Source organism: Herbaspirillum sp. Sphag64, from assembly GCF_014192645.1.
Classification (GTDB): domain Bacteria; phylum Pseudomonadota; class Gammaproteobacteria; order Burkholderiales; family Burkholderiaceae_D; genus Herbaspirillum.
Window position 1 is genome coordinate 885,170 of the sequence record NZ_JACHYE010000001.1, and the last position, 115,343, is coordinate 1,000,512.

A 115,343-nucleotide genomic window follows, 5' to 3' on the forward strand; every position below is an offset into this window, starting at 1 on the left:
GATCAGGGTCCCTGCCCCTTGCTTGGTCAGGGTCTTGCCATCCCAGCCAGAGGTCGTACCCTGGGCTTGATCTCCCAGCACCACATCAACGTCAAAGGTATCGCCAACATTGGGCAACGTAAAGACGCCGTTACTTTGGCTGGCAGCGGCCATCCAGGCCAGACCAAGGCTCACGTAATAGCTATGATTGCTGTCCCCCACGTAGCCGGTGGGAGCGATATAGTCCAGCGGAGAGGATACTCCTGCAAAATTGATCGTTGAAAAATTATTCGAGATCGTGCCAGTGGCGTTGATCAGCTTGTAGGTCACACTACCGAGCGCACTGGCCTTGTCGGCGGTAATATCACTCGCCACCCCGTCAACGTTGAGCGTGCCTCCCAGCGTGGCATTAGTGACATTGATCACTGGCGCGCTACCAGCAGTGGCGTTGAGTGTACTGTTCGCTTGCTGCGTGAAGCTGCCGTTGACCGTGAGCGTGGCGTTGCCGCCTACAACGGTCGTGGCATTATTGGCGGTAGTGTAGTTGCCTGTGACCGTAAAATTCCCCGTCTGCGCCAGATTCAGGATGCCGCTGTTCACATTGACTGAGCCAACCGAGGAGGCATCATTACTCAGCGTGAGTTGGCCCGTGCCATTCTGGTTCAATACGCCGCTGCCAGTAATGATGCCACCGTAGCTGGCATCATTACTACGGTTAAAGATCAAGGTCCCATTGTCGGTGATGTTGCCCGCCACACTGCCGGTATCGCCATTATTACCGATCTGCAGGGTACCGGCGCTGATCGTGATCGTGCCGGTATAGGTATTGTCGCCCGAGAGGGTCAAGGTATTGGTGCCGATCTTGGTCAGGCCACCGCTACCACTGATCACCCCGGAAAACTCAGAAGCAGCAGTGGCATTATTGGCCGTCAGCGTCTGCGTACCAAGCAAGACCGTACCCGCGCCTGAGAGATTGTTGATGGTTTGAGCAAATTGACTCATATCCAGCGTTGCACCGGTCTCCACGCTCACTGCGCTGCTGGCCTGGATGGCATTGGCAACCCCGGTTTGCACAGTGCCGCCACTGATCGTAGTGGCACCGGTATAGGTATTGACCGCCCCCAGTACCAGGGTGCCGCCACCCTGCTTGGTCAAGCCACCCGTACCAGCCAGCCTCGCGTTCTCCGTCAGGATGTCGCCGTCATCGATGTTGGCGATCACGCCAGCGGCACCGGCGCCGAGATTGATGTTGTAGATTGAGTTCAAGGTGCCGTTGCCAGTGAGCAGGCTGCCAGCGGCCATGGTCATACTGGGTGCGCCCAGATTGAAAATTCCTCCGGCGACATTCAAGGTACCGCCATTGTTGATGATGATGGTGGCGGGTTGCAGCGCGGAGCCGTTGCTACCGCTGACGGTACCACCGCTATTGACGCTGAAGGTGCCAGCAGTGGCGCCATAGGTGTCTTGATTGACTAGCGAAAAGGTGCCCGCCTGGACCGTGGTATTGCCTGAGACTGGGGAGTTGTAGCCAGTTGCGCCAGCATTGCCATCAAAGATGACTTCGCCGTCGCCGGTTTTAGTGATGGTGCTACCTAACACGGCACTAATCGGGTCGTAGAAAAGGATCTTGCCAGTGCCTGTTGGATTGAGGGTGAGTGAGGATCCGCCATCGTACACATGTATTGCATTGGGTGTGCCGGTGCTTGAATTCGGGGTTGTGCCAGTGAAGGTGACTCCCTGGCGATTACCTTGAAAGAGGATGTTGTCTGTGGAGGCATTTAAAATAATCGAAGAAGAACCGTAGAAACTGATTCCGCCACCAGCACCACCATTAGCATAATTATTTAAAAACTGTGTTCCGGACGATAAACTTAAATTACCATATTGCAGCCAAATAGCGCCACCATAATTAAGCTTCGCATTGGATGACACGTAATTATTACTAAAAATCGCCGCATCGTTAAATATTACATTACCATAACTAATAAATAATGCCCCACCAACTCCTTGATTAACACTATTTGTAATCGCAATATTACCAAAAAAATCAACAGGGGCGTTGAATATAATATTTCCATTTTTTGAACCAGAGGTTGATATGGCCCCACCATTCGCACTATTATTATTGTTAACAGAGTTATTAATAAAACTAGTTGGCCCATTGAATGTGATTGTGGAAGCAGCAGTCGAATTATCATATATCGCCCCACCAGAAGCACCGGACGTGGAATTATTATTAAAATTAGTTGGCCCGTTGAAGGTTAAAACACTATTTCCAGAAGTACCATACAAGCCAATTGCACCGCCTCCATTAGCGTTAGAGTTATTATTAAAATTAACTTCTCCATCAAAATTTATCGTGCCACTATTGAGTGTGACCGGACTGTCATTAGCAGCAGCAGCAGGACGTTTATTATCCAGGAAGGTCAGACCACCTGCACCACCAGCACTTATGTTTAATACATTAGTTGCCGAACCCAAATAGATAGGGGGATTGTTATAGTTAACACTCTGTAAAATCACATCATTCAAATTAAGATTGAGAGTTTGATTACCGCTGTTATAGTAAAAAATGAATGCCGTACTGCTTTGAAAAGTGAAGTTGGTATTAATGATGGTAGCCGTTGCAACAACATTCGCTGGGACCGCAAATATGGCGCTACTAGTCGCCAGATTAACACTATAGCCATTGCCATTGATCGTAATGGCCCGGCGTGTCGCACTAAATGCCGGAGAGTAGGTACCCCATTGCGACCTATTTGTAAGGTAGAAACTATTCGTTGTTCCATTCCAGGAAGTATTAATCGTGTCCCCGACGTTGAGTGTAGGGAGCGCAGTCTGTGCCAGCACCGGATGACTCATCAACAAGCACAGCCCCAGTCCGCTCACCAGTGCGACCAGCCGGGCAGATCGCGGTGCTGTTGATGCCTGCCGTTGCGCTCCCGTCACCGTATTGCTGCCACCGCGCCCGCGGCGGCGGGCACGTTCAGAGGCCACCACCAGCTGACCGAGGCTGGCATTCCAGATCACGTTGTATATCTTGTTCATGGCATTCCCGAAATGAGCTTGCAAACACACCGCCCGCAGGCAGCCTTCAACGCACTGAGGGGTGCCGTGGTTCTTGCGGCACACCGCCCTTTGACGCTTTGTTGTTGCTTTGTTATCAACGTACAGGGCGCGGTGCTGGTATTGGCGGCTTAATCCGATTTACGAGGGGGCAGTGTGTCGGGCCGACCACGTTGGCGCAGCTGCCTGCGAACAAGTCGTGCGCGCAGGCAGCTGCGTGTGCAGGTGATGGATGGGCTTGGGTGGGAATCGCGACGGTGGGAATTCAGACTGCTGAAAATCGCTTTCAAAAAACTGTCAAAACGAACGCTCAAAACAACTTGACACTCTGGCATTACCCGGCCAATATTTCGTCTGTCTTCGAGAAAAAGAAGACCGAGTTTTGCAGCTCGTTATAGCGTACGGCGGACAACCGCCTCCCTGGCGGTTTTTTTCGTCTGTACCATGTCGTCCCTACTCTGGTCGGCAATGGTAGGGAGGCCTTGGCCTGCCGGTTACCGTACGCGCCGGTCTGCAAACCTTGCCATTTGCCGCCCACCCCGTTTTGCAGCGGGACGGTGGTTCAATCTCACTGTACGGAGGTTCACATGCGAGGCATTGATACACCTGATTCAAATCCCATCCCCCCCACCCATGAAGAGTTTCGCTGGATTCACGGCCCCGGCAAGGAAGAGCGTTTTGCCGACTTCATCGCACTTACCCGTGATGTAACAGCCGGTATCCGCAGCAGCTTGCAGATTATCTACAGCAGTGATCTGGTGCGTGAAATCAATCTTGACGGTGATGCCGACGACCTTGCGCCGCCAGCAGTGGGTAAAACCGATGCGGACAATCTGATGCGTTTTTCGATAGCGGCAGCATCCCTGCTGCAACACGTGTCACAGGAGCACATTGACCGGCTCAACAAGTTCTGGGATGAGTAACTGACGATTACGCGGCGTCTCTGGAGGCCGCGCAATGGCTGATCAATCTGAAATGAATTTGAGCAGGTGACTGGCGACTTCATCCGGACATTCTTCCATCACAAAATATCCGTAATCGGCCAGCACATGGTCTTGCACGTTCCTGGCAATGCCCTTCATGGTGTTCAATAGCGACAAACCCACGCTAGCTTGCCCACTAATAGCCATGACGGGCATCTCCAACATCGTCGTTGCCCTGGCCTTGTTTGCATCCAATGACTCCCGCGATAACGACTCCCGATAGTAGGCGAACGCCGCTCTCGTTCCTCCGGGCCGGGTGTAGGTGCGCGTATATTCGTCGATGACGGCAGGAGTGAATACCCATGGGCGTGCGGCCTTCTGGGAGAACAGCCATGTCAAGTATTCCCGCTCATGTCCTCTGACAAGGATGTCGGGTAAATCGGGAATACGGTTGAAGAAAAAATGCCAGGTTCGCGTATTGATTTCATCCGATGGAATATCCGCGGCAGGTACAGGAGAAATCTCCGGCAATGCCGCGTCTAACAAGGTCAGAGTACGCACATCGGCGGGCCAGTCAGAGGCATAGGCAATCCGGGCACCGACATCATGGGCCGCCACATCTAGCTGCATACCGTCCAGCAATCCCATAAATCAGCAGGATTGGTGCGCCGACACCCGCTTCGACGTAATGAATCCTGACGCCTTCAACATTGATCAGCTTGTGCTGCAACGCGACTTCGTTAGCGCCTGGCTGAGCGTTCATATATAGTCATATTGGCTCCTAAATAGAGAAGAAAAAGGCGCCCATTAGACGCCCTACGTTTACGCCACCGTTACGTCAGCATTTTCATTGCCATCGCCAGCATGTTCTTGTTGAGATGTGCACGGTGCGAATCGCTCTTGCCTACAACACGCAAACCCTGCAAAAAGCACAGAAGGGATTTGGCTGCTGCTGGTGCATTCAAGCTGTCGGGGATTGATTTATCCTCTATCCCGATCTTGATCAGATCTGACAATATGCTCTCTAAACGTTTAAGTGCCTGCTGAAACAAGAGGGCAATATCTTTTTCCAATACGCTGGCTTCGACGCCTGTCGCAACAACCAGGCAGCCCAACCGCCCGGCATCTCCTGTAGATTGCGTTAAATAATAGGTCAATAACCTGGCTATCCGGTCGCGGCCTGTTCCCTCTGCGTGGACGATCGTCTGGATGCGCTCATGACCACTCGCCACGTAGCGCTCAAAGGCCGCGATGGATTTTTTGTCCTTGAAAGCCTTGTACAGACTCCCTCGTGTAAGTTCAGTGGCATCAACCAGGTCCGCAATAGAAGTCGCTCCATATCCTCGCTGCCGGAACAAGGTAATAGCGCGGTCAACAACCTGGTCGTAAAAAATCGTGCTGGCAAGGCGCGTGGCGTGGCCTGCCGCGCGTTCGCACTTGGAAATGAATTGGTAACAGGCCGTAAAGCCCATCGCAATACCATATCGAGCGGCCCCGGCTTGAGACAAGTTGCAGACAGCGTTGCCATCGCTGTCTGCGGTACTTCATGCAAATGGATGAACGGTTGTTCAGACTTCGGTTTCTGTCATATTTGTTGTGGCAACTATGGCCTGTGACTCCTCGGATGACGCTTGTTCGCTTACCTTTTTCCGATCTGCTGTCTCGAATTGTCGAAGATGCAGGAAGAATTTACCCATTATCTGGGTCCACAACTGTATCGATAAATTCAAATAATCCGGTGTCACGCCACCCACCACAAAAATGTCCATCTCCAGCGAGACTACTTCTGGGTGTTCAACGATACGGGCAAAACGTGTAGTCCGATGCCATTGCGCAGCCAGACCTGCAGGCAGTGTGGTGCCTTGAATTCGCAGGGGGCATCTGATAGTGCAGTCGAGAAACTCGCCGGTATAAGCAGCCGGATTGCCCCATAACACCTGAAAGCCTATGCCTTGGCTGGCGCTGCGCAGGTTGTCGATACCATTGTCCGAAAGTATGGTCACCGAGCAGCCTGCTGCTTTGATGGCATCTGCCAGGCGCTCCGCTGTGAGGGCATAAATTAGCTCTGGTGCAGAGGGGATAACGGGGGTGTCAACATTTTCTTCCATGATGCCTCCTTTGTTGAAAATAAATTTTAGTGCGTACTCAGTCGTGCTCGCGAGTGTAGGTTTGATGACTGATGGTTGATGTGATCAGTTGATTTTTTTCAATGCGGCGTCGAGAGCTGTCGTATCGATGGTCACTTGGTCAGCCGGTGCCAGCCCTGACAAATAAGTCTGCACCAACTGTTGCTGCCGCTGTTGACGCAGCGCCTGTTGCAACAGTGGTTTCATTTCCTCGGGCGTTGCCATGCGCGCTGGCTGTACATCGAGTAACTTGATGATACGGATGCCCGCGGCTGCCTGTATGGGGTCGCTGACCTCACCTGTCTTGAGCTTGACGACCACCTCGCGTACCTCAGGCAGCATGTCGGTCAATGCCAGTGTGCCAACTTCGCCACCACGCGCGGCGGTGGCCTGATCCTTTGATTCAGCCTTGGCCAGTTCTGCAAAATCACCTTTGCGTGCCGCCTTGGCCAGAGTCGTCGCCTGTTTAGCGATTTTTTTGTTGCCAACCGCATCATTGGCATCGGTTGGTAAATAGATCTGAGCGACACGATACCTTGGCGGCAGATTGTAGTTGGCTTTGTTTTGCTCGTACGCCGCCTTGATCTCAGTGTCGCTTGGATAGTCAGCTGGTATCTGCGTCAACGAGTCGAGAAAAGTCGTCGCGATTACATGGTTTGTCACTTCAGCGACGGCCGCCTCGATACGTGCCTTGACTTCAGGTCTATCGGCCCAGCCTTTGCTGCGGGCTTCGCGCAACACGGCTTCACTGGTAACTCTTTGCCGCAACCAGTTTTGTAGCGCAGAGGGATCATTTTTGATGGCCGTACGTTCTCCCGGCGGCAGGGCTTGTAGAATTTTCTCAACTTCGCTTTGATCGACACTGAGTGCCCCCAGTGTGACGACTGGCTTGTTTGCAGTGGCAGGCGACGGATTAGTTTGTGCGCCGGCAACGCCGACTACCGTCAGCAGTGTCAACAACGCTGCGCCACGCATGACTGAGGTTAGGTTTGATTGATTCATTTCGCTATTTTTCATAATTGATCCAAACATGAAAGACCTCGCATAGGGCTGACACCCAGGTTGAGTAGGTGTTGGTTAAAGGACTGGGCAATCTGATCGTACTTGACCCGACATTACGCAGCAAAAAGCTCCTACGCAGCTAGGACAATGCAACATTCATTGTTTCAGAAGCACAGAGGTTTTCTGACCAAGCGCATACAGTTTGCTATTTTTTTCTGGCCTTGGGACAATTCAAACCGCTGCAGTCTGATTTCAGATAGTGGGCGTTGGCGCGATGATTCCACCGCGCACAGCGACGTCGATGCCGCAATCCATATCGACCGGCTCAACAGGTTCTGGGATGGGAACTGAAGAAGGCTGGTTGTGCTGTTGCTCCTGCCCTATACGCAGCTTACGGTTGCTCAGCTATATCGGCCGATGTTTTCCCTCGGCATTTGGCGACGATGGCATACCCGATTTGCCGAACCTTGCCGGTTCTGGATTCAAACAAACGATAGAGTAGCCATGCCCAGACAATGGCCAGCGACGACACTGCGATGAAGGCGATCAGCATCAGGGGCGACATGGCCCATTTTTTCCACGGCGAATTGACGATCGCGCAGACGAAGATCAAAAATGGCAGATGCGTCAGATATAGCGTGTAGGAGATATCAGAAAAGAAGCGTGACGTCTTGCTGTACAGCGAGACCTGCGCTGCCGTGTTTTGGCATTTGATGGCGTAGATCAGTAACGCGCTCAGGATGCCGAGCAACATCTCACTGGCGTAGAGCGGCAAGTTGTATTTTTTCAGCGTGAGGAAGATGACAACAAAGACTAAGCCTGCCGCCGCGACTACCTTGCCAGCAAAGCGCGACGGGATGCGCGGCGGTATTGCTGCCACCACAGCACCGAGCAGCCAGACCAGATACAGAAAGGCCGTATCCGCGCCAATCATCAGTGCGATGCCGACTGCGACAAGGCTGAACACAACCCGCCGTGCCAGCGTGACGTTGCGGTGCAATACCAGCATGCATAGCGGGAACAGCAGGTAGTAGCAGAACTCGTTGGAGAGACTCCATAGCGCAATATTGGTGCCACTGGTGGAGACTGCGATGCCTTGCAGGAAGAGCACATTGCCAATGGCGGTCCAGAGATCAACACCGCGCGTGAGGTATTCGGGCAGTATGTATTGCTGGCCTGCTGGGGCGGTGTAGAGACTGCCCGGTTGTGCCAGCAGATGAAAACCGATGGTGTCTAGCAGCAGACCGATGACGATTGCAGGAATGAGTACAGTCCATAGACGCGCCAGTCGCTTCACCAGATAGTCTGACCATTGCCAGCGGTCATTTGCGAACGACTTGAGCACGCTGCCACCGACCAGATAACCGCTAAGCACAAAGAACACCATCACCGCCTGATGGCCGATGGTGAGGTGCGCAATCGTTGGAGCAGCGATGCCCTGCTCTGCTGCTGCCGCTGTCGCTGTTGCTACAGCGGTGGTGGTGTCAGTCAGGCTGGGCAGGAACAGACCGCGGGCATGCCCAAAGGCAACAATGAGCGCAGCTAATCCGCGCACGGCATCCAGATGAATTTCAGACCACGTTAGTTGTTTCTGCATCGCCGTTCCGTTAGTGAGAAATCCATCCTTCGCCTTGCGGCAAATTCTCTTTTTATGATGGCGCAGATGTTACCCGTGCAGCTGGCGCTGGTCGAGTGCCCAGTGACAGCGCGCAGGTTGAGCGACCGCGTTAGCGCGGCAGCGTTTAATTTTTATCTTGTGTGGATTTGATCAGGTTGTTGCGCAGGTTCACGACGGCACCCTGTATCTTGGGAAATTCCTCTGCGCTGAGACCGCATGCATCGACCAGATTCATATTGAGCCCCTTCTCTCGCAGTTGGCGACCGGCGTCAGTCAAACCAACCAGCACCTGGCGCTCATCGGTCGGATCACGCTGGCGGGTGAGATAGCCCATGGACTCAAGTTTCTTCAGAATCGGTGTCAGGGTGTTGGATTCCAAAAATAACTTTTCACCCAGACTGCTGACCGTCTGGTTGTCTTGCTCCCACAGGGCAATGACGGTGATGTATTGGGTGTAGGTCAGTCCCAGCTCTTCCAGTATCGGCTTGTAGGCCTTGCCAAAGGCGAGATTGGCGGAGTAGATGGCGAAACAGAGAAAGTCGGATAACTTGGCTGCGGAGTTGTCACTTTTTTTTGCCACGATGGTGCACTCTCTTTCATATTGAATTCGGTCACGGGATGGAAACATTATAAGTCGGATACGATTTAATCGGATATGTTGACATTTTCTTTTTTTACGGTATAGTTCGTCTTATACGATTACATCGCATACGATTTAAATTCATCAACCACTCAAAAGGAATGCATCATGACTCAGACCGCCAAGGTACTTTACACAGGCAAGACCCACACTTCTTCAGGTGGACGCGACGGCGCTGCGCGTAGCGACGATGGTCGCCTCGACATTCAGTTATCGTCGCCGGGCACCTCGGGCAAAGGCACCAATCCGGAACAACTGTTTGCTGCCGGCTGGTCGGCATGCTTTATCGGTGCACTGGGATTGGCGGCCGGAAAGTTGAAAGTGGCGTTGCCAGTCGACCTCGCTGTGGATGCAGAAGTCGATCTGACGGTCAACGAAGGTGCCTATGCGTTGCAGGCACGTCTGAACGTCAACCTGCCCGGCATCGAGCGTAGCCTCGCCCAGACACTGGTCGATACCGCACACCAGACTTGCCCTTATTCCAAAGCAACGCGCGGCAATATTGATGTCACCATCAATCTGGTTGGTGTTGCCTGAAGATCGCAGACTGCGGATGTAAAGCCTGCGGCGATACTTTGCCGCAGGCTTTTTTTGTTTTACGCGGAACCATCTTGCACCATGCTCGACGCCGTCTTGAAGATGGCGGATTCACGTACTCGATATTCGTCTTGAATCGGGGTAAAGTACGTCGCTACGAACACACTATTGTGCGTAGATAATCTCCCTATCGAAGGAAATAATTCCCATGAAAATCGTCGCTTTCGCTGCCTCCAACAGTACACAATCAATCAACAAGAAACTCGTTACTTACGCTGCCAGCCTGATTGATGGTGCCACGGTTGAGGTACTGGATCTGAATGCCTTCAATGCACCAATCTTTAGTACTGATCACGAAGCCCAGCATGGCCATCCGGAGCAGGCCAAGGACTTCCTGAGCAAGCTCAATGGTGCCGATGCGATCTTGATTTCTTTCGCGGAGCATAACGGTTCTTATTCGGCCGCCTACAAAAGCCTGTTTGACTGGTCGTCGCGGATTCAGAAAAAAGTCTTTGATGGCAAGCCTGTAGTTGCCTTGGCGACCTCGCCCGGCCCTGGCGGTGCAAAGAGTGTGCTGGCCGCTGCCACTGCGTCGTTGCCCTTCTTTGGCGCGACCGTGAAGGCGAGTCTGTCGGTACCGTCGTTTCCGTCGAATTTTGATGTGGCTGCAGGTCGCTTGAGCAATCCTGAACTCGATGCGCAATTGAAGGCTGCCGTGGCAACCCTGACTGCCTGATCGCGTTGCTACTGGCGTGCGCGAGGTGATGAACCTGGCGCATGCCGGTGCACCTTCTTTTTACCTTGCGAGGAGTCTGGGCATGTTTTCTCATGTATTTACCAGCGTGACCGATTTTGATCGGACGTTTCAATTTTATGCCGCGTTGATGCAGACGCTGGGGAATCCACTGCGCTTCTCGCAACCAGAAAAGCCGTGGGCTGGCTGGAATAGCAAGGGCGGGCAGCGGCCATTGTTTGTGATTTGCCACCCGCATGACGGGCGAGCGCATGCAGCCGGCAATGGGCAGATGGTGGCCTTTGATGCGCAGAATCGTCAGCAGGTCATCGATGCCTATCAACAGGCGCTGGCGCTGGGTGGTCGCTGTGAAGGGCCACCGGGCTTGCGCCCGCAATACCATGCGGATTACTTTGGGGCGTATCTACGCGATCCGGATGGCAACAAGATTTGCATCGTATCCCATGCAGCGACCTAGCGCTGACGATGGCTGCGATGACAATGGCAGCTCAGGACATGGTCGTTGATCACGCCGATACCTTGCAGATAGGCATAGATGATGGTGGAGCCGACAAACTTGAAGCCACGTTTGGCGAGATCTTTGGAGAGGCGGTCCGAGAGCGTGGTCTTGGCCGGTACCTGACTCAAATCAGGCCAGTCGTTGTGTAAGGCTTGTCCATCGACGTAGGACCAGAGGAAGGGATCAAGGCCACCGACGTCGTCACGCAGTTTGAGATAACTTTGTGCGTTGGCAATCGTGGCGGCGACCTTGAGGCGATTGCGAATGATGCCAGGATCAGTCAGCAGCTTGGCAACCTTGGCGGAGTCGTAGCGGGCAATCTTTTCAACATCCCATTGATCGAAGGCAGCGCGGTAGGTCTCGCGTTTGTTGAGGACGGTTTCCCAACTGAGCCCGGCTTGTGCACCTTCGAGATTGAGCATTTCGAAGAGCTGGGTTTCGTCGTGACAGGGCACGCCCCATTCTTCATCGTGGTACTGCACATAACGTGGGTTATTCAGATTGACCCAGCCGCAACGCTGCAATGTCATGCCTGCTCCTTCGTTGATTCGTTTATTTTTTCATTACAGAGGCCACAAAGGTGGCTCGTCCATCAGGGCGATCTGCTCACGCAATTCCAGAATCCGGTCCTGCCAGTAACGCTGGGTATTGAACCAGGGAAACGCCTGCGGAAAGGCAGGATCGTCCCAGCGCCTTGCCAGCCATGCCGAGTAATGGATCAGACGCAAAGTACGCAGCGCTTCGATCAGGTAGAGCGAGCGTTGATCGAATTCACAAAAGTCTTCGTAGCCGGCCAGCAGGTCGGACAATTGCCGCACCATGTCGCCACGTTCGCCCGACAGCAGCATCCACAGATCCTGTATCGCTGGCCCCATGCGACTATCATCGAAGTCGACAAAGTGTGGTCCGGCATCGGTCCACAAGACATTGCCGACATGGCAATCACCATGCAGGCGCAACTGGCGCACGGCACCCGCGCGGTCGAAGCAGCGGCGCACGCCATCGAGCGCTTGCGCAACCGTGCTTTGATAGGCGCTGAGCAGATCCATGGGAATGAAATCATGGGCCAGCAAATAGTCGCGGGGTTGCTCGCCGAAGGTAACGATATCTAATGCTGGCCGATGCGCATAGGGCTGCTGCATGCCGATTGCGTGGATGCGGCCGATAAAGCGGCCGAGACGCTCCAGTGTGTCTGGCAGATCGAGTTCGGGCGCGCGACCGCCGTGGCGGGCGAAGACGGCAAAGCGATAGCCTTGGTAATGCTGTAGCGTACTGCCATTGCCATCGGCCAGACGCATGGCGGGAACGACCGGAATTTCATTGCTGACCAGCGCGTCGACAAAAGCATGCTCTTCGAGAATGGCGTCATCGCTCCAGCGTTGCGGGCGATAAAACTTGGCGACCAGTGGCGGGCCATCATCCATGCCGACCTGATAGACGCGGTTTTCGTAACTGTTCAGGGCCAGCAAACGGCCATCGCCCTGCAGGCCCACTTGGTCGAGCGCATCAAGCACCGTGTCGGGCGATAAACCGGCGAAGGAAAATACGGTGGCGGCGGTGTCGCCAGCGGGAAGAGAATCAGTCATCCGGGTATTGTACGTGGCTGCTCTGGTCTGCGCGAATCCTCGCGTTGTGCAGCGATTGCAATTACACTGCGGTTTTATCTGCAATACAGGCGTACATCATGCAACTGGACCAACCTCTTTCCGACGAAGAGTTCGACGAACTCGACGACTTCCTGCTCTCTGACCGCTGTGCCGAAGATGCGATGACCATGGATACCCTGCATGGCTTTTTGACCGCGCTGGTCATTGGTCCGCAGGAAGTGTTAATGGCCGAATGGCTGCCACGGGTCTGGGGTAGCAAGCCGGAAGATACCCCAAAATTCAAGACGCCGAAGGAAGCCGAACGGATCACCGGTCTGATTGCGCGATCCATGAATGAAATCGCGATCACACTGGAAGTTGCCCCCAAGGAATACGAACCACTGTTCTGCGAACATGAGCATGAAGGCAAGAGCCTGCTCGATGGCGAAGCCTGGACCTGGGGATTCTGGGAAGGCATTCAATTACGTGCCAAGGAATGGGACCCGATTTTCCATTCCAATCTGGCCGACCTGATGCGCCCAATCTATCTGCTGGGTTCGGACGAACTGGACGAAGCCGATGGCGCATTGGTCGACGATCCGGTCAAGCTGCACAAGCTGGCGGTAGAAGTGGAATCGGCGATTCCGCATATTTATCGCTATTGGTTGCCGCACCGCAAGTCGGCCGTGGAAACGGTGCAGCGCGATGGCCCCAAGATTGGCCGTAACGATGATTGCCCTTGCGGCAGCGGCAAGAAGTACAAGAAATGCTGCGGTGCTGAATCGGACTGATCAAATGTAGGCGTCGATTGCTGGCGCCAAAATGAATAAACCAGCCGGAAGGCTGGTTTATTCATTATTCATCATGGATTGCTGACGATTCGCTTGGCTTGGCTTGGTCTGCCTGCACTTAATCTGCCTGCTTATTCCTTGATGAAGTACTCGCGGTAGTACTTCAGTTCTTCGATCGACTCAATGATATCTGCCAGGGCGGTATGCTTTTGGTGCTTCTTGAAGCCGCTGGCCAATTCTGGCTTCCAGCGACGGCACAGTTCCTTGAGGGTCGACACATCCAGGTTGCGGTAGTGGAAGAAGGCTTCCAGCTTGGGCATGCCACGCGCCATGAAGCGACGATCCTGACAGATCGAGTTGCCGCACATGGGTGACTTGCCGGCAGGCACATAGGGTTTCAGGAATTCGATCAGAGCAAGTTCGGCTTCAGCTTCAGTCACGGTCGAGGCCTTGACACGATCAATCAGGCCTGAGCGGCCATGGGTCCCCTTGTTCCAGGCGTCCATGCCATCCAGCAGCTCATCGGACTGGTGAATCGCAAAGACTGGGCCTTCGCCAATGATGTTGAGTTCCGGATCGGTGACCACAACGGCCACTTCAATGATGCGGTCATTGTCCGGATCGAGCCCGGTCATTTCCATGTCCAGCCAGATCAGGTTGAATTCGTTGGGACGCGCGGGCTTGGCGTAAGTCGGTGCGCCGTTGTCGGCAACGTTGGGTTCGGTGGCTTGTGACATAATTATTCCTTCTGCATATTCTGCGTAGCTGCTGATGTGCTTGTTCGACCTTGCGCCGTTCACGCCTGCCTCCATGAGGACTGGCGTCGCTATTGAGGATGTTTCCATTTCGTTAATGATTTAGAAGAACACCATCGAATTTCTTGAACGGGCTTGCTGCCTGCCATTTTCGCACAGGGAAAGAATGTATTCACTCACGTTTTCAGTTTTGTTTGTTGGCTTCCTGCTCTTGAGCATTGGCGTCAAGTTCTGGCTTAGTTCGCGCCATATTCGTCACGTGCTGACGCATCGCAGCGCGGTGCCGCCCGAGTTCGCAGAAAAAATTCCGCTGACGGCGCATCAAAAGGCTGCTGACTATACTGTCGCCCGCAGCAAGTACAGTCTGTTTTCGTTGTTGGTCAATACCGTGGTGCTGATTGGCTTCACCTTGCTCGGCGGCTTGCAGGCACTCTCCTCTGCGCTGCTGCAATGGGTCGGTAATGCGGGTATGGTGTATCAGATCGGCTTGATTGTGGCGTTCGCACTGATTTCCAGTGCAATTGATCTGCCACTCGATTACTACCGCCAGTTCGTACTGGAGGCGCGCTTTGGCTTCAACAAGATGACGCCGCGCCTGTTTGTGACGGACATGATCAAGAATTCGCTGATCGGCGCTGTGATTGGCTTGCCGCTGCTTTGGGTCATCCTGACGCTGATGGATAAATCCGGTGCGCTCTGGTGGGCCTATGCCTGGCTGGTGTTTTCGGGCTTCCAGTTACTGATGCTGCTGTTGTATCCGAGCGTAATTGCGCCGCTATTCAACAAGTTTTCGCCATTGGACGATGACAGTCTGCGCGCCCGCATCGAGGATTTAATGAAGCGTGTCGGCTTTGCCTCAAGTGGCTTGTTCGTGATGGATGGCTCCAAGCGCAGTGCGCATGGCAACGCTTATTTTTCCGGATTCGGGGCAGCCAAGCGGATCGTCTTTTTTGATACTTTGCTGGCGCGTCTGGCACCGCATGAAATTGAAGCGGTGCTGGCGCATGAGCTGGGTCATTTCAAGCTCAAGCATATCGTCAAGCGGATTGCGGTGATGTTCACGCTGTCGCTGGTGTTCCTGGCGCTGCTTGGCTTCCTGAAGGAGCAAGCCTGGTTCTATACCGGTCTGGGCGTCAATCCACTGCTATTGGGCAGCAATGATGCGATGGCGCTGATTCTGTTCATGCTGGTGTTGCCGATCTTTACCTTCCTGCTGTCGCCATTGTCGTCGCTGTCGTCACGCAAGCACGAGTTTGAAGCTGACGCGTTTGCTGCCAAGTACACCAATGCGCAGGATCTGGTGTCAGCGCTGGTCAAGCTGTATGAGGACAATGCTTCGACGCTGACACCGGATCCGTTGCATTCGGCGTTTTATGACTCACATCCACCGGCGTCGGTACGCATCCGCCATTTGCTGGCAGCGCATGCCAGCACCATTTGACTCAGGACCTCATCATGACTTTGACATCCCAAGACCTGCTGACACAAAGCTGCCAGCATCAAGTCACCGCTCTAGATGACGCCAGTGTGCAGCAACATCTGGCGCTGGTACCGGGCTGGGCGCTGGTACAAGGCAAGCTGTCCAAAAGCTTTGCGTTTCAGGATTATCACGAGACGCTTTCCTTCGTGAATGCAATTGCCTATGTGATCCACGCCGAAGACCATCATCCGGAACTGGTGGTGACTTATAACCGCTGTGTCGTCCGGTTTGATACGCATAGCGTCAATCAAGGCAAAGGCGGCTTGTCGATCAATGATTTCGTTTGCGCGGCCAAGGTTGACGCGATTTTTCAACAAACCTTTTCGCGTCCCTGACCGCCTCTGATCGCCCACTCATGTCATCACCGTCTTCCAAGTCATCCTCTGCAGCACGGGCATCCGCCAAAAAGAATAAAGAGTCCACTACCGAATCCGGCGTCGTCATTGCGGCGCATGGTCGGCACTATCTAGTGCAAAGCGGGACAGAAAAACTGCAATGCGTCACCCGTGGCAAGAAGAGCGATGTCGCGGTGGGCGACCTGGTCAATCTGCAACGCACCTCGGCCAATCAGGCTGTGATTGAGAGCATTACCGAGCGCAAGACGCTGCTATATCGATCGGACCAATACAAGTCAAAGCTGCTGGCAGCCAACGTCACGCAATTATTCATCGTCGTGGCGACCGAGCCCGGCTTTACTGATGATCTGGTGTCGCGGGCGCTGGTGGCCGCGGAGTCAGCGGGCGTGGCGGCGCATATCGTGCTCAACAAGATTGATGTGGTCGATGCCCTGCCTAAAACACGAGAGCGTGTCGAGGTGTATCGCCGGCTGGGCTATCCAGTCCATGAAGTTTCAGCGCAAGCAGCACCGGAAGCGACCTGTGAGACCTTCATGCCCTTGCTGAAGGGACAGTCGACAATCCTGATCGGCCAGTCCGGCATGGGTAAATCCTCCATCATCAATCTGATCGTGCCGGATGCGGACATTGCCACGCGGGAGATTTCGGCCGCGCTCGATACCGGCAAGCACACCACCACCTTTACCCGCCTGTATGCGATGGATGAGGATACCTCCATCATCGACTCGCCGGGGTTTCAGGAATTTGGCCTCTATCAGTTGAGTGAGGGCATGCTGGAACGTGCGTTCCGGGAGTTTGGTCCGTATCTTGGCCATTGCCGTTTTTACAACTGCCACCATCTGAACGAGCCTGGTTGCGCCGTGCTGTCGGCTGTTGCCGACGGGGAAATTGCCCCGATGCGGCAGGAGCTCTATGCACAATTGCTGCATGAGTCATCGCAAAAGCTGTATTGAAAACAATAGTTGGCAAAAGAACAATTCTCTGTAGCAATCAATCCCCTCTTGCTTCACGTCATGCCGCTGGCTGACGAGCAGAATACAGACTCATGGAGGGTAGCGGCGCTCTTCTGCCGCTCTTCTACACCCTGCTTCTGGTATCTTTTTGAGCCAAATCCCTTATAATCTAAACAGTTATAACAATCGGCGGCAGGCGCCACTGGCCGCCGTTTTTATTTATGGCAATCAAACACTACCTGCAGTTCTCTGACTTCACCCTTGACGAGTATGCGTATCTGATTGAGCGCTCCCGCGTAATCAAGCGCAAGTTCAAGAATTACGAACCCCACCATTCTCTGGCTGACCGCACGCTGGTGATGGTGTTCGAGAAAAATTCGACCCGTACCCGTTTGTCCTTTGAAGCTGGCATGCACCAGCTCGGCGGGGCCGCGATCTATCTCAACACCCGCGACAGCCAGTTGGGCCGTGGTGAGCCGATTGAAGATGCGGCACAAGTCATGTCGCGCATGTGCGACGTGATCATGATCCGTACTTTCGGTCAGGAAATCATCGACCGCTTTGCTGCCTTCTCGCGGGTACCTGTCATCAACGGCCTGACCAACGAACATCATCCCTGCCAGGTATTAGCCGATGTGTTCACCTATATCGAACAGCGCGGTTCGATCAAGGACAAGGTCGTGGCCTGGATTGGTGACGCCAACAATATGCTGTACTCGTGGCTGCAGGCAGCGGAGGTATTTGGCTTCCACGTCAATGTTTCCACGCCCAAGGGTTACGATATTGATCCGGCACTGGTAGCACCTGGCCATCAACGCTATACCTTCTTCAGCAACCCGGCCGATGCCTGCGAAGGTGCCGATCTGGTCACCACTGATGTCTGGACCAGCATGGGTTACGAGGCAGAAAACGCTGCCCGCCTGAAAGCCTTTGATGGCTGGATCGTGGATCAGGCGAAGATGTCACGCGCCAAGCCGGACGCGCTGTTCATGCATTGCCTGCCAGCACATCGCGGCGAAGAAGTTGCCGCCGAAGTCATCGACGGCCCGCAATCGGTAGTTTGGGAAGAAGCAGAAAACCGTCTGCATGTACAAAAGGCGCTACTGGAATATCTGGTGCTGGGAAAGGTCTCTTGAGTCAACACGAGAGACCGACACTACGCAACACTAGCGCCCATCAAGATTAACAAATCACATTCGACAACACACTCGGTAAGATCATGTCCACTATTCTGCAATCCGTCCCCGTCAACCAAAAGGTTGGCATCGCCTTCTCCGGTGGCCTCGACACCAGCGCAGCTTTGCACTGGATGCGTCAAAAGGGTGCGATCCCTTACGCCTATACCGCCAATCTGGGTCAACCCGACGAGCCGGATTACAACGAGATTCCGAAAAAGGCAACCGCCTACGGTGCCGAGCTGGCGCGTCTGGTGGATTGCCGTGAACAACTGGTCAATGAGGGTATTGCCGCGCTGCAAAGCGGTGCTTTCCACATCTCGACTGCCGGTGTGACCTACTTCAACACCACGCCGCTGGGCCGCGCTGTAACCGGCACCATGCTGGTGGCAGCAATGCGCGAAGACAATGTCGACATCTGGGGCGATGGCAGCACCTTCAAGGGTAACGATATCGAACGTTTCTATCGCTACGGCTTGCTGGTCAACCCCAAGCTGCGCATCTACAAGCCTTGGCTGGACGATCAGTTCATCCATGAACTGGGTGGCCGCAAGGAAATGTCGGAATTCATGATCAAGTCGGGCTTTGATTACAAGATGTCGGTAGAGAAGGCCTATTCGACCGACTCCAACATGCTCGGCGCGACCCATGAAGCCAAGGATCTGGAATATCTGAACAGCGGCATCAAGATCGTGCAACCGATCATGGGTGTGGCATTCTGGCGTGACGATGTTGAGGTCAAGCGTGAAGAAGTGACTGTACGCTTTGAAGAAGGCCGTCCGGTGGCCCTCAATGGCGTGGTCTACAACGACCTGGTTGAACTGATGCTGGAAGCCAACCGTATCGGTGGCCGCCATGGTCTGGGCATGAGCGATCAGATCGAAAACCGCATCATCGAAGCCAAGAGCCGTGGCATCTACGAAGCACCGGGCCTGGCACTGCTGTTTATCGCTTACGAGCGTCTGGTCACTGGTATCCATAACGAAGACACCATCGAGCAATACCGCGACAACGGCCGCAAGCTTGGCCGCCTGCTGTATCAAGGTCGCTGGTTTGACTCGCAAGCGATCATGCTGCGCGAAGCAGCACAACGCTGGGTGGCGCGTGCGATCACTGGTGAAGTGACAATCGAACTGCGTCGCGGCAACGACTACTCGATTCTGAACACTGAATCGGCCAACCTGACCTATCAGCCAGAACGGCTGACCATGGAAAAGGGCGAAGGCGCCTTCTCGCCGCAAGACCGTATCGGCCAACTGACCATGCGCAATCTTGACATCAGCGACACACGTCAAAAGCTGTCGATCTACCAGACCACGGGTCTGCTCGATTCCAGCACTGCCGTGAGCCTGCCGCTGCTGGGCAAGGATGCTGAATAATTTTTACGTGTACTGATTTATTTTTTGACGGAAAGCAATCAACATGACAACTCAATTCGACAATGTCACCGTGCTCAAGAAAGGCAATGTGTACTTTGACGGCAAGTGTGTTTCGCATACCGTGATTTTTGCTGACGGCACCAAGAAAACACTGGGCGTAATTCTTCCCTCCTCGCTGGTTTTCAACACCGGCGCACCAGAAATCATGGAAATCAACGGCGGCAGCTGTAACGTCCGTCTGAAGGGTGAAGAGGGCTGGAAGACTTACGCCACTGGCACCAGCTTCAATGTACCGGGCAATTCCAGCTTCGAGATCGAAGTGACGGAAACACTGGACTACGTCTGCCACTTTGGCTGATCGTCACGGCTAATCGTTAGCGTCGTCAATGCCAATAAAAAACGCGGCCTCGGGAAACCGGGCCGCGTTTTTTAACGTCGATATCTGAACCTGAACAGGGATTATCATGCATTGACGTCAGAAGAGCCTTGCTGTTCAATCGCCTGCGATAGGCGCACCACGGCACAATCCATTTGCCCATTGGCATCAGGAAGTCCAAGCAAAACCAATTGCGGCTGCGAACACAACTGCGCCGAAGCCACCGCACAGCAAGTCGCAAGCCACGGCGCAGCCACTCCCGTCAATCCGACCGCTGTATCGATGCTGCCACCCAGCGTTGCCAGACCCAGCGCGGACGTATGATCCCTCAGCGCATCGCATTGTTCGGAACGGCAATCGGCATGCCAGACACTAGCGATGTCGGCACCGGTAACATCAGCCCACTTCAAGGCATGTACGATGACATGATCGGACTGATCCAGCGCACCACGCTGCGGACGGTGCAGCAAGACGGATGGGGTGAGCTGGTAGCTCCGGGCCAATGCAGCAGGCAGCATGAGCAAGGCGGCACCTGCTTCGGCACTATCGGCTGGCGGTACGCCGGCGACACTGGCATGCAACTGCACCGTCACGATCAATCGCGCTTGTTGTTGGTCTTGTTGATGGGCGTGATCGAGCCACGTATCGAGCAACTTCAAACTGCTATCGTCCTCTTCAGACAGAAGTGCCAACTGTACCGAACGCAGTCGATGCTTCTCCCAGGCGGATTGCCAGATCTCCTTGACCGCCTCCGGCAACACAATGCTTGCCACCTTCAATTGCACGGTCACAGGCAAGCTTTGCGGCAGCAAACGAACTGATTCAGCAAGACTCTCCTGCAGCTGCGCGAACACCCATGCCAGCGCCGCCTGCTGACGCACCAGTTCGTCTTCATCATCTGGTTTCTGATCCATGACGTTCGAGGCAGCGGACTGCTCTGCCACCAACAGCAAGCTCTGCTCGGTAGTGACAAACTGTCGCGCCTTCAGTGGTGCAGCACCAGAGTTTGCGGAAGAAAAAATGGGAACTGACAGTGATTGATCCTGAATTCCTGTCAAGGCGAGCGCGTTGACCGATTCCTCTTCCGAAAACCGATAAACGCAGCCAATCACTGCCAACGGACGGCTGGCGAAGCCGACTACCTCTTCTGTGTAATCCTCGCATACTTCGTTATAGATCTCGGCATCCAAGACCTTGCCCTGATACATACCATAGCGATGTAACACCACCAGCGTCGCAAGTCCGGCTGGAAATACCAACAACGTTATCCAGAATTTCCACGTCTGGGTCGGCACACCCTTGGGCCACAGCAACAGGATCGTCACGACACCTGCAAGCGTCAGCACCAGGAACACCACTGCCCAGAACCATGCCGATGGTCTCTGATCAGGCACCGCTATTTTTTCGGGAAGTTGAGAGAAATTGAGATGCATCATTATCTTGCCATCGCAACCGAGAACGACCTATCGACTAGCGCCTGTGCCGCTTCAATTTCCAGCCTCAATTCTCCATAGCGACAGTGCAGAAATCGTTTATCACACATGTCGAGGCAATCGGCTAAATCCGGTTCCTGATGATGGGTCAAGGTTAGGGCGTGGACAAGCGCAGTGGCTTGATCGAATGGCTGGTTCATCTCTGGCATTCCTTCGAAGTATCGTCGGATAGACGTGATCGGAGGCTGATGTTAAGAGACGCGGATGAAAATATATATAGAAGGTTTTCTAGATTTACTACTTATATTTGATTTTTGAGAGACAGGTTTTATCAGATGAATACTGGTTCCGGCTCAAGCAGCACACCGAATTTGCCTTGCACGTCCGCCTGGATCGCCTGCGCCAGCGCGACAATATCTGCGCCGCTGGCACCACCGCGATTGATCAGTACCAGTGCCTGCTTTTCATACACGCCTGCCGCACCCAATGACCTTCCCTTCCAGCCGCATTGATCAATAAGCCAGCCAGCGGCAAGCTTATAACTGCCATCTGGCTGCGCATAACTGACCAATTGTGGATAGACCTGCAGCAATGCTTCCCGCTGTGCTGCACTCACGATGGGATTTTTGAAAAAACTACCTGCGTTGCCGATCATGGCCGGATCGGGCAGTTTGCGTCTACGTATCGCGATCACGGCATCAGCGACATCGCGTGGAGTTGGCGCACTGATGGCGCGCGCGGCAAGCTCCTGACGCACGTCTGCGTAATGTATGTCGGGCTGCCACTGTTTGGACAAAGCGAAGGTGACATCCAGCACCACGGTTTGTTCACGCAATGCGTGTTTAAAAATACTGTCGCGATAACCAAACTGGCAGTCAGCGTTGTTGAGCGTGATGGTGGTGCCGGAGACGAAATCGAATAGGGTCAGGGCATGCAAACGATCCTTGATCTCGATGCCGTAGGCGCCGATGTTCTGGATCGGCGCCGCGCCGACATTGCCGGGAATCAATGATAGATTCTCCAGTCCGCCGAGCCCAAGATTTAGAGTCCATTGCACGAACTGATGCCAGCTCTCACCAGCAGCGGCCTTGACGTAGACAAATTGCTCATCTTCAGCAGCGATCTGCATGCCACGCGTGCACAGATGCAACACCAGTCCCGGAAAATCCTGTGTTAACAAAAGATTGCTACCACCGCCCAGTACCAGCCGCGGCACCTGAGACAGTTGCCGGTTGTCGCGTACGGCCAGCAACATGGCGGCATCGGTTACAGCCACGTAGGCCTCGGCGCGGGCATCGAGGCCGAAAGTATTGAGTTGGCGCAGGGAAAAATCGCGCTGCAAAGGGATCATAGACATAAGCGCAGGATTATAGCGGCAAGCTCCCGTAGCCGGTAACGGGCTTGTCCGTTAAAATCACGACTTTAAAGCTTGCCGTACGCAAAAGGAAACACCATGCCATCATTTGATACCGTCTCCGAAGCCAATCTGGTTGAAGTCAAGAATGCCGTTGATCAGGCCAACAAGGAAATCACTACCCGCTTCGACTTCAAGGGTAGCGATGCCCGCGTCGAACAGAAAGAGCGCGATCTGACTGCTTTTGCCGACTCTGAATTCCAGCTCGGTCAGGTACGTGACGTGCTGACCAACAAAATGACCAAGCGTAACGTCGATGTGCGCTTTCTGGATCTGGGCAAGATCGAAAAAATCGGCGGCGACAAGGTCAAACAGGTCATCAAGGTCAAGAATGGTATTGAAACCGAAGATGCCAAGAAGATCGTGCGTGTCATCAAGGATAGCAAGATGAAGGTCCAGGCTAGTATCCAGGGGGACGCCGTGCGCGTGACCGGGGCCAAGCGCGACGATCTGCAGGCAGCCATGGCCCTGCTGCGCAAGGAAATCAAGGAACTGCCTCTGGAATTCAATAATTTCCGTGATTGAGTTCGCGATCGATTTGGTTCTTCCGCGCCGTTCCAGCGCATGATGTTCATCTCAAAACATTTCCACAAATCCGAGTCCTGTCAACGATAGGACTCGGCAGTGAGAGCGCATCTCACAGTTAGCAGTTATTGGTTAGAGGCGCTCTAATTTCCCTTCTTTTTTTCCCGGCCAGCAGCAACGTCATCGAGTTTTCTGCCCGCGGACGCCGTAAGCTCATAAAGGTCATAAGCGAAGTTTTGGCTACTCGGCCCGAAACTGCCGGTGGCATAGATGACCGTCAGATACCGAAAAACTCCCTCAAAACGCATGACGATGGATTGCCGATATCGATACGAAGTCTCACTCTCTGCATAGGTCCGATTTTTCAGGTCCACGTTTGCAATCGGATCGAGATTACTTGCAGAAATTTCATTAAAGAGATCGTATAGATAAACTTTGCTGTCATTAAATGCAAGCGCCACCAACGCATTCAAGGGCGAAAAGGCGACTGCGGCCAGGCTTTCATTGAATTCGGCGTTAGCAGGACGCTGCAGAAATATCAGCCTTTTCTCGCCCTGGTCATAAATTAGTACTCCGGAGCGCAGCGGGTGTTCGAAGCCCAGAAAGCGTTGATCAGGCGTGATGAATATTGGCTCAAAACCAGGAGGAGGTGACCATAGCGTACGATGATCCTGTAATTTGTGCCAAGTAAATTTGCCTGGATGATAAAACTCACCGGCATCGCTCACCGCACATAACGAGAAATCTTGCGACTTGAGATCAGCTGGTAATTGTTGACGATTTGTGGCGGCGATGTCAGTGTCGGAATCGCTGCGACGAGATCCGAAGAAACTCTCCAAAGAGAAAAGGGAAAGATATCTTTCACTATCAATCAGGGCGACCCAGTTTCCACGTGGAGAAATGAGCGCATATTCAATCCGGCTTTGCAGATCACCGCGCAGCAGTTTCACCAAACCCCAGTCTTTGTGAGCAATCCAAATATTTTTTTTACCTATATCCGTCAAAAGTTCCGGCTGGACGTTGATTTCCTGCATAAATTGGATAACAGAGCGTGTAGGAGCACATTGCAAATCCGGGACCCACTTCATCATTCCATCGCTGGTGGTAATATGCTCCCCATAGAAATTAAGCCCATAGCGCTTGAGTAACACGCCAACAGTATGGGTACTTTGCTGATCCCCCAGCCAGATGGCTTCATGCTCTCCACTCCCTCCGACAATTAATGTTCCTGCTGAACGAGACGTATTAATTAAAGTATTTTTAAGAAAGATGTGGTGTAACAGAGATACCTGATTCAATTTAACGCCTACCCTCATTGCTGCTATTTGGCGCTGTAAACTTAGGCCCATTGCCAGCGCAGGATATTCCCTATTCAAAGGAAGCGCGTCAGGATGCCATGACCAAGAAAGTAAATATGCCGTTGGCAGTGATAATAATTCCGTCCGATCAGTGCAAGCTAGGCTCTGCAAAAAGATCGTCTGGTATAACCGCAAGGTCAACACACTGATATTGTTCTGGCTCTGCTCGCGCACGCTCAACCATTGTGCAAGGTCATACCATTCGCGCCCCGGAACCATCAATTCCTCCAGTTTTTTAAACGGAAATTCGGTTTGCTTTTTCTTCGCCGCAGTCCAATCATCGTTTTCATGCACGACGTTGAAACTCTCGGTAAATACATCATATTTCAGCCAAGCGGCAATGTGATTATTGTTGCTACAGTACAGGGGACAAAGGTCCTCTCGCCACACTCCTAACCGATAATAGCTGCCGGCAACTTTGAGCCATGTATGTCCCTCATGCATGACAGCGCCGCTGATTAATGCCGTCGGTATTTTATTGAACGCAATACCCTCACAATGGGATTTTTGTTCATTGACAAAGTCTTCCAGAGATATCCCCGCATGTACCGAGCTTTCGCCAATATAAGGCTTCACCGGTATCCACTGATTATTTTTTGAAGACCATCCAACCTTAAATGAAGGGTGTGTCAACTGATTAGAAACAATGACAAAGTGACTTCTTATCGCGCTTACTTTGAGATGAAAACATTGATTTTCTATAATAGCGGTCAAGCTTTCCTCTGTCGGCACTCTCAATTCGGAACAATCGCTATTTTTCTTGGCATATCTCCCCTCAGCAAACAACAAAGAATGATAATCACTACTATTTTCACTGGGTTTATCAGTGAGAACAATCACAATATTACCTGCTTGATTTCGCCTCAGTGACAACGTAAAGGCCCTAGGCTGCCTTGGTACAATGGCCAGCTTGTCTCCAGCATGTAATGAACGGAAATAAAGTTGTTGCGTATCGATAATATAGTGGACTGAATCAATTTCGAAAATTTCGTATGCATTCGTCGGACTATATCCATCCCCGATAATTTCACATTGATGATCAGGATATATAAACGGCTGCGGCATCTTTTCTGTATCACCAAAGACCCACATTTTTTCGCCATTTTCTTCAATCATTCTTGAACGCTTTAACTTTGGAGCAATTGTTGCAGAGGATAACCACGGAGAGAGGTTGCAGATATTCGATAAGGACAAAGGACAGGTGTATTTGATAAAAACTCCTGTGGGGCTTTGCGCATTTAACATCACATAGACTTTGTCACCACGACTAGTCATCTCCCCTGTTTCCCCAGCAATAACAGAGTGATTACTATTGGCTAAGTGGAAAATATTGTAGTAACCGTCATCGTACTGCACCAGTGAAAGAAAGGAGGCACTGCTTTTATAGTCGATGTTAATAGGCATCATACTATTCTGTATATCAATTTCCAAATCGCCACCACGATTATTTATTTTTGATACCCTGACAAAAATTTTTCTCACATCCATCATTGATTGCATACGGACACTGACTTCAGCAACATTTCGCCAGTTTCTGACTGCATTCGCAATCACCCCAATCATATTCCCGCTCACAAAGAGTGAGCCAAATTGGGCAGCCATTTTATTTACATTTATTATTAGGGAAATACCTGGATCCATGGCATCGACAATTAAAGAAAAAGCAGACTTCCCTAATGATATAGTTTCTTCATTTCCATAAAACACAACACTTGAAATGAGACTATTAATGCTGATAGTTTTTTTGGCCACAATGCCATAACTTGCAATAAATTGCGGGGATTGCACCACTTGTATCAAGACTTTTTTACTCGCCGTTCTTGCTGATTTAATTAAAATCAATCCTCCTTTTTTCACAAGAGGCGCAAGCGTAAAGGCGACATCCAATACACAACTAACGACGGCACTGGTCGAATCTTTTGCCAATAAGCTATTAACACAACTATAGAAAGGAATAAATACATCCTTCAAGAATTGACCAATTGCATCCATCAATGGCTTGTCATAACCATCGTTATATAAAATATCTTCAAAATTCTTATATCTTTTTTCCACAAGTCGATCAATAAAAATCGAGATCGGTTCTCCTATTACCGTTTTTACACTATCGTAATTTGTTGAAAATACAATATCTATATTTTTGAGTGTACTGACCGGCCATGACTCAAAAAAAGGCAGCAATTCTCTCTGAAGATTATTGGTATCTAATTTTTTTATCCAATAATCATTAACAGTTCTATTTGTGACATAGGTGTAGGTTTGACCGTTCAATGTCGCATTAAAGAATAAATAGCCAGCCTTGGGTTTCCAAGTTTGCACAACTGGACCGAAAGTAAGAAGCTCACGGATATCCCTACTCCTGCTGACGAAAACGTTCACCTCTGTCAGCGCGGCCCGATTAATGAATTGATAGTCATCATAGGAACAATCATGGCTAAACACATCGCCGACCGAAAATAACTGACTCAGCAAGAGACTATCCGCTTTCTTTAATGATTGAACAAAATTGGAAATTGCGGACTTGAAAGCATTATTTACAGTTGGTATTTTTATGGCCTGACTTTTCCGGTTGTAGCAATACAAATGTTCGTCTGATGACTTCAAGATTTGAATTGAGTTTTGTTGTATGCGAACCTCTTTTTTAAGTGTTTTTTTTAGAAATTTGTCTTTACCGATTGACCTTTTCGGAAGAGAATACAAAGTTGCATTCACACTCCCGCAATGGTGAAATAACAGTTTTTCAGCCATTTTATCGCGCGAATGCCAGGGTTCTCTTATAGCCTTATTCAACGCCATTTTAACTGCATTAAAATCATTTACTCTTGTGGAATCGCTTCTAATTCGCATCTGCATAAAATGGGTAACCACTTTCTGAGCGTCTCCTAGAGACGGCAGCAATGCTGGACTCATGCCAGGAAGAAAAAACAGTGCTGCCACTTTAATGCCTAGTGAAATCGCCTGATTGCTTCCTTCAACCATGTCCCCCTTAACTAGCATTTGGAATATATAAGCGCCGAAAAGCTGCATCTCTTTCGCTCCCCGTTCTTCTTGCACACTTACCTCAACAAATTTCGCGCCAAGATATAAAAAGAACCAAGTGGTGCTACCTACCAGTATCAAATTAAATTCATCGGCAAAATCGTCCTTTTTAAAATCGATTTTCAATAAAGGCATGATTGGAAATAGAAAACGTTCATTGAAAAATCTAACCAATTCCTCATCTTCTGTTTCAAATGACCAGCCAGTAATTTTTTGATGAAAATCTTCGATAGAAATTCGGCGGTTGGCGACAAACTCGTCCAGCAGATAAGCTTCAAGTGAGCGTCCGCCAAACAATAATTTAGACAGCAAATCACCAACCAGTAAGGCTTCTGCTGATGGATCCAAATACTCGTCATGCCTTTCACCAAACAAACCTGTTCCATACAGAGCAATATGCGCCAAGTCGGTTTGATGCTGCTTATCCTGGCGTATCAAACGTAGTGCAGCCCGGGCCAGTTCCTTGTCGCTCACCTCGTTCGATGAAAACAGGCGAATTGAATGTAAATAACCGATTAATCTGCTGCGAAATAATAATTGAGGCGAAGCGCTTGTCAGTACTGAAGTTTTAGCATCGTCATTTTGCGGATGAATATCGACATCGTTGTTCTCTGAAACAGTTGCCGATGCCGAAAATTCAGGTTCTTCAAGAACGCTTGTATTATTTCTGCGGTCGATAAAAAACTTATCCCGGATGAATTTTCCCGCGATCAGCAAAGTCGTTCCTGCAAACGCGAGAGCAGCTCCTCGAACGGTTCTTCCTGGTAAGCCGGTATGCCGCGCAGATGCTGTCATAGTCGCCGCAGAAGCAACGATCAAGGCCTGCGCGGCATCGTTGCTCTTCCCATTAGCGGCGGCAGAATTCGCCGGCCGTGACCCACTTGCGACTGCTTCTTGTGGACCCTGATGCCGATTTTCAATTCCAATAAAGCGCTTTGAGAAGGGGCATTTTCTCTCCGTGCCGACTATTTTTCCCGCATCATCCATGCGCGTACAACGCCAGCTTTTTTGTTCTGTCACCTTGGGGGTTGCCCTGGCTGAGCTATTGATTTCTTCCACACAAAGATAATGATGGTCGCCACTCGTGTCTTGCGCCGTAAAGCGACACACATCTCCTGCATGCTGCGCCATTTTGCCAAGATGATTCCAATAGCTACTGGCGCGCAACAACAAATTCCCCAGATACGCCGGTACCCGCAGCAAGCGTCGTTGTGGCGCACCTTCATCGGTGATCCAATGCTTGGCGGCCACTACCAGCACGGCCAAACCGGTGAAAAAATAGCTGGATGCATGGTCGCCATCCTGGGCCGAAAATTGTTCTAGAAACGCTTCACCGACATAGTCGAGCAGCGTCTCCCGAATAAAATGCGCCATCTGCGAAATCATGTTGCCATTGTCAAGCAAGTGGGAAGAGGCCAGACCAATTGTGCTTAACATCGCCATGTCGATGTTTTTTCTTTCCGTCACGGCCATATACAGCTCATATGCTGCCACCACAATATCGGCTGGCAATCCCGGAAAAAATTTTGATAGGCCAACGAAAACTAATTGATTTTCTAACACGCCACCAAAATTGCTGATGAGCTCTTTGGCGCAACGCCGACAATCTTCAGTGAATGGAATAGATTGTTCAACATCGTTTTCCGAATGGCTGTCCGCTGATGCAAAATCCGTCTGAACCTCAAACCATTCCTTATCCATATCGAGATGATCAACGGCATCAAACCAGATGTCGGGCGACTCCATGTCTGAAGAGGCAGGCGCAACAGGAGAAACTGGGAGTGAGAGTGAGGGAGAGGTAACATGCATCTATAAGCCCTTTATTCAAGAATTTGTCATAGTCCTGCCCAATGCGCTCACCTGCTTATTTGGCTATATGGCTAATGTACAAATCTCTACCGGGGCTTCATCATTAGCTCCCAATGAGAATGCTGATGATGAGAAAAATTGATGTAGTGCGCTTAACAAAATGCTGCTAGCAGCGTTGCAGCTTCCTTACCGTAGCCATACTGGCCGCAGCGGCGCGCCTTGATACCGGCTTCAAATCGATGGTGATGTGTGAGCAATTTTGTATGTTGTATGAAATGCGTTCTCGAAACGCATTTCATACAACAGTTTGGCATTTGGGATTTCACGTGAGGCGATAAGTTCCTACCTCAAACCATTGACATAATTGCCCGCATAGCAAGGCCATATGATTGCTGCTGATGATGGTTAAAGTCAGTCCGAGGCGGTACCAAGTATCTTGGATGTGGAGAATGCCTCCTGACAATGCAGCTGGATAAGGGAAGGTGAAGAGATGCAGTGCTGCACTGATAATGAATCAGGCACTGGTGGAATGGGACATCGCTTGACACTGCGCCATGTCACTTGAAAAATGACATGGCACAGTGGACATTTCACGAACATAACGCGGATGATCCGCATGCCGCAGCAAGAAAATTATTGCGTCATTGTGCATGCGTTTCACGAAAAACGCCTTTACCTTTACCTTTACCTTTACTCGCCCACCAGACGACGCTGCTTGACCGCATCAGCCAAGCCCTGCAACACACCCAAACTCTCGTCCCAGCTGATGCAACCATCGGTGACCGACTGGCCATAGGTCAATTCCTTGCCCGGCACCAGGTCCTGACGTCCGGCCACCAGATGCGACTCGACCATGACGCCGACAATACGGCTGTCGCCAGCAGCAATCTGGCGGCCGATATCAGCGCACACCGGAATCTGGTTTTCAGGCTTCTTGGAACTGTTGGCGTGCGAAGCATCGATCATCAGGCGTGAAGCCAGTCCATTGTTGGCGATGTCCTTACAGGCGGCATCCACGCTGGCGGCATCGTAATTGGGCGCCTTGCCGCCACGCAGGATGATGTGGCAATCCTCATTGCCTGCAGTCGAGACGATGGCCGAATGTCCGCCCTTGGTAACCGACAGGAAATGGTGTGGCTGCGACGCTGCCTTGATCGCATCGACGGCAATCTTGATGTTGCCATCGGTGCCATTCTTGAAACCGACCGGGCACGACAGACCGGAAGCCAGTTCACGATGCACCTGCGATTCGGTGGTACGTGCACCGATCGCTCCCCAACTGATCAGATCGGCAATGTATTGCGGACTGATGACATCGAGGAATTCGGTGCCGGCCGGCAGACCCAGCTCGTTGATGTTCAACAACAATTCGCGCGCAGTACGCAAACCATCGTTGATACGGAAGCTGTTGTCCATGTATGGATCGTTGATCAAGCCCTTCCAGCCGACCGTGGTGCGTGGCTTCTCGAAGTAGACGCGCATGACGATTTCCAGCTCGCCCTTGAAACGCTCACGCTCAACGACCAGACGGCGGGCGTATTCCATAGCAGCCTTAGTATCGTGGATGGAGCAAGGTCCGATGACCACCATGACTCGATCATCCTGACCGTGCAGAATACGATGCAACGCAGTACGGCATTCTGCGGTCGTGCGCTCAACTTTTTCGCTACCGCCAAATTCGCGGATCAAATGCGAGGGAGGAGTTAATTCTTTCATTTCTCGGATACGTAGATCGTCGGTGCGGGGCATTTTTTCTCCTCAGTAATCTCTTGAATAGGGTAAAAAAAAACCGCCATCACTGGCGGTTTTTTAGAAAATTCGGTTTGGTCTCTGCTTACGAACGCTTACCGCTTTTCACCGCCATGGGGCTGGAATAGCTAAAGTAAAAATAAAAGAAGTAAGCGCGGGAAAAGCTCATGTGGTTCAGCTTGTGTTTATCTGTAAGCAGTTAATCTGGATACCAACAACATATCAACGAAAACGATAATGCAATAAATTCCTGACTTTAGCAACAGCCGCCATTAATTTTTCACAAAAACCGCATTAAATGATGATTTCATGCATCCAAAGCATCGTCCAACCCCAAATATACACAATTTATGCCGTGCCACCGACGGTAACACCATCCAGACGCAAGGTCGGCTGACCGACGCCAACGGGTACGCTCTGACCTTCCTTACCGCATACACCAACGCCGGAATCGAGCTTCATATCGTTGCCGATCATGCTGACGCGATTGAGAACTTCAGGCCCATTGCCGATCAAGGTTGCGCCTTTGACCGGATAGGCAATCTTGCCATTTTCGATCATGTAGGCTTCGCTGGCAGAGAACACAAACTTGCCGTTGGTGATATCAACCTGACCACCTCCAAAGTTGACGGCATATAAACCGTTCTTGACCGAGGCCAGAATTTCTTCCGGCTCGCGGTCACCTGCCAGCATGTAGGTATTGGTCATACGTGGCATCGGTAAATGCGCAAACGACTCGCGACGGGCATTGCCGGTAACCGGCATTTTCATCAGCCGGGCATTCATCGTGTCTTGAATGTATCCCTTCAGAATGCCGTCTTCGATCAGTGTGGTGCACTGGGTCGGATTGCCTTCATCATCCATATTGAGGGAACCACGACGGTCCGCGATGGTGCCATCATCAACCACGGTGACGCCCTTGGCGGCGACGCGCTCCCCAATACGACCGGAGAAGGTGCTGGAGCCCTTGCGATTGAAGTCACCTTCCAGACCATGACCAATCGCTTCATGCAACAGGATGCCTGGCCAGCCAGGGCCGAGCACGACCGTCATCGGACCGGCAGGTGCCGGCCGCGCTTCCAGATTAACCAGTGCGGTAGATACCGCTTCGGAGGCGTATTTTTCCAGCAGGGCATCGCTGAAGTAGCCATAGTCATAGCGGCCACCACCACCACTGCTACCCATCTCGCGGCGACCGTTTTGCTCAGCAATCACGGTGACCGAAACACGTACCAGCGGACGAATATCTGCCGCCAGAACACCATCGCTGCGTGCCACCAGCACCACATCATATTCACCGGCCAGACTGGCCATGACCTGCACCACGCGGGGGTCCTTGGCGCGGGCAATTTTCTCAACGCGCTCCAGCAATTTGACCTTTGCTGTCGCATCCAGCGAATTCAGCGGGTCATGCGGCAGATAAAGCGAGCGGCCACCACTGGGAACCACTTTACCAGCGATTTTTACCTTGCCAGCGCCTTGCCTGCCAATCGTGCGCGTGGCTGCGGCAGCGTCGAGCAGAATCGCTTCTGAGATTTCATCCGAGTAGGAGAACGCAGTCTTGTCACCAGAAACGGCACGCACGCCCACACCCTGATCAATCGAAAAACTGCCGGTCTTGACGATGCCTTCTTCCAGACTCCAGCCTTCACTCTTGGTGAACTGAAAGTACAGATCGGCATAGTCGACCTTGTGGGTGAACATGGTGCCCAGTGTCTTGAGCAGCTTGCTTTCATCCAGGCCAAACGGGGTAAGCAAAATGTCGCGAGCGATACCGAGCGCGCTGAAATTGGGTTCGAATGATTTCATGAAAATAGAGTTGATTTACAGCAATAGGGTGATACCGGCGTTTTACAGTTTGCGATGCTTTAGGGCAGGCAAACTCTCACGGACGTATTGTAGACGATGGGGATCAATCGCACCGATCACAAGGCCCTCTCCTTCCGGCAGGACACTGACGATCTCACCCCAGGGGTCAATCAGCATGCTGTGCCCCCAGGTACGGCGGCCATTGACATGATGCCCGCCCTGCGCCGAGGCCAGCACATAGCATTGGTTTTCGATGGCACGGGCGCGCAACAGGATTTCCCAGTGGGCCTGACCGGTGGTGTAGGTAAACGCTGCCGACACGACCATCAGCGCGCATTCACCCATGGCGCGGTAGAGCTCGGGGAAACGCAGATCGTAGCAAACTGACAAGCCCACTCGGCCGCAAGGTGCTTCGAAACTGCGCACGGTATCGCCATGCACAATGGTGCGTGATTCGTCATAGGCTTCCTCACCACGAACGAAGCTGAACAGGTGAATTTTGTCATAACGGGCGACACGCCTGCCCTCAGGATCGTAGACCAGTGCCGTATTACACACCCGCTGCGGATCGTCGGAGGACAGCGGCAAGGTGCCACCAATCAGCCATATCCGGTGCTCTCGTGCCAGCGCCGCCATGCATTGCTGGATCTTGCCCTCCTCGTCTGGCTCGGCATGGTCCAGCTTGACCTTTTCGTGCATGCCCATCAGCGCCCAGTATTCAGGCAACAACACCAGTTGCGCGCCCTGCTGCGAGGCCTGGGCGACCAGTTTGGCCGCACCGGCAAAGTTCTCTTCGGGTGAGGGTGTTGATACCATCTGGATGGCAGCAACTTGAAATGCTTGAGACATTGGTTCGGCTCCATGACTTAATAGCTAAGAGGCAATCCTGAATACTTGGTCCACGCGAGGAATTTTCACCACACGTGGGATTTCTGGACGTTATTGGGTCGTCGCCTTGCTTCCTGCCACACCATCTTTATGCTCCTGCTTGACGACGACAGGCTCACGCCAGGACCCGGTGACATTGTACTCATAGGTCAGCGACTTCATCAGCGGTTCATGCAGGAACAGTTGCGCCAGGAAAGTACCGACGCCGACCAACGGATGAATCGCCAGGGCAACGACGGAGGCAGTACCGACATTGATATCGGGAGTCACCACGACACGCAGATCCTGCGTTTCATGGGCAATATCTGCCGAACCCTTCATCACGACCGAGGCATTGACGCCGCTCATGGTCAGATTGTCCGTCGTCGCCGTTCCCTGCAGCACGCTGGCGTTACCGGTGATGCTGTCAAAGGCAAAGCCCTGCGAAAAGACATCACGAAAATCCAGCGTCAGCCGACGCGGCAAGGCCTGAAGATTGAGCACGCCAAGTAATTTGGCAGCACCTGGCTCGACCTTGAGGAACTGGCCATCATCCAGATCAACGTGAAGCTGCCCCGACAGACTTGGGATATCGAGCGCAAAGGGCAGACCTTTCCAGTTGACATCACCATCAAGCTTGCCCTTGCCACCCTTGAGCGTACCAGGGAAACCCAGACGCTCCAGCAATTTGCCTGCATCATGAATATCCAGTGCGTAGGTCAAACCAGACCGGTTGTTATTGCCCTGCGCGGTCCAGTCACCGCTGGCGCGTAATTGTGCATCGGCGTTATTCAGGCTGAGCTTGTTGATATGCCATTGGCTGACCTCGTTACCGGCACTTCCCTCGTTGACGCGTACGTTGCTGGCATTGAGTTCAAGATGTCCAAGGGATTTGCCAAAGACCTGGAATTCGTCAGCCATGATGTCCAACGCGGGGATCTTGAAACTGACCGGTACAGTCGATGCGTTGCTGACCTCGGCAATCACGTTCTTCGGAATATTGAGGGAGGCAAGACGTGCTGTTACCCGTCCCAGCACATTTCCGGCATTGGGCTCCTGCCAACTGGCATAGCCGCTGGCCTGGTCCGAGGCAAGATTGACCTGCCAGATTTTGCCAAGGTGAGAGGCACCAAGGACAACGTTATCCAGCTTCTTGTTCATGATCACCAACTCGCTGGCGCGACCGGCAATCGTATCTGGCTCAAGATAGGGGCTGAGCCAGGCATTGCTTGCAGCTTGCGCAGCACCGCCGGAAGCGCTCAAGCTGGAACGGAAACTGAGCCAGTTATCCAGATTCAGCGTCTGCGCAGTGGCATTGACTGCCAAGCCTCTCTCCGGCTGTGGAGGCGCCTGACTAAAACCAATACCGCCATGCAAGACTTCCCAGTCAGCCTGGGTCCCGGTGACTTTTTGACGCAGATAACTGGCTGACATGACGGAGGCCATTGTCAGTTTGATTTGGTCGCGCTCAATCAAGGGATCATCGGTGGGCAGGTCGATGAGTTCAAATTTCATCGGCCAACTCTCGCCAGCGGCTTTCTGTAAAGGTGCCGGCAAATCCAGCGCCAAGCCTTGCAATGCGGATTCCACAGTAATTTCGGCATGACGCTGCTTGACGGCAATGGTTGCGCTGTAACGCGATGCGCCAGTCAACCTTTCAAGCAAGCGCTGCAGCACAGGATCGCTGTAGGTACGACGCAGACCATCAGCGCTGAGGTTGCCATCAACCCTGACCAGTTCGTTGCCGTCGCGTTGGGTACCGCCCGAAACAGTGACTGGCTCATTGAGGAACAAGCCATTGATGGACTCCAGTGCGAATCCCTTTTCATTGAAGGTCAGTACGCCGTTAGTACGGTTAATTACCGGCAGCGCAGGCAACAACGCAACATTGTTGTTATTGAACTGCAAACGTCCCTCCACCTTGGCATCAAGCAGGTGATGCAGGGGCAGTTCCAACTTTAACCCCATTTTGGCATTGCCTTCGGCCTTGCTGGCTGAGGTGAAGTTGCCAATCCAGTGCGCCACCGGACTGGCATCCAGATAGCGCAGCATCTTTTCGAGAGAGCCGCTGGCAGTACCAACGATTTCCAGCGGCGATTGCGGATCGAGCAAATCAGCGTATATCGCGCTGATATCTGCCAGCGGCACGCCCATCGTTTCTGCAGAATCGGCATGGATTTCCAGACGCGAGTGGTCAAGCGTGACGCTGCCTTTGCCCTGTTGCAACAACGGCCATTCAGGTGACTGACCATCCGGCGCCTTGCGCGCGGGATCGTAATTGATGGTCAGCCCCTGGAATTTACCGTCCAATTTGAATCCACTGTTGGCATCCACATTGGATCGCGATGCGTGCAATGGGAAATCAGCCAGATCACCCTTGGCGGTGATATCGACGTCAGTCAGCTTGCCATCGAGGAGGCCACCGCTGAGCCATTGGCTCAGCTTTTCAGGTGTATGCAACGGCAAGAAGCGCGCTATCCGACGAATGTCAAACGTCGAAAAATGGGCCTTGAGATCAATCGCACCCGGCCGGTTGAACTCAAGTGGCAAGACATGCGAGCCGCTCAAGCTACCAGCAATGCCTTCCAGTGCGAAATGCATGTCGTCAATCTGGAACCGAAGTGTCTGATCTTTCTGTACTTGCCAACGACTGTTCAGATTCAATTGGTCGAAGGCAACCTTGGGATCGGTGAACAAAGATGGCAACAACAAGACGCCATCGGTAGTCGCCAGGCTGAGATGCCCGGATTTTTCGGTGGCATCAATCTGTCCGGTCAGATTGGAGAAGCCTGGTACTGCGGGAACGCCACTGCGCCCCGGCCGCAGTGTTGTGGCTGGCTGCGCCGTCCGTGCCGCCTGCGCCTGCATGCCAAGTCCGATGAAACCACCGTGCAGGCTGTAGGACTGAATATCTGGATAACTACCCTGCCATTGCAACGAGAAATCCTTGAGCTGACCACGCGGTGCCAGATCAGCAAGCAACTTGCGCTGCGACAGCGGCAACGGCAAACGTTCAGCCAGCTCAGAAAGCAAGGCCAGATCCAGCACGCTCGCATCGAGTTTCATTTTTTCAGACTGCAGCGGTGTGGCCGGCTCATAGCGCTCGGAGATACTCGTCGGAGGCAACACGAATCCATCCGCTGTCTCCAGTGAAAAATTGCTCAACGATAACTGATGTCCATTGGCTGCAAAGCTTGATTTATCCTCAAGCAAACCCGGCACGATAATTTCGCTGGCAGAAACCCGGCCACTGACACGGGCCAGTTGCAAGGGCTCCAGCGATTTACTCAACCGAGCTGACAGATCGGTCAAGCGGACATCCGCAGTGAAATCAGCGACCTTGCCGCGATCCAGATCCAACCACGCACGTACCGACCCCATCCCCTTGCTGAGCGTGATCGGATAATCCACATAAGATTTCCAGATCGCAAGGTCGGCACCGGGCAGATCAGCATATAAACGCCCCTTCCAGCGCGACACATCAGCAATATCGCCAGCGAAAACAGGATGATAAAAATCGGCACGGACATCAATCGGTCCGGCATGATCAGCAGGCGGAATAGCCTGCAATGCTAATTGATGCCGGCGCCAGTGATTACGCAACATCAAATTGACACTACTTAATGCTAGCTCAGACGCATGCCGCTGATCGTCGCGCCAGCGCAGCCTGCCGTCACGGATGACAATCTCGCGTTGTGACAGCACCCAGTTGGCACCGGCGCCCTTGTTTCCGTTGTCTTGAACCAGGATGCCGGCAACGAACAATTTACCCTCAGGGTCACGCACGATCGATAAATCCGGCTTGACGATGGTCAGATTGTCCAGTCGCGGCTCTCCCACCAGCAGCGTGCGCCAGGAAAATGTCGCGGAAACCTCTGGCAAGCTCAGCGCCACCTGGCCGTTCTGATCATGAATAACAACGTTGGCGAGTTCAAGATGCGGCAGCAATCCGCGCCATGAAGCGCGCACGCTGGCGACACTGACGGAACGCCCTATCACCTGTGAGGCAATCTGCTCGATGTTTCCTTTATAACGCTCAATATCGGGAAGCACTGCGTAACGCAGCGTCAAAAAGAGCACGCAAAACAGGAAGTACGACAACACCACCAGTTTTCCTGTAATGATGAGGACGTAACGCGTGAAGCGGCTCAAATGCGAATAACAGCTTCGGACAGGCGCGATCAAGCTGCCCGCACCATTGCCAAATGAAGTCCACGTCTTACGCCAGCGCGAGTCTGGTGACTCTGTGGGTAAGGATGTTTTTTCTTGATCTGCGGACATCAACGGTAGCGGTAAAAACTCAAGGTAGAATAAAACAAACGGCTAACATCATCGCATAAACGCGAGCGTGCGCCGCCAACAATACATTACAAATCAGACAATCTGTGACTATCTCCCTCCTCGACAGCCGCACCGCATCCCGCTTTCTGGCGCGCTGGATCAACGCAAAGAGCATTCGCTCAACTCAATTGAGCGAACAGACACAATTATCGCTGAACCGCACCGTTTTCGAACAGCTTTTACAATTTGAGATGGAGTCTGGCGGCACTGTTGCCATGTCGCTCGGCGGTGCCATGCGACGCCTGCGCAATCTGGTGGTGTGCACCCTGATTGATCGCGATCTGCGTGGCCTGGCCGATCTGGACGAAGTTGTCCGCACGATGAGCGATTTTGCTGATTTTGCGGTGCAAACACACTTGCAGGCCCTGATGCAGGAACTGACCGTACTGTATGGCATGCCGATCGGCGAGGAATCCGGTAATCCACAGGAGCTGATCGTGTTGGGAATGGGGAAACTGGGCGGTGGTGAACTGAATGTATCGTCCGATATCGACCTGATCTTCGTCTATCCCGAAGATGGCGATACCCGCATCGAAAATGCTGAGCAACGATCACTGTCGAACCATGAATTTTTCACGCGATTGGGCAAGAAACTCATCGGTGCCCTGTCGGAGATCACGGAAGATGGGTTCACCTTCCGGGTCGATATGGCGCTGCGCCCGAATGGTGCCTCCGGCCCGCTGGTAGCGAGCCTGAACATGGTCGAGGAATATCTGATCCGGCAAGGACGGGAATGGGAACGCTATGCCTGGACCAAGGCCCGTGCCCTGACCGGGAACGCTGCCGATATTGTCGCATTGGAAGCCATTAGCCGTCCCTTCATCTATCGCCGCTATCTGGATTTCGGTTCTATTGATGCCTTGCGCTCCATGCACGCACAGATTCGCGCCGAAGTGAAACGTCAGGAAGTACTGCACCCGGAGCGCAGCAACAACGTCAAGCTTGGCCGCGGCGGTATCCGCGAAGTGGAGTTCATCAGTCAGGTATTTCAGCTGATTCGTGGCGGTCGCGATCCGCAATTACGCGATCGCTCGACCCGCATCACCCTTCGCACACTGGCTGACAAGCAATTGCTAGAACCGGTAGTAGTGACCCAGTTGCTGGACGCCTACAGCTTTTTGCGCAATCTGGAACATCGACTGCAGTATCTCGACGACGCCCAGACCCACACGCTGCCACCAAACCCGGACGATCAGCAGCAGGTTGCCAGGATGATGGGCTACGCCGACGTACCGACTCTGCTGCACGCGCTGGAAGCCCATCGGCAGATCGTGGCACAGCAATTCGATGCGATTTTTATGGATAAGCAAGCCGCTGAGAGCAATCCCAACCAAGCTGCTCAGGATGACCATACTCAAGGCGATAGCGCTGATGCGAATGTCTGCGAAGTACAGGATGGCGACACCGCTCAAACGATCAGCTCGGTGTTGGCAGCGCGTCATCTGGGGGAAGCTGAAGTCATTGAAACTGCGGCCCAACGTATCCATGGCACGCTGCAATCGCCACGCTTGCAATCGCTGCCGGAGAGTAGTCGCACCCGCCTGGTTGCGCTCATCAATAGTGCACTGGGCATCATCGCCAGCATGCCCGATCCTGCGCAACGGCTACCGGCGCTGAACCGTCTGCTCGATTTTTTCATCGCGATTGCCCGACGTGCCGCCTACTTGGCGTTATTGACTGAATATCCGCACAGCCTCAAGCGCCTGATCCGCATGATGGCCGCCAGCGACTGGGCGGCCAAGTATCTGACGCTACATCCGATTCTGCTCGACGAGCTGCTCGATGACCGCAATCTGAAGGCGCCGCCTGACTGGCCCGCCTTCGCGCGCGACTGCCAAAGCCAGCTCGACACTGCCCCAGGCGACACCGAGCGCCAGATGGATATCCTGCGTGAAATGCACCATGCGCAGCTGTTCCGCTTGCTGGCACAGGATCTGGAAGGGGAACTGAGTGTAGAGCGGCTGGCCGATCACTTGTCGGCACTGGCCGACATCCTGGTCGCCGCCACCATTGATGCAGTCTGGAACAGCATCAACAACCGCCATCGGGAGAAGCCGAAGTTCACTGTGATTGCCTACGGCAAGCTGGGCGGCAAGGAGCTTGGCTATGTGTCAGATCTCGACGTGGTCTTTCTGTATGAGGACGACGATCAGGAAGCCCCGGGACTGTATGCCAAGCTGGCGCAGCGTTTCATTACCTGGATGACAGCGCACACCCCGGCTGGGACCTTGTTCGATATTGATATTGCCTTGCGTCCGGATGGTGCAAGTGGTCTGCTGGTCTCGTCGCTGGCAACGTTTGAAAAATACCAGCGCAATTCCGCCTGGGTCTGGGAACATCAGGCACTGACACGGGCGCGCTTCTGTGCCGGCGATGCAGATATCGGCAGCCGTTTTGAAACCCTGCGTGAAGACTTGCTGCAGCAGGAGCGGGATCCACAGAAGCTCCGACAGGAAGTGCTTGGCATGCGACTCAAGCTGCATCAGGCACATCCGAATCACAGCGTCCTGTTCGATCTCAAGCACGATGATGGCGGCATGATCGATATCGAGTTTCTGGTGCAATTTCTGGTCTTGCGACATGCAGCCCAGTACCACCAGTTGACTGATGATATTGGCAACATTGCCCTGCTCAAGCTGTGTGGCAGTCTGGGATTGATCCCTGAAACGCTGGCTGGTCAGGTCGCCGATGCCTATCGTCTGTTCCGCAAATTACAACATCAGATCCGGCTGCAAGGAGAAGAGCGTGCCCGCACGCCGTTGGAACGGGTACAAGCCGAGAGTGACAGCGTCAAACAGTTATGGGCGGTGGTGTTTGCCTGACCACTGGCGCGTCGTACTCAGCTGGCAGCGTCAGCCGAGGCACGAACTGACGTGTCAAAGCGCTGCAGGCGCGGCAGATAAAAACGCTGAGGATCAAGCGAAAAGATGACCCGGCTGACACGCCCGGTCAGTTGGTCTCGCGGAACAAAACCTATGTACCGGGAATCGCGGCTATCGTCGCGATTGTCGCCCAGCATCAGGTACTGATCGCCGGGAACCGTCATCGGTCCGAAACTGCGTAAGGCCATGCGCTCCGGCAAGAGCATCACGCCATGTGTCATGCCCGGCATCTGCTCCTGCTGGATGAGCTGGGCGCCGTCATAATCGGGCATACGGTGATCCTGCAGTGCCTGAACAGCGGCATCGTATGTCAGTGGCGTACCATTAATGATCAGTTGCTCGTCGCGCATTTCAACGATATCGCCAGGGACACCAATAACCCGTTTGACCAAGCGTACGCCATCGGCCGGCGAAATAAAGGTCACGATATCGCCGCGCTCGGGATCGCCTACATGATGCAGCACAATATTGGTGAACGGCAGTTTGACATCGTAGGCAAGCCGGTTGGACAAGATGCGGTCGCCCACCAGCAAGGTGGGATACATCGAGGAAGACGGTACACCATACCAGTCGGCAACGGCGCTGCGAATGAACAGCATACCGACAAAAAAACAAAGAAATATCTTGTTCCTGGCGATGAAACTGCGGATTAGGTGTTTGACTGCCTGCATGTTCAATCTCATTAAAAGCCACACTCGTGGCCATTGGGGCCGCATCAGCTGGCCAATGAGACAGTAACGCTGCAAGACTGGTTCCGGTGCACCGGTAGTTCAATCGGCAGGAACAACCTTGCGCTGTGCCACTTCCCGGTTGACGCGCCACTCCATGACAGTTTTGAGGATCAGGGTGATGACGGCCATGCACGCCAGTATCGCAGCCGCAGTAAAGGCTGCCGCCGTCTTGTAGTCATTGTTGAGTTGCTCGACCAGCAAGGGCATGGTCAGGGTCTGGTTCATGATGCTGCCAGAGACTACCGACACGGCGCCGAATTCACCAACCGCGCGGGCGCTGGTCAGGACGACACCATACAGCAGTCCCCATTTGATATTGGGCAAGGTGACGCGCCAGAAGATGGTCCAGCCACTGGCACCGAGTGACAGTGCAGCGAGTTCTTCTTCACTGCCCTGCACCTGCATCAACGGAATCAGGATACGCGCAATGTAGGGCGTGGTCACGAAAATGGTCACCATGACAATCCCGGGCCAGGCGAACATCAGTTGAATATCATGCGCAGAAAACCACTGGCCGAGAGTGCTTTCCATACCGAACACCACCAGATAGCAAAGACCCGCTACCACCGGCGAAGTCGCATAGGGAATATCAACTAGCGTCAGCAGCAGATCGCGGCCACGGAAACGATAGTGCGTGACACACCATGCCAGCAAGATTCCGAACAGTAAATTACAAGGCACCGTCAGCAACGTAGTGAAGACCGTCAACGCCAGCGCATTACGCAGATAATCTTCCTGCAGATTCGCCAGCAGTAACTGCCAGCCACCAGCAAATGCCTTGGCAAAAATCAACACCAGCGGAATCACCAGCACCAGAATGGTCAGGGCGATCCCCACACCCACCAGTAGTAATTGATGGGCTTGCCGCACCGGCTTGCGTTGTTTGACCGTGCTCATCGTGCAACCCTCTGAAACAGTTGAACCTGCAGCACCTGTAACACAAACAGCAATAGCAGGGATGCAACCAATACGACCGAAGCAATCGCAGCAGCAGCGGCATAGTTGAATTCCTGCAGCCGCACGAAAATCATCAACGACGTCACTTCGGTCTTGAAGGGGATATTGCCGGCGATCATGATAACCGCACCGAATTCACCAAGACTGCGAATGAAGGCCTGTGACGCGCCGGTAATCAGTGCCGGCATCAGGGTCGGAATGGTAATCCGGCAAAAGATCTGCCACTTGTGCGCCCCCAGGGTAGCGGCCGCCTCTTCCTGCTCGGCATCGAGCTCCTCGAGCACCGGCTGCAGGGAACGTACGATGAAGGGCAGGCTGGTGAACATCATCGCCACTACGATGCCGGGAAACGCATAGGAAATTTTCCAGCCGAACAGTTCGAACCACTGCCCCAGCCAGCCCTCGGGAATGAACAACGCCGACAGGGTAATCCCCGCCACCGAGGTCGGCAAGGCAAAGGGCAGATCGATCAGCGCATCCATGATGCGCCGCCCCGGAAAGCTATAGCGAGTGACGACCCAGGCCAGAATGACGCCAATTGTGGTTGCTCCCAGTGTTGAATAAGCAGCGCCAGCAGCCGTCACGCGATAGCTTTGCACGACGCGCACATCGGTAATGGCAGACCAGTATTGCGCCCAGCTCATATCACCGACATACACCAGCAGGCCCGACAATGGAATCAGCACGAACAGACTGAGGTAGAGCGTCGAAAAACCAAAGCTCAGAGCGAAACCAGGCAAGATCGGCGAGCGCCGGAAAAACCTCAGAAATGTAGGAGCAGCTGGCAAATCGAACCCTAGATCAAGTGAAAATAGTCAGTCAGCAACAGTAGACGCTCAACGCTGCGCCATCAATTGATCCAGCACACCACCCGAAGAAAAATGTGTCTGCTGAATCTGCTCCCAGGAGCCCAACACCTTGGTCGGATCAATCAGACGCACCTTGGCGTAGCGGTCCGCAACCACCTTGGCGACATCCGGATGATTGACACGGTAGTGGAACGTCGTCAGCAGCAACTGAATCTCACGCGAATACTGGTATTGGAGATAGGCAGTAGCCACTGCGCGGGTACCTTTGGCATCGACCACTTTGTCGACCACTGCCACCGGGAATTCCGCCAGTACCGACACCGGTGGGACTACAACTTCATAGCCTCCTGACTTGAATTCATCACTCTTGGCAATATTGAGTACTTCAGATTCGAATGTCAGCAACACGTCGCCCTGCCCGTTCTGGGCAAACGCCACTGTGGCGCCACGACCACCGGTGGCAAAGTTGACGACGTTATGCAGGAATTTACCGACAAACTGCTTGACCTTGCTCTGGTCACCGGCGAATTTTTCATTCGCATAGAGCCAGGCACCGAGGTAGGTATAGCGCGCGTTACCGGAGGTCTTAGGATTCGGGAATACCAGCTTCACATCATCGCGTACCAGATCGTCCCAGCCCTTGATATTTTTCGGATTACCTTTGCGTACCAGAAACGCAATCGTGCTGTAGTAGGGGGAGCTGTTATTGGGAAACGCCGTGCGCCAATCTTTTCTCACCAATCCGCGCTGCGCAAGAATATCGATATCGGTTACCTGATTGAAGGTGACGGTGTCGACCTTCTTACCCTGAATAATGTCTTGCGCCTGACGTGAAGTACCTGCGAAGGATTGATCAATCTGCAATTCCTTACCGGTCTGTGTCTTCCATTGGGCCTGAAATTTTGGATTAATGGCGGCGAACACCTCACGTGCCACATCATAGGAGGCGTTCAAAATCGGCTTATCCTGGGTCTGAGCCTGCGCTGTAGTTCCCGCCAGCAGCGCCAGACTGGTGATGGCATACAGGATGTACTTGAACATGGTACTGACTCCGAGAAATAAAACCATTGATTAATAACTAACTAAAGGCTGCCGTCAGCCAACTTAAAGTTGCCGGGAAATGTAGCAAGACCACTCAAACTGACAAACAATGTATTTCGACTATGCTTATGCTAAAAATGTTGCCTGCTTTCTACCCGCAATAAAAAACACCCCGCGCACATCACTGTGCAAGGGGTGCAGCGAGGAATCAAGGGAACTGGCTACCAACCTGCTGATAATGAAAGTCAGCTCTTGCTACTGTCTTTATCTTTACCACCTTTTTCTTTCATGGCGCGTTCACGCTCACGTTTTTCACGCCGTGCAGCGCGCTCATCAACAGGAGCCGCAGCCTTGTCAGCGGCCTCTTTGTCGGCTTGCGCCTTCTCTTCTGCTGCCTTGGCAGCGGCAGCCTTTTCTTCTTCAGTCGGTTCCGGTGCGGGTGGTTTTACCGTGTCGATACCCTTGGCGGCCATGTATTCATGCATGTCCTTCCAGCCAGTAAAAATACCTGCCTTGAGTGCATTCGGATTGAGTTGATAGCAGTCTTCCAGGCTTTGCCCAACCTGACGGCAACCGGCACCAAGGGCAACACCCTCGGCCTTGGCTTCTTCCGGGGTCTGTCTGAATTTCTTGAATTTTTCGACATAGTCGCAACCAGCCAGAGCAAGCATGAGCATAGCGACCATGGAAAGCCTGGCGACTCGACCAGAGCGGAAGGACGTCGAGAACGATGACGATGATGACATTACATTCCTCAGTTCATTATTATTCAATGATCAACAACAGAATGCAGTTCATAAATACCGCAGGCAAATTCACAACCCGACCTGATCCGACTATTTATGAACTGAATTCTCATGCGACCTGAACCTGAATAATCAGATACAGGTCGCTGAGAATGCAAGGCTTATTTTGCTGCAATCAGCGCTACGGTAGTGTCGAGCATGCGGTTGGAGAAGCCCCATTCGTTGTCATACCACGAGGATACCTTCACCAGACGGCCGGAAACCTTGGTCAAGGTCGCATCGAAGTTGGAGGAAGCCGGGTTGTGGTTGAAATCAACCGAGACCAGCGGATCTGTGTTGTAGGTCAGAATGCCCTTGAGCGGACCGTTTTCAGATGCTTCCTTGAGGATCGCATTGACTTCGTCAGCAGTCGTGTCGCGTGCGGCGATGAACGACAGGTCAACGATCGAAACATTGATGGTCGGTACGCGAATCGCATAGCCGTCGAGCTTGCCGTTGAGTTCTGGCAGCACCAGACCAACCGCAGCGGCTGCGCCAGTCTTGGTTGGGATCATCGATTGAGTAGCCGAACGGGCACGACGCAAATCTTCGTGATACACGTCGGTCAGCACCTGGTCATTGGTGTAAGCGTGGACGGTTGTCATCAGGCCGTTGACCAGACCAATCTTGTCGTTCAGTGGCTTGACCAGCGGTGCCAGGCAATTAGTGGTGCACGATGCGTTGGAGATGACGGTGTCGGTCGCCTTGAGCACGCCATGGTTGACGCCGAAGACGACAGTCGCGTCAACATCCTTGCCGCCTGGTGCGGAGATGATGACTTTCTTGGCGCCGCCTTTAAGGTGGGCGCTGGCTTTTTCCTTGGTGGTGAAGAAGCCGGTGCATTCCAGCACAACGTCCACGCCCAGCTCGCCCCATGGCAGCTCGGCTGGATTGCGCTGTGCCAGCACCTTGATACGGTCGCCGTTGACGACGATGGAGTCGCCGTCGACAGTCACGCTGCCTGGAAACTTGCCGTGCGCAGTATCGTACTGGGTCAGATGGGCATTGGTTTTTGGATCGCCCAGGTCATTAATCGCAACGATCTGGATATCGTGCTTTTTGCCGCCTTCGTAGTGAGCGCGAAGGATGTTGCGGCCGATACGGCCATAGCCATTGATTGCGACGCGAATCGTCATGTTTTCTCCTTAAGAAATCAGTTTCATTGTGCCAAGGACGGTGTACCGGATGCAACTATGCTGGCAATATCAGTCCAGCCATAGGCGACTTCCACCAGATCCAACTCGTCCCAATTGAAGGTCTGTTCGGCCAGCAACTGCGCCCCCAGTCCTTCGAAAAAATCGCGTGCCTTGCGGTTTTGTGCCAATACCCAGACCAGCATGTCAGGCGCCCCGGCTGCAGCCAGCGTGGCCGCAACCTTGACCAGCAGACGGCGGCCAATGCCAGCACGTTGCACCGATGGCAGCAGATACAGGGCTGTCAGCTCCGCATCAAAGTCCAGCTTGGGTTCGGCCAACGTAATGCCTGCTGCAAACCCAACTACCTCACCATCGACTTCCGCCACGAAGGTGCAGGCAGCATCAGACGCCGCGCCCAAAACACGGGCCCACAGACGGCTGCTGTCTTCGGTCTTCATGCTGTCCAGATAAGCGTCTGGAACAATCCCGCGGTAACTGGCGCGCCAGCTCTCTACCCGCACACGGGCAATCGCATCGGCGTCAGCGACGACTGCCGGTCGGATCGTAATCTGGCCGACAATATTGGTGACGTTGCCGTAGTCTTTGCTGCTGACACTCATGCCAGGATCAGCTTGGCCTTGGCGACCACATTCTCGACCGTGAAGCCGAAATGCTTGAACAACACGCCTGCAGGTGCCGATTCACCAAAGGTATCGATGCCGACGACAGCGCCTTCCAGACCAACGTACTTGTGCCAGGTTGCCGTCACACCAGCTTCGATAGCCAAACGTGGTACGCCGCGGGTCAGCACGCTGGCCTTGTAGGCGGCATCCTGACGATCGAACACATCAGTACATGGCATCGACACGATACGGGCAGCAATGCCTTCTTGCGCCAGTGCATCGGCAGCCTTGACTGCCAGTTCAATTTCAGAGCCAGTCGCCATCAGGATGACGCGTGCATCAGGCGCATCACGGAGCACATAACCACCGCGCTTGATATCTTCCACCTGAGCTGCTGTACGTTCTTGGTAAGGCAGGTTCTGACGTGAGAAAATCAAGGTGCTCGGACCATCATTGCGCTTGATCGATTCAGACCATGCGACGGCAGTTTCCACCGTATCGCAAGGGCGCCAGTTATCCAGATTAGGAATCAGGCGCAGGCTGGAGACGTGTTCCACCGATTGGTGGGTCGGACCGTCTTCGCCCAGGCCGATGGAGTCATGCGTAAAGACGAAGAGCGCACGAATCTTCATCAGCGCAGCCATACGCAGTGCGTTGCGGCTGTAGTCGGAAAAAGTCAGGAAAGTTGCGCCAAATGGCAGGTAGCCACCATGCAGGGCAATCCCGTTCATGATCGCGCTCATGCCGAATTCACGCACACCGTAGTTGATGTGATTACCAGCCTGGTCAGCACGCACGGCGACGCACTCCTTCCAGTTGGTCAGATTCGAACCGGTCAGGTCGGCCGAACCGCCCAGGAACTCTGGCAACGCCTGTGCATAGGCCTGAATCGCGTTCTGGCTGGCCTTGCGGGTCGCAATGGTTTCTTTCTTGTCGAGCGTGCTGGCGATGTAGGCTTGTACGGTCTGCTCGAAAGCAGCCGGCAGTTCACCCTTCAAGCGGCGCACCAGCTCAGCAGCCTGCTGCGGATATTGCGCCTGATAGGCTTGATACAGCTTGTTCCATTCGCCTTCGAGTTGCTGCCCTTGTGCCTTGGCATCCCATGCGGCGTAGATGTCTGCAGGAATCTCGAACGGTGCCGCAGTCCAGCCCAAGGCTTCACGCACGGCAGCAATTTCCTTGTCACCCAACGCTGCGCCGTGCACCTTGTCGGTACCTGCCAGATTCGGCGACCCCTTGCCAATGACGGTCTTGCAACAGATCAGCGTCGGCTTGTCTGCCAGCTTGGCCTGATGAATCGCGGCATTGACTGCCTCGACGCTGTGGCCATCGACAGCCGGAATCACGTTCCAGCCATAGGCTTCGAAACGCTTCGGGGTATCGTCCTTGAACCAGCCTTCGACGTGACCGTCGATGGAAATGCCGTTGTCGTCATACAGCACGATCAGTTTAGACAAACGCAAGGTACCAGCCAGCGAGCAGGCCTCGTGCGAAATACCTTCCATCAGGCAGCCATCGCCGACGAAGGCGTAGGTGTAATGATCAACCACTGGCAGATCCGGCTTGTTGAATTCGGCCGCCAGCAGCTTTTCTGCCAGCGCCATGCCGACAGCATTGGTGATGCCCTGACCGAGCGGACCAGTGGTGGTCTCAACGCCCGGTGTCACATGCACTTCCGGATGGCCGGCAGTCTTGGAATGCAGTTGCCGGAAATTCTTGATCTCGTCCATCGACAGGTCGTAACCGGTCAGATGCAGCAAGGCATATTGCAACATCGAGCCGTGCCCATTGGAGAGCACAAAGCGGTCGCGATTGGCCCACAGCGGATTGGCCGGATTGTGGCGATAATGCTTGGCCCACAACGCCACCGCGATCTCTGCCATTCCCATCGGCATGCCGGGGTGGCCTGAGTTTGCTTTTTGTACTGCATCCATTGCCAAAGCGCGGATCGCATTGGCCATCTTGTCGGTTGGGAGTGTGGAAGTCATGTCGATGTCAAAGAGTTGCGAGGTGCGGACAAAAAACCAATACAGCGTACCGAGTTGATGCAACGTCGCTCAAACTGGCACTAACTACATTCATTTCACGCCCTTTACGATTGCCTTGCCAACGCACCGGAAAACACCACCCGGAACGCTAGACTAAGTTAAGTATTTTACCAGACAGATATCGTAAGAATTAAAATCAGCCGCAGTCAAAAAGCGAGCTTTTAGTGTTTTTTCAGGATTTTTCTGGGTACAGAGAGACGGAAAAACCTAAAATTCCACTCTGGACACTAAAGAAACCTTCTGCAACCCATTAAAATCTGACGCCACGCGACGTTAATGCCTGCTGACAGCGCGTTTTCACGTATCGGACACTTTCACCATGCCTCGCTTTTATTACCCCGCCCCACTCGCCATTGGCACCATCCTGACGCTACCCGACACGGTTGCTCACCATGTGCAGGTGATTCGCATGCAACCGGGCAACGCCATCACCCTGTTCAACGGTGAAGGAGGCGAATATACGGCAACCATCACCCACATGGAAAAGAAGCGTGTGGACGTCGAGCTAAAGACCTTTTCGCCGCGCGAGGCAGAGTTGCCCTATGCCATTACCATTGCCCAGGCATTGCCGGAAGCTGCCAAGATGGACTGGATTATTGAAAAATCAGTCGAACTGGGTGCCGCCGCGATCCAGCCACTGTCAGCGCAACGTTGTGTAGTGCGCCTGAGCGGCGAACGCGCCGAGAAAAAGCAAAGCCACTGGCAAGGAATCATTCACGCCGCTGCCGAGCAAAGTGGCCGCAATCGGCTGACTCAACTGGCACCGCTGGCCGACTTCCCACGCTGGATCAGCCAGAGCGATCTACACAAACGGGTGTTGCTGTCGCCACGTGGCGAACAATCGCTATCAGACTGGGCGCGCCACCATCCGGCCCAGGCACTGAGCCTGATGATCGGCCCGGAAGGCGGCTTCAGCGACGCCGAAGAAAATCTTGCCTGCGAGCATGGTGCATTGATGCTATCGATGGGGCCGCGTGTACTGCGCACCGAAACCGCCGCCCTGACTGCACTGGCCGCTCTCAATGCTATCTGGGGTGAGATGTGATGACTTCTGTACAGGCGTGAATTAGAAGAAAAATCGCTCGATAGCAACATCAGAGGTTTCAAATTATGCCCAAGCAAGAGCAGATGCACGCTGATTTGCCTTCACAATGCAGGTAAACCGCTGAAACCCTTTATAATGGAAGGCTTTTGCAACGGCATCATTTCTGACCTCCATGAAGGTATTTCGCGGACTTCCCAATGCCGCATCGCGTGCGCCCTGTGCGTTGACGATCGGCAATTTTGACGGTGTACACCGTGGCCACCAGGCGCTGCTGGCGCAGGTGCGCGAGGCCGCGACCCGCCTCGGGCTTGACGCTGCCGTCATGACCTTCGAACCGCATCCGCGTGAATTTTTCGCGCAACGTGCCGGCACTCCTGAAAAAGCACCTCAACGCATTGCCAACCTGCGCGACAAACTGCAGTCCTTGTCGGACGCAGGGGTTGATCGCGTCATCGTCGAGCATTTCAACAGTCACTTCGCCGCCCTGTCGCCACAAGAGTTCATTGAGCGCATCCTGATTCAGGGCTTGCACGTGCGCTGGCTGATGGTGGGCGAGGACTTCTGTTTTGGCGCGCGTCGTGCTGGCAACATCGACACCTTGATTGCCGCTGGCAAGCAATATGGCTTCGAAGTTCAGACCATGCCCAATGTCAACAATGCTGGTGTACGGATTTCATCGTCAGCAATTCGGGCAGCACTGGACGAGGCCGACTTCCCGCATGCACAGCAGTTGCTGGGCCATGCCTACAGCATGTCGGGGCATGTCATCCATGGCCAGAAGCTGGGCCGCACTATTGGTTTTCCGACCTTGAACATGCGCGTAAGCCACAAGCGCCCTGCCTTGTCCGGAATCTTCGTGGTACAGGTACACGGCATTACCGACCAGCCACTGCCCGCCGTGGCCAGCCTGGGCGTGAGACCAACCGTGGACGACAGCGGCCGGGTGCTGCTGGAAACCCATATCTTCGACTACAGCGGCGACTGCTACGGCAAATTGCTGCGGGTCGAGTTTCTGAAGAAACTGCGCGACGAAGAGAAATACATTGATCTGCCAACCTTGACTGCGGCCATTGAACGCGACGCCGTGCAGGCGCGTGCCTGGTTCAAGGAGCAGGCCGGCTTTGCCGTATCGGCAACCGACCGAATTTGAGGCTGCCCTCTTCCTCTGCCGGATAGGAATATCCGGCTATCCGCGGCGCACGCCATTGTCTGAATTACAGCATTCCACCGAAAATTGATTATGTCGAACAACCAAGACCAAAAGCCGAACAAAGGCGCCAAGGCAGAGAGCAAGACGCCTTCCAAATATCCTGTGAACATGACCGAAACCGCGTTTCCGATGCGCGGTGACCTGGCCAAACGTGAGCCACAATGGGTCAAGGACTGGCAGGCGCGCAAAGTCTACGAACGTATCCGTAAGGCTTCGGCCGGCCGCCCTAAGTTCATCCTGCACGATGGCCCACCGTATGCCAATGGCGAGATCCACCTCGGCCACGCCGTCAACAAGATCCTCAAGGACATGATCGTCAAGGCCCGCAATCTGGCCGGCTTTGATGCGCAATATGTACCGGGTTGGGATTGCCACGGCATGCCTATCGAAATCCAGATCGAAAAGAAATACGGCAAGAACCTGCCCGTTGGTGAAGTGCAGGCCAAGGCGCGTGCCTATGCCAATGAACAGATCGAATTGCAGAAAAAGGATTTCATCCGTCTGGGCGTCTTGGGCGAATGGGACAACCCGTACAAAACCATGAATTTTTCCAATGAAGCCGATGAGCTGCGCGCACTCGGCACGATCCTGAAAAAAGGTTTTGTCTATCGCGGCCTGAAGCCAGTGAACTGGTGCTTCGATTGCGGCTCGGCACTGGCCGAAGCGGAAGTCGAATACCAGGACAAACGCGATCCTGCGATCGACGTCGGTTTCGCGTTTGCCGAGCATGATCGTCTGGCAACCGCGTTTGGTTTGCCGCAACTGCCGGGCACCAAGGGTTACATCGTCATCTGGACCACCACCCCTTGGACCATCCCGTCCAATCAGGCCTTGAACGTCCACCCCGAATTCAATTATGCACTGGTACAAACCGAGCGCAACGGCGAACCATTGCTGCTGATACTGGCGGAAGATCTGGTCGATTCGAGCCTGCAGCGTTTCGGTCTCGAAGGCAAAGTGGTCGCTACTACCAAGGGTGAAGCGCTGGCCGGCATCAGCTTCCGCCATCCACTGGCAACCGCTGACGCTGCCTATGACCGCCTCTCGCCAATCTATCTCGGCGACTACGTGACCGCCGACAGCGGTACCGGCGTGGTGCACTCGGCACCAGCCTATGGTATCGAAGACTTTGTGTCCTGCAAGGCGCACGGCATGAAGGACGATGACATCCTCAGCCCGGTCATGGCCGATGGCCGCTACGCCTCCTGGCTGCCGCTGTTTGCCGGCCTGACCATCTGGGAAGCTTCCAAGCCAATCTGTGCCAAACTGGAAGAAACCGGTGCACTGTTCAAGCTGGTGATGTTCGATCATAGCTATATGCACTGCTGGCGTCACAAGACACCGATCATCTATCGCGCCACCTCGCAATGGTTCGCCAGCATGGACAACACGCCTCAGGATGGCGGCAAGAGCCTGCGCGAAACCGCTCTGCAAGCTATTGAAGAAACTGCCTTCTTCCCGCTGTGGGGTAAAGCCCGTCTGCACGGCATGATTGCCAATCGTCCCGACTGGACCCTGTCGCGTCAGCGTCAATGGGGTGTGCCGATGGCATTCTTCGTCCACAAAGAAACCGGCGAGCTGCATCCACGCACCCCAGAGTTGCTGGAGCAGATTGCGCAACGGATCGAAAAGGAAGGCATCGAAGCCTGGCAGGCACTGGATCCGAAGGAGTTGCTTGGCGACGAGGCCGACCTGTACCTGAAGAATAAGGACACGCTGGATGTCTGGTTCGACTCCGGCTCGACCCATCAGACCGTGATGCGCGGCTCGCACAAGCAGCAGCTGCAATTCCCGGCCGACCTGTATCTGGAAGGCTCCGACCAGCATCGCGGCTGGTTCCATTCGTCGCTGCTGACCTCGTCCATGCTCAATGGCTGCGCGCCATACAAGGCGCTGCTCACACACGGCTTCGTGGTCGATGGCGAAGGCCGCAAGATGTCGAAGTCGCTCAAAAACGGCGTCGAACCACAAAAAGTGGCTGACTCGCTGGGCGCTGAAATCCTGCGTCTGTGGGTTGCTTCAAGTGACTACTCGGGCGAGATCTCAATCTCGGATGAGATCCTCAAGCGTGTCGTGGAATCCTATCGTCGTATCCGCAACACCTTGCGCTTCCTGCTGGCCAATACCTCTGACTTCGATCCGGTCAAGGATGCCGTGCCGGTAACCGAGATGCTGGAGATCGATCGCTATGCGATTGCCAATATGACCAATCTGCAAAAGGACATTCTGGCGCACTACGACAGCTATGAATTCCACCCGGTGGTCGCCAAGTTGCAGATGTACTGCTCGGAAGATCTGGGCGGTTTCTATCTGGACATCCTCAAGGACCGCCTATACACCAGCGGTGTTAATTCACCGGCACGTCGCTCGGCGCAAACGGCCATCTGGCATATCACCCATGCCCTGCTGCGCCTGATCGCACCAACGCTGTCGTTCACGGCGGAAGAAGCCTGGAGCTTCTTCGCTGGTGCCGACACTTTTGCTGCCAGCGATGAAACCATCTTCACCCAGACTTACTACCATCTGCCAGAAGTCAGTCAGGCCGATGCCTTGGTAGCCAAGTACAACGTGCTGCACGCAGTCCGGGCTGCCGTCACCAAGCAATTGGAAGAGGTACGTATCGCCGGTGGTATCGGTTCATCATTGCAGGCCGAAGTCGAGCTCAAGGTCAGTGGCGACAAGCTGGCCGCACTGCAAAGTCTCGGCGACGATCTGAAGTTCGTGCTGATCACTTCGGCAGCCAAGGTCACGGCAGTTGCCAGCGAAGCGGACGAAGCCATTCTGGTGACGCCATCAACGGAGCAAAAGTGCGAGCGTTGCTGGCACTACCGCGCCGATGTCGGCAGCCATCCTGAACACCCCGGACTGTGCGGCCGTTGCGTGGCCAATCTGTTCGGCAGTGGCGAAACCCGTCACATTGCCTGAGGCGGTATTTTTCTGACCCGGCGCGTCGCTCTCGACTGATTCCTGAGACGGCGCGCCGTTGCACTTCTTACTCCCGGTTTTCTATGGCTACGAAAAAAAAGAGCTTCACCTCCACTTCCAGTTCCAGTGCCAGTAGTACCTTGCTGCCCTGGCTGGGAATTTCGCTGATCGTATTACTGCTCGATCAGCTGACCAAAATCACCATTCTGAAGCTGTTTCACTACGGCGAGTCGATGCCAATCAGCAGCTTCTTCAATCTGGTGCTGGTGTATAACAAGGGCGCCGCATTCAGCTTCCTGGCGGCAGAATCTGGCTGGCAGCGACATTTATTTACCGTGATCGGTATCGCTGCTGCGGTGTACATTATTTATCTACTCAAGAAGCACGCCAATCAACGCCTGTTTTGCTGCGCGCTGGCCCTGATTCTGGGCGGTGCCATTGGCAACGTGGTTGATCGGCTGATGTATGGCCACGTCATCGATTTTCTGGATTTTTACGTCGCTAACTGGCATTGGCCTGCATTCAACATCGCGGATAGTGCAATTTGTGTTGGTGCTATTTTGTTCGTGATCGATGAGCTGCGCCGCGTCAATAAATAAGAGCGGTCACAGTTCACTCTCACCAATCGGCATCGGGTGAGTCAAAGGACAGCTTCGCTCATCAAGGAGCTAAGGACTAAGGGAGTATGGCAATGGAACTCGCAGGCAAAAAAATCCTTCTTGGACTGACTGGTGGCGTAGCCTGCTACAAGGCCGCCGAACTGGCTCGTGCTCTGGGCAAAGCTGGCGCCTCGGTGCAGGCGGTCATGACGCAGGCAGCCACGCAATTCATTACGCCCGTGACAATGCAGGCGTTGACCGGCAACGTGGTCTACAACGATCAATGGGATGCGCGCATTGCCAACAACATGCCGCATATCGATCTCACCCGTGGTGTGGATGCGATTGTGATTGTGCCCTGCTCCACCGATTTCATTTTCAAACTGGCACATGGCGCGTGCGATGATCTGCTCTCGACGCTGTGTGTAGCACGGCCACATGGCGTACCTCTGATGGTGGCGCCAGCGATGAATGTCGAGATGTGGCAAAACCCAGCGACTCAGCGCAACGTTGCGCAGATCAAGCAAGACGGTATTTTGTTATTGGGCCCTGATGCCGGTGCGCAGGCTTGCGGCGAAGTAGGTCTGGGTCGCATGCTGGAACCAGAGCAACTGCTGGAAGAAATCATCGCAGCGTTTCAGCCCAAGCTGTTGGCTGGTCGACGTGTATTACTCACGGCCGGCCCCACGTTTGAACCGATTGATCCGGTGCGTGGCATCACCAATCTATCGTCCGGCAAGATGGGTTACGCGATTGCGCGTGCAGCACGTGAAGCGGGAGCCGAGGTCGTACTGATCTCCGGACCAACTGCATTAGCTGCACCTTACGGCGTGCATCGCATTGATGTGCAGACCGCTGTGCAGATGCAGCAGGCAGTGCATGCCCAGGTCGCTGGTCAGGACGTTTTTATCGCCGTGGCTGCCGTTGCCGATTGGCGCGTGGCCAATGTCAGCAACCAAAAGCTCAAGAAGCGCAGCGAGAACGAAACACCGCAGCTGGAGTTTGCACAAAACCCCGACATTCTCGCCGAAGTCGCCGCCTTGCCGACACGTCCTTATTGCGTCGGTTTTGCTGCCGAATCAGAGAATCTTGCGCAGTACGCCAGCGCCAAGCGCCGCAAGAAAAACATCCCTCTGCTGGTCGGCAACATCGGCCATCAGACCTTCGGCAAGGATGACAATACCCTGACACTGTTCGACGACAACGGCAGTACCACGCTGCCATCGGCCGACAAGCAGACGCTGGCACGCCAGCTGGTGCGCGAGATCGGGTTGCGCCTGGCGACACCAACTGCTGCCCATTGAGATTCCCCCTATCCTTTGTGAATAATGAAAACTATTGATGTCAAAATCCTGGATCCGCGCATGCAGGATCAACTTCCTGCCTACGCCACCGCTGGCAGCGCCGGTCTCGATCTGCGGGCCTGCCTTGAAGCACCACTGACCATCGAACCTGGCAGCACCCATCTGATTCCGACCGGGTTGGCAATCCACCTGGCCGACCCGGGTTATGCCGCTGTGATCCTGCCACGCAGTGGACTGGGTCATAAGCATGGCATCGTGCTGGGTAATCTGGTTGGTCTGATTGACTCTGACTATCAGGGTCAATTGATGGTATCGACATGGAACCGCGGCGATACTGCGTTTGTCCTAAACCCCATGGAACGGCTAGCGCAACTGGTGATCGTGCCGGTCTTGCAAGTCGGCTTCAATGTGGTTGAAGAATTTAGCAACAGCGAACGCGGTACCGGCGGCTTCGGCAGTACCGGAAAACAATGACGCCCTGGATGCCAAGCCATATCAGCGGCTTGACAGCAGCATGGCGTGTTTAGGAGAAGATTGGATGCTTGCATTATTTGAGGTTTATCGTGGTCGCCTGCACTGTCGATATCCGCAACTGTCATCTCGACTGAAAATGGCGCTCGCAGTAATGCCTGCAGCCCTTCTGACCGCTTGCGCGGTGCCTCAGGAAGCAGCGCCAGTAAAACCTGTGACGGTCGCGGTGCGGCCGACACCACCAAAACCAGTCGATACGCCACAGCAGGCAGCCTTGCGCAAGCTCACTGCACAGCAGGACATGCTTTATCGTGTCGCAGCACCGCTACTGACCAACAATGCTCCGCTGTGCAAGGGAAACGCACGTAACCTGCTCGGCTTCACCGCCAAGAACAAGTATTCCTACTCCAGCGAATTTGCGGATGCAGCGCAGCGTATGGGTTATGACGATCGCCTGCAAGTCACCGGGGTCTTGCCAGGAAGCGGCGCTGATCGTGCGGGCGTGCAGCGTGGTGACATTCTGCTTAAAGTCGCCGACAAAACCTTACAAACAGGCGTCGATGCCGAACGTCAGGCCGCCAATGTACTGGGTCCATTAGTCGGTGGACGAGCACCGATCAAGCTGACCATTCTGCGCCAGCAGGCACAACAAAGCCTGGTAGTACCGATGACGCTGGCCTGCGCATTCAGTATTGAGCTCGGCAACAGCGACAACATCAACAGCTACGGCGACGGTCGCCGCGTGCTGATCACCCGTGGCATGCTGGGCTTTGTGCAATCGGATAACGAACTGGCCTATCTGATTGCCAAGGAAATGGCACACAACTCGCTCGGGCACGCTATTCGTCAACGCATGGTCGCGACCAGCGGCAGTGTAATTGACAATCTGATGCGGGCAGAGCCTGACATGACGGCTGCAGCCGGAAACGGCGGCATCCGCCCATACCCGCAGGAGCTCGATGCAGCGGCAGACAATCTCGCCTTGTACATGCTGGTACGCGCTGGTTACAATGTGGACGGCTATGCTTCATTCTGGCAACGACTGGCAACGCAATATCCTGCAACGGTCCCCAATGGCTACACATCTCTGCATCCCGGAATTACCTACCGGCTCAGCATGATCGACAAGTACTTGCAGACGATCAAGGCAAAACAGACCGCCGGAAAACCGCTGCTGCCCTGATTACTTCGTGAATTAGTACCTTCGCTATACACGATAACGAAGGCGATACGAGAGTGTGCAAGCAAGCACACTCCCGATACAAACAAAAAGGCTGGAACGCAATGCGCTCCAGCCTTTTTTATGACGTCGAATTTAATACTAGGCTTATTCGACTTCCAGTTTTTCCTGCGGCTCGGCTGGTGGAGGTGTCGGATCATCACCCTCCGGGAACTCCAGCTTGACCTGGTCTGCATCATCAAGATCAACAGTGACGCGACCACCGGAGACGAGACGACCAAACAACAGCTCGTCAGCCAGCGCCTTGCGAATCATGTCTTGAATCAACCGTGACATCGGCCGTGCACCCATGAGCGGATCGAAGCCCTTCTTGCCGAGGAACTTGCGCAGATTTTCTGAGAAGATAGCTTCTACTTTCTTCTCGTGCAATTGCTCTTCCAGCTGCATCAGGAACTTGTCGACTACACGCAGGATGATTTCTTCGTCGAGCGCGCGGAAGCTGATGATGGCATCCAGACGATTACGGAATTCCGGCGTGAACATACGCTTGATATCCGCCATCTCATCACCGGCTTCCTTCTTGTCGGTGAAGCCAATGGAACGCTTCTGCAGACTCTCGGCACCGGCGTTCGTAGTCATGACGATGATCACGTTGCGGAAGTCAGTCTTGCGACCGTTGTTATCAGTGAGCGTGCCATGATCCATGACTTGCAGCAGGATATTGAAAATATCGGGATGCGCCTTTTCGATTTCATCAAGCAGCAACACGGCATGCGGCTTCTTGGTGATCGCTTCGGTCAACAACCCACCCTGATCGAAACCGACGTAACCCGGAGGCGCACCGATGAGACGGCTAACCGCATGGCGTTCCATGTACTCCGACATGTCAAAACGAATCAGCTCAATGCCAAGAATGAATGCCAACTGCTTCGCCACTTCGGTCTTGCCAACACCAGTCGGACCAGAGAACAGGAAGGAGCCAATCGGCTTGTCAGTCTTGCCCAGACCGGCACGTGCCATCTTGATTGCTGACGCCAGCGCTTCAATCGCAGGATCCTGACCGAAGACGACGTTCTTGAGGTCACGATCAATCGTTTGCAGCTTGGTCCGGTCATCCTGATTGACCGACTGCGGCGGAATCCGCGCAATCTTGGAGATGATCTCTTCGATTTCAGGCTTGCCGATTGTCTTCTTTTGCTTCGACTTCGGCAGAATACGTTGCGCTGCACCAGCCTCATCGATCACATCAATCGCCTTGTCAGGCAAATGACGGTCGTTGATGAAACGCGCTGCCAGTTCCGCAGCCGAAGTCAGCGCCGAGGCCGAATATTTCACGCCATGATGCTCTTCGAACTTTGCCTTCAATCCGCGGAGAATCTGAACGGTCTGCTCGACTGTCGGCTCATTGACGTCAATCTTCTGGAAGCGACGTGATAATGCGTGGTCTTTTTCGAACACGCCACGATACTCGGTATATGTGGTTGCACCGATACATTTGAGCTGACCACTCGACAAGGCCGGCTTCAACAGATTCGATGCATCCAATGTTCCACCTGAAGCAGAACCTGCTCCGATGATGGTGTGAATTTCATCGATGAACAGAACGCCGTTCGGGCTTTCTTTCAACTGCTTGAGCACAGCCTTGAGGCGCTGTTCAAAGTCGCCACGATACTTTGTCCCTGCGAGCAGCGCACCCATGTCCAAAGAATACACAACGGCATTCTTGAGAATGTCAGGCACGTCGTTCTGGGTAATCCTCCATGCCAGTCCTTCGGCGATTGCCGTCTTGCCGACGCCAGCCTCGCCGACCAGCAACGGGTTGTTCTTGCGGCGGCGGCACAGGGTCTGAATCACGCGCTCAACCTCGGCATCACGACCGATCAGCGGATCAATCTTGCCTTCTGCAGCGGCCTTGTTCAGATTCTGTGTGAATTGATCCAGTGGGCTTTCTTTTTGCTGGCCTTCGCTCTGCACGTCTTCCGCTCCTTCTGGCGCTTTTTGCGGATCGACTTGCTGATCCTTGCGCACACCATGAGAAATGAAATTGACTACGTCCAGGCGGGTGACGCCTTGCTGATGCAGATAGTAGACAGCATGCGAATCCTTCTCGCCGAAAATGGCCACGAGCACGTTGGCTCCGGTCACTTCCTTTTTGCCGTTCGACGCCGACTGCACATGCATGATGGCGCGCTGAATCACGCGCTGGAAGCCCAGCGTAGGCTGGGTATCCACTTCATTGGTACCTGGTACCGTCGGCGTATTGTCGGTAATGAAGTTGGTGAGTGTCTTGCGCAGGTCATCGATATTGACCGAGCAAGCGCGCAACACTTCTGCCGCTGATGGGTTGTCCAGTAGCGCGAGCAGCAAGTGCTCTACCGTAATGAACTCATGACGGGATTGTCGAGCCTCGACAAAGGCCATGTGCAAACTGACTTCCAATTCCTGCGCAATCATGCTTCCTCCATCACGCACTGCAGGGGGTGCCCTGCTTTCCTAGCGTGGGTTAATACGAGTTCGACTTTTGTGGATGCGATATCTTTCGGATACACACCACACATACCTTTCCCATCGCGGTGAACTTTGAGCATAATCTGCGTCGCCGTTTCACGGTCTTTGTTGAAGTACTCCTGAATGACTGCGACGACGAATTCCATCGGCGTATAGTCATCATTCAACAAAAATACTTGGTACATAGGAGGCGGCTTGAGCTTTTGCTCCTTCCGCGCCAGGACTGTACCGTTATCGTTATCGTGCTTGGTTGCCATGCATCTATTCTAAAACTATCAATCAACTGTGCAACGCACAACGATGAAGAAATTAATCTAATTAAATTAGATATTACGCGTTTTCCCGGTAGTGCGCAGATAACACTCCATCATCCTAATTCAAGAGGGGCAAGCTGCCATTTGTTAAACAAAAGCTTAATATTTCCATTGAAAACAACTTGACTTTTATAATTTGAACGAGAACAATGGAAATTATTGATAAGTAGCTACTACTTGTCGATAGAAGGGGGCAAGTTTAAGGGGGGCTGCGGACATTCAAATCTCGCGAGGCTTCTTGCTTTAACGGCTCGTGTGATTGTTTTTAATTGAAAGATGCTTTTATGGCAACAGGTACAGTCAAGTGGTTCAACGATTCTAAGGGCTTTGGCTTTATCACTCCGGATGACGGCGGTGAAGATTTGTTTGCACACTTCTCGGCAATTCAGATGAACGGCTTCAAGACCCTCAAAGAAGGTCAAAAAGTTCAGTTCGAAGTCACGCAAGGCCCCAAAGGCAAGCAAGCTTCAAACATTCAAGCTCCTTAATTCACCTTAAGCAGCTTCTAAAAGCTCCTGTTACCGCAGGAGCTTTTTTTATTTTGGCGTACGATCCATTTTCCTGCCTGCTTCTCACCATTTAAGTGCAGACATCGGTCAGCCTGCCGGCCGATGCCCTCTACGATCAAAGATTACAGATTACAGATTACAGATTTTCAATCATGACTTCGCCAAAGCCAGAGCAAGATACCTGGGTTGCACCTTCCATCAGCCGGGCAAAATCATAGGTGACCCGCTTGGAGGCAATTGAACGCTTCATCGACTCAATGACCAGATCAGCCGCTTCGATCCAACCCATGTGGCGCAACATCATCTCCGCCGACAAAATCAGCGACCCCGGATTAACGTAGTCTTTGCCTGCATATTTCGGCGCAGTGCCATGCGTTGCTTCGAACATGGCTACCGAATCAGACAGATTGGCACCAGGCGCAATCCCAATACCGCCTACCTGAGCTGCCACCGCATCGGATATATAGTCGCCGTTGAGATTGAGGGTCGCAATCACACTGTACTCAGCGGGACGAATCAACACCTGTTGCAGGAAAGCATCAGCAATTGAGTCCTTCATCACGATATCGCGCCCGGTTCTCGGATGCTTGAACTTGCACCATGGACCATCATCAATCAAGGTGGCACCAAATTCGTTCAAAGCAACACCGTAAGCCCAGTCCCTGAAGCCACCTTCGGTGTACTTCATAATATTGCCCTTGTGCACAATCGTGATGGAGGGCTTGTCATTGTCAATGGCATAGCGAATCGCCTTACGCACCAGGCGCTCGGTGCCTTCTCGCGATACAGGCTTGATCCCAAGCGCAGAGGTATCAGGGAAGCGCAACTGCTTGACGCCCATTTCCTTGACCAGGAAGTCGATCAGCTTCTGTGCGCCTTCAGAACCGGCAGGCCACTCAATGCCAGCATAAATGTCTTCCGAATTTTCTCTGAAAATGACCATATCCGTCTTCTCTGGCTCGCGCACTGGGGCTGGCACTCCCTTGAAATAGCGTACAGGTCGCAGGCACACATAGAGATCGAGCTGCTGGCGCAACGCCACGCTGAGCGAACGAATACCACCGCTCACAGGCGTATTGAGCGGCCCCTTGATCGATACAACATACTCTTTGACTGCCTCAACCGTCTCTTCCGGCAGCCAGGTGTCGGCACCATATAGCTTGGTTGCCTTTTCGCCAGCATAGATTTCCATCCAGTGGATCTTGCGCTGACCGCCATAAGCTTTTTCTACAGCAGCATCAATCACTTTTAACATCACAGGCGTTACATCAATGCCAGTTCCATCACCTTCGATATAGGGGATAATTGGTTGATGTGGCACATTGATGGAAAAATCTTGATTGACAGTGATTTTCTGACCTTCAGACGGCACCCTGATATGTTGAGCCATTCATTCTCTCCGGGGAATTGAGCTAAAAATTGAGCAAAAAAAAAGAAAGCGTTAGCAGCTGTCGAGAACCTCTAATAGCAACTGCACGGCGTATTGGGAATTGCCACAATTAGTCTTATATAAGATACAAGATGCTTGTTATAAATTATGCACCTGTATTTTACGCATTGCCACGTATTTGCGACACTAGGGATCATGCCTCTCATTCTATTCAACAAACCTTTTCAGGTACTTTGCCAGTTCTCCCCGGATCAGACGGATCTTGAGCGGGAAACTCTCTCCGATTACCTACGTATTCCCGATATCTATCCCGCAGGGCGACTTGACGCAGACAGCGAAGGGCTGATGCTACTGACCAACGACGGCAAACTGCAGCATGCAATTAGTCATCCCGAATACAAGCAATCAAAAACCTATCTCGTGCAAGTTGAAGGAACGCCAGATGCCAATGCGCTAGCACACCTGCGTCAGCCACTCGATCTTGGAGATTTCATCACGCAAGGAAGCCAAGTAAGTCAGGTTCAAGAACCAGCATGGCTCTGGCCTCGCAATCCACCAATCAGGCAACGCAAGAATCAAGCAACCAGCTGGCTGATTATCACAATCAGCGAAGGAAAAAATCGACAGGTCAGACGGATGACAGCTGCGGTTGGCCTACCCACCCTACGGCTGGTACGTATTGCGATCGGCCCGTACGCACTGCACACCGATCCTTTATTTCCAGGAGAATGGAAAACCGTAGATCCATCTGCATTGACAGAAAAACACTGACAAATCCCTCACCACAGATCAAAGAACTGCAAACAAGTTGCAACAAATTATTTTTTTTAGAAATTTGTGTCAACCAAGCCCTGACCCCCTCGTTATTGTCAGTGATTCACGAGAATCGCCGTTTTCTTAACATGTTAAATTGAAGGACTGCAAAATGAAAAAATTGATCGCTGCTCTGATCGCTGGTCTGTTCGCCACTTCCGTGTTCGCACAAGCTGCAGCTCCTGCTGCTCCAGCTGCTGACGCTGCAAAGACAGAAGCTGCTGCTCCAAAGGCTAAGAAAGCGAAGAAGGCCAAGAAGGCTAAGAAGGCTAAGAAGGCTGCTGCTGCTCCAGCTGCTGACGCTGCTCCAGCTAAGTAATTTAGCTTTAGCAATATCAAAAGGCAGGCTTGTCCTGCCTTTTTTTACGCCTGCACGCTTCACCGTCGACCCACAGCCACACGGCGTTAAGTCATGCAGTTAAGCAAAGCGAGTGCGCAAGCACACACAAACTTCCCTTATAATCTTCAGCTCCCCGTCTCCACGAACCCTCCATCTACTATGCGCCGCTCAATCGCACTATTAACCACACTTGTCGCATTAGCAACTTCACTCCCCCTGTACGCCCAGCAACCTCAGCGATTTCAAACGACCACACTCAATGCTGGTCTTTATCTGATCAAGGCGGAAGTCGCCACCACCGAAGCCCAGCGCGAGCAAGGCCTGATGTTCCGCGAGAAATTGGGTAGCAATGAGGGGATGGTCTTTTTGTTTGGTGCGCCAGCTGGCGTCTGTATGTGGATGAAGAATACGCTGATCCCGCTGTCCGTGGCATTCATGGATGAGCATGGCAAAATCATCAACATCGAAGAAATGAAAGAACAGACACTGGATTCGCATTGCGCGATCCGACCTGCCACTTATGCACTGGAGATGAACAAGGGATGGTTCAAGCAAAAGAACATCCAGCCTGGCATGACTATCGAAGGGCTAGCACGCTAAGCTTCGCATCGATCAGATGTTGCACTTTTAGGTCAGAAAGAGTGCAACAACTCAATCATGGAAGCACATAAAAAAACGAAAACACAAATACAAAAACCCGCCAGACTAATCGAGCGGGTTAATGTCACAACACAAGATGCTTACAGTTCAGCAGGGCGGAAGCGGAGCTACGCTGCTTCAGTTTGCTTTGAACTGGTAGTACTGAAGTACTATCGACTACGAATTAAGCAGCCAGTGCCTTCAGAGCAGCAGCCAGACGGCTCTTATGGCGAGCAGCCTTGTTCTTGTGGATGATTTTCTTGTCGGCAATGCTGTCGATGGTCGACACGGACGCCTGGAATACGGAAGTAGCAGCAGCCTTGTCGCCTGCGGCGATCGCCTTGCGAACAGCCTTGATTGCTGTACGCAGCGTCGAACGCTGGCTGGAGTTGTGCGCGTTTTGCTTAACAGCTTGACGAGCACGCTTGCGTGCTTGTGCGGTATTTGCCATGAATAATTATCCTAAATCGAGATCGAATGCATCGCAATCCTGATAACTTGCGAGGCGTAAATTCTGTAGAGCCTTCGATTATAACCATTTCCGTCCAAACTAGCAAACACTTAAGGGCATAACCGCCTGTTGCGTTGCAAAGTGTCCAAATTGCTGAACGGCATCGCCAGTAACCCCATAATGGTTTTGGCTCATTTCTGACATTCAGTCAGCCAGCGCCGATCCCGATTGACAAGCTTGTCAATATCGCCAGTGACGACAGCTATAATGCCGACCCATGAACTTGCACAAAACGCTTGCCACCGTCTCTGGCATGACGATGCTCTCACGCATCACTGGCCTGGCTCGAGAAATTCTGTTTGCCAGGGCATTTGGAGCCTCGGCCTATACCGATGCCTTCAATGTTGCATTCCGTATTCCTAACCTGCTGCGCCGCCTGTTCGCAGAAGGGGCGTTCTCACAGGCTTTTGTTCCCATTCTTGCCGAGTACAAAAATCAAAAAGGCGAGGCTGCAACTAAGAATTTGGTTGATCATGTCGCAACGGTGTTGATATGGGTCATGCTGGCAACCACTCTGATCGGGATTTTGGCGACCCCGGTCATTGTTTATTTCATTGCAACCGGCCTGAAGTATAACCAGTCCGCATTTGATGCCGGTGTCGTGATGACACGCATCATGTTTCCTTATATTGGTTTTATGGCCTTTGTGGCCTTGGCTGGCGGCATTCTCAATACATGGCGGGAGTTCAAGATCCCGGCTTTCACCTCGGTCATGCTCAACGTATCCTTCATCATCGCTTCGCTGTTCGTGGCGCCGTATCTGCAGCAACCAATCTATGCAATGGCTTTCGCTGTCTTCGTCGGCGGCATACTGCAAGTCATGCTGCAGATTCCTGCTTTGATCAAGATCGGCATGCTGCCACGCCTCTACTGGAATCCGATGATTGGCCTGCAGGATGAAGGCGTTCGTCGCGTTCTCAAAAAAATGGGACCGGCCGTATTCGCTGTGTCGGCCGCGCAGATCAGCTTGATGATCAATACCAATATTGCGTCCCGCCTCGCGCATGGCAGTGTGTCATGGCTTTCCTATGCTGATCGCCTGATGGAGTTTCCAACAGCGTTACTGGGCGTCGCGCTCGGTACCATTCTGTTGCCAAGCTTGTCCAATGCGCATGCGGAAAATGACATGGAGGAATACTCGGCCTTGCTGGATTGGGGCCTGCGCCTGACCTTTTTGCTGGCGCTACCATGCGCCGTCGGGCTGGCGACGCTATCGGAACCGCTAACAGCGACACTGTTTCATTATGGAAAATTCGATAGTGTTTCAGTGGCAATGACGGCGCATGCGCTGGTTGCCTATGGTGTTGGCCTGATCGGTCTGATCCTGGTCAAGATCCTCGCACCCGGCTTTTATGCCAAACAGGATATTCGTACGCCAGTGAAAATCGCCATCGGGGTGTTGATCGCCACGCAGTTGATGAATTACCTGTTTGTTCCCTGGATCGCCCATGCAGGACTGGCACTGTCCATCGGATTAGGCGCCTGCCTGAATGCATCCTTTTTGTTCTGGGGTTTGCGTCGCCGTAACATCTATGTGCCGCGACCGGGCTGGGGCATGTTTCTGGCAAAACTCGCCGGGGCACTGATACTGTTGGCGCTGGCAGCTATCATCATCTCTCATCGTTTTGATTGGATTGGTCTGCGCGCACATCCTGGCTTGCGAGTCGGCGCATTGCTGCTGGTCCTGTGCGCCTGCGCGATCGCTTATTTCGGATCCTTGATGGCAATGGGTTTCCGCTTGCGCGACTTCAAGCGGATCTCTCGCTAGATCCGTGCATGAGCTCCACACGGTAAATGATGGGTCTACGCAACATCGCTGTTGCGCCGACGCGCCATTGCCGTGCAAACATTTTACAAACGGCGATATTTTGGTGGCATGATCAAGCCATGACGCCAACTCCTCTCGACTATTTCTCGTCACTGGTTCGTCAAGATGACGCGATTCCGCTGTTCGAATCGGCATTGACGCTTGGTCAGGATTGCTATCCTGATGTCGATATTTTTGCCTGTCAGATTGAAGTCGACCAGATGGCTCTGAAGCTGAAGCAACGCCTGTCGGCAGATGCCTCGCATATCCAGAAGCTACGGGTGCTCAATCACTTCTTCTTTCAGGAACAAGCCTTCGCAGGCAACATCAATAACTACTACGACCCCGACAACAGTTACCTGCATCGCGTCATCAGTTCGCGCCGCGGCATTCCTATCTCGCTTGCAGTGCTCTATATGGAGCTAGGTCAGCAGATTGGATTGAATATGAAGGGAGTCTCTTTTCCCGGTCATTTCTTGATGAAACTGTCTGTACAGTCGGGCGACATTGTGCTGGACCCGATGAATGGCAGCAGCCTCTCAAGAGAAGAGCTCGAGGAGCGCCTGGAACCCTATCTGGAACGCCGCGATTACGGCGACGAACTACCGCTCGCGGCCTATTTGCGAGCCGCCCATCCGCGTGAAATCCTTACTCGCATGCTGCGTAATCTGAAGGCAATCTACACAGAAAGCCACCATTGGCAGCATGTGCTGGAAGTGCAACAACGGTTGGTGATTCTCTTGCCCGATGAAATCACCGAACGGCGCGATCGTGGACTTGCCCATGCGCATCTTGCCGAAGCACAAGCCGCGCTCGATGACCTGGAGGCGTATTTGACGTTGCGACCAGATGCCGAAGATGCCGATAGCGTGCGCCAAAAATTACCAGAGCTGCGGCATGCCTGCCGCCGCCCTAACTGATAGTGCGGCACGCCTGAAGCATCATCCCTTGGTGCGCGCCTCGATTGTTTCCCAGCGCTCCAGGCTTTCCAGCAGTTGACCATCAATTTCAGCAAAGCGTACGTTCAGACGTGTTGCTTCATCAGATCCTTGCTTGTACAGATCCGGATCGGCCAGTTTCTCGGAAATACTTTTCTGTTCTGCTTCTAACTGCGCGATCAGCTTGGGCAACTCCTCCAGCTCACGTTGCTCCTTGTAGCTCAGCTTTTTCGGCTTGGACGCAGGTGCTGCGACGACGACCGGCTCCGCAATCTTTGCCTCGGACCTGACATCATTTTTTGGCTTGCTAGCCTGCGCCTGCATGCTAGAACGGACGCGCTCCCAGTCGCTATAGCCACCGACATATTCACGCCATACACCGTCACCTTCCGATGCAATCACCTGGGTGACAACATTATCGAGGAAGGTACGATCGTGGCTGACCAGGAAAACGGTGCCACTGTACTCTTCGAGTAACTCTTCGAGCAGCTCCAGCGTATCGATATCGAGGTCATTGGTCGGTTCATCGAGTACCAGCACATTGGCCGGCTTGGCAAACAGGCGCGCTAGCAAGAGCCGGTTGCGTTCACCGCCTGACAAGGTACGCACCGGGGAGCGTGCACGCTCGGGTGCAAAGAGAAAATCACCCAAGTACGTCATCACATGCTTGCGCTGACCGTTGACTTCAACCCAGTCACTGCCCGGGGCAATCGTGTCTGCCAGACTGGCTTCTTCGTTCAACTGGGTACGCATCTGGTCGAAATACGCCACCTGCAGTTTGGTACCCTGACGCACACTCCCACTATCGGGTGTGTCTTCACCGAGAATCAGCTTGAGCAGGGTTGTTTTACCGGCACCGTTCTGACCAATCAAACCGATCTTGTCGCCGCGCATCAGAATGCCGCTGAAGTCACGCACAATGGTTTTCTCGCCATAGGCCTTGTTGACGTTTTCCAGCTCCGCCACGATTTTCCCTGAACGCTCGCCGGACGACACTTCCAGCTTGACCTGACCTTGCCGGTCACGACGCGCACCGCGCTCCAGCCGCAAAGCTTCCAGCCGACGCACACGGCCTTCATCACGCGTACGACGGGCTTGTACACCCTTGCGAATCCAGACTTCTTCCTGCGCCAGGAATTTATCAAACTTGGCGTTCTCGACTTCTTCGTTGGCCAGCAGCTCGGCCTTGCGCGCCTGGTAGGTGCTGAAGTTGCCGGGGAAAGATAATAGCTTGCCACGGTCGAGCTCGATGATACGCGTAGCGACATTGTCCAGAAAGCTACGGTCATGGGTAATGAACAGCACGCTGCCTTTGTAATCACGCAGCAAACCTTCAAGCCACAAAATAGAGCCAAAGTCGAGGTGATTGGTCGGTTCGTCGAGCAGCAGAACATCTGGCGCACCAACCAGGCCACATGCCAGCGCCACGCGCTTTTGCATACCGCCAGAGAGCTCGCCGATCAGCGACTCACCGTTGAGATTGAGCTTGGCCAGCGTGGTTTCGACCTTGTTGTTGAGACTCCAGGCGTCGGCCGCATCAAGCTTCAACTGAATGTCGTGCATGCGCTCCATCAGTGCTTCATCATTGTCGCCACCAAACTGACCGGTGAGCGCTTCATATTCTGTCAGCAAGGATGGCAATTCGCCCAGGCCAGAAGCTACCGCATCGAAAATAGACATCTCGGATGGGAAATGCGGCTCCTGATCTACATAAGCAATCTTTAAGCCCTGCTGCATGACCAGCAAGCCATCATCGAGTTTGGAGCGTGCCGCAATGATCTTGAGCAGTGACGACTTGCCGGTACCGTTGCGGCCAATCAAGCCGACCCGCTCTCCGATTTCTAGGGAAAACTCGGCGTGATCGAGAAGTGCGACGTGTCCGAATGCCAGTTGAGCATTGGAGAGAGAAATGACTGCCATAAAGGTACCGGAGGAAGAGTAGCGACAAGCAATGAATGAAGGAGATTCCAGACTGACAACAACCCGCTTTGATATTGCAAATCGAGCGCAGCGTGGAAAAGATGGCATTGTACCGATTGTGCGACGCAATAGGTTGGCTAAAGCGCGATCAGGCTCTGGGCTGCAAGCTTGTCATTTTGAAACTTCACTTATGTTTTCGATGCCAGAAAGAAATAAAGCCTCGTTACGCAAGCTGCACTGCATCGCCTGAACACGTAAACCTTGGCCAACGAGCCTGTTTGAACGCGTTCCGCGCTTGCGCATGTTGTAAGATACGGCACGTCCTTCACTGACAATGACCATGCGCTTTCATTCTCGTTTGTACAACACATCGCGTCAACGCGGTTTCCTGACATTCAGCGTCGCCAAATTCCTGATCTTCACGTTGCTTGGGCTGGGCATCATTGGTGCCCTGATCATTGCTTATGCACTGATTTTCATCAATCCGCGCCTACCCTCGCTGGAGGCGATCACCGACTATCGACCCAAAATCCCGCTGCGTATTTACTCCGAAGATCACGTGCTGCTGGGTGAATTCGGCGAAGAGAAGCGCAGCCTGGTCAAGCTCAACGATATCCCGGCCAACATGAAAAATGCGGTGCTGGCGATCGAAGACTACCGCTTCTATCAGCACGGCGGCATTGACTACATCGGTATTGCCCGCGCATTGGCGACCGATCTGGTGCGCGGACACGCCAGCCAGGGTGCCAGCACGATCACCATGCAGGTCGCACGCAACATGTTCCTGACCAAGGAAAAAACGTTCTCGCGCAAACTCTATGAAGTCTTGCTGGCCAACAAAATCGAAGCAACCCTGAGCAAGGATGAAATCCTTGAGGTCTACATGAACCAGATTTATCTGGGACAACGTGCCTATGGATTTGCGGCTGCGGCACGTACCTATTTCGGCAAGGATCTCAAAGACATCACACTGGCACAGGCAGCCATGCTAGCTGGGCTGCCAAAGGCACCGTCCGCCTATAACCCGATTGTCAATCCGGATCGCGCCAGGATACGTCAGCAATATATTCTGCAACGCATGCTGGATCTCGAGTTCATCACTCAGGCGCAATACGATGCGGCTGTCAAAGAAGACATCCAGGTCCGCACCTCCGGCAATCAATACAATGTCCACGCCGAGTACATCAATGAAATGGTGCGCCAGCTGGTCTATGCGCAGTACAAGGAAGATACCTATACCCAAGGCTTCAACGTCATCACCACGATCAACGCTGCAGACCAGAAGGCGGCCTATGACGCGGTGCGCAAAGGTGTGATGGATTACGATCGCCGCCATGGTTATCGTGGCCCTGAAGAAACCATCAGTCTGCCCAGCAATGAAGATGATCGCGCACAGGCGATTGATGACGTCATGGACAGCCATCCGGACAACGACGATATTCTTGCGGCAGTGGTGGTATCGGCTGATCCCAAACAAATCCAGGCCGTCTTGCGTGGCGGCGACAAGATCAGCATCACCGGTGACACGCTAAAATTCGTCGCCACAGCACTGAGCCCGAAAGCAAAGCCGGAAATCCGCATCGCACCTGGTGCTGTGATCCGTGTCATGCAGGATGCGCGCAAAAACTGGCAAATCGTGCAACTGCCTGAAGTAGAAGCGACGCTGGTGTCGATGGTGCCGCAAAACGGCGCTATTCGCGCACTGGTTGGCGGCTTCGACTTCACGCAGAACAACTTTAACCACGTCACGCAGGCATGGCGTCAACCTGGCTCCACGTTCAAGCCTTTCATCTATTCGGCAGCACTGGAAAAAGGATTTGCACCGGCCAGTATCATCAACGATGCACCAGCCTCCTATCCTGCCGGTCCGGGTCAGCCGAACTGGGAGCCCAAGGATGACGATCCACCAGCTGGTCCAATGACGCTGCGTACGGCGCTGCAGAAATCGATCAATCTGGCCGCCATCCGCACACTGGATGCCATCGGCGTGAGCTATGCCCAGGAGTTCATTTCCTCGCACTTCGGCTTTGATGTTGACAAGATACCACCCTATCTGCCGATGGCGCTTGGTGCCGGCCAGACAACGCCATTGCAGCTTGCTTCGGCTTACTCGATATTTGCCAATGGCGGTTACAAGATCAATCCTTACCTGATCAGCCAGATCACCGATGCACGCGGTCGGGTGCTGTCGAAGGCAGATCCTCTGATTGTGGGTAACAACGCACCTCGTGCGATCGATGAGCGCAACAGTTACATCATGACCAGCCTGTTGCAATCGGTCGCCCAACGCGGCACCGGCGCCGGCACAAATGTACTGCATCGCACCGACCTGGCGGGCAAGACAGGGACTACCAACGACGCGGTTGATGGCTGGTTCGCTGGCTTCCAACGGACGCTGGCCACCGTCGCCTGGATGGGTTACGACCAGCCCAAGAGTTTGGGCAGCCGAGAATTCGGCGCTCAGCTGGCATTGCCAATTTGGGTCGACTACATGGGAACCGCATTGCGCGACGTGCCGCAGTCAGACTCGCCTGCCCCTGCTGGTATCAACTTCATTGACGGTGAGCCGTATTACGATAACTTCCTGCCAGGCGCCGGATTTGTTGCCTCATTAGGAACCGAAGGCGGTGGTGTTGTCGATGCGCTGTCGAATTTCTTTGGCTGGGGCAAGAACCCGAACTCGGAAACCCCGAATTCCACAACGACAGATCGCGACAAGACCTTTCAGGGTCGTTGAAATTTAGACAAGGCTGCAAAAAAAAGCGCAGAAGAAATCTTCTGCGCTTTTTTCGTAATGCCATCACTAATCTGGCGCCCCCGACACGGATCGAACGTGTGACCTATCCCTTCGTACCACCATGGCTTTCGCCACCAAGAAACTTGTTTGTGGTCTGGACTATACCTTGACCATGAACTGCAAATACCAATAGCAGTCCGCAGGTCGGAGCCGTCTAGTCTCTACACCTTCCATACCACCGTCGGTAGTATGGCTTGGCTCGGTATTGCCAGCAGCCGTTTGCATAACAATCATGCGCCATAGGTACATGATTGTTGAACATACACTGTCAGGGTTCACCGAATTTGACTCCATTCACGCGGCCGCTTTCGCTTGCCGGTGCCCAATCTGACTTAGGAGGGGATCGCTCTATCCACTGAGCTACGGGGGCGTGCGCGCTATTGTAACGGGTGTCATCACAGATGGAAAGCCAGCATCCGGATTCAGGGCAGTCCAACCCTCGTACAATTATCTTCAGTTCAGGTTTCCATGCTGAGCTTGTACCCCATGCCGCGGACTGTTTTTACGTACTCGGCAGCAGCGCCTAGTGCTTTGCGTAACCGCATGATATGCACGTCCACGGTACGCTCTTCGATGAAAGTGTGATCACCCCAGACTTTATCTAGCAATTGCGCACGTGAAAAAATGCGCTCGGGATGCGCCACCAGATAACGTAACAACTTGAATTCGGCTTGATCAAGCTCAATCTCCTGAGCACCCACGGAAACCCGATGACGCTCTGTATCAATACCCAGCAACCCGTAAGACAATAACTGCTGCCCCAGCTCCGGCGCCTTGCGACGCAGCAAGGCTTGCACCCGAGCAACCAGTTCCATGGGAGAGAACGGCTTCGTGACGTAATCATCCGCGCCCTCATTGAGACCCTTGACCTTGTCCTCTTCCATCCCTTTGGCGGTCAGCATGATGACGGGCAGTTGTGCAGTCCGCAGCTCACGCCGCCACTCACCGAGCAGGCTCAGACCGGATGTGTCGGGCAACATCCAGTCCAGCAGTACCAGCTGCGGCAAGATCCCGCCCACTAGCGCACGTGCCTGGTCCGCATCGCTAGCAATACTGATTCTGAAACCAGCACCTTCGAGCGTAAAACGTAGTAACTCGGCAATGCTTGGTTCATCCTCAACCAGCAAGATATGCAACTGATCTTTTGACATGCGCGTTTATCTGATTAACCTGTAATGAGCATCCACAGCAGCCTGTGCCGTGCTACCGGCTCAGGCGGTAACTCTGTCTGCAATGCGCCGCGCCATACTTTGTGCGGTGTCGGCTTGCGGTGCCTCTACCATTACCCGAATCAGGGGTTCGGTTCCCGAGGGGCGAATCAATACACGACCATTCTCACCTAGCGCTTGCTCGACAGCTTCCTTTTCGGCCTGAACAGCGGGATTATTCTTCCAGTCAAAGCCGGCCGGAATTTTAACGTTAATCAGGGCCTGTGGGTACAGACTGATATCGGCCGTCATCTGGGCCAATGTTTGGTTCGCTCGCTTCAGGGCCGACAGCACCTGCAATGCTGAGACAATGCCATCACCTGTGGTGTGTTTATCGAGGCACAGCAAGTGACCTGAACCTTCACCGCCAAGCAGCCAACCACGCTCTTGCATAGTCTCCAGCACATAGCGATCACCGACCTTGGCACGCGCAAAGGCAATGCCCATTTTTCGGAAAGCCACTTCCAGCGCCATATTGGTCATCAAGGTACCTACCGCACCAGACACGGGACCGACCGATAATCGGTCTTTGACCATCACATAGAGCAATTCGTCACCGTTATAGATACGGCCTTCTTCATCGACTATGATCAGTCGATCAGCATCACCATCGAGTGCGATCCCAATATCTGCGTGATTGGCACGCACGGCCTTGACCAATGCATCGGGTGCGGTAGCACCAAAACCGTCGTTGATATTGAGACCATTGGGCTGATTACCGATGGTAATGACTTCAGCACCGAGCTCGTGAAAAACGTGGGGGGCAATATTGTAGGCGGCACCATGCGCGCAGTCGACCACGATACTCATGCCGCGCAAGTCAAGCGCAGTCGGGAATGTACTCTTGCAGAACTCAATGTAGCGCCCCTGTGCATCATCCAGACGCTTGGCCTTGCCGAGCTTTTCCGAAGAAACACAAGCCATTGGCAGATCAAGCTCCGCCTCGATTTCTGCTTCGACCGCATCTGGCAACTTGTTACCGCTGGCAGAGAAAAATTTGATGCCATTGTCATGAAAAGGATTATGCGACGCCGAAATCACGATGCCAGCTGACAAACGTAGTGCACGTGTCAGATAAGCTACTGCTGGCGTAGGTACCGGGCCGGCCAGCATCACATCGACACCTGCGGCAGCCAGACCAGCTTCCAGCGCTGCCTCAAGCATGTAGCCAGAGATCCGGGTGTCTTTACCAATCAGCACGACCGGTTTGAGCGATGAGCTCACTGATTTGGTCAATACCTTGCCAGCCGCGTAGCCCAAGCGCATGACAAAATCAGGTGTTATCGGTGCTTCGCCCACAAGTCCGCGCACGCCATCCGTACCAAAATATTTTCCTGCCATGACTTTCACTCTTTTCTTCAATTATTTTTATCAATATTGTCCATGATCCGCCATACCGGCTTGCCACACGTTCAATGCATCCACGGTTTCAGCCACGTCATGGACCCGTACAATCATCGCACCTTGCGCCGCTGCTGCCAAGGCAGCACCAATACTGCCAGCCAGACGCCGCTCAACAGGCTTGTCAGTAATCGCACCGATCATCGACTTGCGTGACATCCCTGCCAGCAGAGGCACCCCAAGATCGGTAATCAGGCGGCGCGTATGTTGCAGCAAACGGAAATTATGCTCGACTGTCTTGCCAAATCCAAAGCCAGGATCGATACACAGGCGACTTCGTTCAATCCCTGCAGCTTCCAGCAATTGCACCCGCTGCCGTAAAAAATCCGTGACTTCATCGAGTACATCGTCGTAGACCGGCTGTTGCTGCATGGTTTGTGGTTCGCCCTGCATGTGCATGATGCACAAACCTGCCGCACTATCCTTCACGGCATCAATCGCGCCTGCCGCCCTAAAGCCGTTGATATCATTGATCATGTCGGCATCGGCCATCAACGCCTCGCGCATGACCTCAGGTTTATAGGTATCGATCGACAGAGGCTTGCCGCAATCACGCAAGGCATAGATCACTGGCATCACCCGCTCCAGCTCTTGCGCCAGAGGCACGGGTGCAATCCCAGGGCGGGTCGATTCACCGCCGATATCAATGATATCAACGCCATCGGCGATCATTTGTTCAGCATGGGAAACGGCAAATTCGAGTGCAGAATAACTTCCACCATCGGAAAAAGAATCGGGCGTCACATTAAGGATACCCATGACCAAAGGTCGCCGATCGCTCCGAACAGGAAAGCGATAGCGACCACACTGAAGATATTGTTGACTCATGACTGTGTACTTGTACTGCCTGTGATTTCAAGTCGACGGAAGAGCAAACGGTTTTAGTCGCTGACCACCGCAATGCCCCCCGCATCAAATAAAAAGGGCGAGGATCGCTCCTCACCCTGATCTTGCTTGCTGCTTCTTACACCATCAGGCCGTCAGGCCGGTGCTGTCGCATTAGGCGACACGCCACCTGGAGTATTGTCAGAAGATTTCTTGACGGGCGCACCATACTTTGGCGGACGTGGCTCATTGCCGTCCATGATGTCATTGATCTGATCGGCATCAATAGTTTCCCATTCGAGCAACTTTTGCGCCATCACTTCAACCTTGTCACGATTCTCTTCCAGCAATCGACGCGAGAGCGCGTACTGCGTATCGAGAATACTGCGAATTTCAGTATCGACCTTTTGCTGTGTGGCCTCAGACACGGTCTTGGAAGACATGCGACCAAAATAGGCATCTTGTTCAGTATCTTCATAAACCATGGTGCCCAACGATTCTGACATGCCGTAGCGAGTCACCATGGCGCGCGCCAGCTTGGTTGCACGCTCAAAGTCATTGGATGCGCCAGTCGACATCTGATGCATGAAAATTTCTTCAGCGATACGGCCACCAAACAGAATCGCGATTTCTTCAAGCATCTTATCCTTGTACATGTTCACGCGATCATGTTCAGGCAGTTGCCAGGTAAGACCTAATGCATAGCCACGGGGCATGATGGTGACCTTGTGTACCGGATCAGCCTTCGGCAACAGCTTGGCGACCACCGCGTGACCGGACTCATGGAAGGCCGTATTGCGGCGTTCTTCTTCGCGCATGACAGCAGATTTGCGCTCCGGACCCATGACGATTTTGTCCTTGGCATCCTCAAAATCCTGCATCTCGACCAGACGCTTGCTGCGACGAGCGGCAAACAATGCTGCTTCATTAACCAGATTGGCCAGATCAGCACCGGAAAAACCTGGTGTACCGCGAGCCAGGATGTCAGCCTTCACATCGGGTGCGATAGGCACCTTGCGCATGTGCACATAGAGAATCTGCTCACGACCACGGATATCCGGCAAACCGACCATCACCTGACGGTCAAAACGACCGGGACGCAACAAAGCCTTGTCCAGCACATCAGCACGGTTGGTTGCCGCAATCACGATCACACCCGAGTTTGCTTCAAAACCATCCATCTCGACCAGCATCTGGTTCAAGGTCTGCTCACGTTCATCGTTACCACCACCCATGCCGGCGCCACGATGACGACCAACCGCATCAATTTCGTCGATGAAAATAATGCAAGGTGCATGCTTCTTGGCATTTTCGAACATGTCGCGTACCCGCGATGCGCCAACACCCACAAACATTTCTACGAAGTCTGAGCCAGAGATTGTGAAGAATGGCACCTTGGCTTCGCCAGCAATAGCGCGTGCCAGCAAGGTCTTACCGGTACCCGGAGGACCGACCATCAGTACACCATGGGGAATACGACCACCGAGCTTCTGGAACTTGGTCGGATCACGCAGGAACTCGACCAGCTCCTGCACTTCTTCCTTGGCTTCGTCGCAACCGGCAACATCGGCGAAGGTAATCGAATTGCTGTTTTCATCGAGCATGCGGGCCTTGGATTTACCGAACGAAAAGGCACCACCCTTGCCACCGCCCTGCATCTGGCGCATGAAAAAAATCCAGACGCCAATCAACAACAACATCGGGAACCAGGAAATGAAAATCTGCGACAGGAAAGAAGGCTCTTCCGGCTGCTTGACATCGAACTTCACGCCGTTGTTGAGCAGATCACCGACCAGCCCGCGATCAAACAAAGCCGCGGCAGTCTTGATTTTTTTGCCATCCTGCGTGGTGGCGATGATATTGCGGTCATCAATCGTTGCATCCTTGATATGACCAGCTTTGACTTCGCTGATGAAGTCAGAATAAGCAATCGGCGAGGCACCGGAGCCCATGCTACGACTATCGAACTGTTTAAAGACCATAAACAGCACCAGGGCGATCACCACCCAGATGGCGGCTTTGGAAAACATGTTGTTCACTAGAACTCCTCCGACGCGAGCGCGCCTCATTACCTTATGTATACCCGATTTTACTCGGATTCATCTGCGCTTACTAGGAAACCATCAGCACGCAGTTGCGCTATTCAGGACAACGGCAACTGCGCAACGAAACTTGAACGACTTCTTCACAAATGTGAAACTCAGCAATATGAAAACATTGCCAATATGACAAAATAAAATGATGCGAAGACGTTTCCTAGCAAAGGATGTGGTATTCAACTCGTTAAAATCAAGGGAATATCTGGTAAGAAAGCGCAATTTTGTCCCAATTATCTTGGGTTTTTGAGCACTTTCCCCAACAAGAAGATTTCGGACGATTTATCTCTGCTGGCTTTCGGCTTCTTTGACATTACGGTCTTGAACTCAGCACGAAATTTATGCAACAGCTCGTTGTAACCAGTCCCATTGAAGCACTTGACCAACAACGCACCGGTCGGTTTCATGTGCATTTGCGCAAACTCTATAGCAAGATCGACAATATGCTCGACGCGCGCCGCATCGGCGATCGCTACACCTGACAGGTTGGGAGCCATATCGGACAACACCAGATCAACCTGCCGACCAGCGAGCAGTGTCTCCAGCTGCAACACCGACTCTTCCTCACGGAAGTCGCCCTGGATGAAATGCACGTCAGCAATTGGATCCATGGGCAACATATCAAGGCCGATAATGGTTCCTCGAATCCCGCCCCCTTCTCCACCTGCCAGCTTGTTGCGCGCATATTGCGACCAACTGCCCGGGGTTGAACCGAGGTCGACAATGATCTGCCCTGGCCGGATCAGCTTTTCTTCCTCATCGATTTCCTTAAGCTTGTAGGCGGCGCGGGCGCGATAGCCCTCCTTTTGCGCAAGCTTCACATACGGATCGTTGATGTGATCATGCAGCCAGTTTTTGTTTAATTTGTTCTTTGCCATTCGCGTAGAATACTGGTTTTAAATATTGAGGGACAGCGGCAAGGCCTTGAACAGGCTTCATGCAGCACTTGGCCCGGTCCCGGGAACACAATCTATGTTGAAACTTACCCCCGCAGAGCGCAGCGAGTTGCGTGCCGAGGCACACGGCCTGAGTCCGGTCGTCATTATCGGCGAAGGTGGACTGACGCCTTCCGTGACCAAGGAAATTGACCTCAGCCTCAATGCCCACGGGCTCATCAAGGTCCGTGTATTCGGTGATGATCGCGAAGCACGCATTGCCATTTACGAAACCATTTGCGAAGAGCTTAAGGCTGCTCCGGTGCAGCATATTGGCAAATTGCTGGTGCTATTCCGTCCCAAGAAAGAAAATGCCAAGGATCGCAGTGAAACCCGCGGCAAAGGCATGCGCGAAGTCACCATCGTCAAACCCAGTGCCAGCGGCACCAAGCGCCCATCCGTGACCAAAGTCATGCTCAAGGGCAACGAGCGAGTGACTGCCGGTGGTTCAATCAAGCGCGCCAAGCCGCGTCAGAAAAGTACAAAACGCGCCGGCTGATCCGAAAGAAAAAATGCCCGCTCTTGCGGGCATTTTCAATTCTGCTGCCTGCACTGTCACACTGGATCATTCTGCGTAACAGTCGCCGGAGGCCTCAGACCACGCTGAGGCCAACCAAGGCCGTTATAGGTAACGCACTTCCAGAATCTCATACTCGCGCACGCCTGATGGCGCTTCTACCGCCACCACATCACCTGCACTCTTACCTATCAACGCACGCGCAATCGGCGAAGTGACAGAGACCTTTGCCTCCTTGATATCAGCTTCGTCGATACCGACGATCTGATAAGTTACCTTCTCACCGCTGTCCAGATTCTCCAGATCAACAGTGGAAGCAAACACGACGCGACCATCTGCATTAAGTGTTGCAGGATCAACAATCAAGGCAGAGCCGAGCTTACCTTCGAGGTCTGCAATACGGCCTTCGATAAATGCCTGACGTTCCTTGGCGGCATCATATTCGGCATTTTCCGACAAATCGCCTTGCGCACGCGCTTCGGCGATCGCATTGATCACGGCCGGACGCTCCTTGGATTTCAGACGTTGCAGCTCTTCTTTCAAAAGCTCGGCACCATGCTTGGTGATGGGTACAGTACTCATAAAACTCTCAACAAAATGGAGGCACTTTTGTATAGCGCGCCCAATACCGTGCACAAATCACGGTAAGGCATAGATACAAAGTTTGCCATTAAAAAGGCACAGAGGGCATCGAATACTCAGATGCCCTCTGTGACCAATGACTGGTTAGCAATGAAACGTGTATGAAGGATTAGTGTATAGCTTTATGTAGTCCTTGTAAATCATACACATCCAGCGCATCCAGATGGCGCATGCCCTCGACCGCAGCTTCGGCACCAGCGATCGTGGTGAACGTTGTCACACGTGCCGCCAGTGCAGAAGTACGAATGGCGCCGGAGTCTGCAATCGCAGTGCGCTTTTCTTCCACCGTATTGATGACCAGAGAAATTTCATTATTCTTGATCATGTCGACGATGTGAGGACGCCCTTCCACCACCTTGTTGACGGTGGCAACTGGAATCCCCGCAGCGCCGATAGCAACAGCGGTACCGCGTGTGGCAACAATGGTGAAGCCTAGTGCAACCAGATCCTTGGCCACTTGTACGGCGCGTGGTTTGTCGCTACCCTTGACGCTGATAAAGACCTTGCCCGACCTCGGCAACTTCACACCGGCGCCCAACTGCGACTTGACGAATGCTTCACCAAAGGTTTTGCCGACTCCCATGACTTCACCGGTCGACTTCATTTCAGGTCCAAGAATGGTATCAACGCCTGGGAATTTCACAAACGGGAATACCGCTTCCTTGACACTGAAGTAAGGAGGAATCACTTCGTTCTTGATGCCTTGGCTTTCCAGCGACTGACCGACCATGCAACGCGCGGCGATCTTTGCCAGTTGCAAGCCGGTCGCCTTGGAGACGAACGGTACGGTACGCGAGGCACGTGGATTGACTTCCAGCACGAAGACAACGTCCTGCAACTTGCCATCAACTTCGGATTGCTGAATCGCAAACTGCACATTCATCAGACCCACCACATTCAGCCCCTTGGCCATCAATGCAGTCTGGCGCTTGAGCTCATCAATGGTTTCCTTAGACAAGGAATACGGTGGCAACGAGCAAGCTGAGTCGCCCGAGTGCACACCTGCCTGTTCAATGTGCTCCATCACGCCGCCGATAAAGGTGCGCTCACCATCGGAGAGGCAGTCGACATCGACTTCGATCGCATCGTTAAGGAAGCGGTCCAGCAACACTGGCGAGTCATGCGAGACCTTGACGGCTTCGCGCATGTAGCGCTCCAGATCACGTTGTTCGTGGACGATTTCCATCGCACGGCCACCGAGCACGTAGGAAGGACGCACCACCAGCGGGTAACCAATTTCCTGCGCCAGACGCAAGGCATCAGCCTCAGTACGCGCAGTACGATTCGGCGGTTGACGCAGACCCAGATCATGCAACAACTTCTGGAACCGTTCACGGTCTTCGGCAGCATCGATCATGTCCGGCGACGTGCCAACGATAGGCACGCCATTGGCTTCCAGATCCAGCGCCAGCTTCAGCGGTGTCTGACCGCCATATTGCACGATCACGCCATGCGGCTTCTCGAGAGCAACGATTTCCAGTACATCTTCCAGGGTCAGCGGCTCAAAATAGAGACGGTCGGAGGTATCGTAGTCGGTAGAAACAGTTTCCGGATTGCAGTTGACCATGATGGTTTCATAACCATCGTCACGCATTGCCAGTGCGGCATGCACGCAGCAGTAATCGAACTCGATACCCTGACCAATCCGGTTAGGACCGCCACCGAGCACCATGATCTTTTTCTTGTCAGTCGGCTTGGACTCGCACTCTTCCTCATAGGTCGAATACATGTAGGCAGTATCAGTGGCAAATTCACCGCCACAGGTATCGACACGCTTGTAGACCGGACGAATATTGAGCGCATGGCGCTTTTCCCGCACTTCCTTGTCGGTGACCTTGAGCAACTTGGCCAGACGACGGTCAGCGAAGCCCTTTTGCTTGAGTTTGAACAGTGTGTCCTTGTCGAGTACATCGAGCGTCTGCGAGCTTTCCAGCCACAGTTCGATATCAACGATTTCCTTGATCTGCGACAGGAACCAGGGATCGATATGGGTCAGGCCGTGCACCTCTTCCAGCGAGAAGCCCTGAGCAAAAGCGTCACCGACGTACCAGATACGATCCGGACCTGGCTCACCAAGCTCTTCCTTGATGGTTTCGTGATCGGTGGTTTTTTCGTTCATGCCATCGACACCCACTTCCAGACCCCGCAGGGCTTTCTGGAACGATTCCTGGAAGGTCCGGCCAATCGCCATGACTTCACCGACCGACTTCATCTGTGTGGTCAGGTGGTTGTCTGCTTGCGGGAATTTCTCAAACGCGAAACGTGGAATCTTGGTAACGACATAATCGATCGAAGGCTCAAACGATGCTGGTGTTGCACCACCAGTGATTTCATTGCGCAATTCATCGAGCGTGAAGCCGACAGCCAGCTTGGCCGCGATCTTGGCGATCGGGAAGCCGGTAGCCTTGGATGCCAGCGCCGACGAACGCGACACGCGTGGATTCATTTCAATGACGATCATGCGGCCGTCTTGTGGATTGACCGAGAACTGGACGTTGGAACCACCAGTATCGACACCAATTTCACGCAACACTGCCAACGAGGCATTACGCATGATCTGGTATTCCTTGTCGGTCAGCGTTTGCGCTGGTGCGACCGTGATTGAGTCACCGGTGTGCACACCCATTGGATCCAGGTTTTCAATCGAGCAAACGATGATGCAGTTGTCAGCCTTGTCGCGCACCACTTCCATCTCATACTCTTTCCAGCCGATCAGCGATTCTTCGATCAGCAGTTCAGAGGTTGGCGAAGCTTCCAGGCCGCGCTTGCAGATGGTTTCAAATTCTTCGGCGTTATACGCAATACCGCCGCCAGTACCGCCCATGGTGAACGAAGGACGGATGATGACCGGGAAGCCCAATTCCTTTTGCACTGCCCAGGACTCTTCCAGCGTGTGCGACACACCTGAACGCGCCGAACCCAGACCAATCTTGGTCATGGCATCCTTGAACTTGGAGCGGTCTTCGGCCTTGTCGATCGCTTCCGGCGAGGCACCGATCAGTTCACAACCGTATTTTTCCAGTACGCCATTGCGATGCAGGTCCAGCGCGCAATTAAGCGCAGTCTGACCACCCATGGTTGGCAGAATGGCGTCCGGCTTTTCCTTGGCAATGATACGCTCCACCACCTGCCAGGTAATCGGCTCGATGTAGGTGACGTCAGCCATTTCCGGGTCAGTCATGATGGTCGCAGGATTGCTGTTGACCAGAATGACCTTGTAACCCTCTTCACGCAGTGCCTTACAGGCCTGGGCACCGGAATAGTCGAACTCGCAGGCTTGACCGATGATGATCGGACCAGCGCCGATGATCAGAATGCTTTTAATGTCGTTACGCTTAGGCATGTTTCTTTTTCTCCATCATCGCCACAAATTGATCAAACAGCGGGGCGATGTCATGCGGCCCGGGTGATGCTTCTGGGTGGCCCTGGAAGCAGAAAGCAGGCTTGTCGGTACGTGCAAAACCTTGCAGCGAACCATCGAACAAGGATACGTGTGTGACGCGGCAGTTGGCTGGCAACGTCGCAGCATCTACTGCAAAACCGTGATTTTGCGAAGTGATCAGCACTTGCTTGGAAGCCAGATCCTGTACCGGATGGTTGGCACCGTGATGACCAAATTTCATCTTCAGGGTTTTGGCGCCGGAAGCCAGTGCCATGATCTGATGACCGAGACAGATGCCGAAGGTCGGGATACCTCGCTCGATCAGCTCCTTGGCAGCAGCAATCGCGTAATCACAGGGTTCTGGATCGCCAGGACCGTTGGACAGGAAAATACCATCGGGATTGAGCGCTAATGCCTCGGCCGCGGTCGCTTGCGCAGGCAACACGGTGACCTTGCAGCCACGCTCAGCGAGCATGCGCAGGATGTTGTATTTGACGCCATAGTCATACGCGACGACATGGAACTTCGGCGTGATCTGCTGACCGTAACCGCGACCAAGCTTCCACTCGGTCTCGGTCCAGTTATAGGCCTGCTTGGTAGAAACGACCTTGGCCAGATCCATACCTGCCAGACCAGGGAAGGCACGTGCCAACTCCAATGCCTTTGCCTTGGCCACTTCGATATCCTGCTCACCCGCCACGATGGCACCGTTTTGAGCACCCTTTTCGCGCAAAATACGAGTCAGCTTGCGCGTATCGATACCGGCAATCGCTACGATATTATTGGCTTGCAGATAGTCGCTAAGACTTTGCTTGGTGCGAAAATTGGAGGTCAGACGCGGCAGATCCTTGATGATCAAGCCAGCTGCATGAACCTGAGCAGCCTCAACGTCTTCAGTATTGACGCCGGTATTGCCAATGTGCGGATAGGTCAGGGTAACGATTTGACGGCTGTAGCTGGGGTCGGTCAAGATTTCCTGGTAACCGGTCATGGCGGTATTGAACACGACTTCGCCAGCTGTGGTGCTGACGTTGCCGGCAGCGCCGATGGAAACACCAAGAAAAACGGACCCGTCTGCTAGCGCGAGGATGGCCGGAACGGTTGGGCCAGAAAGTAAAGGCAGCAAGGGTAACTCCTGAGATTGTTACCGCCGCTGGCTGGGCCAGATCGCACTGAGCACGAATGCAAACACCCGTACAATGAAACCGTACTGAATGCAGCAAATGCACCAACCCGACCGCCGCGCACACCCCATTAAACTTGCCTGGAATGTCGGTTGGGCCTGCTGGGACGAGATGAAGGATTCGGTATGCGCTACGGCGGAATTTAAATTAGCTAAACCGCACAATTGTAGCGCAAAACGCGCCTCTCAGCAAATCCAAAGATTGCCAAAAGACGCGTTTCAGGAATAGCCGAATTGGTAAAAACGGCTAAAAATCAGTGCATTAGCTGCACCGGTGGGAATTACAGACCCAGCGCTGCGATACCAGCCTTGGCGATCTGCACATCTTCCGACGACTTCACGCCAGAAACACCAACCGCACCGACATATTGTCCATCGACCACAATAGGAACACCGCCTTCAAGCAATCCTTCGAGTTCAGGTGCACTCAGGAAAGAGACGCGGCCATTATTGATCATGTCTTCGTAAATCTTGCTTTCGCGGCGACCCAGAGCAGCAGTCTTGGCCTTGGCAGGGGCGATGTAAGACGATGCAGGTGCTGCGCCATCCAGGCGTTGCAGCCACAACAGATGACCACCGTCGTCAACGATGGAAATGACCACCGCCCAGTTATTGGCACGGGCTTCTGCTTCGGCACCGGCTGCGATTTTTTTCAGGTCTTCAAGGGTCAGATACGGCTTCGTTTGCATGATGGTCCCAGATCTCAGATAAAAAGAAGGCTGATTGTAAGACGAGATGATGCAAAAAGTAAAAGTAAGCCTTAATTAGCGAGTCTCAATTATCAAAGTTGAGTGATCAATACCCCAAAATATCAATCAAGCAATTGATAAAATGGCAATTATTCGCGGTTAGCTTTTGACATTGCCGTCGAAATTGTTTACATTGCCCCAGTCTTATCGACAAGGAAATGTCACGATGGCAATTGCGCAGACTGGAAAGCAACGACAACAACTCGCTAAAGTGTGCGTGCTGGCTGCCGGCTTCTGGTTTTGCAGCACGGCATGGAGCGTCGACAATACGGCCAACATGTCGTCCAGCTCACCGCCGAATATTGCCACCATCACCAATTTCGCTGGTATTACCGGCATCTCCTCAGCCTCCTCCGCACCAGATCAACAACCTTTGCTAGGCAAAACCAGCGTTGCTCTGGCGCGCCTGCAAGACATCACCAACCGCGCTTCGGAACTGGCCGTGCAGGCATTAAGCATGCTCGGCATCAACTATCGGTACGGTGGAACATCACCAGAAACCGGGCTCGACTGCAGCGGACTGGTACGTTATGTCTTCAAGGAAGCATGGGGTACTGACTTGCCACGTACTTCGGCTGAAATAAGCCGTATCGGTGAGCAGGTCGACAAGGTTGACCTGAAGCCCGGCGACCTGGTCTTCTACAACACACTACGTCGTGGCTTCTCGCACGTCGGGATTTATCTCGGCGACCGCAAGTTCATCCACTCGCCATCTGCCGGTGGGCAGGTACGTATCGAAGACATGGATCTGGCTTACTGGAAAAAGCGCTTCAACGGCGCGCGTCGCATTATCAGCGGCGACAACAATACCGCCGACAGCGACGATCAAAAATAAACGGATGTCACGCCCTCAGCGCGCCATGTTATCTGCTTTGATTTTGAGTTTTTGCCGAATCTCCGGCATGGCTTTCATTGCGGCCTGCTCGCCTGCCAAAATGGCAACATTACGCCCGGCAAAGTCACTTCCCTTCATTCCTCCCAACTCAGGCTGAATCACAATATCGGCATCCTTGAGCTCAAAGCTGTTGATGGTCTGCCCCATGATGGCAAAAGTCTGCAGCATCACATCGACCGAACTGCTTGCTGCCTGAGCTTCGGGTTGTGCCGAAATATTCACGGCAATCACAAAGTCAGCCCCCATTTCGCGCGCAAAACGCACAGGCACTGGTGATACCAGACCACCATCGACATAGGACCGATCACCAATACGCACTGATTGGAAGACTCCCGGCACAGCAGAAGAAGCACGTACCGCGATCCCGGCGTTCCCGCGACGAAACAGAATGGGTTGACCAGTTTTAAGGTCGGTAGCAACTGCGCCAAACGGAATCTTGAACTTCTCTATCGGCATATTATTGACTACCCGATTGACGTAATTCTGCACGCCCTCCCCTTTGAGCACGCCACTGACCTTGGAGAACAGCGGAATCGACCAGTCAGAGATAGTAGCCTCATCCATCTCCAGTGCCAGTTTTTGCAATGCAAAGCCATTGTTGCCGGCAGCGTACAAGGCACCAACCACGCTGCCTGCACTGGTTCCTACTACGATGTCAGGGAAAATCCCCTGCGACTCCAACGCTTTAATCACGCCCACATGCGCAAAACCGCGCGCAGCACCACCGCCGAGTGCCAGCGCAATCCTGGGTCGCACAGGCTCTGGTACTGACGCTGGCTGCGAAGCGATCGCGACTGCTGATACCTCGGCATTTTTTTGCGGCAACATACTACATCCTGCCAGTACAAGCAGCAGCGAGATCGGGGACAACAAGGGGCGAAGGAAAAAGCGACGCGAAGCAGACATGGCAGTAGGAGGAAAAAAATCTTAGCCCGAACGGGCGCCGCCATTGTACATGCGCCACAGCACGCGCGACCAAGAGCAATCAACAACAATCGATCATCCGAAGATCCACCTAGTGCATCAGATTTTTTAGTGGTCTTACCATTAAACTGCTATTATTTTCCCGCGCCAGCCGAGCACATCGCTGTGCAGCAAGATCCGTTTGACCTGCTTCACCATTCGTTCATCATCGATCAGCATTTGCATTTACCAAAGGAACCATCATGAAATTACTGCGCTATGGCCCCGTCGGACAAGAAAAGCCAGGCATTCTGGATCAGGCTGGCCACATTCGCGATCTATCGACTCACCTGCGCGATCTCGACGGTGCACATATCGACGACGAAAGCCTGGCGCGCATTCGTGCGCTGGACTTGAACCAGTTACCGCTGGTGGAAGGCAATCCTCGTATTGGGGCCTGTGTCGGCAATATCGGCAAATTCATTTGCATCGGACTGAACTATGCCGACCATGCCGCTGAATCCAACCTGCCGATACCGGCCGAGCCAGTGGTCTTCAACAAGTGGACATCGGCGGTAGTGGGCCCGAATGACAATGTCAAAATACCGCGCGGCTCAAAAAAAACTGACTGGGAAGTCGAACTGGGTGTGGTCATCGGCAAGGCCGGTGCCTATATCGAAGAAAAGGATGCCTTGTCGCACATCGCCGGCTATTGCGTCATTAATGACGTTTCCGAGCGGGAATATCAGATTGAACGCGGCGGCACCTGGGACAAAGGCAAGGGCTGCGATACCTTCGGCCCTATCGGTCCCTGGCTGGTAACCCGCGACGAGATCAGCAATCCCAACAATCTCAATCTGTGGCTGGAAGTCGATGGCAAGCGCTACCAAAACGGCAATACCAGCACCATGATCTTCACAGTGCCGTTCATCATCGCCTACCTGAGTAAATTCATGAGCCTGCAGCCGGGCGATGTCATCTCGACTGGCACACCACCCGGCGTGGGAATGGGCGTCAAACCTGCTGCCGTGTATCTGCGTGCCGGACAAACCATACGTCTGGGTATTGACGGCCTGGGCGAACAACAGCAACAAACCATCAACGCCTGACATGCAGCAACAACACTGAGGAGCGTCCGTAACAGGAAACACTCCTCAGCCGGGTAGCACATTGTTTAGCTGAGCAGCATGCGTCCCACAACAATCGTGCGCAGCTTGTCGTAGCACCAGTTATACAACAGTGTGTACGGTAAAAAAAACAGCACCAGTCCAATGTCGAGCAGGAATGCCTCGACCAGACCAATTTCCAGCCACCATGCAGCCAATGGCACTACCGCCAGAATCAGACCTGCTTCGAACGTGACCGCATGGAGGATGCGCACAAGGAACGTCCGCTGCCATCGGTAGTGTCGCTCGATACGATCAAACACGATATTGAAGATCACGTTCCAGGCCATCGCGACCAGCGAAATCATCAGAGTCAACACACCCGCATGGATCACAGAGACATCCAGCACCCAGGACATGACTGGCACGCAAATCAGCAGGGCCAGTACTTCAAACAAGATCGCGTGAAAACAGCGTTCAAGCAGTGATTTTTGCACCAACATGCTCACCTCCATTGACAACATGAGGGGCATTATCACAGCCTATCCTGATAGAATAAAATCACTTAGCATCGGCAAAACCGATAGGTTGTAATTTAAGTCCCTCAGTTCAGTTTCAGTGTTTGCGTTTATTTTTCAGGCCAGTCGCCATGCTCTACTCCACCGATGCCATCGTAATGTTCATCGAGGCCGCTACGCTGGGCTCTTTTTCTGCAGCTGCGCGCAAACTTGGCAGGCAACAGTCGACGGTGAGCGAGGCCATCGCCAATCTCGAAATCGATCTTGGTATCAGTCTGTTTGACCGCAGTACGCGCAAACCGACACTCACCCAGCAAGGACAGGTCTTGCTGGTGCACGCGCAACAGATGCGTGATGCTAATGACCGCCTGAGTCGGGCGGCACGGCAGCTGGCAGGAGGACTGGAGCCACAGCTGTGCTTCGCGCTCTCCGACACCTATCAATCAGATGTATTTGAAAAAACACTGGTACAGCTGGAACAGCGCTACCCATCGCTACATCTGGAGTGTTTGATTGCAGAAGATCTGGATGCGGTCGAGCTGGTGCAATCCGGGCGGGTACAAATGGCACTAGTGGCAGCGCAGACGGAGTATCCGGCAGATATCGGCTATCAGAGCATCGCCGAGCAGTCTGAAATCGGACTATACGTCAGCCCACAGCATCCACTGGCCTCGATGAGCAACATCAGCGATATCAGCGACAGCATGCTGCGCGACTATCGGGAACTGCGCCTCAATACCTATCGGGAAGAGCATCGCACGCCGATCCAGGGCTTGCACTGGTCGTCCTCCAGCTATCTGATTTTGCTGGAAATGACCGAACAGGGATTTGGCTGGGCTGCCTTGCCGCGCTGGATCGTCAAGCGCTTTGGTGCCGCTGACCTGAAACAACTGGCTGTACGTGGCTGGCCACGCACGATTCAGGTCCATCTGATCTGGTCACGTCAACGCGGGCTAGGCCAGGCTGGCAGCTGGCTGTGTGAACAGCTGCTGCAGCCAGTGCGCTAATCCATCGTTGATACGCTGTGCGCAGCGTCAGAACTGCTCCCAATCTCCCTGATCATCCGTCGCAGGCTTTCTGGCAGCCTGACTGCCGCTGGCGAGACGCGGCGCTGTCGCTGAGGATGCCGACGCCAGTGTCTTGGCTGGTGCAGGGGGCGTTGATTTGGCGGGAGCCGGACGCGCTACAGGTCGATTAGGGGAAGCGGCTGCCTGCGGTGCGCGACTAGCCGCAGGAGGTGCTGGCTGATCCGCCAGTCGGAACACACCGACCAACTGATTCAACTGTGCTGCCTGATCCTGCATGGACTGCGCCGCCGCAGCAGCTTGCTCCACCAGCGCCGCATTTTGCTGAGTCGCCTCATCCATCTGCGAAATGGCACGATTGACCTCTTCAATGCCCGAGCTTTGCTCCTGGGTTGCCGAGCTGATTTCGCCGACAATATCAGTGACACGTTTAACGCTTGAGACGACTTCACTCATGGTGGAGCCGGCTTGTTCCACCAGCCTGCTGCCGGAATCGACCTTTTCTACGGAGTCATCAATGAGTGCCTTGATCTCCTTGGCTGCACTGGCAGAACGCTGCGCCAGACTACGTACTTCAGAAGCAACAACGGCAAAGCCACGCCCCTGCTCGCCGGCACGAGCGGCTTCGACTGCGGCATTGAGCGCCAGAATATTGGTCTGAAACGCAATACCATCGATCACACTGATGATATCGACAATTTTTTTCGACGAAGCATTGATCTCGCTCATGGTGTCGATCACCTGGCCGACGACACTACCGCCCTGCTCAGCCACATGCGATGCCGACTCTGCCAGTTGATTGGCCTGTCTTGCATTATCTGCATTCTGGCGCACTGTCGAAGTCAGTTCTTCCACGGCTGAGGCGGTTTCCTCAAGTGAACCAGCCTGTTGTTCCGTACGCGCTGACAAATCCAGATTACCGCTGGCAATCTGGTTCGATGCCGTCGCAATCGTGTCTGTGCCGCTGCGTACCTGACCCACAATATGAGAGAGCTTGTCATTCATGCTACGGAGTGCTTGCAGCAACTTGCCAGTTTCATCGTCGCTGTGCGCGACGATCTGTGAAGTTAGATCGCCCGCCGCGACTTTCTCGGCAAAACCGACTGCTTCATGCAAAGGTCGTGTAATGCTCAGACCAAGACGCCAGGCAAACAACCACCCTGCAACGAACAAAAGCGCGCCAAAAGCGATCATCAGATTGCGACTTTGTTCATACAGGGATTTGATACTCGCTGCGATCTGGTCAATACTGGCACGTTGTTCATCGAGCAACTGTTGCAGGATATCCAGATAGGCTTTCGCTGCTGGGGGATACGCGCTCGCAAATAACTGATTTGCATCGTCAATACGGCCCTCACTCTTGGCTTTAGAAATACCATCACGCACCGCGATATAGGCCTTGCGTACTGTTGCCAGTTTGGTAAACAGTTCGCGCTCATGATCACTACTGATCAATGCTTCAAGATCTTTCTGGAGCTGAGTCGACATCTTCGAAGAAGTTGCTGCGTCATCGGCAAAGTAAGCCGCCAGACTTGGATCGCTGCTCTTGGCAATTGCCGTCGTACGCCGCACACCAGCAAGAATGACGCGATACCAGTCAGAGACCAGACGCTCCTTGGCTAACGGTTTTTCCATCATCATCTGGGTTTGCTCAGCCACCGTATGTAATCGCAAGACACTGGTAGCAATGACTGCCAGCGCAGCAAGCAAAATGATGGTGAATCCGAGATTGAGGCGGCGCCCGATCGGAAGTTTCGAGAAAAAATTCATAGCGTGGATTCTTATAGTTTGTAATCGCGAGTCAGCAGGCTGCGTCTCCCCCGGCACCATCGCTGGTGCACGCCTATTGTGTGGAAAAACAGGCGCGTAGAACTATCAGTACTTCTACTTAGAATAAGTCGAACAGTGTCGCTCTACAACACTTCTATTGCGATTTCGGCGAGGAAACCACATTCCCGTGCGCAGGAATCCAGCGTACTAGCGACAAAAATTTGCTCACGCAAACGAAGGTTTGCTCAGGCAGGAAAATACGAGCTCTGGAAGGGTTAGATCACTAGCGGTTGTTCTCAACCACCGGCGGCAACACAGGCGCATTGATTGGTGCAGCTGCTTTGCCAGTCACATCATTGATGGCTGTCGTGCAGATATCCCACAAGGACACTGGCACCTTGCCAAATTCACCCGCAACAATCCAGGTGCCGATGATCAGCAGCGTGCCCGCCACCAGCAAGATCAGAATGACATGCAGGTTGCTCAATTGAAAAGTGTCTGCGGAACGCGCGTCAGATGATGTTTTCATAATGCAACAATTACAATGCCAGCAAAATACCAACCATTAGTATAAAAAATAAACGCGGTAATGCCACTGTGGCAAATTGTCACAGTGGCTCTGTGACATCGGATGTCATTGGCATCCCCACGCTCATCAATGCATCGGCAGGGAAACACACTGTGAAGGTACTGCCCTTTCCGGGTAGGGATTCCACGAGTAACGTGGCGCGATGACGAAGCAACACATGCCGAACGATGGCCAATCCCAGTCCGGTTCCCTGTGTTTCGCGGGAGCGGCTCTTATCAACGCGATAGAAACGCTCAGTCAATCGTGCAATATGCTCCTGGCTAATACCGATCCCGGTATCCCGCACCACAAACCGCGCACCACCATCGGCCTGCGCTTGCCAGGCCAGATCGATACTACCGTCTTGCGGAGTATAGCGCACCGCGTTCGAGACCAGATTGCTGAAGGCGCTGCGCAACTCGTCGACGTTCCCAAGCAAATCAGGGCCTTCGACCACCAGCGAGAGTTGATGTTTGCCCGATGACAAGGCTTCTGCCTCGATCAGGATACCCTCCAGCAGCGTCGTCATATGCACATGCTCTGTGCGCAACGGATAGTCTGCCGACTCCAGTCGGGTCAAGGTCAGCATATCGCCAATCAGATTCTGCATACGCTGCCCCTGCTCCGTCATCAGTTTGAGATGGGCGGTGCGGATTTGCGGATCAAGATTGGGTTGTGCCAGTGCGATTTCCAAGAAGCCATTGATGACCGTCAATGGGGTGCGCAATTCATGCGAGGCATTGGCAATGAAATCACGCCGCATCATATCGATACGCTCAGACTCAGTTGCATCATGCGTGACCAGAATCTGGCGCCGGTTTTCAAACGGAATAATCTGAACGATCAACTTGCGCTCCTGCACCGCCAGGGTCAGCGGCAGCTCGTAGCGTCCGAGAATGATGTAATCAATGAATGCCGGATTGCGAATCAGATTGGTCACCCGCATGCCCTTATCTCGCTCCAGATGCAGGCCCAGGTGCTGCTGTGCCGCCGGGTTACACCATTCCAGGAACAGCACATCGTCCATGATGACCACACCATCCGGCAACAGGCTCATCGCTTGCCGGAACCGTGCCAGCCATTCGGCCAGTTCGATCTGGTTCTTTTCGTCGTCACGCCGCATGCGATACAGGCGGGCAAAAATATCGGTCCATGCGCCCCAGCCATCAGGCAATTTTGAGTGCGTGGGATTATCCAGCCAGCTGCCAAGACGATACAAGTAATGCAGCTGGGTAAACGCCAGCGCCGCCATGGCAAGCAGCGCAGCTACCAGGCTGGCAGTTGCGCCAAAGAAAAAATAAACGACACCGACGCCGGCTACGCTCACAAGAAGACGCAACGCGGCCGGAATCCAGAACAACAACTGTGGACTCATAATTGATTTATTCCTGATGTCTGGAGCACGACGCGTGATGCGTCGCAAAGCTCCCAGTATAGAGGTCTTTAGGGGCGACTTGTTGCCCGCGACCTATGGCCTGCAGACCGAGACAAGCTTAACGCGCTGACAGCATGTAACCGACGCTGCGCACTGTCTTGATCAGGCTTTCGGATTCCCGCAATGCCTTGCGCAGACGCAACACGTGTACGTCCACGGTACGCTCCTCGATCACCACGTGGTCTCCCCAGACACGATCCAGCAACTGGCTGCGTGAAAATACGCGGTCTGGATGGGCCATGAAGAATTTCAGAAGCTTATATTCGGCATGCCCGATATCAATTTTTTCGTCATTGAGCGCCACCGAGCAACTGGCCGGATCCAACGTGACCGGACCGATACGGATTTCTTCCTGCGCGAACTCCGGGCTCTTGCGACGCAGCAAAGCCTTGATACGTGCCGTCAGTTCGCGTGGCGAAAATGGCTTGGTAATATAATCGTCAGCGCCATTATCAAGACCGGCAATTTTGTCCTCTTCCATGCTCTTGGCAGTGAGCATGATGACTGACAACTGACTCAACTGGCGGTCGCCACGAATCCGCGAGAGCAGATGCAAGCCACTGCGGTCAGGCAACATCCAGTCCAGCAACACCAGTTGCGGCGCCCGCCGCTGCACGAATTCCCAGGCAGCAGCGGTATTGGTCACGACAAAGCTGGTCCACCCTGCCTCCTTGAGCGTGAATGCGATCAGCTCGGCAATCGACGGTTCGTCTTCAACGATCAAGATGGTAGTCATGGTGCGCCGTATTCCAGTCCTGGTAATCTGAAGTTATTGTTGGTGTAGAGATCTCCAGCTCAGCCGGATCAATCCTCGTCCGCTTCAACGATCTTGGCTGCACCGAAGTCGGTATGGCGAATGTCTTTACCACCCACGACATAGATCACGTATTCACCGATATTCTTGGCATGGTCACCAATCCGTTCGATGGCCTTGGCAACCCACAAGGTATCGATAGAAGTCGAAATAGTGCGCGGATCTTCCATCATGAAGGTCGCCAGACTGCGTGTGATAGAGCGGAAGCCATGGTCGATGCTGGCGTCCTGCGCAATCAGTGCGGTTGCCTGTTCGGTATCGAGACGGGCAAACGAATCGAGCGCGCTGCGCAGCATTTCCGATGCTTCCTCCGCAATCACACGTACCGTCTCATAATGATTGATCGGTCCAACCGGGCCACGCTTGTAGAGGTGAATCGCATTGCGCGCGATTTTTGTCGCCTCATCGCCGACGCGCTCCAGATCAGTAATGATCTTGATCGTCGCCATCACGGTCCGTAAATCATTAGCTGTCGGTTGACGACGCACGATCAGATGACTGCAGGCATCATCGAGTTCGACTTCCAGACGATTGACAGCCTCGTCGTCCTTCATCACGCGCGCAGCGAGTTCCAGATTACCGTTGCGAAATGCCGCAATCGCATCCTGGAACTGACGCTCCACCATACCGCCCATTGCCAACACCTTGGAACGAATCGTCTCCAGGTCCGCGTCGTACTGCTTAGAAGAGTGATCGCCTGTCATAGCACGTCCTTAAAATGAATGAATATTTCTCTGAACTCACGAGGTGCGGCAGAAGCGTAGCGAGCAGTCCGAGGTGTGTGCGAGAAGCACAGCCGCACTGGGGTACGGCGAGCATCACAGCACGCAGATCGGGCTGCGCAGTAGCTTATGCCGTGCCTGATCAGCCAAAACGGCCGGTGATGTAGTCTTGGGTTTCCTTGCGCGCCGGATTCATGAAAATCTGGTCAGTCTCGCCAAACTCCACCATCTCGCCCAGATACATATAGGCGGTGAAATCGGAACAGCGTGCAGCCTGCTGCATGTTGTGGGTCACGATGGCGATCGTGTAGTCGCTCTTGAGTTCGCCAATCAGCTCTTCCACCTTGGCAGTCGAAATCGGATCCAGCGCTGAGGTCGGTTCATCCAGCAGCAGGACTTCAGGGCGCACCGCCACACCGCGAGCAATACACAGACGTTGCTGCTGACCGCCGGACAACGACAAGCCACTCTTGTTGAGCTTGTCCTTCACTTCATTCCACAGCGCCGCCTTTTTCAGCGCCCATTCAACGCGCTCATCCATTTCGCCCTTAGGCAGATTTTCATACAGACGAATACCGAAAGCGATATTGTCATAGACCGACATCGGGAACGGGGTTGGCTTCTGGAACACCATGCCAACCTTGGCGCGCAACATGTTCAGATCCTGTCCGTGCTCGAGGATATTCTTGCCGGCATACATGATCTTGCCTTCCGCACGCTGCCCGGGATACAGGTCATACATGCGGTTAAAAGTACGTAGCAGAGTCGACTTGCCACAGCCGGAAGGACCGATGAAAGCGGTGACCTTGCCTTCATAGATATTCAGATTGATGTTCTTGAGGCCATGAAAGCCACCGTAATAGAAATTGAGCTGCGAAACTTCGATCGTCGACTTCTGTTCTGTAGCTGCTGATATAGGAGTAGTCATAGTATTCACTTGTCAATTAACCGGGGACTTTTTGGCTGAACAGCGTACGCGAAAGGATATTCAGTGCCAGGACGCTGAACGTAATCAGCAAGGCACCACCCCAGGCCAGCGAAACCCAGTTGTCATAAGGGCTCATGGCAAACTGGTTAATTACCACCGGCAGGTTGGCGATCGGTTGATTCATGTTAGTACTGAAGAACTGGTTATTCAGTGCAGTAAACAATAGCGGTGCTGTTTCACCGGAAATGCGTGCTACCGCCAGCAAAATACCTGTCACCACACCTGCCTTGACGGCACGCAGACGCACCAGCATGGCGACCTTCCAGCGGGGCGCCCCCAACGAAAAGGCCGCCTCACGCAGGCTGCTCGGTACCAGCTTGAGCATGTTGTCAGTAGTACGGACCACCACTGGGATAGCAATCAGCGAAATCGCAAAGGTACCGGCCCAGCCAGAGAAATGGCCTACATTCGCAACATAGATCGCATACACGAACAAGCCGATCACAATCGACGGTGCCGATAGCATGATGTCGGTGACAAAGCGGGTAATCTGCGCCAGGCGACTTTCTTCGCCATACTCGGCCAGATAGATACCTGCCAATACACCTATCGGTGTGCTGATCAGCGTACCCAGGCCAACCATCATCAGGCTGCCGATGATAGGGTTCAGCAAACCACCGCCATCACCGCCGGGAGAGGGGGTGTTCTGGGTCAGCATGGTGTAATGCAGCGCACCGAAACCCTTGATGACGAGAGTGAGCAGAATCCAGGCCAAAACGGCCAGACCTGCGGTCATGGCGAGAAATGAAAACAGCATGCCAAGCCGGTGCTGCCAGAGACGCCGACGATAGACAGGATTCATCGGTGAATTGATCTCTACTTGCTGGACTGACTGGGTCATTTTGCACCTTCCTTGCGGGCCATGCCCATCAACATTACCTTGGCCGCAGCCAGCACGATGAAGGTAATCACGAACAGAATCAGACCAAGCGCAAATAGTGCGGACACATGCAATTGCGAAGACGCTTCTGCAATTTCATTGGCCAGCGTCGAGGCAATACTGTTCCCGGCAGAGAACAATGACCAGGACAGCCGCGATGAATTACCAATCACAAACGTGACCGCCATGGTTTCGCCCAAAGCACGGCCAAGACCCAGCATGACGCCACCGACCACACCAGTCTTGGTATAAGGCAGCACAACCTTGCGCACCACTTCCCAGCGAGTGCAGCCGAGGCCATAAGCAGATTCCTTGAGAACCGCAGGAACCACTTCAAACACGTCGCGCATGACCGAGGCGATGAAAGGAATAATCATGACCGACAGAATCAGGCCTGCGGTCAGCAAACCGATGCCCATGGTCGGCCCACTAAAAAGCACGCCGATCAGAGGCAGATGACCGAGGGTTGCCTTGAGCACTGGCTGACCATACTGGGCAAACAGCGGCGCAAAGACAAACAAACCCCACATGCCATAAATAATGCTAGGTACACCAGCCAGCAATTCCACCGCGGTACCCAACGGGCGACGCAGTTTGCTAGGGCAGATCTCCGTCAGAAACAGGGCGATACCGAAGCTGACCGGAAATGCAATCAGCAGCGCAATAATCGAGGTGACCAGCGTGCCGAAGATAGCAATCGCTGCGCCATATTGATCGTTGACCGGGTCCCACTCAACGCGAGTGATGAAGCCGGGTCCAAATTCATGGAAAGCTGGCCATGCACCGATAAACAGGGAGACGATAATCCCGCCAAGCATGAACAGTACCGTCAATGCAAAAATCAGCGTGACTTTGTGAAACAGAAAATCTTGAATACGTTGCTTGCGCATCGTTGCCAACAGCGCCTGGTGCGCTTGCTTATTGTGCTGGCTCGCGCTATCGACGGCAGGCTTGCCTAAATCGGTATTCGACATGGTCGTGGCAGAGATGTTTGAGCTCATTATTGTCACCATTGCGTGCTGCATGCTACGGACCGGGCCATAGCACACAACCGGATCGGTTGGAAAATCAGGGAATACAACAGGAATGCGCCAGCTGACCCGTTACCGGTGCCTCGCCAGCGCATTCCCCGATCAACACACGATTACCAGATCGCCTTGCCGGTGCTGTCCTTGATGTTTGCCTTCCAGGACTCTTCTACCAGCTTGGTGACTGCTGCTGGCAGTGGCACGTAGTCCAGATCAGCAGCTGTTGCGCCGCCATTCTTGTAGGCCCAGTCAAAGAACTTCAGTACTTCCTTACCCTTGGCGCCATCGGCAAGTTGCGACTTGTGCAGCAGGATGAAAGTTGCACTGCTGATTGGCCAGCTGTTCTTGCCTGGAGCATCGGTGAAATCTACTGCAAAACCAGGTGTCTTGGCCCAGTCAGCAGCAGCAGTTGCAGCCTTGAAAGTAGCGTCGTCAGGTGCCACGAAAGCGCCATCACGGTTCTTCAGCTGAGTATAGTTCAGCTTGTTTTTCTTGACGTAAGCGTATTCGACATAGCCGATTGCACCCTTGACCTTTTGTACGTTGGCAGCGACACCTTCGTTACCCTTGCCACCGACGCCGACTGGCCACTTGACCGCTGTACCAGCACCGATCTTGGCCTTGAAGTCTGCATTGGCCTTGGACAGGTAGCTGGTGAACACGTAGGAAGTGCCCGAACCATCAGAACGATAAACCACGGTAATGTCGTCAGCTGGCAGCTTCACGCCTGCATTCAAAGCCACGATTTCAGGTGCATTCCACTTGGTGATTTTGCCAGCGTAGATATCTGCCAGCACCGCACCGGACAACTTGATTTGTCCTGGGGTAACACCATCCAGATTGACCACTGGTACCACACCGCCAACCACAGCCGGAAATTGTGTCAAACCGTCTGCTTCCAGCTCTTCTTGCTTCAAAGGTGCATCGGATGCACCAAAGTCAACGGTCTTCGCCTTGATTTGCTTGATACCGCCACCAGAGCCGATCGATTGATAGTTCAGGCTGTTACCAGTGGCTGCCTTGTAAGACTCAGCCCACTTGGCGTAGATTGGATACGGGAACGAAGCGCCCGCGCCAGTGATTTCAGCAGCATGTACTGCCGCGGAAAATGCCAGCGTGCCGCAAACAGCAACCGCGACTGATTTGAGAAGATGATTCAAGCCCATGTCTTACTCCTTTGATTGACGAGATGAGTGTGTATTGAATGTTTTCAGCGAGGATGATGCGTTTGCAACCGACGCGACGTCAGGCAGATTGACAGACCCACGAATGCATTCCATTGCAGAGACGGGGTGAACTGTAACCAGCAATTGTGACGAGTTTATGACCCTGCCCTGTCATAAAGAAAACAAACACCTCCGCAGGCATAAAAACCTACTTGCAAGAATGCAATTTCCCTTCGGCAACAGGCGTTGCAGCGCCGCTTTTCATAGCGTCGTGGAATATGACAAGCCACTTCGTGCTCGTCATAAACTTGTCATACCAAGGCCATACACTGCGTGCCCAGTCATGGATATAATCAATCGCCACAGTGAAAGACAGGATGTACCGGATGACCAGAAAAGAAAAACCTGAAGACACGACTATCCACACCGACATCAATCCAACTGCGGTCTACCTCAATCGCGAGCTGTCACAACTGGCATTCAACCGGCGGGTCCTGGCGCAAGCGGAAAACAAACAGATTCCCTTGCTCGAGCGTCTGCGTTACCTGTGCATCTGCAGCAGCAACCTCGATGAATTCTTTGAAGTACGTATCGCTAGTTTGCTGGCCAACCGCATTGAAGGCGAACATCTCGACACACCAGAACTGCGCGCCGCGCTGGAGCGCACCAGTGTCGAGTGTCATCAGATCGTGGCGCGTCAGTATGAATTGCTGAACAAGGACATCCTGCCGCAGCTGGCCCATAAAGGCGTGCATCTGTTGCGCCATGAAGACCGCAACGATGCGCAGCGCGCCTGGGTCAAACAATACTTTGAACAGAATGTACGCCCGTTATTGACCCCCATCGGGCTCGATCCGGCGCATCCGTTCCCGCAAGTGCTCAACAAGAGCCTGAATTTCATCATCGAACTGTCCGGCAAGGATGCTTTTGGACGCGGTACCGCGATTGCCATCGTCAAGGCACCACGCGTGCTGCCTCGCGTGATTCGCCTGCCTGACAATCTGTCTGACAAAAAGGGGGTGTCCTTCTGCCTGCTCTCTTCGGTCATTCATGCGCATATTCATGAATTGTTCACCGGCCGCGAAGTGACCGCTTATTCGCAGTTCCGCGTCACCCGCAATAGCGATCTATGGGTCGATGAGGAAGAAGTCAAAAACCTGCGGCAAGCCTTGCAGACCGAGTTGCATAGTCGGCAATTTGGGGTTGGCGTGCGTCTGGAAGTGGCCAATAATTGCCCGGAGCATTTGTCACAGTTCTTGCTGACCCAGTTTGGCATTGAGCAGAACCGCCTCTATGCCGTCAAGGGGCCGGTCAATCTGGTGCGCCTGTCGGAGCTGGTAGATCTGGTGTCGGAGCCGACACTGCGCTTCTCGCCATTTGTGCAGAGCATGCCGCAATACCTGCAAAGCGAAAACATCTTCTCGGTGCTCAACAAGCGTGATGTCTTGCTGCATCATCCGTTTCAGTCATTTCAGCCGGTCGTGGATTTTATTCGCAGTGCGGCACAGGATCCGAGCGTGGTGGCGATCAAGCAAACTATCTACCGCACCGGGATGAACTCGGACCTGATGGAAGCACTGATCCATGCCGCACTACGCGGCAAGGAAGTGACCGTCGTAGTGGAACTGATGGCGCGCTTTGATGAAGAAGCCAACATCAACTGGGCCGTCAAGCTGGAGCAGGCAGGTGCACAGGTCGTCTATGGTGTGGTAGGCCTGAAGACCCATGCCAAGGTGGCGCTGGTGATCCGTCGCGAAGACAATGCCCTGCGCTTCTACGCTCACCTCGGCACCGGTAACTATCACCCGAATACCACCAAGTTCTACACCGACTTTGGCCTGCTGACCTCGCATCCGGAGTTGACGGCCGACGTCAATGAAGTTTTCATTCATCTGACTACGTTGACCAAGCCACGCACCATGCATCATCTGTGGCTAGCACCTTTTTCGCTGCAAAAGCAGATCATTAATGCCATTCGCCGTGAGGCTCAGATCGCACGCGAAGGTCGGCCAGCGCGCATCATCGCCAAAATGAATGCGCTGCTCGATGAATCCGTGATTCGTGCGCTCTACGCGGCTTCGGCAGATGGCGTCAAGATTGACCTGATCGTACGCGGTGCCTGCGCCCTGCGCCCCGGCGTGGCAGGCCTGTCGGAAAATATTCGGGTCCGCTCCGTCATCGGCCGCTATCTGGAACATTCCCGTATCTACTACTTCCGTAACGACCTGGCGCACGACATCTATCTGTCGAGTGCAGACTGGATGAACCGCAATCTGTTCCGTCGTATTGAAGTGGCCTTCCCGATTCTGGACAAGGCACTCAAGAAACGCATCATGAGTGAAGGCCTCGATCCTTACCTGAAAGACAATACCAATGCCTGGCATCTCAATGCCGACGGTGTCTATGCACAGAAGAAGATCAACAGCCGCCAACAGGCATTCAGCGCCCAGCAATATCTGATGCAAACGCTCGGTGTTTCCATCCATCGCGGCGAGGAATGACTCGCCCCGACAACCTGGAGGTGTGATTCATGGAACTGATTTTGTGGCGTCACGCAGAAGCAGAAATCGGCGAGCCCGATGAGGGTCGCAAGCTCACTGCAAAGGGGCAGAAACAAGCCTGGAAAATGGCGGACTGGCTCGATCGTAATCTGCCCGAGAGTTGTCGCATTCTGGTCAGCCCTGCCGCTCGCACAGTAGAAACCGCTATCGCATTGAACCGGAAGTTCAGAATCCATGAAGATCTGGCGCCACACCGCAATGCTGCCGACCTGCTCGCAGCAGCGAACTGGCCGGATAGCCGTGAGCCGGTGCTGATCGTTGGCCACCAACCGACGTTGGGGCTGGTGGCAGCTCAATTGCTGAGTGGTCAGCCGCAGGAATGGTCGATACGCAAAGGCAATATATGGTGGATTGCCCAACGCGAACGTGGCGACATCACGACCAATTTTCTGCGTGCAGTGATGGCGCCGGAGTTGATAGGCAAATAAAAAAGGCGGTCAGGCCGCCTTTTTTATTGTCTGGTTCTGGTTGTAGTTCCGACTCTAGCCATTGTCGTCAAAACTCTTCCCAGTTCTCCGCTTCGTGACGTGCGGGCAGATTCCTTGGTGCCTTGACTTCTGCAAGCGCATTGGGATTGACTGCGGCGCGGATTGCTAGGGTCGGCGCTGCGATTGATGCTGCTACTGGTGTCTCAATTTGCCGCTTCTGACGCATGCTCACCGTATGCAGAGAAATATCTGTCTGATCGATCTTGAATACGGCAACCGTACGCGCCAGCACCTCAGCCTGCTCCTGCAAGCTTTCAGCCGCAGCAGCAGCCTGCTCGACCAGCGCCGCATTCTGCTGCGTAATTTCATCAATTTGTGTAATCGCATGATTGACCTCGGCGATACCGGCGCTCTGCTCGTTACTGGCGGCGGTAATTTCGCCCATGATGTCTGCCACATGCTGCACCGAAGAGACGATCTCGTTCATGGTCAAGCCTGCTTCGTCGACCAGTCGACCACCCGCTTCCACCTTGCTGACAGAGTCGCTGATGAGGATCTTGATTTCCTTGGCGGCGGCAGCCGAACGCTGCGCCAGTGCCCGCACTTCGGAGGCGACTACCGCAAAGCCACGTCCCTGCTCGCCGGCACGCGCCGCTTCAACCGCTGCATTAAGCGCCAGGATATTGGTTTGAAACGCAATACCGTCAATTACACCGATGATATCGACGATCTTGCTGGAACTGCTCTTGATCGAACCCATGGTTTCCACCACATCAGCAACCACCTTGCCACCTTTGAGCGCATGATCCGATGCCGATATCACCAATTGATTGGCCTGATGAGCATTATCGGCATTCTGCTTGACGGTGGAGGTAAGCTGCTCCATCGAGCTGGCAGTCTCTTCCAGGCTGGACGCCTGAGATTCTGTGCGGTTGGAGAGGTCGGCATTGCCGTGCGCAATTTCTTCCGAGGCTTGTGCGATCACGCTCGCGCTCTGCTTGATTTCCTGTACGGTACTTGCCAGTTTGCGCTGCATGCTATTGAGGGCATGCACCAGTTGCCCCGCTTCATCCTGGCTGGATTCAGTGATGTGCGTAGTCAGGTCACCGCTGGCAATGGTGTCAGTGATCTCGCCCGCACGTCTGAGCGACACGGTAATCCGCCGTCCAATTGAGCGCGTAAAGAAGGCACCCAATACCAGCGTTAATGCACCAATGGTGATCATGCTGATCTGGCCAATATGATAACTCCCCTGGAATGCCGAATAGGCCGAGGCCATATCTACCTGCTGATAGGCTGCCAATGCAGCAACTGTGGCCATCCATTTCTCATACGCTGGTGCAAAATCGCCCTTGATCAGTTGACCGGCATCGAAGTAATTCCCTGCACCTACCAGTTCCCGTGCTTTCTCTACGATGGGAAATAACACCTTGCGCTCATTAATGGATGCTTGCAGCAAGGCATGCCCACGCTCAGTCACGGTGAGTTTCCCCAACTGATTCTCGGCATTGACATAGGCCTCAAGAATCTTGGCTAAATGCTGGTTTTCCTGTTGCCCCTCAGCTGCATCAGTCGGCGTTACCACCTTACGCAAGGCCAGTGCCAGCGCGCTGCCAGACTCCCGCATGCTCATCGCGGTTGTCATGCTGCCGACTTTTTGATCAATGATGTAGGCGCTGCTGCTTTGCATTTCGCTCATGCGCCAAAGGCCGTTGAGCAGGATGGCGGCGGCACAAAGCAATACCAGAAAGAACGCTAGTGCCAGACGGCTGCTGATTTTCAAATTGGTGCGCATAGCGATGCAATTTCCTCTGAGTGAAATATCTTCCTGTTGAGTTGCTTGCAACATCATCAACAGAGTTGAACCGGGGTGGCGACTCCGGACATTCGGAACTGAGGGCGCTGCAGAAATCGTGCCTGCATCAATGCAAGGCAGACAGTCACTGTGCGCTGTTGCTGATCTGACAATGCCAGGACTGACTCACGATCGTCTCCACGCTTCTTATTATTTTTACGACAATACCTAGTTGCTGATTGCCCGCTCAATGAGGACGAAGCGCACCTGAAATTGCCAGACGCAACATGGGGTGCCGTATCTTAGTCAAGCCACTGACACCGCGCCAATGCTTTGTACGCATGTATCTATTCTTTTTGTGCATAAAAAACACCGCAACAGCAAAGAAAGCAGAAAGAAAGGTAGAGAGGGGAAAGGAGGCGTGATGGACGCCATGTGTCCATCACCAGGTCGCACAAACTGTTTGTTGCGAAGATCAGCTTGATTCGTGCAATGCAGAACGCTCGTGTAGCCTCTCGGCGACACGATCCCGGGCATAGTGCAGATGCTGCAGGAACTGCTGGGTCGCAGCCTCCCAGGAAAAGCTGGTAGCGTAGACACGTACTGCTTCGCGATTCAATGCCAGCGCATCAATGCAGGCAGATCCCAGATCTTCATTGAGTACGCCAGCGATACCATTGGCAACAACATCGATCGGACCTTCGACGGGATAGGCCGCGACCGGGACCCCGCACGCCATCGCTTCTACCAAGACCAGACCAAAGGTATCGGTGCGACTGGGGAAGACGAAGACGTCAGCGCAGTTGTAGTAAGCAGGCAATTCATCATGCCCCTTTGCCCCAAGAAAGCGTACCTTGGGATAGCGCTGCTCAAGCTCTTCCCGTTGCGGTCCATCGCCGATGACCCACTTGGCGCCCGGTAGCTCGAGCTTGAGAAAGGCTTCGATATTTTTTTCCACCGCCACGCGTCCAACGTAGAGAAACAAGGGGCGTTCGATGCAGGCATGATCTTCTGGTGCCGGCTTGAAGTGCGCAGTATCGACCCCTCGGCTCCACAGCACGACATTACGAAACCCATGTTCATCGAGTGACGCCTTCATCTTCGGCGTCGGCACCATGATGGCTTTGGATGGGCCATGAAACCAGCGCATCAACCGATAGGTCAAGGCCTTCGGCAAGAGCTTGCGTGCACTCAGATATTCCGGGAATCGGGTGTGATACGCGGTCGTGAACTCCAGCTTGTGACGCAGGCAATAACGACGTGCTGCCAAGCCCATTGGCCCTTCCGTAGCGATATGAATGCAGTCCGGCGCGAACGCATCCAGCGCCGCAGCAATCTTGGCATACGGCTTATAGGCCAGTCTGATTTCAGGGTAGGTTGGACAAGCAAAAGTGCGAAAATCACGCGGCGCCAGCATCAGCACTTCGTGCCCTTTGCCGCGCAGACATTGCTGGGTTGCCCGCAGGGTGTTGACGACGCCGTTGACTTGCGGCTCACCCGCGTCACTTACGATGGCAATGCGCATAAATCTTCTACTCCGGCTAACTTCGAGGCCTTCTTCAGTTGCATGATCTCGCCCCAGGTGACCAGCCGGAGTTCGCCCGAAGGCTCTTCAATCAATGCCGACAAACTCTCGACCCAGTCACCGTCGTTGCAGTAGGTAATACCGTTGATGTCGCGAATTTCCGGTTTGTGGATATGGCCGCAGATGACGCCATCAAGGCCTTTCTTGGCCGCTTCCGCTGCCAACGCATCCTCGAACGAGGTAATGTAGTTGACCGCGTTCTTGACCTTGCCCTTGAGATATTGCGACAGCGACCAGTACGGCAGACCGGCACGTGCGCGCCAGCTGTTGAACCATTGATTGAACTTGAGAATCATGGTGTACAGATTATCGCCGACATAGGCCAGCCACTTGGCACAGGCAATCACACCATCGAAGCGATCACCGTGCAGTACGAGCATGCGCTTGCCATTGGCAGTGGTATGGATCAGTTCATCCCGGATTTTGATGCCGCCGAAATCGAGATCAATGAATTGGCGGATGACTTCATCGTGGTTACCAGGAACGAACACTACATTGGTACCCTTCTTGGCTTTCTTGAGCACCAGTTGCACCACATTGTTGTGACTTTGCTCCCAGTACCAGCGGCGCTTGAGTTGCCAGCCATCGATGATGTCACCGACCAGATACAAGGTATCAGACTCGGTCGCCCGCAAGAACTCCAGCAGCCGTTGTGCCTGGCAACCTGTGGTGCCGAGGTGGACGTCGGAAATCCAGATCGTCCTGAAGTGAAGTGGGTCGCGTTTCATTCCCAGATTGGTGTCGGCTACGGTGTTATCCAGAAACTGATCGCGCGGCTTCATGCTGTTCTCGCGTCTTTCAGATAGTGACGGGCGTACCGGCTATCGAGCTTGGCTAATGGCAGCAGCAGGAAGAAGTCTGCCGAGTGAAAATCCGGATCCCAGGCTGGATCACCACAAACCCAGGCACCGCTGCGCAGGTAGCCGCGCAACAGCGGTGGTACTTGTGGATCACGTCCACCTTCCCGCGCATCAATCGGGAATGGCGTATGCGGCGTGACGCGATAGTCAGGCGGCGCCATGTTGTTTTCACGGAATGCGTGGTACAGGGCTGCGGCGTTGTGACCACCATCAGCCAGACTGACACTGGCACATCCCATCAGATAGTCGCAGCGTTCGCGACGCATGTAGTCGGCAATACCAGCCCACAACAGCATGATGACAGCACCACTGCGATATTCAGGATGGATGCAGGCACGACCGGCTTCGGCAATCACGTTGCGAATGTTGTCGAGGCGCGACAGATCGAATTCCTGCTCCGAGTAAAATTTACCCATACGGCGTGCGGCGTGCGGGCTCATGACCCGGTACGTACCAACCACGCTGAGGGTGTTGGTGTCGCGCACGATGAGATGGTCGCAATACTCGTCGAACTCATCTTTGTCGAGACCTTCCCCATTGGCCAGCGCCGAGAGATTCATCGATTCGATGAATACCTTGTAGCGCAGACGCTGCACTTCACGTACCTCTTCCGGCGTACTTGCCAGACTCAGGGTGAGCTTGGAGGAACTCTGGTTGGCATCGGCTGAATTGGTAAGCAGTCTCATGCATCGTCCTTAAAAGGTTCTCAACGATGCAGAGCGTAACTGTCGATTATTTCAGGCAAATGACATCTGGTGGTCCTTGACTGGATAGCAACACGGCGCGCAAACCCTTACCAATCGTGCACTGTAGAAATTTTCCCCGGCATCATCCTGCACTTGACCCGGCGCAACGGAAGGCCGCTCTGGTACGTGTGACACTGTGTTTCTGCGAACTGGTAAAGTATTGCCTGACTGATCGCGCCAGACCAACCTGCAACATTGGCTGCGTCGGCATTAATAACCATCTTGCACCCTAAAGGAACGTCATGTTACTTAAAGACAAAGTCGCCCTGATCACTGGATCTGCCAGCGGTATCGGCAAGGAAATTGCACTGGAATACGCCAAGGCTGGCGCCAAGGTTGTGATCGCCGATCTGGCACTGGCGGCAGCCCAGGCGACCGCCGATGAAATCATCAAGGCTGGTGGCAGCGCATTGGCAGTCGCCATGAATGTCACCGACGAAGCACAAGTAGAGCAGGGTATTGCCGATACGGTCGCCACCTTTGGCGGTATTGATGTCCTCATCAGTAATGCCGGCATCCAGATCATTGCACCGATAGTTGATAGCACACTGGAGAACTGGCGCAAGATGCTGGCAATCCATCTGGACGGCGCCTACCTGACCACGCGCGCTGCGATGCGCGCCATGATCAAGGGTGGCAAAGGTGGCTCCATCATTTACATGGGCTCGGTACACTCACATGAAGCCTCGCCGTTGAAGGCTCCGTATGTGACGGCCAAACATGGTCTGATTGGTCTGGCCAAAGTAGTGGCCAAGGAAGGTGCCAAAGACAAGATTCGCTCCAACGTGATCTGTCCCGGCTTTGTACGTACTCCGCTGGTCGAAAAACAGATTCCCGAACAGGCCCAGCAATTTGGTATCAGCGAAGACGACGTGATCAAGAAGATCATGCTCAAGGATACCGTTGATGGTGAATTCACCACCACCGCCGACGTCGCGCAGACTGCGGTATTTCTGGCTGCGTTCCCGACCAATGCGCTGACTGGTCAATCCGTGGTGGTTAGCCACGGCTGGTTCATGCAGTAAAGCAGTCGTACCGCTTACCGTGATGCGCCGCTGGGCATGCATCACGGTAGCGCCCCCTCATGACTTCCCTGCCTTTATTTCCAGATTACTTCGCACCCGCCTCATACCAGGAGGCAATTTCCGCACGTTCCTGATCGGTGATCTGGGTCAGATTGGCCAATGGCATGTCACGCGTTTGTACGGCGCGCTGATAGACCTTGGCAGCATTCTGATGGATCAGTTCCGAGGTCTGCAGCAGCATGCCAGCTGGAGCTGTCGCAAAGCCTGGCTGGGTCGGATGATCGGAATGGCAGCTGGCACAACGCTGCCCGATGATTTCCTGCACACGCGCGAAATCAGTCGATTTCGGAGCACCACCATTGGCAGCAACAGCCGCAGCCTGTGGCGCTGGCTTCGGTGCAATCGCCACCGCCACCGCCAGCAACAGCGCGCCACCGGCAATCGGATAGGCCAGCGAGACACGTCCGGCATGACGCAGATTGAAGAAGTGACGGATCAAGACACCAGCGGCCATGATCGCAGCCAGCACCAGCCAGCTGTAGGCATTGGTGTAGGTCATCGCATAGTGATTACTGATCATGATGAACAGAATCGGCAGCGTGAAATAATTGTTATGCACGCTACGTTGCTTGCCGCGCTTGCCGTAGATCGGATCAGGCGACTTACCTTGGCGCATTGCCTCAACCAGCTTGCGTTGACCAGGGATGATCACCATCAGCACATTGCCGACCATGATGGTACCGATCATGGCGCCAATATGAATGTAGGCTGCACGGCCGCTAAGTAGATGCGTCAATGCATAGGCCACCGCCACGATGAACACGTACATCACAATGGCTAGCAAGGCACTGTGCTGTCCCAGCACGGACTTGCATAGTTGATCGTAGAAAATCCAGCCGACCAGCAATGTGCCAAGACCGACACCAACCGCCTGCAGGGCGCTCAGATCAGCCACGTTATGGTCCACCATCATGGCTGAGGCATTGAAGTAATAGACGATGAACAGCATCGCAAAGCCGGTGATCCAGGTGGCATAGGCTTCCCACTTGAACCAGTGCAGGTCCGCCGGTAATTCAGCCGGTGCTACCAGGTACTTCTGGGGGTTGTAAAAACCACCACCGTGCACTGCCCACAGCTCGCCCGAAACGCCCTTTTTTGCCAGATCGCTGCCCGGCTTGGGTGGCCGGATCGAGTTGTCCAGCCAGACAAAATAGAACGAGGCTCCGATCCAGGCAATCCCGGTAATCAGGTGTAGCCAGCGCACCAGCAGATTGAGCCACTCCAGTCCATACGACACCAATACTCCGTCCATCATTTCCTCCTGATTGCGTATCTGCCACAGCGAACACTGCAGATAGGTGGGCTTGTGCCTCACGAATTGGCCGCTCCGAAGATGACACCACCGCTGATCTGATTGTGATCAGACGGCAATACGGTTCCGGATAAACAACAGTCCATGCCAGTGGCACCAACTGCCGTCTACTGTCGCGACGACCCCAATGGCGACGCCATCCCTCTTGTTGTCAAGGTCCACCGTCGCAGTGCAAAACGCAGAAAGCGTCTGCAACACGGAATACGGAGGATGGCACGAACGATAAACGCAGCTGGCTCATAAAACATTAACCGCGTCTTATATTTGACATACGCTGATTGATATATAAAATACAGATGATTAGAGGGCGACCTACCCGAGATGTTTGTTAACAAGCATGCACCGAGCCGCCCCATCTCGGCCCAGCGCCGTTACCCGGAGACCAAACCATGTCCAGGCTGCCTGACCATCTCGATATTCATCTGATCCGTATTCTCTATCTGTTGCTGTGCGAGAAGAACGTCTCACGCGTGGCACTCAAACTGAACCAGCCGCAGCCATCGATTTCTGCGTCCTTGCGTAAATTACGGGAGTTGACGGGCGATCCGTTGCTGGTGCGCGGTGCGCGCGGCATGGTACCGACGCAGCATGGAGAAAGCCTGCTCAAGCCGGCCAAACGCATCCTCGATGAAACCGAGCGGCTGTTCGTGCCAAAGGCGGCCTTCATGCCACAGGAGCAGGCCCGCAATTTTCATATTGCCGCCCCGGACTACATGAACACACCGTTCTTCACGGAGATCATTGCCCGTCTGCGGCGTGAATCGCCCAAAAGTCACATCATGCTGCATGCCCTTGGCCCGGAAACCGATTACGTGCGACAACTGGCCGATGGCGAACTGGATCTGGTGATTGCCAACTGGGATGAACCTCCGGCGCACCTGCACCTCTCAAAACTGTTCGATGACCCGATTGTGTGCCTGATGCGCTCCGACTGTGCCTATGCCCGCCGTACGCCACGCGACGCCATGACCATCGAGGATTACCTGAGCCTGCCCCATGTGGCACCATCGCAAATCCTGCCCGGCTATCACGGCACCATTGATACCTTCCTGGAAAAGCAGAATCTGCGGCGTAACGTGGTGGTCGAGTCAGCCCATTTCCGGATGCTGCCCTACATGGTGGCGCAGACTGATCTGGTGTTAACATCTGGACAACAATTCGCTGCCTTCTACGAAAAACTGCTGGGACTGAAAAGCTATGTGGTACCGATCAAGTTCCCACCGCTGCGCTTCTATCAACTCTGGCACGAGCGCGCCCATCAGGCGACCGAACACAAATGGCTGCGTGCCCAGGTCAGCGCGGCGGCACGTGGCATGGAAGACTAGCTGGACAACGATTGTTTCCCAAGGGTATTTATCTGTTGCTGTTTCATATATCCAGTCCGCGAAATCCGGTATTGAGCACTCTATATATCGGGATGGAGCAATTACTTTAGTATCGCCCCACAAGCCTGCGTAAGGTACTTCAAAACAAAGATTGCACAAGGCTGGTCAACCAGCGACGCCGCGCAAGACTTGATACAACAATGACAAATTCAGGAGACAAGTATGACTGCAACGGCTGACCCGGTGGATGAGCGCCTACCGATCCTTAAACTCGCCGCACTTGGCATGCAACACGTACTGGTAATGTACGCGGGTGCCATTGCGGTACCGCTGATCGTAGGCGGTGCGCTGAACCTGCCCAAATCCGAAATCGCCTTCCTGATCAGCGCCGACCTGTTCTGCTGCGGTCTGGTGACGATTATCCAGAGCCTCGGGATCTGGCGTTTCGGGATTCGCATGCCGGTCATGATGGGGGTGACCTTCGCGGCGGTGGGTCCAATGGTGGCTATTGCCAACAATCCCTCCCTTACCATCCTGCACATCTTTGGCTCAGGACTGGTTGGCGGAGTCTTCTGTATTCTGGTGGCGCCCTACATGAGCCGCTTGATGCGCTACTTCCCGCCGGTGGTGACGGGTACTGTCATCACCGTGATCGGTATTTCCCTCATGAGTGTGGGTATTAACTGGGCCGCGGGTGGTCAGCCCATCATTGGCAAACTGGTCAATGGCGTATTCGTCAAGATGCCCAACCCCGACTACGGTTCACCGCTGGCGCTGGGCATTGCGGCATTGGTGCTGGTCTCGATTCTGTTGATCATCAAGTATGTCAAAGGCTTCATCGCCAATATTTCCGTGCTCATGGGCATGGTGATCGGCTTTCTGGTAGCGCTGGCAATGGGCAAAATCAACTTTGATGGCCTCGGTGCGACTGCCTGGTTTGATTGGGTGATGCCGTTCCACTATGGCTGGCCCCAGTTTGATATTCCCTCAATCCTGTCGATGTGTCTGGTGATGATCGTGACCATGATCGAATCGACCGGTATGTTCGTGGCGCTGGGCGACATCGTCGGCAAGAAGGTCGATCACAAGATCCTCGCTGATGGCTTGCGGGTTGATGGTCTCGGCACCGTGTTAGGAGGGATCCTCAATACCTTCCCGCATACCTCGTTTTCACAGAATGTCGGGCTGGTCGGCGTCACCGGTGTGCGCAGTCGTTACGTCTGCGTCGCTGCCGGCGTGATTCTGGTGATCTTTGGTCTGTTCCCCAAAATGGCGCATCTGGCAGCCTCGATTCCCCAGTTCGTCCTCGGTGGCGCTGGTATCGTGATGTTTGGCATGGTCGCCGCGACCGGGATCAAGATTCTGTCGAAGGTCAACTTCAATACCAATTCGCATAATCTGTTCATCGTTGCGGTCAGTATCGGCGCAGGCATGATACCGCTGGTAGCACCGACCTTCTTTGCTCAGATGCCAAGTGTCTTGTCCACGATCTTCCACAGTGGCATATTGCTTGCATCGTTCATGGCGGTGGTACTGAATCTGTTCTTCAATGGCAGCGGCGCACGCGAAGAAAGCACCGACTTTGCGCTGGCAGCAGCAGAACATTAAAAATTGACACAATTGACACGTTTGCAAGTCCCGCTTGCTAACACTGACTGTAATTCGACGATTCGAACATTCAACAACGGGTTAAGGACCGGATGGCGGGACCATCCGGCAAGTTTATGACAACATTGCAACAACTCAATGAACAGGCGGCGCACGATGTGCCGGCCTTCGTCGCCACGCTGCATGGCATTTACGAACATTCCCCCTGGATACCCGAACGCGCCGCCAGACTGGCGCCATTCGTCAACCTGACTGCACTCAAGCAGGCCTTGCAGGGCGTGGTCAGCGGTGCCGACGTCACCGATCAGTTGCGTCTGATCCGGGCCCACCCGGAGTTGGCCGGCAAGGCAGCCATCGCCGGTGAATTGACAGCCGAATCGACCGGTGAACAAGCCAAGGCTGGCCTCAATCTGTGCAGCCCGGAAGAATTTGCAACGCTGCAAAAGCTCAACAGTGATTACAACGCCAAGTTCGGCTTTCCCTTCATCCTGGCGGTCAAGGGTGCCACTGGCAAGGGCCTGACGCGCCAGCAGATCATTGCGACCTTCACCCGCCGTCTGCGCAACCAGCCGCAAGATGAATTACGGGAAGCAATGCGCCAGATCGGCCGCATTGCCGAAATGCGGCTCAACGATTTATTGGGACATAGTCCGCTACTGGGTGCCGCTGTCATGGAATGGGCCGAGCAAATCGGCTCGCTCAGTGAAGATGAAGGCGCCCTCACCTGCACCTATATGACTGAGACCCATCGCCGTACCGCCGAACAGTTGGCGCAATGGATGCGCGAGGCCGGCATGCAGGTGCACATCGATGCGGTCGGCAATGTGGTTGGTCGCTATCTCTCCTCTAATCCACAGGCAAAAACCCTGCTAACCGGATCGCACTACGACACCGTACGTAATGGCGGCAAGTACGATGGTCGTGAAGGTATTCTGGTTCCGATTGCGATCGTGCGCCACTTGCATGAACGCGGTGAAACCCTGCCCTTCCACTTTGAAGTCATCGGCTTCTCGGAAGAGGAAGGCGTACGTTTTAAGAGCACCTTCCTCGGTAGCAACGCAGTGACCGGCCACTTTGACCTGAATCTGCTGGCGCTCAAGGACCGTGATGGCATCAGCATGGGTGAGGTGATTACCGCTGCCGGTCATGATATCGCAGCGATCCCTGCGATTGCCCGTAATCCGGCCGATCTGCTGGGCTATGTGGAAGTACATATCGAACAGGGTCCGGTGTTGCTCAACCGTGATCTGCCGGTCGGCATAGTGACCTCGATTGCTGGCAGCTCACGCTATCTGGTCGAGCTCAAGGGCGTCGCCAGCCATGCCGGTACCACACCGATGAACATGCGCAAGGACGCGGCAGCCGCAGCGGCTGAAATCATCCTGTACGTGGAGCAACGCTGCAGTCAGGATCAGCACGCTGCGCTGGTGGGAACGATCGGTCAATTGCAGGTGCCGCACGGCTCCACCAATGTCATCCCCGGGGCCTGCATGCTGTCACTCGATATCCGTGCTGCCGAAGATAGCGTGCGACTGGCTGCCGTAGCAGACATCCTGAAAAAAATCGAAGAGATTGGTCAACGCCGCAGTATCGACGTCAAGCGCGAAGAAACCGTCTCGGCTGCTGCTGCGCCATGCGCACCGTGGCTCATGCAACAGCTTGCTGCAGCCACTGAACGGGCGGGAGTCAAACCGTTTGAGCTGGCTTCCGGCGCCGGCCATGACGCCATGGCGATTGCCCGCATGACCGATGTCGCGATGTTGTTCACACGTTGCGGCAACGGCGGCATCAGCCACAATCCACTGGAAACCATGACCGCTGATGATGCGGAAGTATCGGCACAAATCCTGCTCGACTTCTTGCGCAACTTCCAGCCAAAGTCATAAAATCGCGTCTGCATCAGTGATCTGATCAGTTATTCATTCACCCCTTCGGGCACAGCGTTAATAGGGTTTAAAAGGGACTCCACTGTCACCTGTGCCGCATTGAAATCATTCCCAAGCACAGTGCAGGTTCAACAGGAGTCCCTTAACGTGAGTAAAACCCTCTTAATCAAGAACGCCAGGGTCGTTGTGACCATGAATGAACGCCGTGAAGAAATCCTGAACGGTGCCGTTTTCATCCGCGACAATGTCATCGAACAGGTCGGCCCCAGCGCCGATCTACCAGACACTGCCGATGAAGTGATCCATGCCGGGCAACATGTTGTCTTACCCGGTCTGATCAACACCCATCATCATATGTATCAAAGTCTGACGCGGGTCATTCCGGCTGCGCAGAACGGCGAACTATTTAACTGGCTGCAAAATCTCTATCCGATCTGGGCTGGCCTGACCCCAGAAATGATCAAGGTCTCTACGCTGACAGCGATGGCCGAACTGATTCTCTCAGGCTGCACCACCAGCAGCGACCATCTCTATATCTATCCCAACCAGACCCGGCTCGATGACAGCCTGGAAGCAGCGCAACAGATCGGTATGCGCTTCCACGGCGCACGCGGCGCGATGAGCGTGGGTCAGTCCAAGGGTGGCCTGCCACCTGACAGCGTGGTGGAAGACGAGGTCAGCATCTTGCGCGATACCCAACGCCTGATCGAGACTTATCACGACGCTGAGCGTCATGCCATGCAGCGAATTGTCGTAGCGCCCTGCTCACCGTTTTCGGTCTCGCGCGATCTGATGCGCGAAGCGGCCAACATGGCGCGCAGCTAT

General features: G+C 53.7%; 96 protein-coding genes and 1 pseudogene (1 of these 97 cut by a window edge). 40 read left to right on the top strand and 57 right to left on the bottom strand.

Annotated features, from left to right (window positions below):
* Positions 1-1,656 (bottom strand): autotransporter-associated beta strand repeat-containing protein (locus FHW66_RS20845; protein WP_370543402.1); only part of this gene is annotated, 1,656 nt, incomplete at its 3' end.
* Between the two features lie 421 nt (positions 1,657-2,077).
* Between FHW66_RS20845 and FHW66_RS20850 the strand changes: the two genes are divergently transcribed.
* Positions 2,078-2,464: a hypothetical protein gene (locus tag FHW66_RS20850; protein WP_255458797.1), complete on the top strand. Its 387-nt coding sequence runs from the start codon at positions 2,078-2,080 to the stop codon at positions 2,462-2,464.
* A gap of 443 nt (positions 2,465-2,907) precedes the next feature.
* Here the strand turns inward: FHW66_RS20850 and FHW66_RS21175 are convergent.
* Positions 2,908-3,027, bottom strand: a pseudogene (locus tag FHW66_RS21175) (ESPR-type extended signal peptide-containing protein); the annotation flags it as partial.
* A gap of 605 nt (positions 3,028-3,632) precedes the next feature.
* On the opposite strand from FHW66_RS21175, the gene FHW66_RS04005 reads away from it, so the two are divergent.
* Positions 3,633-3,968 (top strand): hypothetical protein, encoded by a 336-nt coding sequence (locus FHW66_RS04005; RefSeq protein ID WP_183378408.1) that lies wholly within the window; start codon positions 3,633-3,635, stop codon positions 3,966-3,968.
* Positions 3,969-4,010: 42 nt separating this feature from the next.
* On the opposite strand, the gene FHW66_RS04010 is transcribed toward FHW66_RS04005, so the two are convergent.
* The 7 genes from FHW66_RS04010 to FHW66_RS04035 all read right to left on the bottom strand — a co-directional run bounded on the left by FHW66_RS04010 (position 4,011) and on the right by FHW66_RS04035 (position 9,294).
* Positions 4,011-4,598, bottom strand: coding sequence for an alpha/beta fold hydrolase (locus tag FHW66_RS04010; protein WP_255458799.1), 588 nt, complete (start codon positions 4,596-4,598; stop codon positions 4,011-4,013).
* Complete coding sequence (locus tag FHW66_RS20855) at positions 4,573-4,731, bottom strand: hypothetical protein (protein WP_255458800.1); 159 nt, start codon at positions 4,729-4,731, stop codon at positions 4,573-4,575. The genes FHW66_RS04010 and FHW66_RS20855 overlap by 26 nt, the downstream gene beginning before the upstream one ends.
* A gap of 70 nt (positions 4,732-4,801) precedes the next feature.
* Positions 4,802-5,476 (bottom strand): TetR/AcrR family transcriptional regulator, encoded by a 675-nt coding sequence (locus tag FHW66_RS04015; protein WP_255458801.1) that lies wholly within the window; start codon positions 5,474-5,476, stop codon positions 4,802-4,804.
* 60 nt (positions 5,477-5,536) lie between these two features.
* Entirely contained in the window at positions 5,537-6,076 is a 540-nt protein-coding gene (locus tag FHW66_RS04020) for a YbjN domain-containing protein (protein ID WP_183378409.1), read from the bottom strand.
* An 84-nt stretch (positions 6,077-6,160) separates the two neighbouring features.
* Positions 6,161-7,096, bottom strand: coding sequence for a peptidylprolyl isomerase (locus tag FHW66_RS04025; RefSeq protein ID WP_255458802.1), 936 nt, complete (start codon positions 7,094-7,096; stop codon positions 6,161-6,163).
* Between the two features lie 391 nt (positions 7,097-7,487).
* Positions 7,488-8,693: an acyltransferase gene (locus tag FHW66_RS04030; protein WP_183378411.1), complete on the bottom strand. Its 1,206-nt coding sequence runs from the start codon at positions 8,691-8,693 to the stop codon at positions 7,488-7,490.
* A gap of 145 nt (positions 8,694-8,838) precedes the next feature.
* A complete protein-coding gene (locus FHW66_RS04035) occupies positions 8,839-9,294 on the bottom strand; it encodes a MarR family winged helix-turn-helix transcriptional regulator (protein ID WP_370543396.1) in 456 nt (151 codons plus the stop codon).
* A 168-nt stretch (positions 9,295-9,462) separates the two neighbouring features.
* Between FHW66_RS04035 and FHW66_RS04040 the strand changes: the two genes are divergently transcribed.
* The 3 genes from FHW66_RS04040 to FHW66_RS04050 all read left to right on the top strand — a co-directional run bounded on the left by FHW66_RS04040 (position 9,463) and on the right by FHW66_RS04050 (position 11,102).
* On the top strand, positions 9,463-9,891 hold the full coding sequence (locus FHW66_RS04040) for an organic hydroperoxide resistance protein (protein WP_183378413.1): 429 nt from the start codon (positions 9,463-9,465) through the stop codon (positions 9,889-9,891).
* Positions 9,892-10,099: 208 nt separating this feature from the next.
* Positions 10,100-10,627 carry an NADPH-dependent FMN reductase gene (locus FHW66_RS04045; protein WP_183378414.1) on the top strand — a complete coding sequence of 176 codons (528 nt, stop codon included), beginning with the start codon at positions 10,100-10,102 and terminating at the stop codon, positions 10,625-10,627.
* 82 nt (positions 10,628-10,709) lie between these two features.
* Positions 10,710-11,102: a VOC family protein gene (locus FHW66_RS04050; protein WP_183378415.1), complete on the top strand. Its 393-nt coding sequence runs from the start codon at positions 10,710-10,712 to the stop codon at positions 11,100-11,102.
* Here FHW66_RS04050 and FHW66_RS04055 read toward each other — a convergent pair.
* The gene (locus FHW66_RS04055; RefSeq protein WP_183378416.1) at positions 11,099-11,674 is read right to left on the bottom strand and encodes a DNA-3-methyladenine glycosylase I; all 576 of its coding nucleotides are present in this window, start codon (positions 11,672-11,674) and stop codon (positions 11,099-11,101) included. The two genes, FHW66_RS04050 and FHW66_RS04055, sit on opposite strands and share 4 nt — an antisense overlap.
* Before the next feature lie 33 nt (positions 11,675-11,707).
* Positions 11,708-12,730: a serine/threonine protein kinase gene (locus tag FHW66_RS04060; RefSeq protein WP_183378417.1), complete on the bottom strand. Its 1,023-nt coding sequence runs from the start codon at positions 12,728-12,730 to the stop codon at positions 11,708-11,710.
* A 98-nt stretch (positions 12,731-12,828) separates the two neighbouring features.
* On the opposite strand from FHW66_RS04060, the gene FHW66_RS04065 reads away from it, so the two are divergent.
* Positions 12,829-13,521 carry a UPF0149 family protein gene (locus FHW66_RS04065; RefSeq protein WP_183378418.1) on the top strand — a complete coding sequence of 231 codons (693 nt, stop codon included), beginning with the start codon at positions 12,829-12,831 and terminating at the stop codon, positions 13,519-13,521.
* A 131-nt stretch (positions 13,522-13,652) separates the two neighbouring features.
* Here FHW66_RS04065 and orn read toward each other — a convergent pair whose 3' ends face one another.
* On the bottom strand, positions 13,653-14,258 hold the full coding sequence (gene orn, locus FHW66_RS04070; protein ID WP_183378419.1) for an oligoribonuclease: 606 nt from the start codon (positions 14,256-14,258) through the stop codon (positions 13,653-13,655).
* A gap of 184 nt (positions 14,259-14,442) precedes the next feature.
* Here orn and FHW66_RS04075 point away from each other — a divergent pair, with 184 nt between their 5' ends.
* The 6 genes from FHW66_RS04075 to FHW66_RS04100 all read left to right on the top strand — a co-directional run bounded on the left by FHW66_RS04075 (position 14,443) and on the right by FHW66_RS04100 (position 19,977).
* Positions 14,443-15,717 carry a M48 family metallopeptidase gene (locus FHW66_RS04075; protein ID WP_183378420.1) on the top strand — a complete coding sequence of 425 codons (1,275 nt, stop codon included), beginning with the start codon at positions 14,443-14,445 and terminating at the stop codon, positions 15,715-15,717.
* Positions 15,718-15,731: 14 nt separating this feature from the next.
* Complete coding sequence (locus FHW66_RS04080) at positions 15,732-16,091, top strand: 4a-hydroxytetrahydrobiopterin dehydratase (RefSeq protein ID WP_183378421.1); 360 nt, start codon at positions 15,732-15,734, stop codon at positions 16,089-16,091.
* Positions 16,092-16,111: 20 nt separating this feature from the next.
* Positions 16,112-17,065 carry a ribosome small subunit-dependent GTPase A gene (rsgA, locus tag FHW66_RS04085; protein ID WP_183378422.1) on the top strand — a complete coding sequence of 318 codons (954 nt, stop codon included), beginning with the start codon at positions 16,112-16,114 and terminating at the stop codon, positions 17,063-17,065.
* A 221-nt stretch (positions 17,066-17,286) separates the two neighbouring features.
* Positions 17,287-18,201 (top strand): ornithine carbamoyltransferase, encoded by a 915-nt coding sequence (gene argF / locus FHW66_RS04090; RefSeq protein WP_183378423.1) that lies wholly within the window; start codon positions 17,287-17,289, stop codon positions 18,199-18,201.
* A gap of 83 nt (positions 18,202-18,284) precedes the next feature.
* A complete protein-coding gene (gene argG / locus FHW66_RS04095; RefSeq protein WP_183378424.1) occupies positions 18,285-19,619 on the top strand; it encodes an argininosuccinate synthase in 1,335 nt (444 codons plus the stop codon).
* Positions 19,620-19,662: 43 nt separating this feature from the next.
* Positions 19,663-19,977, top strand: a complete 315-nt coding sequence (locus FHW66_RS04100) for a pyrimidine/purine nucleoside phosphorylase (protein ID WP_183378425.1) — start codon at positions 19,663-19,665, stop codon at positions 19,975-19,977.
* A gap of 104 nt (positions 19,978-20,081) precedes the next feature.
* Here FHW66_RS04100 and FHW66_RS04105 read toward each other — a convergent pair whose 3' ends face one another.
* Both FHW66_RS04105 and murB read right to left on the bottom strand, forming a co-directional pair.
* Positions 20,082-21,431, bottom strand: a complete 1,350-nt coding sequence (locus FHW66_RS04105) for a hypothetical protein (protein ID WP_183378426.1) — start codon at positions 21,429-21,431, stop codon at positions 20,082-20,084.
* A gap of 328 nt (positions 21,432-21,759) precedes the next feature.
* Positions 21,760-22,785: a UDP-N-acetylmuramate dehydrogenase gene (murB, locus tag FHW66_RS04110; protein ID WP_183378427.1), complete on the bottom strand. Its 1,026-nt coding sequence runs from the start codon at positions 22,783-22,785 to the stop codon at positions 21,760-21,762.
* A gap of 96 nt (positions 22,786-22,881) precedes the next feature.
* Between murB and FHW66_RS04115 the strand changes: the two genes are divergently transcribed.
* Positions 22,882-23,367, top strand: a complete 486-nt coding sequence (locus FHW66_RS04115; protein ID WP_183378428.1) for a YajQ family cyclic di-GMP-binding protein — start codon at positions 22,882-22,884, stop codon at positions 23,365-23,367.
* A 143-nt stretch (positions 23,368-23,510) separates the two neighbouring features.
* Here the strand turns inward: FHW66_RS04115 and FHW66_RS04120 are convergent, their stop codons facing one another.
* Positions 23,511-29,510 (bottom strand): hypothetical protein, encoded by a 6,000-nt coding sequence (locus tag FHW66_RS04120; RefSeq protein WP_183378429.1) that lies wholly within the window; start codon positions 29,508-29,510, stop codon positions 23,511-23,513.
* Here FHW66_RS04120 and FHW66_RS04125 point away from each other — a divergent pair.
* Positions 29,509-29,715 (top strand): hypothetical protein, encoded by a 207-nt coding sequence (locus FHW66_RS04125; protein WP_183378430.1) that lies wholly within the window; start codon positions 29,509-29,511, stop codon positions 29,713-29,715. The genes FHW66_RS04120 and FHW66_RS04125 overlap by 2 nt on opposite strands.
* Positions 29,716-30,263: 548 nt before the next feature.
* Here FHW66_RS04125 and aroG read toward each other — a convergent pair.
* The 4 genes from aroG to FHW66_RS04145 all read right to left on the bottom strand — a co-directional run bounded on the left by aroG (position 30,264) and on the right by FHW66_RS04145 (position 38,150).
* Positions 30,264-31,322, bottom strand: a complete 1,059-nt coding sequence (gene aroG / locus FHW66_RS04130; protein WP_183378431.1) for a 3-deoxy-7-phosphoheptulonate synthase AroG — start codon at positions 31,320-31,322, stop codon at positions 30,264-30,266.
* Between the two features lie 348 nt (positions 31,323-31,670).
* On the bottom strand, positions 31,671-33,131 hold the full coding sequence (gene tldD, locus FHW66_RS04135) for a metalloprotease TldD (protein WP_183378432.1): 1,461 nt from the start codon (positions 33,129-33,131) through the stop codon (positions 31,671-31,673).
* Positions 33,132-33,173: 42 nt separating this feature from the next.
* The gene (locus FHW66_RS04140; RefSeq protein ID WP_183378433.1) at positions 33,174-33,980 is read right to left on the bottom strand and encodes a carbon-nitrogen hydrolase family protein; all 807 of its coding nucleotides are present in this window, start codon (positions 33,978-33,980) and stop codon (positions 33,174-33,176) included.
* A 90-nt stretch (positions 33,981-34,070) separates the two neighbouring features.
* Positions 34,071-38,150, bottom strand: coding sequence for a YhdP family protein (locus tag FHW66_RS04145; protein WP_255458803.1), 4,080 nt, complete (start codon positions 38,148-38,150; stop codon positions 34,071-34,073).
* A 233-nt stretch (positions 38,151-38,383) separates the two neighbouring features.
* On the opposite strand from FHW66_RS04145, the gene glnE reads away from it, so the two are divergent.
* Positions 38,384-41,161, top strand: coding sequence for a bifunctional [glutamate--ammonia ligase]-adenylyl-L-tyrosine phosphorylase/[glutamate--ammonia-ligase] adenylyltransferase (gene glnE, locus FHW66_RS04150; protein ID WP_370543397.1), 2,778 nt, complete (start codon positions 38,384-38,386; stop codon positions 41,159-41,161).
* 17 nt (positions 41,162-41,178) lie between these two features.
* Here glnE and lepB read toward each other — a convergent pair whose 3' ends face one another.
* The 8 genes from lepB to tkt form a co-directional block, all read right to left on the bottom strand.
* Positions 41,179-41,892 (bottom strand): signal peptidase I, encoded by a 714-nt coding sequence (gene lepB, locus FHW66_RS04155; RefSeq protein WP_183378435.1) that lies wholly within the window; start codon positions 41,890-41,892, stop codon positions 41,179-41,181.
* A gap of 99 nt (positions 41,893-41,991) precedes the next feature.
* The gene (cysW, locus tag FHW66_RS04160) at positions 41,992-42,849 is read right to left on the bottom strand and encodes a sulfate ABC transporter permease subunit CysW (RefSeq protein ID WP_183378436.1); all 858 of its coding nucleotides are present in this window, start codon (positions 42,847-42,849) and stop codon (positions 41,992-41,994) included.
* Positions 42,846-43,649 (bottom strand): sulfate ABC transporter permease subunit CysT, encoded by an 804-nt coding sequence (gene cysT / locus FHW66_RS04165; protein ID WP_255458804.1) that lies wholly within the window; start codon positions 43,647-43,649, stop codon positions 42,846-42,848. The genes cysW and cysT overlap by 4 nt, the downstream gene beginning before the upstream one ends.
* Positions 43,650-43,745: 96 nt before the next feature.
* Complete coding sequence (gene cysP / locus FHW66_RS04170) at positions 43,746-44,759, bottom strand: thiosulfate ABC transporter substrate-binding protein CysP (protein WP_183378438.1); 1,014 nt, start codon at positions 44,757-44,759, stop codon at positions 43,746-43,748.
* A 245-nt stretch (positions 44,760-45,004) separates the two neighbouring features.
* Positions 45,005-45,445: a hypothetical protein gene (locus FHW66_RS20860; protein ID WP_370543403.1), complete on the bottom strand. Its 441-nt coding sequence runs from the start codon at positions 45,443-45,445 to the stop codon at positions 45,005-45,007.
* A 221-nt stretch (positions 45,446-45,666) separates the two neighbouring features.
* Positions 45,667-46,680: a type I glyceraldehyde-3-phosphate dehydrogenase gene (gene gap / locus FHW66_RS04180; RefSeq protein ID WP_183378439.1), complete on the bottom strand. Its 1,014-nt coding sequence runs from the start codon at positions 46,678-46,680 to the stop codon at positions 45,667-45,669.
* A gap of 23 nt (positions 46,681-46,703) precedes the next feature.
* Positions 46,704-47,300, bottom strand: coding sequence for a GNAT family N-acetyltransferase (locus tag FHW66_RS04185; RefSeq protein WP_183378440.1), 597 nt, complete (start codon positions 47,298-47,300; stop codon positions 46,704-46,706).
* The gene (gene tkt / locus FHW66_RS04190; protein ID WP_183378441.1) at positions 47,297-49,291 is read right to left on the bottom strand and encodes a transketolase; all 1,995 of its coding nucleotides are present in this window, start codon (positions 49,289-49,291) and stop codon (positions 47,297-47,299) included. The genes FHW66_RS04185 and tkt overlap by 4 nt, the downstream gene beginning before the upstream one ends.
* Positions 49,292-49,670: 379 nt before the next feature.
* Here tkt and FHW66_RS04195 point away from each other — a divergent pair, with 379 nt between their 5' ends.
* The 7 genes from FHW66_RS04195 to FHW66_RS04225 all read left to right on the top strand — a co-directional run bounded on the left by FHW66_RS04195 (position 49,671) and on the right by FHW66_RS04225 (position 58,088).
* Entirely contained in the window at positions 49,671-50,396 is a 726-nt protein-coding gene (locus FHW66_RS04195; RefSeq protein ID WP_183378442.1) for a 16S rRNA (uracil(1498)-N(3))-methyltransferase, read from the top strand.
* 172 nt (positions 50,397-50,568) lie between these two features.
* Complete coding sequence (locus FHW66_RS04200; RefSeq protein WP_183378443.1) at positions 50,569-51,546, top strand: bifunctional riboflavin kinase/FAD synthetase; 978 nt, start codon at positions 50,569-50,571, stop codon at positions 51,544-51,546.
* Positions 51,547-51,636: 90 nt separating this feature from the next.
* Complete coding sequence (ileS, locus tag FHW66_RS04205) at positions 51,637-54,531, top strand: isoleucine--tRNA ligase (RefSeq protein WP_183378444.1); 2,895 nt, start codon at positions 51,637-51,639, stop codon at positions 54,529-54,531.
* Positions 54,532-54,614: 83 nt separating this feature from the next.
* A complete protein-coding gene (gene lspA, locus FHW66_RS04210) occupies positions 54,615-55,130 on the top strand; it encodes a signal peptidase II (protein WP_183378445.1) in 516 nt (171 codons plus the stop codon).
* A 92-nt stretch (positions 55,131-55,222) separates the two neighbouring features.
* Entirely contained in the window at positions 55,223-56,434 is a 1,212-nt protein-coding gene (coaBC, locus tag FHW66_RS04215; protein ID WP_183378662.1) for a bifunctional phosphopantothenoylcysteine decarboxylase/phosphopantothenate--cysteine ligase CoaBC, read from the top strand.
* Between the two features lie 24 nt (positions 56,435-56,458).
* Positions 56,459-56,908 (top strand): dUTP diphosphatase, encoded by a 450-nt coding sequence (gene dut / locus FHW66_RS04220; RefSeq protein WP_183378446.1) that lies wholly within the window; start codon positions 56,459-56,461, stop codon positions 56,906-56,908.
* Positions 56,909-57,059: 151 nt separating this feature from the next.
* Positions 57,060-58,088 (top strand): M48 family metalloprotease, encoded by a 1,029-nt coding sequence (locus tag FHW66_RS04225; protein WP_370543398.1) that lies wholly within the window; start codon positions 57,060-57,062, stop codon positions 58,086-58,088.
* 144 nt (positions 58,089-58,232) lie between these two features.
* Here FHW66_RS04225 and clpA read toward each other — a convergent pair whose 3' ends face one another.
* Together clpA and clpS are read right to left on the bottom strand one after the other, a co-directional pair.
* Positions 58,233-60,539, bottom strand: a complete 2,307-nt coding sequence (gene clpA, locus FHW66_RS04230) for an ATP-dependent Clp protease ATP-binding subunit ClpA (RefSeq protein ID WP_183378447.1) — start codon at positions 60,537-60,539, stop codon at positions 58,233-58,235.
* A complete protein-coding gene (clpS, locus tag FHW66_RS04235; RefSeq protein ID WP_183378448.1) occupies positions 60,536-60,850 on the bottom strand; it encodes an ATP-dependent Clp protease adapter ClpS in 315 nt (104 codons plus the stop codon). Before clpS ends, clpA begins: the two co-directional genes overlap by 4 nt.
* Positions 60,851-61,191: 341 nt before the next feature.
* Between clpS and FHW66_RS04240 the strand changes: the two genes are divergently transcribed.
* On the top strand, positions 61,192-61,395 hold the full coding sequence (locus FHW66_RS04240; RefSeq protein ID WP_009665919.1) for a cold-shock protein: 204 nt from the start codon (positions 61,192-61,194) through the stop codon (positions 61,393-61,395).
* A 157-nt stretch (positions 61,396-61,552) separates the two neighbouring features.
* Here FHW66_RS04240 and icd read toward each other — a convergent pair whose 3' ends face one another.
* Positions 61,553-62,806: an NADP-dependent isocitrate dehydrogenase gene (icd, locus tag FHW66_RS04245; RefSeq protein ID WP_183378449.1), complete on the bottom strand. Its 1,254-nt coding sequence runs from the start codon at positions 62,804-62,806 to the stop codon at positions 61,553-61,555.
* Between the two features lie 195 nt (positions 62,807-63,001).
* Between icd and FHW66_RS04250 the strand changes: the two genes are divergently transcribed.
* The 3 genes from FHW66_RS04250 (at position 63,002) to FHW66_RS04260 (ending at position 64,559) form a co-directional block, all read left to right on the top strand.
* Positions 63,002-63,577: a pseudouridine synthase gene (locus FHW66_RS04250; RefSeq protein ID WP_183378450.1), complete on the top strand. Its 576-nt coding sequence runs from the start codon at positions 63,002-63,004 to the stop codon at positions 63,575-63,577.
* 154 nt (positions 63,578-63,731) lie between these two features.
* Entirely contained in the window at positions 63,732-63,938 is a 207-nt protein-coding gene (locus FHW66_RS04255) for a hypothetical protein (protein ID WP_183378451.1), read from the top strand.
* A 180-nt stretch (positions 63,939-64,118) separates the two neighbouring features.
* A complete protein-coding gene (locus tag FHW66_RS04260; RefSeq protein ID WP_183378452.1) occupies positions 64,119-64,559 on the top strand; it encodes a DUF192 domain-containing protein in 441 nt (146 codons plus the stop codon).
* Positions 64,560-64,782: 223 nt separating this feature from the next.
* Here the strand turns inward: FHW66_RS04260 and rpsT are convergent, their stop codons facing one another.
* Complete coding sequence (gene rpsT / locus FHW66_RS04265) at positions 64,783-65,049, bottom strand: 30S ribosomal protein S20 (RefSeq protein WP_183378453.1); 267 nt, start codon at positions 65,047-65,049, stop codon at positions 64,783-64,785.
* A 277-nt stretch (positions 65,050-65,326) separates the two neighbouring features.
* Between rpsT and murJ the strand changes: the two genes are divergently transcribed.
* Together murJ and FHW66_RS04275 are read left to right on the top strand one after the other, a co-directional pair.
* Positions 65,327-66,877: a murein biosynthesis integral membrane protein MurJ gene (gene murJ, locus FHW66_RS04270; protein ID WP_183378454.1), complete on the top strand. Its 1,551-nt coding sequence runs from the start codon at positions 65,327-65,329 to the stop codon at positions 66,875-66,877.
* A 119-nt stretch (positions 66,878-66,996) separates the two neighbouring features.
* The gene (locus FHW66_RS04275) at positions 66,997-67,836 is read left to right on the top strand and encodes a SirB1 family protein (RefSeq protein ID WP_183378455.1); all 840 of its coding nucleotides are present in this window, start codon (positions 66,997-66,999) and stop codon (positions 67,834-67,836) included.
* Between the two features lie 21 nt (positions 67,837-67,857).
* Here FHW66_RS04275 and FHW66_RS04280 read toward each other — a convergent pair whose 3' ends face one another.
* Positions 67,858-69,774 carry an ATP-binding cassette domain-containing protein gene (locus tag FHW66_RS04280; RefSeq protein ID WP_183378456.1) on the bottom strand — a complete coding sequence of 639 codons (1,917 nt, stop codon included), beginning with the start codon at positions 69,772-69,774 and terminating at the stop codon, positions 67,858-67,860.
* A gap of 340 nt (positions 69,775-70,114) precedes the next feature.
* Between FHW66_RS04280 and FHW66_RS04285 the strand changes: the two genes are divergently transcribed.
* Positions 70,115-72,511 (top strand): penicillin-binding protein 1A, encoded by a 2,397-nt coding sequence (locus FHW66_RS04285; protein WP_255458806.1) that lies wholly within the window; start codon positions 70,115-70,117, stop codon positions 72,509-72,511.
* A gap of 518 nt (positions 72,512-73,029) precedes the next feature.
* Here FHW66_RS04285 and phoB read toward each other — a convergent pair.
* From phoB to FHW66_RS04310, 5 genes are all read right to left on the bottom strand, one after another.
* On the bottom strand, positions 73,030-73,722 hold the full coding sequence (gene phoB / locus FHW66_RS04290; RefSeq protein WP_183378458.1) for a phosphate regulon transcriptional regulator PhoB: 693 nt from the start codon (positions 73,720-73,722) through the stop codon (positions 73,030-73,032).
* 60 nt (positions 73,723-73,782) lie between these two features.
* On the bottom strand, positions 73,783-75,120 hold the full coding sequence (gene glmM, locus FHW66_RS04295) for a phosphoglucosamine mutase (protein ID WP_183378459.1): 1,338 nt from the start codon (positions 75,118-75,120) through the stop codon (positions 73,783-73,785).
* A gap of 30 nt (positions 75,121-75,150) precedes the next feature.
* Complete coding sequence (gene folP, locus FHW66_RS04300; RefSeq protein WP_183378460.1) at positions 75,151-76,008, bottom strand: dihydropteroate synthase; 858 nt, start codon at positions 76,006-76,008, stop codon at positions 75,151-75,153.
* A gap of 152 nt (positions 76,009-76,160) precedes the next feature.
* Positions 76,161-78,044, bottom strand: coding sequence for an ATP-dependent zinc metalloprotease FtsH (gene ftsH / locus FHW66_RS04305; RefSeq protein WP_183378461.1), 1,884 nt, complete (start codon positions 78,042-78,044; stop codon positions 76,161-76,163).
* Positions 78,045-78,334: 290 nt separating this feature from the next.
* Positions 78,335-78,979 (bottom strand): RlmE family RNA methyltransferase, encoded by a 645-nt coding sequence (locus FHW66_RS04310; protein WP_183378462.1) that lies wholly within the window; start codon positions 78,977-78,979, stop codon positions 78,335-78,337.
* A 94-nt stretch (positions 78,980-79,073) separates the two neighbouring features.
* On the opposite strand from FHW66_RS04310, the gene yhbY reads away from it, so the two are divergent.
* Positions 79,074-79,535, top strand: a complete 462-nt coding sequence (yhbY, locus tag FHW66_RS04315) for a ribosome assembly RNA-binding protein YhbY (RefSeq protein WP_183378463.1) — start codon at positions 79,074-79,076, stop codon at positions 79,533-79,535.
* A gap of 123 nt (positions 79,536-79,658) precedes the next feature.
* Here yhbY and greA read toward each other — a convergent pair whose 3' ends face one another.
* The 4 genes from greA to FHW66_RS04335 form a co-directional block, all read right to left on the bottom strand.
* Positions 79,659-80,135: a transcription elongation factor GreA gene (greA, locus tag FHW66_RS04320; protein ID WP_183378464.1), complete on the bottom strand. Its 477-nt coding sequence runs from the start codon at positions 80,133-80,135 to the stop codon at positions 79,659-79,661.
* Between the two features lie 169 nt (positions 80,136-80,304).
* On the bottom strand, positions 80,305-83,538 hold the full coding sequence (carB, locus tag FHW66_RS04325) for a carbamoyl-phosphate synthase large subunit (protein ID WP_183378465.1): 3,234 nt from the start codon (positions 83,536-83,538) through the stop codon (positions 80,305-80,307).
* Positions 83,531-84,703, bottom strand: a complete 1,173-nt coding sequence (gene carA, locus FHW66_RS04330; RefSeq protein ID WP_183378466.1) for a glutamine-hydrolyzing carbamoyl-phosphate synthase small subunit — start codon at positions 84,701-84,703, stop codon at positions 83,531-83,533. Before carA ends, carB begins: the two co-directional genes overlap by 8 nt.
* A gap of 338 nt (positions 84,704-85,041) precedes the next feature.
* Positions 85,042-85,449 carry a heme-binding protein gene (locus FHW66_RS04335; RefSeq protein WP_183378467.1) on the bottom strand — a complete coding sequence of 136 codons (408 nt, stop codon included), beginning with the start codon at positions 85,447-85,449 and terminating at the stop codon, positions 85,042-85,044.
* A gap of 226 nt (positions 85,450-85,675) precedes the next feature.
* Between FHW66_RS04335 and FHW66_RS04340 the strand changes: the two genes are divergently transcribed.
* Positions 85,676-86,344: a C40 family peptidase gene (locus FHW66_RS04340; protein ID WP_183378468.1), complete on the top strand. Its 669-nt coding sequence runs from the start codon at positions 85,676-85,678 to the stop codon at positions 86,342-86,344.
* A 15-nt stretch (positions 86,345-86,359) separates the two neighbouring features.
* On the opposite strand, the gene FHW66_RS04345 is transcribed toward FHW66_RS04340, so the two are convergent.
* The gene (locus FHW66_RS04345) at positions 86,360-87,232 is read right to left on the bottom strand and encodes a patatin-like phospholipase family protein (protein ID WP_255458809.1); all 873 of its coding nucleotides are present in this window, start codon (positions 87,230-87,232) and stop codon (positions 86,360-86,362) included.
* 338 nt (positions 87,233-87,570) lie between these two features.
* Here FHW66_RS04345 and FHW66_RS04350 point away from each other — a divergent pair, with 338 nt between their 5' ends.
* Positions 87,571-88,416, top strand: a complete 846-nt coding sequence (locus FHW66_RS04350; RefSeq protein WP_183378470.1) for an ureidoglycolate lyase — start codon at positions 87,571-87,573, stop codon at positions 88,414-88,416.
* Between the two features lie 65 nt (positions 88,417-88,481).
* Here FHW66_RS04350 and FHW66_RS04355 read toward each other — a convergent pair whose 3' ends face one another.
* Positions 88,482-88,916 carry a multidrug/biocide efflux PACE transporter gene (locus tag FHW66_RS04355; RefSeq protein ID WP_183378471.1) on the bottom strand — a complete coding sequence of 145 codons (435 nt, stop codon included), beginning with the start codon at positions 88,914-88,916 and terminating at the stop codon, positions 88,482-88,484.
* Between the two features lie 146 nt (positions 88,917-89,062).
* Here FHW66_RS04355 and FHW66_RS04360 point away from each other — a divergent pair, with 146 nt between their 5' ends.
* The gene (locus FHW66_RS04360; RefSeq protein WP_183378472.1) at positions 89,063-89,938 is read left to right on the top strand and encodes a LysR family transcriptional regulator; all 876 of its coding nucleotides are present in this window, start codon (positions 89,063-89,065) and stop codon (positions 89,936-89,938) included.
* Between the two features lie 27 nt (positions 89,939-89,965).
* Here the strand turns inward: FHW66_RS04360 and FHW66_RS04365 are convergent, their stop codons facing one another.
* The 9 genes from FHW66_RS04365 to pstS all read right to left on the bottom strand — a co-directional run bounded on the left by FHW66_RS04365 (position 89,966) and on the right by pstS (position 99,327).
* On the bottom strand, positions 89,966-91,726 hold the full coding sequence (locus FHW66_RS04365) for a methyl-accepting chemotaxis protein (protein ID WP_183378473.1): 1,761 nt from the start codon (positions 91,724-91,726) through the stop codon (positions 89,966-89,968).
* A gap of 283 nt (positions 91,727-92,009) precedes the next feature.
* Positions 92,010-92,255 (bottom strand): hypothetical protein, encoded by a 246-nt coding sequence (locus tag FHW66_RS04370; protein WP_183378474.1) that lies wholly within the window; start codon positions 92,253-92,255, stop codon positions 92,010-92,012.
* Between the two features lie 79 nt (positions 92,256-92,334).
* On the bottom strand, positions 92,335-93,669 hold the full coding sequence (gene phoR / locus FHW66_RS04375) for a phosphate regulon sensor histidine kinase PhoR (protein WP_183378475.1): 1,335 nt from the start codon (positions 93,667-93,669) through the stop codon (positions 92,335-92,337).
* Positions 93,670-93,787: 118 nt separating this feature from the next.
* On the bottom strand, positions 93,788-94,465 hold the full coding sequence (locus FHW66_RS04380) for a response regulator (RefSeq protein WP_183378476.1): 678 nt from the start codon (positions 94,463-94,465) through the stop codon (positions 93,788-93,790).
* Positions 94,466-94,533: 68 nt separating this feature from the next.
* A complete protein-coding gene (phoU, locus tag FHW66_RS04385) occupies positions 94,534-95,247 on the bottom strand; it encodes a phosphate signaling complex protein PhoU (protein ID WP_183378477.1) in 714 nt (237 codons plus the stop codon).
* A gap of 160 nt (positions 95,248-95,407) precedes the next feature.
* Positions 95,408-96,193: a phosphate ABC transporter ATP-binding protein PstB gene (pstB, locus tag FHW66_RS04390; RefSeq protein ID WP_183378478.1), complete on the bottom strand. Its 786-nt coding sequence runs from the start codon at positions 96,191-96,193 to the stop codon at positions 95,408-95,410.
* A gap of 16 nt (positions 96,194-96,209) precedes the next feature.
* Positions 96,210-97,094 carry a phosphate ABC transporter permease PstA gene (pstA, locus tag FHW66_RS04395; protein WP_183378479.1) on the bottom strand — a complete coding sequence of 295 codons (885 nt, stop codon included), beginning with the start codon at positions 97,092-97,094 and terminating at the stop codon, positions 96,210-96,212.
* Positions 97,091-98,134 carry a phosphate ABC transporter permease subunit PstC gene (gene pstC, locus FHW66_RS04400; RefSeq protein ID WP_370543399.1) on the bottom strand — a complete coding sequence of 348 codons (1,044 nt, stop codon included), beginning with the start codon at positions 98,132-98,134 and terminating at the stop codon, positions 97,091-97,093. The genes pstA and pstC overlap by 4 nt, the downstream gene beginning before the upstream one ends.
* 143 nt (positions 98,135-98,277) lie before the next feature.
* The gene (pstS, locus tag FHW66_RS04405) at positions 98,278-99,327 is read right to left on the bottom strand and encodes a phosphate ABC transporter substrate-binding protein PstS (protein WP_183378480.1); all 1,050 of its coding nucleotides are present in this window, start codon (positions 99,325-99,327) and stop codon (positions 98,278-98,280) included.
* A 386-nt stretch (positions 99,328-99,713) separates the two neighbouring features.
* Between pstS and ppk1 the strand changes: the two genes are divergently transcribed.
* Positions 99,714-101,828, top strand: a complete 2,115-nt coding sequence (gene ppk1 / locus FHW66_RS04410) for a polyphosphate kinase 1 (protein WP_183378481.1) — start codon at positions 99,714-99,716, stop codon at positions 101,826-101,828.
* A gap of 29 nt (positions 101,829-101,857) precedes the next feature.
* Entirely contained in the window at positions 101,858-102,316 is a 459-nt protein-coding gene (sixA, locus tag FHW66_RS04415) for a phosphohistidine phosphatase SixA (protein WP_183378482.1), read from the top strand.
* Between the two features lie 67 nt (positions 102,317-102,383).
* On the opposite strand, the gene FHW66_RS04420 is transcribed toward sixA, so the two are convergent.
* The 4 genes from FHW66_RS04420 to FHW66_RS04435 form a co-directional block, all read right to left on the bottom strand.
* A complete protein-coding gene (locus FHW66_RS04420) occupies positions 102,384-104,111 on the bottom strand; it encodes a methyl-accepting chemotaxis protein (protein WP_304607797.1) in 1,728 nt (575 codons plus the stop codon).
* Between the two features lie 475 nt (positions 104,112-104,586).
* The gene (locus tag FHW66_RS04425; RefSeq protein WP_183378483.1) at positions 104,587-105,636 is read right to left on the bottom strand and encodes a glycosyltransferase family 1 protein; all 1,050 of its coding nucleotides are present in this window, start codon (positions 105,634-105,636) and stop codon (positions 104,587-104,589) included.
* Positions 105,618-106,478 (bottom strand): UDP-2,3-diacylglucosamine diphosphatase, encoded by an 861-nt coding sequence (locus FHW66_RS04430; RefSeq protein WP_183378484.1) that lies wholly within the window; start codon positions 106,476-106,478, stop codon positions 105,618-105,620. Before FHW66_RS04430 ends, FHW66_RS04425 begins: the two co-directional genes overlap by 19 nt.
* Positions 106,475-107,242 (bottom strand): GNAT family N-acetyltransferase, encoded by a 768-nt coding sequence (locus FHW66_RS04435; RefSeq protein WP_183378485.1) that lies wholly within the window; start codon positions 107,240-107,242, stop codon positions 106,475-106,477. The genes FHW66_RS04430 and FHW66_RS04435 overlap by 4 nt, the downstream gene beginning before the upstream one ends.
* Positions 107,243-107,544: 302 nt before the next feature.
* On the opposite strand from FHW66_RS04435, the gene FHW66_RS04440 reads away from it, so the two are divergent.
* Positions 107,545-108,327 (top strand): 3-hydroxybutyrate dehydrogenase, encoded by a 783-nt coding sequence (locus FHW66_RS04440; RefSeq protein ID WP_183378486.1) that lies wholly within the window; start codon positions 107,545-107,547, stop codon positions 108,325-108,327.
* Positions 108,328-108,412: 85 nt separating this feature from the next.
* On the opposite strand, the gene FHW66_RS04445 is transcribed toward FHW66_RS04440, so the two are convergent.
* Positions 108,413-109,639 carry a urate hydroxylase PuuD gene (locus FHW66_RS04445; RefSeq protein ID WP_183378665.1) on the bottom strand — a complete coding sequence of 409 codons (1,227 nt, stop codon included), beginning with the start codon at positions 109,637-109,639 and terminating at the stop codon, positions 108,413-108,415.
* Between the two features lie 449 nt (positions 109,640-110,088).
* On the opposite strand from FHW66_RS04445, the gene FHW66_RS04450 reads away from it, so the two are divergent.
* The 4 genes from FHW66_RS04450 to FHW66_RS04465 all read left to right on the top strand — a co-directional run.
* Positions 110,089-111,024 carry a LysR substrate-binding domain-containing protein gene (locus FHW66_RS04450; RefSeq protein ID WP_183378487.1) on the top strand — a complete coding sequence of 312 codons (936 nt, stop codon included), beginning with the start codon at positions 110,089-110,091 and terminating at the stop codon, positions 111,022-111,024.
* 222 nt (positions 111,025-111,246) lie between these two features.
* Positions 111,247-112,632 (top strand): nucleobase:cation symporter-2 family protein, encoded by a 1,386-nt coding sequence (locus FHW66_RS04455; RefSeq protein WP_183378488.1) that lies wholly within the window; start codon positions 111,247-111,249, stop codon positions 112,630-112,632.
* A 116-nt stretch (positions 112,633-112,748) separates the two neighbouring features.
* Positions 112,749-114,518, top strand: a complete 1,770-nt coding sequence (locus tag FHW66_RS04460; protein WP_183378489.1) for an allantoate amidohydrolase — start codon at positions 112,749-112,751, stop codon at positions 114,516-114,518.
* Positions 114,519-114,665: 147 nt separating this feature from the next.
* Positions 114,666-115,343, top strand: partial view of an 8-oxoguanine deaminase gene (locus FHW66_RS04465; protein ID WP_183378490.1) — the 5' end (the start) only. The gene runs 684 nt beyond the window's last position; only the first 678 of its 1,362 coding nucleotides appear in the window; the start codon lies at positions 114,666-114,668; its stop codon lies off the right edge, out of view.

Coding starts and splice junctions, on each gene's coding strand:
- FHW66_RS20850 (WP_255458797.1), top strand. CDS start 2,078: ATGGCCCCACCATTCGCACTATTATTATTGTTAACAGAGTTATTAATA.
- FHW66_RS04005 (WP_183378408.1), top strand. CDS start 3,633: ATGCGAGGCATTGATACACCTGATTCAAATCCCATCCCCCCCACCCAT.
- FHW66_RS04010 (WP_255458799.1), bottom strand. CDS start 4,598: ATGCAGCTAGATGTGGCGGCCCATGATGTCGGTGCCCGGATTGCCTAT.
- FHW66_RS20855 (WP_255458800.1), bottom strand. CDS start 4,731: ATGAACGCTCAGCCAGGCGCTAACGAAGTCGCGTTGCAGCACAAGCTG.
- FHW66_RS04020 (WP_183378409.1), bottom strand. CDS start 6,076: ATGGAAGAAAATGTTGACACCCCCGTTATCCCCTCTGCACCAGAGCTA.
- FHW66_RS04025 (WP_255458802.1), bottom strand. CDS start 7,096: ATGAATCAATCAAACCTAACCTCAGTCATGCGTGGCGCAGCGTTGTTG.
- FHW66_RS04030 (WP_183378411.1), bottom strand. CDS start 8,693: ATGCAGAAACAACTAACGTGGTCTGAAATTCATCTGGATGCCGTGCGC.
- FHW66_RS04040 (WP_183378413.1), top strand. CDS start 9,463: ATGACTCAGACCGCCAAGGTACTTTACACAGGCAAGACCCACACTTCT.
- FHW66_RS04045 (WP_183378414.1), top strand. CDS start 10,100: ATGAAAATCGTCGCTTTCGCTGCCTCCAACAGTACACAATCAATCAAC.
- FHW66_RS04050 (WP_183378415.1), top strand. CDS start 10,710: ATGTTTTCTCATGTATTTACCAGCGTGACCGATTTTGATCGGACGTTT.
- FHW66_RS04055 (WP_183378416.1), bottom strand. CDS start 11,674: ATGACATTGCAGCGTTGCGGCTGGGTCAATCTGAATAACCCACGTTAT.
- FHW66_RS04060 (WP_183378417.1), bottom strand. CDS start 12,730: ATGACTGATTCTCTTCCCGCTGGCGACACCGCCGCCACCGTATTTTCC.
- FHW66_RS04065 (WP_183378418.1), top strand. CDS start 12,829: ATGCAACTGGACCAACCTCTTTCCGACGAAGAGTTCGACGAACTCGAC.
- orn (WP_183378419.1), bottom strand. CDS start 14,258: ATGTCACAAGCCACCGAACCCAACGTTGCCGACAACGGCGCACCGACT.
- FHW66_RS04075 (WP_183378420.1), top strand. CDS start 14,443: ATGTATTCACTCACGTTTTCAGTTTTGTTTGTTGGCTTCCTGCTCTTG.
- FHW66_RS04080 (WP_183378421.1), top strand. CDS start 15,732: ATGACTTTGACATCCCAAGACCTGCTGACACAAAGCTGCCAGCATCAA.
- rsgA (WP_183378422.1), top strand. CDS start 16,112: ATGTCATCACCGTCTTCCAAGTCATCCTCTGCAGCACGGGCATCCGCC.
- argF (WP_183378423.1), top strand. CDS start 17,287: ATGGCAATCAAACACTACCTGCAGTTCTCTGACTTCACCCTTGACGAG.
- argG (WP_183378424.1), top strand. CDS start 18,285: ATGTCCACTATTCTGCAATCCGTCCCCGTCAACCAAAAGGTTGGCATC.
- FHW66_RS04100 (WP_183378425.1), top strand. CDS start 19,663: ATGACAACTCAATTCGACAATGTCACCGTGCTCAAGAAAGGCAATGTG.
- FHW66_RS04105 (WP_183378426.1), bottom strand. CDS start 21,431: ATGATGCATCTCAATTTCTCTCAACTTCCCGAAAAAATAGCGGTGCCT.
- murB (WP_183378427.1), bottom strand. CDS start 22,785: ATGTCTATGATCCCTTTGCAGCGCGATTTTTCCCTGCGCCAACTCAAT.
- FHW66_RS04115 (WP_183378428.1), top strand. CDS start 22,882: ATGCCATCATTTGATACCGTCTCCGAAGCCAATCTGGTTGAAGTCAAG.
- FHW66_RS04125 (WP_183378430.1), top strand. CDS start 29,509: ATGTCTGAAGAGGCAGGCGCAACAGGAGAAACTGGGAGTGAGAGTGAG.
- FHW66_RS04120 (WP_183378429.1), bottom strand. CDS start 29,510: ATGGAGTCGCCCGACATCTGGTTTGATGCCGTTGATCATCTCGATATG.
- aroG (WP_183378431.1), bottom strand. CDS start 31,322: ATGCCCCGCACCGACGATCTACGTATCCGAGAAATGAAAGAATTAACT.
- tldD (WP_183378432.1), bottom strand. CDS start 33,131: ATGAAATCATTCGAACCCAATTTCAGCGCGCTCGGTATCGCTCGCGAC.
- FHW66_RS04140 (WP_183378433.1), bottom strand. CDS start 33,980: ATGTCTCAAGCATTTCAAGTTGCTGCCATCCAGATGGTATCAACACCC.
- lepB (WP_183378435.1), bottom strand. CDS start 41,892: ATGCAGGCAGTCAAACACCTAATCCGCAGTTTCATCGCCAGGAACAAG.
- cysW (WP_183378436.1), bottom strand. CDS start 42,849: ATGAGCACGGTCAAACAACGCAAGCCGGTGCGGCAAGCCCATCAATTA.
- cysP (WP_183378438.1), bottom strand. CDS start 44,759: ATGTTCAAGTACATCCTGTATGCCATCACCAGTCTGGCGCTGCTGGCG.
- FHW66_RS20860 (WP_370543403.1), bottom strand. CDS start 45,445: ATGGTCGCTATGCTCATGCTTGCTCTGGCTGGTTGCGACTATGTCGAA.
- gap (WP_183378439.1), bottom strand. CDS start 46,680: ATGACGATTCGCGTCGCAATCAATGGCTATGGCCGTATCGGCCGCAAC.
- FHW66_RS04185 (WP_183378440.1), bottom strand. CDS start 47,300: ATGAGTGTCAGCAGCAAAGACTACGGCAACGTCACCAATATTGTCGGC.
- tkt (WP_183378441.1), bottom strand. CDS start 49,291: ATGACTTCCACACTCCCAACCGACAAGATGGCCAATGCGATCCGCGCT.
- FHW66_RS04195 (WP_183378442.1), top strand. CDS start 49,671: ATGCCTCGCTTTTATTACCCCGCCCCACTCGCCATTGGCACCATCCTG.
- FHW66_RS04200 (WP_183378443.1), top strand. CDS start 50,569: ATGAAGGTATTTCGCGGACTTCCCAATGCCGCATCGCGTGCGCCCTGT.
- ileS (WP_183378444.1), top strand. CDS start 51,637: ATGTCGAACAACCAAGACCAAAAGCCGAACAAAGGCGCCAAGGCAGAG.
- lspA (WP_183378445.1), top strand. CDS start 54,615: ATGGCTACGAAAAAAAAGAGCTTCACCTCCACTTCCAGTTCCAGTGCC.
- coaBC (WP_183378662.1), top strand. CDS start 55,223: ATGGAACTCGCAGGCAAAAAAATCCTTCTTGGACTGACTGGTGGCGTA.
- dut (WP_183378446.1), top strand. CDS start 56,459: ATGAAAACTATTGATGTCAAAATCCTGGATCCGCGCATGCAGGATCAA.
- FHW66_RS04225 (WP_370543398.1), top strand. CDS start 57,060: ATGCCTGCAGCCCTTCTGACCGCTTGCGCGGTGCCTCAGGAAGCAGCG.
- clpA (WP_183378447.1), bottom strand. CDS start 60,539: ATGATTGCGCAGGAATTGGAAGTCAGTTTGCACATGGCCTTTGTCGAG.
- clpS (WP_183378448.1), bottom strand. CDS start 60,850: ATGGCAACCAAGCACGATAACGATAACGGTACAGTCCTGGCGCGGAAG.
- FHW66_RS04240 (WP_009665919.1), top strand. CDS start 61,192: ATGGCAACAGGTACAGTCAAGTGGTTCAACGATTCTAAGGGCTTTGGC.
- icd (WP_183378449.1), bottom strand. CDS start 62,806: ATGGCTCAACATATCAGGGTGCCGTCTGAAGGTCAGAAAATCACTGTC.
- FHW66_RS04250 (WP_183378450.1), top strand. CDS start 63,002: ATGCCTCTCATTCTATTCAACAAACCTTTTCAGGTACTTTGCCAGTTC.
- FHW66_RS04255 (WP_183378451.1), top strand. CDS start 63,732: ATGAAAAAATTGATCGCTGCTCTGATCGCTGGTCTGTTCGCCACTTCC.
- FHW66_RS04260 (WP_183378452.1), top strand. CDS start 64,119: ATGCGCCGCTCAATCGCACTATTAACCACACTTGTCGCATTAGCAACT.
- rpsT (WP_183378453.1), bottom strand. CDS start 65,049: ATGGCAAATACCGCACAAGCACGCAAGCGTGCTCGTCAAGCTGTTAAG.
- murJ (WP_183378454.1), top strand. CDS start 65,327: ATGAACTTGCACAAAACGCTTGCCACCGTCTCTGGCATGACGATGCTC.
- FHW66_RS04275 (WP_183378455.1), top strand. CDS start 66,997: ATGACGCCAACTCCTCTCGACTATTTCTCGTCACTGGTTCGTCAAGAT.
- FHW66_RS04280 (WP_183378456.1), bottom strand. CDS start 69,774: ATGGCAGTCATTTCTCTCTCCAATGCTCAACTGGCATTCGGACACGTC.
- FHW66_RS04285 (WP_255458806.1), top strand. CDS start 70,115: ATGCGCTTTCATTCTCGTTTGTACAACACATCGCGTCAACGCGGTTTC.
- phoB (WP_183378458.1), bottom strand. CDS start 73,722: ATGTCAAAAGATCAGTTGCATATCTTGCTGGTTGAGGATGAACCAAGC.
- glmM (WP_183378459.1), bottom strand. CDS start 75,120: ATGGCAGGAAAATATTTTGGTACGGATGGCGTGCGCGGACTTGTGGGC.
- folP (WP_183378460.1), bottom strand. CDS start 76,008: ATGAGTCAACAATATCTTCAGTGTGGTCGCTATCGCTTTCCTGTTCGG.
- FHW66_RS04310 (WP_183378462.1), bottom strand. CDS start 78,979: ATGGCAAAGAACAAATTAAACAAAAACTGGCTGCATGATCACATCAAC.
- yhbY (WP_183378463.1), top strand. CDS start 79,074: ATGTTGAAACTTACCCCCGCAGAGCGCAGCGAGTTGCGTGCCGAGGCA.
- greA (WP_183378464.1), bottom strand. CDS start 80,135: ATGAGTACTGTACCCATCACCAAGCATGGTGCCGAGCTTTTGAAAGAA.
- carB (WP_183378465.1), bottom strand. CDS start 83,538: ATGCCTAAGCGTAACGACATTAAAAGCATTCTGATCATCGGCGCTGGT.
- FHW66_RS04335 (WP_183378467.1), bottom strand. CDS start 85,449: ATGCAAACGAAGCCGTATCTGACCCTTGAAGACCTGAAAAAAATCGCA.
- FHW66_RS04340 (WP_183378468.1), top strand. CDS start 85,676: ATGGCAATTGCGCAGACTGGAAAGCAACGACAACAACTCGCTAAAGTG.
- FHW66_RS04345 (WP_255458809.1), bottom strand. CDS start 87,232: ATGTTGCCGCAAAAAAATGCCGAGGTATCAGCAGTCGCGATCGCTTCG.
- FHW66_RS04350 (WP_183378470.1), top strand. CDS start 87,571: ATGAAATTACTGCGCTATGGCCCCGTCGGACAAGAAAAGCCAGGCATT.
- FHW66_RS04355 (WP_183378471.1), bottom strand. CDS start 88,916: ATGTTGGTGCAAAAATCACTGCTTGAACGCTGTTTTCACGCGATCTTG.
- FHW66_RS04360 (WP_183378472.1), top strand. CDS start 89,063: ATGCTCTACTCCACCGATGCCATCGTAATGTTCATCGAGGCCGCTACG.
- FHW66_RS04365 (WP_183378473.1), bottom strand. CDS start 91,726: ATGAATTTTTTCTCGAAACTTCCGATCGGGCGCCGCCTCAATCTCGGA.
- FHW66_RS04370 (WP_183378474.1), bottom strand. CDS start 92,255: ATGAAAACATCATCTGACGCGCGTTCCGCAGACACTTTTCAATTGAGC.
- phoR (WP_183378475.1), bottom strand. CDS start 93,669: ATGAGTCCACAGTTGTTGTTCTGGATTCCGGCCGCGTTGCGTCTTCTT.
- FHW66_RS04380 (WP_183378476.1), bottom strand. CDS start 94,465: ATGACTACCATCTTGATCGTTGAAGACGAACCGTCGATTGCCGAGCTG.
- phoU (WP_183378477.1), bottom strand. CDS start 95,247: ATGACAGGCGATCACTCTTCTAAGCAGTACGACGCGGACCTGGAGACG.
- pstB (WP_183378478.1), bottom strand. CDS start 96,193: ATGACTACTCCTATATCAGCAGCTACAGAACAGAAGTCGACGATCGAA.
- pstA (WP_183378479.1), bottom strand. CDS start 97,094: ATGACCCAGTCAGTCCAGCAAGTAGAGATCAATTCACCGATGAATCCT.
- pstC (WP_370543399.1), bottom strand. CDS start 98,134: ATGAGCTCAAACATCTCTGCCACGACCATGTCGAATACCGATTTAGGC.
- pstS (WP_183378480.1), bottom strand. CDS start 99,327: ATGGGCTTGAATCATCTTCTCAAATCAGTCGCGGTTGCTGTTTGCGGC.
- ppk1 (WP_183378481.1), top strand. CDS start 99,714: ATGACCAGAAAAGAAAAACCTGAAGACACGACTATCCACACCGACATC.
- sixA (WP_183378482.1), top strand. CDS start 101,858: ATGGAACTGATTTTGTGGCGTCACGCAGAAGCAGAAATCGGCGAGCCC.
- FHW66_RS04420 (WP_304607797.1), bottom strand. CDS start 104,111: ATGCGCACCAATTTGAAAATCAGCAGCCGTCTGGCACTAGCGTTCTTT.
- FHW66_RS04425 (WP_183378483.1), bottom strand. CDS start 105,636: ATGCGCATTGCCATCGTAAGTGACGCGGGTGAGCCGCAAGTCAACGGC.
- FHW66_RS04430 (WP_183378484.1), bottom strand. CDS start 106,478: ATGAAGCCGCGCGATCAGTTTCTGGATAACACCGTAGCCGACACCAAT.
- FHW66_RS04435 (WP_183378485.1), bottom strand. CDS start 107,242: ATGAGACTGCTTACCAATTCAGCCGATGCCAACCAGAGTTCCTCCAAG.
- FHW66_RS04440 (WP_183378486.1), top strand. CDS start 107,545: ATGTTACTTAAAGACAAAGTCGCCCTGATCACTGGATCTGCCAGCGGT.
- FHW66_RS04445 (WP_183378665.1), bottom strand. CDS start 109,639: ATGGACGGAGTATTGGTGTCGTATGGACTGGAGTGGCTCAATCTGCTG.
- FHW66_RS04450 (WP_183378487.1), top strand. CDS start 110,089: ATGTCCAGGCTGCCTGACCATCTCGATATTCATCTGATCCGTATTCTC.
- FHW66_RS04455 (WP_183378488.1), top strand. CDS start 111,247: ATGACTGCAACGGCTGACCCGGTGGATGAGCGCCTACCGATCCTTAAA.
- FHW66_RS04460 (WP_183378489.1), top strand. CDS start 112,749: ATGACAACATTGCAACAACTCAATGAACAGGCGGCGCACGATGTGCCG.